The 113,189-nt window shown below is 68.0% G+C and carries 107 protein-coding genes, 6 tRNA genes and 2 riboswitches (1 of these 115 running past the window's edge); of the genes, 69 read left to right on the top strand and 44 right to left on the bottom strand.

From position 1 onward, the window contains the following. The 3 genes in view from IJ15_RS0100945 to IJ15_RS0100935 are tightly spaced (at most 49 nt apart) and all read left to right on the top strand, a layout consistent with a single transcriptional unit that may run on beyond the window. Positions 1-29 carry the final stretch of a cation:dicarboxylate symporter family transporter gene (locus IJ15_RS0100945; protein WP_031936476.1) on the top strand. Its footprint begins 1,387 nt before the window's first position, so only the last 29 of its 1,416 coding nucleotides appear in the window; its start codon lies beyond the left edge, outside the window; its stop codon occupies positions 27-29. 40 nt (positions 30-69) lie between these two features. Next, positions 70-564 (top strand): glutathione peroxidase, encoded by a 495-nt coding sequence (locus IJ15_RS0100940; RefSeq protein ID WP_031936475.1) that lies wholly within the window; start codon positions 70-72, stop codon positions 562-564. 49 nt (positions 565-613) lie between these two features. After that, complete coding sequence (locus tag IJ15_RS0100935; protein WP_031936474.1) at positions 614-1,318, top strand: DUF2334 domain-containing protein; 705 nt, start codon at positions 614-616, stop codon at positions 1,316-1,318. A gap of 4 nt (positions 1,319-1,322) precedes the next feature. Here the strand turns inward: IJ15_RS0100935 and IJ15_RS0100930 are convergent, their stop codons facing one another. Both IJ15_RS0100930 and IJ15_RS0100925 read right to left on the bottom strand, forming a co-directional pair. Further along, positions 1,323-2,366 carry an alpha/beta hydrolase gene (locus IJ15_RS0100930; RefSeq protein WP_031936473.1) on the bottom strand — a complete coding sequence of 348 codons (1,044 nt, stop codon included), beginning with the start codon at positions 2,364-2,366 and terminating at the stop codon, positions 1,323-1,325. A gap of 198 nt (positions 2,367-2,564) precedes the next feature. Continuing rightward, positions 2,565-3,212 (bottom strand): MBL fold metallo-hydrolase, encoded by a 648-nt coding sequence (locus IJ15_RS0100925; protein WP_031936472.1) that lies wholly within the window; start codon positions 3,210-3,212, stop codon positions 2,565-2,567. Between the two features lie 141 nt (positions 3,213-3,353). On the opposite strand from IJ15_RS0100925, the gene purS reads away from it, so the two are divergent. Both purS and purQ read left to right on the top strand, forming a co-directional pair. After that, positions 3,354-3,590: a phosphoribosylformylglycinamidine synthase subunit PurS gene (purS, locus tag IJ15_RS0100920; protein ID WP_031936471.1), complete on the top strand. Its 237-nt coding sequence runs from the start codon at positions 3,354-3,356 to the stop codon at positions 3,588-3,590. Continuing rightward, complete coding sequence (purQ, locus tag IJ15_RS0100915; RefSeq protein WP_031936470.1) at positions 3,587-4,264, top strand: phosphoribosylformylglycinamidine synthase subunit PurQ; 678 nt, start codon at positions 3,587-3,589, stop codon at positions 4,262-4,264. The genes purS and purQ overlap by 4 nt, the downstream gene beginning before the upstream one ends. A 70-nt stretch (positions 4,265-4,334) precedes the next feature. Here purQ and IJ15_RS0100910 read toward each other — a convergent pair whose 3' ends face one another. Beyond that, positions 4,335-5,321 carry an FUSC family protein gene (locus IJ15_RS0100910; RefSeq protein ID WP_197059704.1) on the bottom strand — a complete coding sequence of 329 codons (987 nt, stop codon included), beginning with the start codon at positions 5,319-5,321 and terminating at the stop codon, positions 4,335-4,337. A gap of 72 nt (positions 5,322-5,393) precedes the next feature. Here IJ15_RS0100910 and IJ15_RS0100905 point away from each other — a divergent pair, with 72 nt between their 5' ends. From IJ15_RS0100905 to IJ15_RS0100895, 3 genes are all read left to right on the top strand, one after another. Beyond that, complete coding sequence (locus tag IJ15_RS0100905; protein WP_031936468.1) at positions 5,394-6,626, top strand: amidohydrolase; 1,233 nt, start codon at positions 5,394-5,396, stop codon at positions 6,624-6,626. Positions 6,627-6,749: 123 nt separating this feature from the next. Next, positions 6,750-7,826, top strand: a complete 1,077-nt coding sequence (locus tag IJ15_RS0100900; protein ID WP_031936467.1) for an NAD(P)H-dependent amine dehydrogenase family protein — start codon at positions 6,750-6,752, stop codon at positions 7,824-7,826. A gap of 79 nt (positions 7,827-7,905) precedes the next feature. Further along, entirely contained in the window at positions 7,906-8,385 is a 480-nt protein-coding gene (locus tag IJ15_RS0100895) for a carboxymuconolactone decarboxylase family protein (RefSeq protein WP_031936466.1), read from the top strand. Between the two features lie 4 nt (positions 8,386-8,389). Here the strand turns inward: IJ15_RS0100895 and IJ15_RS0100890 are convergent, their stop codons facing one another. Beyond that, a complete protein-coding gene (locus tag IJ15_RS0100890; protein WP_031936465.1) occupies positions 8,390-9,337 on the bottom strand; it encodes a Dyp-type peroxidase in 948 nt (315 codons plus the stop codon). Positions 9,338-9,430: 93 nt separating this feature from the next. Between IJ15_RS0100890 and IJ15_RS0100885 the strand changes: the two genes are divergently transcribed. The 6 genes from IJ15_RS0100885 (at position 9,431) to IJ15_RS0100860 (ending at position 16,897) form a co-directional block, all read left to right on the top strand. Then, the gene (locus tag IJ15_RS0100885) at positions 9,431-9,781 is read left to right on the top strand and encodes a VOC family protein (RefSeq protein ID WP_031936464.1); all 351 of its coding nucleotides are present in this window, start codon (positions 9,431-9,433) and stop codon (positions 9,779-9,781) included. A 24-nt stretch (positions 9,782-9,805) separates the two neighbouring features. After that, positions 9,806-11,104, top strand: coding sequence for a M18 family aminopeptidase (locus IJ15_RS0100880; protein ID WP_051918431.1), 1,299 nt, complete (start codon positions 9,806-9,808; stop codon positions 11,102-11,104). A 159-nt stretch (positions 11,105-11,263) separates the two neighbouring features. Further along, positions 11,264-11,998, top strand: coding sequence for a hypothetical protein (locus IJ15_RS0100875; protein ID WP_031936462.1), 735 nt, complete (start codon positions 11,264-11,266; stop codon positions 11,996-11,998). Between the two features lie 169 nt (positions 11,999-12,167). Beyond that, complete coding sequence (gene purL, locus IJ15_RS24795; RefSeq protein ID WP_037135197.1) at positions 12,168-14,447, top strand: phosphoribosylformylglycinamidine synthase subunit PurL; 2,280 nt, start codon at positions 12,168-12,170, stop codon at positions 14,445-14,447. A 3-nt stretch (positions 14,448-14,450) separates the two neighbouring features. Then, positions 14,451-16,235, top strand: a complete 1,785-nt coding sequence (locus IJ15_RS0100865) for an alpha/beta hydrolase (RefSeq protein WP_031936461.1) — start codon at positions 14,451-14,453, stop codon at positions 16,233-16,235. Further along, positions 16,232-16,897 (top strand): CPBP family intramembrane glutamic endopeptidase, encoded by a 666-nt coding sequence (locus IJ15_RS0100860; protein WP_031936460.1) that lies wholly within the window; start codon positions 16,232-16,234, stop codon positions 16,895-16,897. Before IJ15_RS0100865 ends, IJ15_RS0100860 begins: the two co-directional genes overlap by 4 nt. 16 nt (positions 16,898-16,913) lie before the next feature. On the opposite strand, the gene IJ15_RS0100855 is transcribed toward IJ15_RS0100860, so the two are convergent. Next, a complete protein-coding gene (locus IJ15_RS0100855; RefSeq protein ID WP_407983938.1) occupies positions 16,914-17,366 on the bottom strand; it encodes a PPOX class F420-dependent oxidoreductase in 453 nt (150 codons plus the stop codon). 51 nt (positions 17,367-17,417) lie between these two features. Between IJ15_RS0100855 and IJ15_RS0100850 the strand changes: the two genes are divergently transcribed. From IJ15_RS0100850 to purM, 3 genes are all read left to right on the top strand, one after another. Continuing rightward, complete coding sequence (locus IJ15_RS0100850; protein WP_031936458.1) at positions 17,418-17,804, top strand: sterol carrier family protein; 387 nt, start codon at positions 17,418-17,420, stop codon at positions 17,802-17,804. Between the two features lie 138 nt (positions 17,805-17,942). Further along, on the top strand, positions 17,943-19,523 hold the full coding sequence (gene purF, locus IJ15_RS0100845; protein WP_031936457.1) for an amidophosphoribosyltransferase: 1,581 nt from the start codon (positions 17,943-17,945) through the stop codon (positions 19,521-19,523). Between the two features lie 147 nt (positions 19,524-19,670). After that, entirely contained in the window at positions 19,671-20,750 is a 1,080-nt protein-coding gene (purM, locus tag IJ15_RS0100840) for a phosphoribosylformylglycinamidine cyclo-ligase (protein ID WP_031936456.1), read from the top strand. A gap of 254 nt (positions 20,751-21,004) precedes the next feature. Here the strand turns inward: purM and IJ15_RS25420 are convergent, their stop codons facing one another. The 4 genes from IJ15_RS25420 to ygfZ form a co-directional block, all read right to left on the bottom strand. Then, a complete protein-coding gene (locus IJ15_RS25420) occupies positions 21,005-21,220 on the bottom strand; it encodes a DUF3073 domain-containing protein (RefSeq protein ID WP_081880515.1) in 216 nt (71 codons plus the stop codon). A 184-nt stretch (positions 21,221-21,404) separates the two neighbouring features. Beyond that, the gene (locus tag IJ15_RS0100835; RefSeq protein ID WP_031936455.1) at positions 21,405-22,358 is read right to left on the bottom strand and encodes an asparaginase; all 954 of its coding nucleotides are present in this window, start codon (positions 22,356-22,358) and stop codon (positions 21,405-21,407) included. Then, complete coding sequence (locus IJ15_RS0100830; RefSeq protein ID WP_031936454.1) at positions 22,355-23,008, bottom strand: MOSC domain-containing protein; 654 nt, start codon at positions 23,006-23,008, stop codon at positions 22,355-22,357. The genes IJ15_RS0100835 and IJ15_RS0100830 overlap by 4 nt, the downstream gene beginning before the upstream one ends. Then, positions 23,005-24,135 carry a CAF17-like 4Fe-4S cluster assembly/insertion protein YgfZ gene (gene ygfZ, locus IJ15_RS0100825; RefSeq protein ID WP_031936453.1) on the bottom strand — a complete coding sequence of 377 codons (1,131 nt, stop codon included), beginning with the start codon at positions 24,133-24,135 and terminating at the stop codon, positions 23,005-23,007. The genes IJ15_RS0100830 and ygfZ overlap by 4 nt, the downstream gene beginning before the upstream one ends. Positions 24,136-24,219: 84 nt before the next feature. On the opposite strand from ygfZ, the gene IJ15_RS0100820 reads away from it, so the two are divergent. The 6 genes from IJ15_RS0100820 to IJ15_RS0100795 all read left to right on the top strand — a co-directional run bounded on the left by IJ15_RS0100820 (position 24,220) and on the right by IJ15_RS0100795 (position 32,331). After that, on the top strand, positions 24,220-25,089 hold the full coding sequence (locus tag IJ15_RS0100820; RefSeq protein ID WP_031936452.1) for an aminodeoxychorismate lyase: 870 nt from the start codon (positions 24,220-24,222) through the stop codon (positions 25,087-25,089). 158 nt (positions 25,090-25,247) lie between these two features. Continuing rightward, on the top strand, positions 25,248-26,765 hold the full coding sequence (locus IJ15_RS0100815) for a cytochrome ubiquinol oxidase subunit I (protein ID WP_031936451.1): 1,518 nt from the start codon (positions 25,248-25,250) through the stop codon (positions 26,763-26,765). A 9-nt stretch (positions 26,766-26,774) separates the two neighbouring features. Beyond that, positions 26,775-27,812, top strand: a complete 1,038-nt coding sequence (cydB, locus tag IJ15_RS0100810) for a cytochrome d ubiquinol oxidase subunit II (RefSeq protein ID WP_031936450.1) — start codon at positions 26,775-26,777, stop codon at positions 27,810-27,812. Continuing rightward, positions 27,809-29,548 carry a thiol reductant ABC exporter subunit CydD gene (cydD, locus tag IJ15_RS0100805; protein WP_031936449.1) on the top strand — a complete coding sequence of 580 codons (1,740 nt, stop codon included), beginning with the start codon at positions 27,809-27,811 and terminating at the stop codon, positions 29,546-29,548. Before cydB ends, cydD begins: the two co-directional genes overlap by 4 nt. Beyond that, positions 29,545-31,272: a thiol reductant ABC exporter subunit CydC gene (gene cydC / locus IJ15_RS0100800; protein ID WP_031936448.1), complete on the top strand. Its 1,728-nt coding sequence runs from the start codon at positions 29,545-29,547 to the stop codon at positions 31,270-31,272. The genes cydD and cydC overlap by 4 nt, the downstream gene beginning before the upstream one ends. Before the next feature lie 279 nt (positions 31,273-31,551). Next, on the top strand, positions 31,552-32,331 hold the full coding sequence (locus IJ15_RS0100795) for a hypothetical protein (RefSeq protein WP_156111980.1): 780 nt from the start codon (positions 31,552-31,554) through the stop codon (positions 32,329-32,331). A 449-nt stretch (positions 32,332-32,780) separates the two neighbouring features. Here IJ15_RS0100795 and IJ15_RS0100790 read toward each other — a convergent pair whose 3' ends face one another. Beyond that, positions 32,781-33,488 (bottom strand): FABP family protein, encoded by a 708-nt coding sequence (locus IJ15_RS0100790; RefSeq protein WP_031936446.1) that lies wholly within the window; start codon positions 33,486-33,488, stop codon positions 32,781-32,783. A 272-nt stretch (positions 33,489-33,760) separates the two neighbouring features. Here IJ15_RS0100790 and IJ15_RS0100780 point away from each other — a divergent pair, with 272 nt between their 5' ends. Next, positions 33,761-35,002: a cutinase family protein gene (locus tag IJ15_RS0100780; RefSeq protein ID WP_031936444.1), complete on the top strand. Its 1,242-nt coding sequence runs from the start codon at positions 33,761-33,763 to the stop codon at positions 35,000-35,002. 58 nt (positions 35,003-35,060) lie between these two features. Here the strand turns inward: IJ15_RS0100780 and IJ15_RS0100775 are convergent, their stop codons facing one another. The 6 genes from IJ15_RS0100775 to IJ15_RS0100755 all read right to left on the bottom strand — a co-directional run bounded on the left by IJ15_RS0100775 (position 35,061) and on the right by IJ15_RS0100755 (position 38,260). Continuing rightward, positions 35,061-35,366: a DUF1416 domain-containing protein gene (locus IJ15_RS0100775; RefSeq protein WP_031936443.1), complete on the bottom strand. Its 306-nt coding sequence runs from the start codon at positions 35,364-35,366 to the stop codon at positions 35,061-35,063. A 5-nt stretch (positions 35,367-35,371) separates the two neighbouring features. Then, entirely contained in the window at positions 35,372-36,205 is an 834-nt protein-coding gene (locus IJ15_RS0100770; protein WP_031936442.1) for a sulfurtransferase, read from the bottom strand. Positions 36,206-36,297: 92 nt separating this feature from the next. After that, entirely contained in the window at positions 36,298-36,768 is a 471-nt protein-coding gene (locus IJ15_RS0100765) for a DUF4395 domain-containing protein (protein WP_031936441.1), read from the bottom strand. A gap of 148 nt (positions 36,769-36,916) precedes the next feature. Continuing rightward, positions 36,917-37,003, bottom strand: a complete 87-nt coding sequence (locus tag IJ15_RS27035; RefSeq protein ID WP_350317252.1) for a putative leader peptide — start codon at positions 37,001-37,003, stop codon at positions 36,917-36,919. Positions 37,004-37,025: 22 nt separating this feature from the next. Beyond that, positions 37,026-37,481: a thioredoxin family protein gene (locus IJ15_RS0100760; protein WP_031936440.1), complete on the bottom strand. Its 456-nt coding sequence runs from the start codon at positions 37,479-37,481 to the stop codon at positions 37,026-37,028. Further along, complete coding sequence (locus IJ15_RS0100755) at positions 37,478-38,260, bottom strand: LmeA family phospholipid-binding protein (protein WP_031936439.1); 783 nt, start codon at positions 38,258-38,260, stop codon at positions 37,478-37,480. The genes IJ15_RS0100760 and IJ15_RS0100755 overlap by 4 nt, the downstream gene beginning before the upstream one ends. Before the next feature lie 142 nt (positions 38,261-38,402). On the opposite strand from IJ15_RS0100755, the gene IJ15_RS0100750 reads away from it, so the two are divergent. From IJ15_RS0100750 to pstB, 6 genes are all read left to right on the top strand, one after another. Next, positions 38,403-39,170 (top strand): winged helix-turn-helix transcriptional regulator, encoded by a 768-nt coding sequence (locus tag IJ15_RS0100750; protein ID WP_031936438.1) that lies wholly within the window; start codon positions 38,403-38,405, stop codon positions 39,168-39,170. Next, positions 39,170-40,090, top strand: coding sequence for a mycothiol synthase (mshD, locus tag IJ15_RS0100745; RefSeq protein WP_031936437.1), 921 nt, complete (start codon positions 39,170-39,172; stop codon positions 40,088-40,090). Before IJ15_RS0100750 ends, mshD begins: the two co-directional genes overlap by 1 nt. A gap of 218 nt (positions 40,091-40,308) precedes the next feature. After that, entirely contained in the window at positions 40,309-41,436 is a 1,128-nt protein-coding gene (gene pstS, locus IJ15_RS0100740) for a phosphate ABC transporter substrate-binding protein PstS (protein WP_031936436.1), read from the top strand. 57 nt (positions 41,437-41,493) lie between these two features. Next, a complete protein-coding gene (pstC, locus tag IJ15_RS0100735) occupies positions 41,494-42,543 on the top strand; it encodes a phosphate ABC transporter permease subunit PstC (RefSeq protein WP_031936435.1) in 1,050 nt (349 codons plus the stop codon). Between the two features lie 3 nt (positions 42,544-42,546). Further along, entirely contained in the window at positions 42,547-43,452 is a 906-nt protein-coding gene (gene pstA, locus IJ15_RS0100730) for a phosphate ABC transporter permease PstA (RefSeq protein WP_031936434.1), read from the top strand. A gap of 95 nt (positions 43,453-43,547) precedes the next feature. Beyond that, positions 43,548-44,324: a phosphate ABC transporter ATP-binding protein PstB gene (gene pstB, locus IJ15_RS0100725; protein ID WP_031936433.1), complete on the top strand. Its 777-nt coding sequence runs from the start codon at positions 43,548-43,550 to the stop codon at positions 44,322-44,324. Here the strand turns inward: pstB and IJ15_RS0100720 are convergent. Continuing rightward, complete coding sequence (locus IJ15_RS0100720) at positions 44,321-45,307, bottom strand: endonuclease/exonuclease/phosphatase family protein (RefSeq protein WP_051918430.1); 987 nt, start codon at positions 45,305-45,307, stop codon at positions 44,321-44,323. The genes pstB and IJ15_RS0100720 overlap by 4 nt on opposite strands. A gap of 306 nt (positions 45,308-45,613) precedes the next feature. On the opposite strand from IJ15_RS0100720, the gene IJ15_RS0100715 reads away from it, so the two are divergent. Next, positions 45,614-46,834 (top strand): ABC transporter substrate-binding protein, encoded by a 1,221-nt coding sequence (locus IJ15_RS0100715; protein ID WP_031936431.1) that lies wholly within the window; start codon positions 45,614-45,616, stop codon positions 46,832-46,834. Between the two features lie 76 nt (positions 46,835-46,910). Here the strand turns inward: IJ15_RS0100715 and phoU are convergent, their stop codons facing one another. The 6 genes from phoU to IJ15_RS0100685 all read right to left on the bottom strand — a co-directional run bounded on the left by phoU (position 46,911) and on the right by IJ15_RS0100685 (position 54,119). Further along, positions 46,911-47,600 (bottom strand): phosphate signaling complex protein PhoU, encoded by a 690-nt coding sequence (gene phoU, locus IJ15_RS0100710; protein ID WP_031936430.1) that lies wholly within the window; start codon positions 47,598-47,600, stop codon positions 46,911-46,913. Positions 47,601-47,683: 83 nt separating this feature from the next. Beyond that, entirely contained in the window at positions 47,684-49,660 is a 1,977-nt protein-coding gene (locus IJ15_RS0100705; protein WP_031936429.1) for an LCP family protein, read from the bottom strand. 137 nt (positions 49,661-49,797) lie between these two features. Next, positions 49,798-50,658 (bottom strand): DUF5996 family protein, encoded by an 861-nt coding sequence (locus IJ15_RS0100700; RefSeq protein WP_231569380.1) that lies wholly within the window; start codon positions 50,656-50,658, stop codon positions 49,798-49,800. A 157-nt stretch (positions 50,659-50,815) separates the two neighbouring features. Then, complete coding sequence (dusB, locus tag IJ15_RS0100695; protein ID WP_031936427.1) at positions 50,816-51,958, bottom strand: tRNA dihydrouridine synthase DusB; 1,143 nt, start codon at positions 51,956-51,958, stop codon at positions 50,816-50,818. A 98-nt stretch (positions 51,959-52,056) separates the two neighbouring features. Further along, the gene (locus IJ15_RS0100690; protein WP_031936426.1) at positions 52,057-53,010 is read right to left on the bottom strand and encodes an acyl-ACP desaturase; all 954 of its coding nucleotides are present in this window, start codon (positions 53,008-53,010) and stop codon (positions 52,057-52,059) included. Between the two features lie 191 nt (positions 53,011-53,201). Further along, on the bottom strand, positions 53,202-54,119 hold the full coding sequence (locus tag IJ15_RS0100685; protein WP_031936425.1) for a LysR family transcriptional regulator: 918 nt from the start codon (positions 54,117-54,119) through the stop codon (positions 53,202-53,204). 96 nt (positions 54,120-54,215) lie between these two features. On the opposite strand from IJ15_RS0100685, the gene IJ15_RS0100680 reads away from it, so the two are divergent. Beyond that, positions 54,216-55,490: an MFS transporter gene (locus IJ15_RS0100680; RefSeq protein WP_051918422.1), complete on the top strand. Its 1,275-nt coding sequence runs from the start codon at positions 54,216-54,218 to the stop codon at positions 55,488-55,490. Here the strand turns inward: IJ15_RS0100680 and IJ15_RS0100675 are convergent. Further along, positions 55,422-55,982, bottom strand: a complete 561-nt coding sequence (locus IJ15_RS0100675) for a hypothetical protein (protein WP_231569376.1) — start codon at positions 55,980-55,982, stop codon at positions 55,422-55,424. The genes IJ15_RS0100680 and IJ15_RS0100675 overlap by 69 nt on opposite strands. 203 nt (positions 55,983-56,185) lie before the next feature. Between IJ15_RS0100675 and IJ15_RS0100670 the strand changes: the two genes are divergently transcribed. The 10 genes from IJ15_RS0100670 (at position 56,186) to IJ15_RS0100625 (ending at position 60,892) form a co-directional block, all read left to right on the top strand. Further along, on the top strand, positions 56,186-56,728 hold the full coding sequence (locus tag IJ15_RS0100670) for a hypothetical protein (RefSeq protein ID WP_051918421.1): 543 nt from the start codon (positions 56,186-56,188) through the stop codon (positions 56,726-56,728). Positions 56,729-56,800: 72 nt separating this feature from the next. Beyond that, a complete protein-coding gene (locus IJ15_RS0100665; protein ID WP_031936421.1) occupies positions 56,801-57,547 on the top strand; it encodes an MBL fold metallo-hydrolase in 747 nt (248 codons plus the stop codon). 400 nt (positions 57,548-57,947) lie between these two features. Then, positions 57,948-58,023, top strand: a tRNA-Lys gene (locus IJ15_RS0100660). Positions 58,024-58,202: 179 nt separating this feature from the next. Further along, a complete protein-coding gene (locus IJ15_RS0100655; RefSeq protein ID WP_231569375.1) occupies positions 58,203-59,195 on the top strand; it encodes a magnesium transporter CorA family protein in 993 nt (330 codons plus the stop codon). Positions 59,196-59,445: 250 nt separating this feature from the next. After that, a complete protein-coding gene (locus tag IJ15_RS0100650; RefSeq protein WP_031936419.1) occupies positions 59,446-60,102 on the top strand; it encodes a TetR/AcrR family transcriptional regulator in 657 nt (218 codons plus the stop codon). A gap of 126 nt (positions 60,103-60,228) precedes the next feature. Beyond that, a tRNA-Glu gene (locus tag IJ15_RS0100645) sits at positions 60,229-60,301 on the top strand. Between the two features lie 59 nt (positions 60,302-60,360). Further along, positions 60,361-60,434 (top strand) — tRNA-Asp (locus tag IJ15_RS0100640). Positions 60,435-60,489: 55 nt separating this feature from the next. Continuing rightward, a tRNA-Phe gene (locus IJ15_RS0100635) sits at positions 60,490-60,566 on the top strand. Between the two features lie 121 nt (positions 60,567-60,687). Then, positions 60,688-60,761 (top strand) — tRNA-Asp (locus IJ15_RS0100630). A gap of 54 nt (positions 60,762-60,815) precedes the next feature. Continuing rightward, positions 60,816-60,892, top strand: a tRNA-Phe gene (locus IJ15_RS0100625). A 35-nt stretch (positions 60,893-60,927) separates the two neighbouring features. Here IJ15_RS0100625 and IJ15_RS0100620 read toward each other — a convergent pair. Next, entirely contained in the window at positions 60,928-61,686 is a 759-nt protein-coding gene (locus IJ15_RS0100620) for an IclR family transcriptional regulator (protein WP_031936418.1), read from the bottom strand. 284 nt (positions 61,687-61,970) lie between these two features. On the opposite strand from IJ15_RS0100620, the gene IJ15_RS0100615 reads away from it, so the two are divergent. From IJ15_RS0100615 to IJ15_RS0100600, 4 genes are all read left to right on the top strand, one after another. Beyond that, positions 61,971-62,573: a TetR family transcriptional regulator gene (locus tag IJ15_RS0100615; protein ID WP_031936417.1), complete on the top strand. Its 603-nt coding sequence runs from the start codon at positions 61,971-61,973 to the stop codon at positions 62,571-62,573. A 323-nt stretch (positions 62,574-62,896) separates the two neighbouring features. After that, positions 62,897-64,072 carry a 3-hydroxy-9,10-secoandrosta-1,3,5(10)-triene-9,17-dione monooxygenase oxygenase subunit gene (gene hsaA / locus IJ15_RS0100610; protein ID WP_031936416.1) on the top strand — a complete coding sequence of 392 codons (1,176 nt, stop codon included), beginning with the start codon at positions 62,897-62,899 and terminating at the stop codon, positions 64,070-64,072. A 35-nt stretch (positions 64,073-64,107) separates the two neighbouring features. Further along, the gene (locus IJ15_RS0100605; RefSeq protein WP_031936415.1) at positions 64,108-65,730 is read left to right on the top strand and encodes an FAD-binding protein; all 1,623 of its coding nucleotides are present in this window, start codon (positions 64,108-64,110) and stop codon (positions 65,728-65,730) included. A gap of 11 nt (positions 65,731-65,741) precedes the next feature. Further along, complete coding sequence (locus IJ15_RS0100600; RefSeq protein WP_031936414.1) at positions 65,742-66,308, top strand: TetR/AcrR family transcriptional regulator; 567 nt, start codon at positions 65,742-65,744, stop codon at positions 66,306-66,308. 19 nt (positions 66,309-66,327) lie between these two features. Here the strand turns inward: IJ15_RS0100600 and IJ15_RS0100595 are convergent, their stop codons facing one another. Then, on the bottom strand, positions 66,328-67,104 hold the full coding sequence (locus IJ15_RS0100595; protein ID WP_031936413.1) for an SDR family NAD(P)-dependent oxidoreductase: 777 nt from the start codon (positions 67,102-67,104) through the stop codon (positions 66,328-66,330). Positions 67,105-67,215: 111 nt separating this feature from the next. After that, entirely contained in the window at positions 67,216-68,109 is an 894-nt protein-coding gene (locus IJ15_RS0100590) for a pseudouridine synthase (protein WP_031936412.1), read from the bottom strand. A gap of 383 nt (positions 68,110-68,492) precedes the next feature. Here IJ15_RS0100590 and IJ15_RS0100585 point away from each other — a divergent pair, with 383 nt between their 5' ends. From IJ15_RS0100585 to IJ15_RS0100575, 3 genes are read left to right on the top strand one after another with little or no spacing between them, the layout of a single operon-like run. After that, the gene (locus IJ15_RS0100585) at positions 68,493-69,482 is read left to right on the top strand and encodes an alpha/beta hydrolase (protein WP_031936411.1); all 990 of its coding nucleotides are present in this window, start codon (positions 68,493-68,495) and stop codon (positions 69,480-69,482) included. Positions 69,483-69,540: 58 nt separating this feature from the next. Next, complete coding sequence (locus IJ15_RS0100580) at positions 69,541-70,422, top strand: oxidoreductase (protein WP_031936410.1); 882 nt, start codon at positions 69,541-69,543, stop codon at positions 70,420-70,422. 5 nt (positions 70,423-70,427) lie between these two features. Beyond that, a complete protein-coding gene (locus IJ15_RS0100575) occupies positions 70,428-70,967 on the top strand; it encodes a VOC family protein (protein ID WP_031936409.1) in 540 nt (179 codons plus the stop codon). A gap of 1 nt (position 70,968) precedes the next feature. On the opposite strand, the gene IJ15_RS0100570 is transcribed toward IJ15_RS0100575, so the two are convergent. Beyond that, positions 70,969-72,015: a hypothetical protein gene (locus tag IJ15_RS0100570; protein WP_031936408.1), complete on the bottom strand. Its 1,047-nt coding sequence runs from the start codon at positions 72,013-72,015 to the stop codon at positions 70,969-70,971. Positions 72,016-72,141: 126 nt separating this feature from the next. Between IJ15_RS0100570 and IJ15_RS0100565 the strand changes: the two genes are divergently transcribed. After that, positions 72,142-74,574, top strand: coding sequence for an ATP-dependent Clp protease ATP-binding subunit (locus IJ15_RS0100565; RefSeq protein ID WP_031936407.1), 2,433 nt, complete (start codon positions 72,142-72,144; stop codon positions 74,572-74,574). Between the two features lie 64 nt (positions 74,575-74,638). On the opposite strand, the gene IJ15_RS0100560 is transcribed toward IJ15_RS0100565, so the two are convergent. Next, positions 74,639-75,220 (bottom strand): TetR/AcrR family transcriptional regulator, encoded by a 582-nt coding sequence (locus IJ15_RS0100560; protein WP_031936406.1) that lies wholly within the window; start codon positions 75,218-75,220, stop codon positions 74,639-74,641. A 185-nt stretch (positions 75,221-75,405) separates the two neighbouring features. Here IJ15_RS0100560 and IJ15_RS0100555 point away from each other — a divergent pair, with 185 nt between their 5' ends. The 3 genes from IJ15_RS0100555 to IJ15_RS0100545 all read left to right on the top strand — a co-directional run bounded on the left by IJ15_RS0100555 (position 75,406) and on the right by IJ15_RS0100545 (position 77,784). After that, positions 75,406-76,161, top strand: a complete 756-nt coding sequence (locus IJ15_RS0100555; RefSeq protein WP_031936405.1) for an SDR family NAD(P)-dependent oxidoreductase — start codon at positions 75,406-75,408, stop codon at positions 76,159-76,161. Positions 76,162-76,262: 101 nt separating this feature from the next. Further along, a complete protein-coding gene (locus tag IJ15_RS0100550) occupies positions 76,263-76,535 on the top strand; it encodes a hypothetical protein (RefSeq protein WP_031936404.1) in 273 nt (90 codons plus the stop codon). A gap of 88 nt (positions 76,536-76,623) precedes the next feature. After that, the gene (locus IJ15_RS0100545) at positions 76,624-77,784 is read left to right on the top strand and encodes a Rieske 2Fe-2S domain-containing protein (RefSeq protein WP_031936403.1); all 1,161 of its coding nucleotides are present in this window, start codon (positions 76,624-76,626) and stop codon (positions 77,782-77,784) included. Positions 77,785-77,850: 66 nt separating this feature from the next. Here IJ15_RS0100545 and IJ15_RS0100540 read toward each other — a convergent pair whose 3' ends face one another. Next, entirely contained in the window at positions 77,851-78,621 is a 771-nt protein-coding gene (locus tag IJ15_RS0100540) for an IclR family transcriptional regulator (protein ID WP_031936402.1), read from the bottom strand. 376 nt (positions 78,622-78,997) lie between these two features. On the opposite strand from IJ15_RS0100540, the gene IJ15_RS0100535 reads away from it, so the two are divergent. Then, positions 78,998-80,449, top strand: a complete 1,452-nt coding sequence (locus tag IJ15_RS0100535) for an MFS transporter (protein ID WP_031936401.1) — start codon at positions 78,998-79,000, stop codon at positions 80,447-80,449. Between the two features lie 144 nt (positions 80,450-80,593). Here IJ15_RS0100535 and IJ15_RS0100530 read toward each other — a convergent pair whose 3' ends face one another. Both IJ15_RS0100530 and IJ15_RS0100525 read right to left on the bottom strand, forming a co-directional pair. Continuing rightward, entirely contained in the window at positions 80,594-81,382 is a 789-nt protein-coding gene (locus IJ15_RS0100530; RefSeq protein WP_031936400.1) for a CbtA family protein, read from the bottom strand. 14 nt (positions 81,383-81,396) lie between these two features. After that, positions 81,397-81,591 carry a CbtB domain-containing protein gene (locus IJ15_RS0100525; protein ID WP_031936399.1) on the bottom strand — a complete coding sequence of 65 codons (195 nt, stop codon included), beginning with the start codon at positions 81,589-81,591 and terminating at the stop codon, positions 81,397-81,399. Positions 81,592-81,622: 31 nt separating this feature from the next. Next, a riboswitch (cobalamin riboswitch) is annotated at positions 81,623-81,736 on the bottom strand. 55 nt (positions 81,737-81,791) lie between these two features. Here IJ15_RS0100525 and IJ15_RS0100520 point away from each other — a divergent pair. The 4 genes from IJ15_RS0100520 to IJ15_RS0100505 all read left to right on the top strand — a co-directional run bounded on the left by IJ15_RS0100520 (position 81,792) and on the right by IJ15_RS0100505 (position 86,021). Then, complete coding sequence (locus IJ15_RS0100520) at positions 81,792-82,349, top strand: histidine phosphatase family protein (protein ID WP_031936398.1); 558 nt, start codon at positions 81,792-81,794, stop codon at positions 82,347-82,349. Positions 82,350-82,812: 463 nt separating this feature from the next. Next, the gene (locus IJ15_RS0100515; protein WP_031936397.1) at positions 82,813-83,766 is read left to right on the top strand and encodes a LysR family transcriptional regulator; all 954 of its coding nucleotides are present in this window, start codon (positions 82,813-82,815) and stop codon (positions 83,764-83,766) included. Between the two features lie 231 nt (positions 83,767-83,997). Continuing rightward, complete coding sequence (locus tag IJ15_RS0100510; protein ID WP_031936396.1) at positions 83,998-84,969, top strand: putative oxygenase MesX; 972 nt, start codon at positions 83,998-84,000, stop codon at positions 84,967-84,969. Positions 84,970-84,995: 26 nt separating this feature from the next. After that, a complete protein-coding gene (locus IJ15_RS0100505) occupies positions 84,996-86,021 on the top strand; it encodes a methionine synthase (protein ID WP_081880512.1) in 1,026 nt (341 codons plus the stop codon). 175 nt (positions 86,022-86,196) lie between these two features. Here the strand turns inward: IJ15_RS0100505 and IJ15_RS0100500 are convergent, their stop codons facing one another. Genes IJ15_RS0100500 through prpD form a run of 3 tightly spaced genes read right to left on the bottom strand, consistent with a single transcriptional unit; the run spans position 86,197 to position 89,757 of the window. After that, positions 86,197-87,318, bottom strand: a complete 1,122-nt coding sequence (locus tag IJ15_RS0100500; RefSeq protein WP_031936394.1) for a bifunctional 2-methylcitrate synthase/citrate synthase — start codon at positions 87,316-87,318, stop codon at positions 86,197-86,199. Further along, on the bottom strand, positions 87,315-88,253 hold the full coding sequence (gene prpB, locus IJ15_RS0100495; protein WP_031936393.1) for a methylisocitrate lyase: 939 nt from the start codon (positions 88,251-88,253) through the stop codon (positions 87,315-87,317). The genes IJ15_RS0100500 and prpB overlap by 4 nt, the downstream gene beginning before the upstream one ends. 1 nt (position 88,254) lies before the next feature. After that, entirely contained in the window at positions 88,255-89,757 is a 1,503-nt protein-coding gene (gene prpD, locus IJ15_RS0100490) for a 2-methylcitrate dehydratase PrpD (protein ID WP_031936392.1), read from the bottom strand. 172 nt (positions 89,758-89,929) lie between these two features. Between prpD and IJ15_RS0100485 the strand changes: the two genes are divergently transcribed. After that, positions 89,930-91,354 (top strand): short-chain fatty acyl-CoA regulator family protein, encoded by a 1,425-nt coding sequence (locus IJ15_RS0100485; protein ID WP_031936391.1) that lies wholly within the window; start codon positions 89,930-89,932, stop codon positions 91,352-91,354. A gap of 37 nt (positions 91,355-91,391) precedes the next feature. On the opposite strand, the gene IJ15_RS0100480 is transcribed toward IJ15_RS0100485, so the two are convergent. Continuing rightward, complete coding sequence (locus tag IJ15_RS0100480) at positions 91,392-91,799, bottom strand: hypothetical protein (RefSeq protein ID WP_156111979.1); 408 nt, start codon at positions 91,797-91,799, stop codon at positions 91,392-91,394. A 156-nt stretch (positions 91,800-91,955) separates the two neighbouring features. On the opposite strand from IJ15_RS0100480, the gene IJ15_RS0100475 reads away from it, so the two are divergent. Then, positions 91,956-92,837 (top strand): NAD(P)-dependent oxidoreductase, encoded by an 882-nt coding sequence (locus IJ15_RS0100475; protein WP_031936389.1) that lies wholly within the window; start codon positions 91,956-91,958, stop codon positions 92,835-92,837. A gap of 9 nt (positions 92,838-92,846) precedes the next feature. Here the strand turns inward: IJ15_RS0100475 and metE are convergent, their stop codons facing one another. Both metE and IJ15_RS0100465 read right to left on the bottom strand, forming a co-directional pair. Beyond that, positions 92,847-95,108, bottom strand: a complete 2,262-nt coding sequence (gene metE, locus IJ15_RS0100470; protein ID WP_031936388.1) for a 5-methyltetrahydropteroyltriglutamate--homocysteine S-methyltransferase — start codon at positions 95,106-95,108, stop codon at positions 92,847-92,849. 144 nt (positions 95,109-95,252) lie between these two features. Further along, positions 95,253-95,469, bottom strand: a riboswitch (cobalamin riboswitch). 123 nt (positions 95,470-95,592) lie between these two features. Continuing rightward, the gene (locus tag IJ15_RS0100465) at positions 95,593-97,203 is read right to left on the bottom strand and encodes an ABC transporter substrate-binding protein (RefSeq protein WP_031936387.1); all 1,611 of its coding nucleotides are present in this window, start codon (positions 97,201-97,203) and stop codon (positions 95,593-95,595) included. A gap of 361 nt (positions 97,204-97,564) precedes the next feature. Between IJ15_RS0100465 and IJ15_RS0100460 the strand changes: the two genes are divergently transcribed. The 4 genes from IJ15_RS0100460 (at position 97,565) to IJ15_RS0100445 (ending at position 102,229) form a co-directional block, all read left to right on the top strand. After that, positions 97,565-98,641, top strand: coding sequence for a 3-deoxy-7-phosphoheptulonate synthase (locus IJ15_RS0100460; protein ID WP_031936386.1), 1,077 nt, complete (start codon positions 97,565-97,567; stop codon positions 98,639-98,641). Positions 98,642-98,940: 299 nt separating this feature from the next. Beyond that, complete coding sequence (locus IJ15_RS0100455) at positions 98,941-99,645, top strand: hypothetical protein (RefSeq protein WP_051918419.1); 705 nt, start codon at positions 98,941-98,943, stop codon at positions 99,643-99,645. A 258-nt stretch (positions 99,646-99,903) separates the two neighbouring features. Next, positions 99,904-101,718, top strand: a complete 1,815-nt coding sequence (locus IJ15_RS0100450) for a BCCT family transporter (RefSeq protein WP_031936384.1) — start codon at positions 99,904-99,906, stop codon at positions 101,716-101,718. 85 nt (positions 101,719-101,803) lie between these two features. Further along, complete coding sequence (locus tag IJ15_RS0100445) at positions 101,804-102,229, top strand: VOC family protein (protein WP_031936383.1); 426 nt, start codon at positions 101,804-101,806, stop codon at positions 102,227-102,229. A gap of 4 nt (positions 102,230-102,233) precedes the next feature. On the opposite strand, the gene IJ15_RS0100440 is transcribed toward IJ15_RS0100445, so the two are convergent. Beyond that, a complete protein-coding gene (locus tag IJ15_RS0100440; protein ID WP_031936382.1) occupies positions 102,234-103,343 on the bottom strand; it encodes an alpha/beta hydrolase in 1,110 nt (369 codons plus the stop codon). Positions 103,344-103,543: 200 nt separating this feature from the next. Between IJ15_RS0100440 and IJ15_RS0100435 the strand changes: the two genes are divergently transcribed. Together IJ15_RS0100435 and IJ15_RS0100430 are read left to right on the top strand one after the other, a co-directional pair. After that, positions 103,544-104,146: a TetR/AcrR family transcriptional regulator gene (locus IJ15_RS0100435; protein WP_031936381.1), complete on the top strand. Its 603-nt coding sequence runs from the start codon at positions 103,544-103,546 to the stop codon at positions 104,144-104,146. A 58-nt stretch (positions 104,147-104,204) separates the two neighbouring features. Beyond that, complete coding sequence (locus IJ15_RS0100430) at positions 104,205-105,716, top strand: alpha/beta hydrolase (protein ID WP_197059703.1); 1,512 nt, start codon at positions 104,205-104,207, stop codon at positions 105,714-105,716. A gap of 27 nt (positions 105,717-105,743) precedes the next feature. On the opposite strand, the gene IJ15_RS0100425 is transcribed toward IJ15_RS0100430, so the two are convergent. Together IJ15_RS0100425 and IJ15_RS0100420 are read right to left on the bottom strand one after the other, a co-directional pair. After that, positions 105,744-106,757 carry an AraC family transcriptional regulator gene (locus tag IJ15_RS0100425; RefSeq protein ID WP_031936379.1) on the bottom strand — a complete coding sequence of 338 codons (1,014 nt, stop codon included), beginning with the start codon at positions 106,755-106,757 and terminating at the stop codon, positions 105,744-105,746. After that, positions 106,754-107,938: a pyridoxal phosphate-dependent aminotransferase gene (locus IJ15_RS0100420; RefSeq protein ID WP_031936378.1), complete on the bottom strand. Its 1,185-nt coding sequence runs from the start codon at positions 107,936-107,938 to the stop codon at positions 106,754-106,756. The genes IJ15_RS0100425 and IJ15_RS0100420 overlap by 4 nt, the downstream gene beginning before the upstream one ends. Before the next feature lie 129 nt (positions 107,939-108,067). Between IJ15_RS0100420 and IJ15_RS0100415 the strand changes: the two genes are divergently transcribed. Next, positions 108,068-108,670, top strand: a complete 603-nt coding sequence (locus tag IJ15_RS0100415; protein ID WP_031936377.1) for a carboxymuconolactone decarboxylase family protein — start codon at positions 108,068-108,070, stop codon at positions 108,668-108,670. On the opposite strand, the gene IJ15_RS0100410 is transcribed toward IJ15_RS0100415, so the two are convergent. The 3 genes from IJ15_RS0100410 to IJ15_RS0100400 form a co-directional block, all read right to left on the bottom strand. Next, positions 108,597-109,565, bottom strand: coding sequence for a sigma-70 family RNA polymerase sigma factor (locus tag IJ15_RS0100410; RefSeq protein WP_031936376.1), 969 nt, complete (start codon positions 109,563-109,565; stop codon positions 108,597-108,599). The two genes, IJ15_RS0100415 and IJ15_RS0100410, sit on opposite strands and share 74 nt — an antisense overlap. A gap of 26 nt (positions 109,566-109,591) precedes the next feature. Then, positions 109,592-110,359: a thioesterase family protein gene (locus IJ15_RS0100405; RefSeq protein ID WP_031936375.1), complete on the bottom strand. Its 768-nt coding sequence runs from the start codon at positions 110,357-110,359 to the stop codon at positions 109,592-109,594. Positions 110,360-110,549: 190 nt separating this feature from the next. Continuing rightward, the gene (locus tag IJ15_RS0100400) at positions 110,550-111,164 is read right to left on the bottom strand and encodes a TetR/AcrR family transcriptional regulator (protein ID WP_031936374.1); all 615 of its coding nucleotides are present in this window, start codon (positions 111,162-111,164) and stop codon (positions 110,550-110,552) included. A gap of 218 nt (positions 111,165-111,382) precedes the next feature. On the opposite strand from IJ15_RS0100400, the gene IJ15_RS0100395 reads away from it, so the two are divergent. Next, on the top strand, positions 111,383-112,633 hold the full coding sequence (locus IJ15_RS0100395; protein WP_031936373.1) for an MCE family protein: 1,251 nt from the start codon (positions 111,383-111,385) through the stop codon (positions 112,631-112,633). 197 nt (positions 112,634-112,830) lie between these two features. Continuing rightward, entirely contained in the window at positions 112,831-112,974 is a 144-nt protein-coding gene (locus IJ15_RS26605; protein WP_231569374.1) for a hypothetical protein, read from the top strand. Positions 112,975-113,189 lie beyond the last annotated feature (215 nt).

Here is a 113,189-nt window from a genome sequence, read left to right as displayed (position 1 = left end):
CGGTCGCACGGGAGATGGCCCGCGCCTGAATCCCGGCACGAGTCCGACGGTTTCGCTAGGTTGGGGCGCATGACGAGCCCCCTGCAGAACATCACGATCAACACCCTCGGCGGCGTGCCGACCAGCCTCGGCGAGTACGGCGGCCGCGCCGTCCTCGTGGTGAACGTCGCCTCCAAGTGTGGTCTGACCCCGCAGTACACGGCCCTCGAAAAGCTGGCGACGGAGTACGCCGAGCGCGGCCTCTCCGTGATCGGCGTGCCGTGCAACCAGTTCATGGGCCAGGAACCGGGCACGCCCGAGGAGATCCAGACCTTCTGCTCCACCACCTACGGCGTCACCTTCCCGCTGACGGAGAAGATCGAGGTCAACGGCGAGAACCGGCACCCGCTGTACGCCGAACTCACCGAGACCGCGGACGCCGACGGCGCGGCCGGCGACATCCAGTGGAACTTCGAGAAGTTCCTGATCGCCCCCGACGGCACCGTCGCGGGGCGGTTCCGTCCCCGCACCGAACCCGACGCCCCCGAGGTGATCGCGGCGATCGAGGCCGTGCTGCCCCGCTAGACAGCGGCGCGTAAGCGCCTGTTCACCTTCGGCTGTCACGCTCGGAGCCATGACCGGACAGGTGATCGTGTCGGTGTCGGGGATCAGGGACGAGACGGTGCAGACCGTCGCGGACTTCGCGGCCGAGATGGACCGTCGATCGGTTCCACTGTCGCTGCTGGTCGCGCCGCGACTCAAGGACAAATACCGACTGGTCTCGGACCCTGTCACGCAGGACTGGCTCCGCGGCCGGCGCGACCGCGGTGACGCGATCGTCCTGCACGGCTACGACCAGGCCGCCACCAAACGTCGGCGGGCCGAGTTCGCACTGCTGCCCGAACACGAGGCGCGACTGCGGCTACTGGCCGCCGATCGGGTGCTCGAGGAGGTGGGGCTGCGGACCCGGCTGTTCGCGGCGCCGCGCTGGGTGGCCTCGCCCGGCGCGGTCGCCGTCCTCCCGACCAACGGTTTCCGGTTGCTCGCCGGGATGAGCGCGGTCCGCGACCTCGCCGACGGGACGAGCGTGCGCAGCCACGTGATCGGCCTCGGTGACGGCTTCCGCGCCGAACCGTGGCGGTGCCGCGCCATGGTGCTCGGCGCGTCCCGAGGCGCCCGGCGCGGCCGACTGGTCCGGCTGGCGATCTCCGCGAAACAGTTGGGCAAGGCCGGACCCCGGCAGGCCGTGCTGGACGCCGTCGACCTGTCGTTGCATCACGGCGCCCGGCCGGACGTCTACCGCTGGCCGCTGGCCGCGGGTGTGCGCGACGTGGCGTGAGGCGTCAGACGCCCATCGAGCGGGCGATCGCGGGCCAGTAGGTGTGCAGGTCGTCCTGCCAGTAACCCCACGAATGGGTGCCGCCGGGCTTGAACTCGAACGTGGCCGGGATGTTCAACTGGGCGAGACGGTTCGCGAGGTTGCGGGTGCAGTAGTTGGTGGCCGCTTCGATCGCACCGCCGACGATGGCCTGGTTGGCCAGAGCGACCGGTCGCCCCTTGATGCCGGGGCCGTCCAACGTCTCGTGATGCCCCGGCAGCCCGGAGCCGGTGGTGATGTAGAGCTCGGTTCCGCGCAGACCTTCGGCGTTGACGACGGGATCGTTCGCCACCCAGCCCGGACCGTCGAGGGGACCCCACATGTTGGTGATGTCGGCGCCGCCGCGGACCCCGGTCACCATCTGGATCGCGTTCTGGCCGGCCCACGTGCTGGTCTCGGCGCAACCGCTGAACGAGCCGACGCTCTTGTAGAAGCCGGGCTTGGCGATCGCGTAGTTGAGCACCGTCGTCCCGGTCATGGAGATCGCCGCGATCGACTGCACCTTGTTGGTGCCGAACTCGGCATCGACGACGGGCGGGAGTTCCTCGAGCATGAACGTCTGCCACTTCTGGCGGCCGAGCTTCGGGTCGTCCTTCTCCCAGTCGGTGTAGTAGCTGAACGCGCCCTCGAGCGGGGTGACGACGTTGACGTTCTCGTCGTCGAAGAGGTCCAGGACGTCGGTCTGACGCTGCCACGTGGCGCGGTCCTCGCCGCCGCCGGCACCGTTGAGGAGGTACAGCGTGGGCCGCGGCGCGCTCCGGTCGGCGGGAAGGATCACCTCGAGCGGGATGTTGCGCCCCATCGCCGGCGAGTACACCGAGATGGTGACCTTGCGGTCGGAGGACTTCGTCGAGCTCACCAGGTAGGCACCCGAGGTCTTCGATGCGGCGGCGTTCGGGGCTGACGTGTCGCCACCTGCGGATGCCGTCGCCGGCACCGCGAGCAGTGATGCGGATGCAACCGCCACGGCTGCCAGCACGCGGGCGCAACCGAGCGTCGAATTCCCCATACGAATGTCCTCCCCTGAGAAGCGAATTCGCCGTGCATCACCGATGAGTGCGCACAGCCGAGTGTCCACGAGATGCCGAACATCCCATGGAGGGCGGCATTCGTGCAGCACAGTACCTACGGAAAATGCCCGGGGTGTCCCGATCGGCGATATCCGGTACGAGATTCACCCCGGTTTCACACCGGGCGGACCGACCGGTCAGGACACTTCGACGCTCGACTCCTCGGGCAGCACCCGGAACTCGGTTCCGCCCGGACCCATCTCGGTGAGCCGTCCGTAGTAGATGCCCCGGGCCTCCTTCGCGACCACACCCTGATGGATCGGGACCGCGACCCGCGGGTGCACCGCGCGCAGGTAGTCGACCGACTCGGAGATCTTGAGCCACGGGGCCGCCGCCGGCACCGCGAGGACGTCGACCTTCTGTTCGGGAACGAACAGTGAGTCGCCCGGATGCATCAGCTTGGCCGGGTTCTCGGCATCGCCGAGCAGGTACGCGGTGTTGTCGATCAGCGGGATCTCCGGATGGATCACCGCGTGCGTTCCGCCGGTGCCGGTGACCTGAACCTCGCCGACGTCGAACACGTCGCCGGGGTACACCGCGGTCCACGTCTCGCCCAGTAGGGCCGTCGTCTGCGGGTCGGCGTACAGACCCGCGCCGGGATTCGCGGCGACCAGTGCGGGCAGCCGAGCCGGGTCGGCGTGATCGGGATGCTGATGCGTGATCAGGATCGCGTCGAGGCCCGTGATCCCTTCGAATCCATGCGAGAAATTGCCCGGATCGAACAGGATCTTCGCGCCGTCGAGCTCCACCAGGACACAGGAATGGCCGAAGTGCGTCAGTCGCATGAGACGAGTATGCGGGATCACACTCGCGTGCGGGGTGGCGTCGGACCTTCACTCGATGCGGGAGTGCCCCGGGCTGCCCGGTAAACTCCTGGGTGCCCGGTGCGATCCCGGGCAGAAACCAGCCATAGCGAGGAGCAGCACGTGGCCCGTGTCGTTGTCGATGTCATGCCCAAGGCCGAGATTCTCGACCCGCAGGGACAGGCCATTGTCGGGGCGCTGTCCCGACTCGGTCATGCCGGTGTGTCGGATGTCCGTCAGGGTAAGCGATTCGAGATCGAGGTCGACGACACCGTCAGCGACGACGAGCTCGCCACCATCGCCGAGTCGCTGCTGGCGAACACGGTGATCGAGGACTGGAAGGTCACGCGAGTCCAGTGAGCGCGCGCATCGGAGTCATCACCTTCCCGGGCACGCTCGACGACGTCGACGCCGCCCGCGCCGTCCGCCTCGCCGGTGGTGAAGCCGTCAGCCTGTGGCACGGCGACGCCGACCTCAAGGGCGTGGACGCGGTCATCGTTCCCGGTGGCTTCTCCTACGGCGACTACCTGCGCTGCGGTGCCATCGCCCGCTTCGCGCCCGTCATGGGCGAGGTCGTCAAGGCCGCCGGCGGCGGCATGCCGGTCCTCGGCATCTGCAACGGCTTCCAGGTCCTGTGCGAGGCCGGCCTACTGCCGGGCGCACTGACCCGCAACGCCGGTCTGCACTTCGTGTGCCGCGACCAGTGGCTCAAGGTCGAGTCCAACTCGACGGCGTGGTCGTCCCGCTACGAGGTGGGCGCCGAGATCCTCGTGCCCCTCAAGTCGGGCGAGGGCCGCTACCAGGCGTCCGAGCAGGTGCTCGACGAACTCGAGGGTGAGGGCCGCGTGGTGTTCCGCTACGCCGGTGACAACCCCAACGGTTCGCAGCGCGGCATCGCCGGCATCGCGTCGGCCAACGGTCGCGTCGTCGGCCTCATGCCGCACCCCGAGCACGCCACCGAGGCCCTCACCGGCCCCAGCGACGACGGCCTGGGCATGTTCTACTCCGCGCTCGAGGGCGTGTTGACCGCCTGAGTCGGGCACTGCGACGTCGACAGGGGCGGACCGGGTTTCCCGGTCCGCCCCTGTCGTCTCTGTTCGTCGGTCAGGGCCGGGCCGGCAGCGGCTCGGCGGTGGGACTTCCGGGACGCCGCGACATCAGCTTTCGCGCGCACCAGGTGACGGCCACCGCGACGACCACCGACACCAGGACGGCCCCGATGCGGCCCGCGCTGATCTGGTAGGTCGGTTGATCGGAGGACGTCGTGAGCAGGATCGCCGGGGTCAGCAGTGTCACGAACATCGTGTAGTTGCCGACGCTGAGGTACGCGAAGCACAGCACGCTGCACACCACTGCCGCGATCAGCGGAACCGGCTGGGGGACGAGGGAGACGACGGTGGCGACGACGGCGCCGGCCGCGGTTCCGACGAGCCGGTCGCGTGCGCGCGTGCCGTTCTCGAATAGTCCGACCGCGAGGATCGTGCAGAAGGACAGCAGAGCCCATCCGACGTACGGGTACTCGACCCATTCGCCGACAGCAACGATCAACAGGGAACCCGCCGCGAGCACCGCGCCGTAGCGCAGGCTGTCCGACAATGAGCTTTCCGATGCCGCGGACGACCCGTCGGTGGCAGTGAGCGCTGTGATCGCGAGAACGAACGTCGCCCCGATGATCGACCCGAGCGCGACCTGCCACAGCCGGACATCGGTGGTGGACAGGGCCGCGAAGGCGAGGAGATTGACCGGCGCCCGGGTCATGGCGGCCACACCGCCCACCCGGAACAGTCCCTGCACCAGGCATACGGCGGTGAGCGCGACGAGCACCGCCCACAGACCGTGGGACCCGACGACGAATCCCAGCAGGGCCACTGCGATCGCCCACCCGGCCGCCGCGAACCGCCACCCTCCGCGCAGTGCCCGTGCCGGGGAGATCAGAAGCAGGACCGCCAGGTATGCGGCCTGGGCGGAATGCGGCCCGATGAACAGCCGGACCGCACCGAGGACGAGACCGACCGATGCGACGAGGACCATCGCGGTGACGATCGCCCTCGGAGGCAACGAGAAAGTGAAGGTGTGCAACCGAGCCGTCATCGAGCTGACCCCCCTCCTGAGCCGTGGGCCGTTAGGGTGTGGCTGACATCGTAGATACCTCGAGGGGATCGTATGGCTTCGAACGTCACTCGGCTCGCGGACCTCTACCGCGATCTGCACGCGCATCCCGAACTGAGCTTCGCCGAGACCCGCACCGCCGGGATCGTCGCCGACAATCTGCGCCGGATCGGCCTCGACGTCACCGAGGGCGTCGGCCGCACCGGCGTCGTGGGCATCCTCGACCGCGGCCCGGGCCCGACCGTGCTCATGCGGGCCGACATGGACGCGCTCCCCGTCCGTGAGGAAACCGGCCTCCCCTACGCGAGCACCGTCACCGGCACGTCCGCCGACGGCACCGAGGTGCCCGTGATGCACGCGTGCGGTCACGACATGCACACCACCGCGCTGATCGGCGCACTGGAAGTGCTTGCCGCAGAATCCGACTGGCAGGGCAAGGTGATCGCGGTCTTCCAGCCGGCCGAGGAAACCGGCGCCGGAGCCCGCGCGATGGTCGACGACGGTCTGTTCACCCGCTTCGGCACGCCCGACGTGGTGCTCGGGCAGCACGTCGCGCCCCTGCCCGCAGGTGCGATCGGGCTCGAGATCGGTCCGGCGTTCGCCGCCTCGGACGCACTGAAGATCACCCTCTACGGTCGCGGTGGTCACGGATCGCGCCCGGAGACGACGGTCGATCCGATCGTGCTCGCGGCCTCGACGGTCCTGCGGCTGCAGACGATCGTGTCCCGCGAGATCGCCGGGACCGACACCGCCGTCGTCTCCATCGGCTCGATCCATGCGGGCGGCGCGGCCAACATCATCCCGGATTCGGCCGAACTGAAACTGAGCGTCCGCACGTTCGACGCGAAGGTGCGCGATCGGGTGCTCGGCGCCATCGAGCGAATCGTGCAGGGCGAGGCGGCAACCGCGGGCGCCGACCGCAAACCGGTGATCGAGACGTTGCATTCGTTCCCGGCGGTCATCAACGACGCCGCCGCCGGCGCACAGGTCCGTGCCGCGTTCGGCAGTGGCCTCGAAGGTGTGATCGTCGTGGACCCGGGCGTGGTCACCGGCAGCGAGGACGTCGGCATCCTCGCCTACGAATCCGGTGCCCCCTGCGTGTACTGGCTGCTCGGAGGCGCCGACCCCGCCGAGTTCGCCGGCGCCCGATCGGTCCCGGAAATCGCCGCCAGGGTCGCCGAACTGCCGTCCAACCACTCACCCCTCTACGCACCGGTGATCTCACCCACCCTCGAGGTGGGCGTCCGCGCACTGGCCGTCGCCGCGCGCAGCTGGCTCGCGGGCTAGAGCGTCGCGCCGATCCGTTTCACGAGCTGAAGGGACCCTTCGTGCGCTGGGAGCGGCCGAAGGGTCCCTTCAACTGGGTGGAAGTGGGTGCGCGAACGGCCCCGGTTCGCTAGCGTCCCGCGCATGATCAGCACTGTCGTCTGGGGTACCGGCAACGTCGGCCGCGCGGCGATCCGCGCGGTACACGCCAATCCGCACCTGGAATTGTCCGCGGTCGTCGTGCACAACCCGGACAAGGTGGGACGCGACGCCGGTGAACTGGGCGACGTCGGTGAGCATCTCGGTGTCGCCGCGACCGCCGACATCGACGAGGTTCTCGCGACCCGCCCGGGTGCGGTGGTCTACGCGGCGTCCGGCGACGTCCGGCCCGACGACGCACTTGCCGACATCGTCCGGGCGGTGCGTACCGGTGCGGTGGTGGTGACGCCGTCGCTGTATCCGCTGTACGACCATCGGAGTGCGCCGCCGGAACTGCGGGATCCCGTGCTCGACGCGATCCGGGTGGGCGGTGGTTCGTTGTTCGTGTCCGGGGTGGACCCGGGCTGGGGCAACGATGTGCTGCCGCTGCTGATCAGTGGACTCGGTTCCACCGTCGACACCGTCCGGTGCCAGGAGATCTTCGACTACACGGACTACGACCAGCCCGATTCGGTGCGCTACCTCGTCGGGATGGGCCAGCCGATGGACTACGCACCTCCGATGATCGCCCCGAACATCCCGACCATGGTGTGGGGCGGTCAGGTTCGGCTGATGGCGCGGGCGCTCGGGCTGGAACTCGACAAGGTCGGCGAGACCGTCGAACGCCGGGCCCTCGACGCGGACGTCACGACCACGTCGATGGGTGACTTCGCCGCGGGCACCCAGGGTGCCCTGCGTTTCGAGGTGCAGGGCATCGTCGACGGCCTCCCACGGATCGTCGTCGAGCATGTCACCCGGATCCATCCGTCGTGTGCCCCGGACTGGCCGACACCGCCGGACGGCGGCGCCGGCGCACACCGGGTGATCATCGAGGGGCGGCCGCGGATCGAGGTCACCGTCGAGGCGACGGACGAGGGCGGCAGCCGCGCGGCCGGCGGCAACGCCACCGCCGTCGGGCGACTGGTCAACGCGATCGACTGGCTCGCCGCCGCCGAACCCGGCCTGTACGACGCGCTCGAGGTGCCGCTGCGACCGTCGCCGGCGATGTCGCCGCGCAGGTGACCAGGACTTCGTCGCGCACGACCGACCGGTGATGAGAATCGGCACCACCGGTCGGCGTCGGCGGAGCACACTGGGCGCCATGAACATCGATATTCCCGAGGGCAAGGACCCGGTCGCGTACGTGTGGGGCGAGATGGTCCCCGAGATCGGAATCCCGGCGTCGAAATTCTCGCGGTCCGTGTACGCGAACTCGACCCTGGACCTGCGCGAGTTCGAGGCCGCCCGGCTGCGGATCGCGCAGATCAACGGCTGCATCGTCTGCATGGACTGGCGCACCGAACGCGACGGGCAGAAGGTCGAGGACGACTTCTTCGAGTCCGTCGAGAACTGGCGCACCACCGACGCGTTCGGCGACCGGGTCAGACTGGCCGCCGAGTACGCCGAGCGGTACGCGCTCGATCACCACAACCTCGACGACGAGTTCTGGGCGCGGATGAGTGCCCGATACAGCCAGGCCGAGATCGTCGAACTGTCGATGTGCCTGGGATCCTGGATCGCATTCGGCCGGCTCAACCACGTGCTGGGGCTGGACACCGTCTGCGCGTTGCCCGGCAGCTGAGCCGTCAGGCTGTCGGGGCCGGCGGCAGCGCGTCGAGGAAGTCCTCGCTGGGTGCGAAGAACAACGAGCCGGTGACCGCGACCGAGAAGTCCAGCAGCCGATCGTAATTGCCGCGGGGGCTGCCGAGGAACATGTTCTCGAGCATCCGTTCGGTGATCGCGGGCGTTCGGCAGTAGCCGATGAAGAACGTGCCCATCTCGTCGCCGACGCGGCCGTACGGCATGTTGGCCCGCAGGATCTCGAGCGCGTTGCCGTCGTCGTCCTTGATCGCGTTGAGGGCGACGTGCGAGTTGGCCGGTTTGACGTCGGACGTCATCTCGACGTCGTCGCGCTTGCTGCGCCCGATCACGCGCTCCTGCTCGTCGACGGGCAGCGCCTCCCAGTCGGTCATCGTGTGGACGTAACGCTGGATGTGCACGTACGAGCCGCCGGCGAAATCCGGATCCTCCGCGCCGACGGTGACGGCCGCGACGGCCTGCTGCCCGCTGGGGTTCTCGGTACCGTCCACGAACCCGATGAGGTCGCGGTTCTCGAAGTACCGGAACCCGTGGACCTCGTCCACGACCGCGGCCGCGCCGTCGAGACGCTTGACGATCCGGTGGGCCAGTTCGAAGCACGCATCCGGCGTCTCGGCCCGGATGTGGAACAACAGATCACCCGCGGTCGACGGCGCGACATGCTTGTCGCCGCGCAGTTCGACGAACTCGTGCAACTGCGCGGGGCGCGGCCCGGTGAACAACCGGTCCCAGACGGTGGATCCGATCGCGACCACCAGTTCGAGGTTGGAGCCGGGAACCCGCAGACCCACGGCACGACCCATCCCGATGACGTCGGCGAGCAGGTCCCGGACCGTCGACTCCCCACCGGGTGCCACGGTGGCGACGAGGAAGATCGCGGCGGGGGACAGCGGGGTGGCCACCGGCTGAGCCCGGTGGAAGGTGGTGTCGTTCATCGGGACTCCGGTTCGTGCGGTCGATCTGGGCGTGGCCAATGTAGCGGCTGTGTCCGACGCCCGAATGTCGGTGTCTCGCGCTAGCGTCCGACCATGACACTGACATTGGGGATGATCTCGTTCGATTCGACGGATCCCGGGCCGCTCGCGCGCTGGTGGGCGGACCTGACGGGCGGCACGGTCGAGGCGGAGAACGACGGCTGGTTCTTCGTGGTCGGCGTTCCCGGGTGGGGGCACAAGCTCGGATTCCAGAAGGTCGACGACCCGGCGCCCGGCAAGAACCGGATTCATCTGGACATGGTCTCCTCCGATCTGGACGCGGAGGTCGTGCGGGTGCTCGCTGCCGGTGCCGCCGAGGTGCATCGGGAGACCCTGGACGGCTTCCGGTGGGTGGTGTTCGCGGACCCGCAGAGCAACCAGTTCTGTGTCTCGGGGGCGCACTGATCCGGGTACTGCATGATGGTCGGTATGCCATCGATTACGCAGGCTGACGCCCGGGGACTGTGTGCCTTCGTCGACGCGTCGCCGTCCCCGTTCCACGTGTGCGCGACGGTCGCTGCCGAGCTGGCCGAGAACGGTTTCACCGAGTTGCGGGAGACGGAGGCGTGGCCGTCCGCGCCCGGACGCTACTACCTGATCCGCGGCGGATCGTTGATCGCGTGGAGCACGGAGGGCGTGACGGCCGGTTCGGCCGTTCCCGCGCGGCCGTTCCGGATCGTCGGCGGGCACACCGACAGTCCGAACCTGCGGGTGAAACAGCATCCGGACCTCGTCTCGGCGGGCTGGCGGATGGTGGGCCTCGAGCCGTACGGCGGTGCGTGGCTCAACTCGTGGCTCGACCGCGATCTCGGCATCTCCGGCCGGCTCAGCGTCCGGTCGGGGGACGCGGTCGAGGAGGTCCTCGTCCGCGTCGATCGGCCGATCCTGCGGGTGCCGCAGCTGGCGATCCACCTGTCCGAGGAACGCAAGGGCGTGCAGTTGGATCCGCAGCGACACGTCAACGCGGTGTGGGGGACCGGGACCGAGCCGCGGTCGTTCATCGGCTTTCTCGCCGGTGAGGCGGGAGTGGCGGCCGAGTCGGTGCTCGGCTGGGAGCTGATGACCCACGACCTCGCGCCCAGCACGGTGATCGGCGAGGACGAGTCCCTGGTCAGCGCGCCGCGACTCGACAACCAGGGCACCTGCTACGCGGGAACGCAGGCATTGCTCGCCGCGGTCGCCGAGCCGGGCGAGTGCACCCCGGTGCTGGCGCTGTTCGACCACGAGGAGGTGGGCAGCATGTCCGACCGCGGTGCCTTCTCGGATCTGCTGAACTCGGTCCTCGAACGGATCGTGCTGCTGCGCGGCGGCGGCCGGGAGGACTTCCTGCGGGCGATGTCCGGATCGGTGTGCGCGTCCGGTGACATGGCCCACGCCACGCACCCGAACTACCCGGACCGGCACGAACCCGCCCACCGCATCGAGGTGGGCGGCGGTCCGGTCCTCAAGGTCAACCAGAATCTTCGCTACGCCACCGACGCACGCGGGTCCGCGGAGTTCGCACTCGCATGCGATCGTGCCGGGGTGCCGCTGCAGCGGTACGTGCACCGCGCCGACCTGCCGTGCGGGTCGACCATCGGTCCCATCACCGCGTCGCGGACCGGGTTGTCCACCGTCGACGTCGGTGCCCCGCAGTTGGCGATGCACTCGGCGCGGGAGTTGATGGGGGCTCGGGACGTCGGCATGTACGCGGACGCACTCGCGGCCTTCCTGACGCCGGCGCGCTAGGACCGTTTTCCCCGTTCCCCTGCGGAGTTGGACGTACGTCCATTAGGAATGGGGGCGAGTAGTACTCGAGGCGGCCCGAACTCGGTCGGTCACGGTTGCTTCCGCACCGAGCGGGGATGTTCGGCTCGCCTCTCGCCGACCCACTGAACGGAGCTCCACATGTCACGTCGCTCACTACGCCACGCTGTAGCCGCCGCCGCCTCCGTGGCCCTTCTCGCCACTGGCGTCACCGTCGGACTCGGAGCGTCTGCGGCGCAGGCCGCGCCTGCCTGCGCGCTCAGTCAGTCGGTCACGTCCAAGTGGGCCGGCTCGTGGGGGACGCCATACACCCTGAGTAAGGAGGTCGTCGGCGACGGCAAGGTCGCACCGGGACAGACGGTCACCTACATCACCAAGGTGTCCGGTTCGGGAGCGCTCGTCGACCAGATGCGCGACTTCCACCCGGCCGGGTTCCAGCTGGTGCAGGCGCGTCTGAACGTCAAGTGGGTCGTCGGGAATCAGAAGTGGGAGGACGTCACCGGTACGGCTGTCGTCGGCAACAACTCCGTCATCGTCAGGGGCGGCGGGTGGACCACGGCGGGTGGCGGTGTCATTGCTCTGGAGACCACCTACAAGGTCCCGGACAATGCGACGGTCGGCGCGAAGCTCGACAGCGGTGCCGGCACCAACATCGTGCTCGCCAGTGGCAACTGGAACATCGACCCGATGGGCGTGTGCGTCACCGTCCGTCCGCCGAACCCCGTCGAGGCCGGCTCGGGCAGCCTCGAGGATCTGGGCCTGGGCTCGGTCAACACCGGATCGGGTCAGTTCTTCGGTTCCTTCACCGATCCGCAGGGTTCGGTCACGAACGTGGTCAGCGGAATCCTGGGCAATGTGCTCGGCAACATGAGCTGACGAGTGCGTACGACCGCCCCCGGAGCCTCGGCTTCGGGGGCGGTCGGCGTTCGGGGCCCACCGGACCGAACTGGGTGCACGGCCCGTCGGCACCCCCGGCTAGACTTTGCCCTGGCAGCCCCCGCCCGGCCTGCCGATTCGCTCCCAGAGGGAAGGGACCACACGCCCCGTGTCTCCGCAGGTAGATACCGTCACCAACGCTTCCGCGACTCCCGACGTCGCTCAGCCGTTCAAGGAGCTGGGCCTCAAGGACGACGAGTACGCCCGCATCAAGGAGATTCTCGGCCGCCGTCCCACCGACGCCGAGCTCGCGATGTACTCGGTGATGTGGAGCGAGCACTGCTCCTACAAGTCCTCCAAGGTGCACCTCAAGTACTTCGGTGAGACCACCACCGACGAGATGAAGGCCTCGATGCTCGCGGGCATCGGCGAGAACGCCGGCGTCGTCGACATCGGCGACGGCTGGGCGGTCACCTTCAAGGTCGAGTCGCACAACCACCCGTCGTACATCGAGCCCTACCAGGGCGCGGCCACCGGCGTCGGCGGCATCGTCCGCGACATCATGGCAATGGGTGCGCGTCCCATCGCGGTCATGGATCAGCTGCGCTTCGGTGCCGTCGACCACCCGGACACCCGTCGCGTCGTCGACGGCGTCGTGCGCGGCATCGGCGGCTACGGCAACTCGCTCGGCCTGCCCAACGTCGGCGGCGAGACCGTGTTCGACGCCTCCTACCAGGGCAACCCGCTGGTCAACGCGCTGTGCGCCGGCGCGATGCGCGTCGAGGACCTGCACCTGGCGTTCGCGTCCGGCGCCGGCAACAAGATCATCCTGTTCGGTGCGCGCACGGGCCTCGACGGCATCGGTGGCGTGTCCGTCCTCGCCTCGGAGACGTTCGACGAGAGCTCGGGCGGACGCCCGAAGAAGCTCCCCGCCGTCCAGGTGGGCGACCCGTTCACCGAGAAGGTGCTCATCGAGTGCTGCCTCGACCTGTACAAGGCCGAACTGGTCGTCGGTATCCAGGACCTCGGCGGCGCCGGCCTGTCCTGCGCGACGTCCGAGCTGGCCGCGGCCGGTGACGGTGGCATGCACATCGACCTCGACCTGGTCCCGACCCGCGCCGAGGGCATGACCGCCGCCGAGGTGCTCTCCAGCGAATCGCAGGAGCGCATGTGCGCGGTCGTCGCCCCCGAGAACGTCGACGCGTTCATGGAGGTCTGCAAGAAGTGGGACGTCCTGGCCACCGTGATCGGTGAGGTCACCGACGGCGAGCATCTCGTCATCGACTGGCACGGCGAGACCGTCGTCGACGCCCCGGCGAACACCATCGCCCACGAGGGACCGGTCTACGAGCGTCCCGTCGCGCGTCCCGACACGCAGGACGCCCTGATCGCCGACACCACCGCGAACCTGAAGCGTCCCGCGACGGCGGACGAGCTGAAGGCGACGCTGCTGAAGATGGTCGCCTCGCCGGCGCTGTGCAGCCGCAAGTGGATCACCGAACAGTACGACCGCTACGTGCGTGGCAACACCGTGCTGGCCGAGAACGCCGACGGCGGCATGATCCGCATCGACGAGGAGACCGGACGCGGCATCGCGCTGGCCACCGACGCGTCGGGTCGCTACACCATGCTCGACCCGTACGCCGGCGCGCAGCTGGCGCTCGCCGAGGCGTACCGCAACGTCGCCGTCACCGGCGCCACCCCGAAGGCCGTCTCGAACTGCCTCAACTTCGGTTCCCCCGAGGACCCGGGTGTCATGTGGCAGTTCCAGCAGGCCGTGCGCGGCCTGGCGGACGGCTGCGCGAAGCTCGGCATCCCGGTCACCGGTGGCAACGTGTCCTTCTACAACCAGACCGGTGCCACCGCGATCCTGCCGACCCCGGTCGTCGCCGTCCTCGGTGTCATCGACGACGTGCATCGCCGCATCCCCACCGGACTCGGCCTCGAGCCCGGTGAAACCCTGATCCTGCTGGGCGAGACCCGCGACGAGCTGGACGGCTCGATCTGGGCCCAGGTCGAGCACGGCCACCTCGGTGGCGTTCCGCCGAAGGTCGACCTCGAGCGTGAGCGGCTGCTCGCCGACATCCTGCTCGCCGGGTCGCGTGACGGACTGATCTCCGCTGCGCACGACCTGTCCGAGGGTGGCCTCGCGCAGGCCGTCGTCGAGGCGGCGCTGGCCGGCGAGACCGGCTGCCGGATCCTGCTGCCCGAGGGCGAGGACCCGTTCGTGACGCTGTTCTCGGAGTCGGCCGGCCGCGTGCTGGTCGCGGTGCCCCGCACCGAGGAGACCCGCTTCACCGGTATGTGCTCCGCGCGCGGTCTACCGTGGGTGCGTATCGGCGTCGTCGACGAGGGATCCGACTCCGTCGAGGTCCAGGGTCAGTTCTCGGTCAGCATGGCCGAACTGCGTGAGACGTCCGAAGCGACCCTCCCGGCACTGTTTGGGTGATGCGTGACGGACTCGGGGGTCGAGCGGGAGGTAGTCGCTGAGCTGCGGGAGGATCCGCAGCCGGCGAGGCCTGCCGCCGCCCCCCGGTTCGACCACCGTCACCCGTTCGTCCTCTGGGCGTGGGGCCTGCTGAAGCTGGACTTCACCGGCATCGCGTTCGCGTCACTGTTCTTCTGCTGGTCGCTGACGCCGTCGCTGCTGCCGCGTGACTGGCTGTTCCAGGGGCTCATCGGCGGCATCAGCGCGGCGTTCGGCTACGCGGTCGGGGCCGCGGTCGGCTGGGCGGTCTACGAGTTCGGACTCGCCCGCCGCACCTGGTGGCCCCTGCCCGACCAATACATGCGTGCGATCAAGATCGCTGTGCCGGTGCTGTCCGCGCTGGCCGCGGTGATCATGCTCGTGTACGCCGCCGGGTGGCAGCGGGAGCTGTCGACCCTCATGAACGCCGAGGGCACCACCACCACCGGATACATCCGCACCGGCGGGCTCAGCCTGCTCGTCGCCGCCGCACTGATCTCACTGTGGCGCGTCCTGCGTGATCTGGTCCGCTGGGTCGCCCGTCAGCTCAACAAGTGGCTCCAGATCCCGCCACCCGCCGCGTCGGCGGGCGGACTGGCCGTCGTGCTCGTGCTCGTCTTCATGCTGGTCGACGGCATCCTGCTCCGCGTCGGATACGCCGCGGTGAACTCGATCTTCAGCCTGCAGAACAACGAGACCCGGCCCGGTGCCGTGCAACCCCTGCTGCCGGAGCGGTCCGGCAGTCCGGCATCGGCGGCGCCGTGGGACACCCTCGGATTCGAGGGCCGCAACTTCGTCTCCGGCGGCATCCACGCCGACGAACTGGCCGCCGCGAACGGCAAACCGGCGAAGGAACCCATCCGGGTGTACGCGGGTCTCGAGACCGCCGAGGACACCACCGCGCGGATGAACGTCGTGCTCGACGAATTGGAACGGACCGGCGCGTTCCAGCGCAAGGCCCTCGTCATCATTCCCACCACCGGCACGGGCTGGGTCAATCCCACTGCGGCGCAGGCGATCGAGCTCGTCGAGAACGGTGACAGCGCGCTGGTGGCGGCGCAGTACTCGTACCTGCCGAGTTGGATCTCGTTCATCGCCGATCGCGGGAAGGCGGCGGTCGCCGGGGACGCGTTGATCCACGCGGTGCACGACCGCTGGCTCACCGAACCGGAGGCCACCCGACCCAAGCTGTACGTGTACGGCGAGAGCCTCGGCACGCAGGCCGGGGAGGGCGCCTTCGACGGCCTCGCCGACATTCGCGAGACCGTCGACGGTGTGCTGTGGGTGGGTCCGCCGAACTCCAATCCGCTGTGGGGTGCACTCACCGACCGGCGCGACCCGGGCACCCCGGAGGTGCAACCGGTGTACGCGGACGGACTGGTGGTCCGGTTCGCGGACGACGCGTCGGCGATCCCGGGAACCGAGGGGCCGTGGCTCGAACCTCGGGTGCTCTACATCCAGCACCCGTCGGATCCGGTGGTGTGGTGGTCCACCGACCTCGCGTTCACCCGCCCGGACTGGCTGTCCGAGCCGCCGGGCTTCGACCGGCTGCCGTCGATGAAATGGTTTCCGTTCGTGACCTTCTGGCAGGTCAGCGCCGACCTCGCGAACGCGGCGGGCGTCCCGGACGGCCACGGCCACAACTACGGAACCGTCATCCTCGACGGCTGGGTCGCGGTCACGGCCCCCGACGGCTGGACGCCGGCCGACACCGAACGGGTGCGTGCCACGCTCGAGGGTCTACGCGGGCACGACGGGCCGGAGAAGTGAGCCGGACGGCGGCGCTCGCCACCGCGGGTGCGTTCGTCGCGTGGAACAACGGGGTGTTGCCGTCGCTGCGGTTGTCGTCGCGGGGCCGGGCGACGGCCGGAACTCTGCTCGCACTCGGCGCCACGACCGCCGGACTGGTGGGTGGCCTGCACCGGGAAGAGCTGGGGCTCGGCGACATTCGTGCCGGGCTGCGGTGGGGGAGTGCGGCCGCCGCAGTCCCTGTGGTGGGCTACGCGGGTGCGCTCGCGATGCCGTCGCTGCACAGTCGGTTCGCGGTGCCGGACGACGTTCGGGACGACTTCGCCGAATGGGTGGCCGCCCACATCCCGTTCGGCACCGTCGTCACGGAGGAGTTGCTGTTCCGGGGTGTCCTGACGGCGTTGACGGATCGGGCGTTCCCTCCGGCCGCCGCGACCGCGGTCCGTGCGACGGCCTTCGGGCTGTGGCACGTGCACCCCGCCCACGTCGCGGGCGACTCGGTGGCCGGCACCGTCGCGTTCACGGCCGCCGCCTCGATCCTCTTCGACCGACTGCGCGCTGTCAGCGGCAGCGTCCTCGCGCCGGCACTGCTGCACCTGGCCGTGAACGTCGGCGGCGCGCTGCTGCTGCGGCGCATCCAGGTGGCGACCGGTCCGGCCGAGATGCCGCTGCCGCCGGTGTGACCCGCACTCCGGACAGCTACGCCGTCCCGTAGGCGTGGTCGGTGTGGATCCGCAGGACCTGGCGTCGCTCGGCGACCATCGCCCGACGGAACTCGTCCCAGTCGTCGTGCTCGCGTCCGGCTGCGGAGCGGTAGACCGCGATCAGTTCGTCGACGGTCGCGTCGTCCGGTTCGGCGGCGACGGGGGTCAGTTCGGCGTCGCCTTCGATCACCGCGTAGCTCCAGAAATCGGGCGAGCTCACGTGCAGGGACACCCGGGGATCGCGCGTGGCATTGCGGGTCTTCGCGCGATCCGCGGTGACGGACACGCGGGCCGTGCGCGTGTCCGGATCCCACGCGTACAGCACATTGGACAGTTGCGGTCTGCCGTCGCGCTTGATGGTCGCAAGGACCGCCCGGCTCTGCGACGCGACGAGGTCGAGGAGCGGGCGTGGGATGTCGTCGGTGCTCATGCCCCGTGCAACCGCCATGCGCCCGGCCATGTTCCGATCACCGGGGAACCGCTCGATAGATTGGCACTTATGCCCGCCCGCCGTGCCGTCGATCCCGCCGAACTCCGCAGCGCGCTGCTCGCCGTCGGGCCGTGGCTGCGCGGTGAGGACGAGACGAAGCCGGCGCGCACCGTGCTGGCGGCCGCGGTGCGGTCGAGTGCGCGCACCCTCGAGGACGTCGCGCCCGGTTCGAGTGTCGAGGTGCGGGTGCCGCCGTTCGTCGCGGTGCAGTGCATCGAGGGGCCACGACACACCCGGGGCACGCCGCCGAACGTCGTCGAGACCGACCCGCGGACCTGGCTGCTTCTGGTCACCGGGCTGCTCGGATTCGACGATGCACTCGGTTCCGGTGCGCTCGACGCGTCGGGCAGCAGGGCCGGGGAGATCGCCCATTGGCTCCCGCTGCTGCGTCTGTGATCGCCCGTGATCGCCTGCGACCACGTGTGACGTGGGTCGCATCGGAGTGATCCGATGCACCGACCGTCGAGTTCACCCGGATCGGTAGTTAGAATGGGGCACGCCCCCCTCACCGAATCCCCTTAGGGAGCGCTTGCCGTGACTCGTGCCGAACTGTCGGTCAACAGTCGGAATCTTCTTGCTACGACCGCACCAGACGAGGACGAGAACGAGCCTCGCGAAGAGTGCGGTGTCTTCGGCGTCTGGGCGCCGGGCGAGGACGTCGCGAAGCTGACGTACTACGGGCTCTATGCCCTCCAGCACCGTGGCCAGGAGGCGGCCGGCATCGCCGTCGCCGACGGCGCACAGGTGCTGGTGTTCAAGGATCTCGGACTGGTCAGCCAGGTGTTCGACGAGCAGACCCTCGGCGCCATGCCGGGGCACGTCGCCGTCGGCCACTGCCGCTACTCCACCACCGGGTCCACGACCTGGGAGAACGCGCAGCCGATCTTCCGCACCACCGCCGCCGGCACCGGTGTCGCGCTGGGCCACAACGGCAACCTCGTCAACACGGCCGAGTTGGCGCAGCGCGCCCGCGACGCCGGGCTGATCAACGACAAGCGTCCGGGTGCGGCCACGTCCGACTCGGACATCGTCGGTGCGCTGCTCGCGCACGCCGCCGCGGACAGCACGCTCGAGCAGGCCGCGATGAAGCTGCTGCCGACGCTGCGTGGCGCCTTCTGCCTGACGTTCATGGACGAGCACACGCTGTACGCGGCGCGCGACCCGCACGGCATCCGTCCGCTGTGCCTCGGTCGCCTGGACCGCGGCTGGGTGGTCGCCAGCGAGACCGCCGCGCTCGACATCGTCGGCGCATCGTTCGTGCGTGAGATCGAGCCCGGCGAGCTGCTCGCGATCGACGCCGACGGCGTCCGGTCGTCCCGCTTCGCGAACCCGGAGCCCAAGGGCTGCGTGTTCGAGTACGTGTACCTGGCCCGCCCGGACAGCGTCATCTCCGGTCGTTCGGTGCACTCGACCCGCGTCGAGATCGGTCGCCGCCTCGCCAAGGAGCACCCCGCCGAGGGCGATCTGGTGATACCGGTGCCGGAGTCCGGTACGCCCGCCGCGGTCGGCTACGCGCAGGGCTCGGGCATTCCGTACGGCCAGGGCCTGATGAAGAACGCCTACGTGGGCCGCACCTTCATCCAGCCGTCGCAGACCATCCGCCAGCTGGGTATCCGCCTCAAGCTCAACCCACTCAAGGAAGTCATCCGCGGCAAGCGCCTCGTCGTCGTCGACGATTCGATCGTCCGCGGCAACACGCAGCGCGCCCTGATCCGCATGCTGCGTGAGGCCGGCGCGCTCGAGATCCACGTCCGGATCGCGTCGCCGCCGGTGAAGTGGCCGTGCTTCTACGGCATCGACTTCGCGTCGCCCGCCGAGCTGATCGCGAACGGTGCCGAGGGCAGCGGCGTCAACGCGACCTTCGAGGAGATGCTCGACGGCGTGCGCCGGTCGATCGGTGCCGACTCGCTCGGCTACATCTCGATCGACGGCATGGTCGCGGCCACCGAGCAGCCCCGCTCGCGTCTGTGCGCGGCGTGCTTCGACGGCAGCTACCCGATCGCGCTGCCGGAGGGTGGCATCGGCAAGAACGTCCTCGAGGGGATGTTGGAGTCCGCGGCGGGTAGCGCACTCACCCACGACAACGACAACGCGGACGCGCTGTCACGCCCGTAGTTCGCAGGACCGTCCGGGGATGCCCGTGCAACTCCGGTAGCGTAAGGGCGCAATCGAGGTGATTGCGCATGCGCACACGCATTCGCGACCACTGCGGATGCTGCAGTTGAGACGTTCACCGAGTATCAAGGCTGGAGCCAGAACCCAATGACCGAGGACAGTACCCGCACGCAGGGCGCTTCGTACGCCGCCGCCGGAGTGGACATCGAAGCCGGCGATCGGGCAGTCGAACTGTTCGCCCCCTTGGCGAAGAAGGCCAGCCGCCCCGAGGTCATGGGTGGTCTCGGTGGATTCGCCGGCCTGTTCTCGCTCAAGGGCGACTACAAGGAGCCGCTGCTCGCCGCGTCCACCGACGGCGTCGGCACCAAGCTCGCCGTCGCGCAGGCCATGGACAAGCACGACACCGTCGGCCTCGACCTGGTCGCGATGGTCGTCGACGACCTCGTGGTGTGCGGCGCCGAGCCGCTGTTCCTGCAGGACTACATCGCGGTCGGCCGCGTCGTCCCCGAGCGGGTCGCCGAGATCGTCGGCGGCATCGCCGAGGGCTGCATCCAGGCCGGCTGCGCGCTGCTCGGCGGCGAGACGGCCGAGCACCCCGGCGTCATGGCCGACGGTGACTACGACCTGTCCGCGACCGGTATCGGCGTCGTCGAGGCCGACCAGCTGCTCGGACCGGACCGGGTCCGCCCGGGCGACGTCGTGATCGGCATGGGCGCGTCGGGTCTGCACTCCAACGGCTACTCGCTGGCCCGCAAGGTGCTGCTCGAGATCGACCGCATGTCGCTGACCGGGCACGTCGACGAGTTCGGCCGCACCCTCGGCGAGGAGCTGCTCGAGCCCACCAAGATCTACGCCAAGGACTGCCTGGCGCTGGCGGCCGAGACCGACGTGCGCACCTTCTGCCACGTCACCGGCGGCGGCCTCGCCAACAACCTCGCACGCGTGATGCCCAAGGGCCTCGTCGCGGAGCTGGACCGCGGCACCTGGAGCCCGGCACCGATCTTCACGATGATCTCGCAGCGGGGTCGCGTCGAGCGCGCCGAGATGGAGCAGACGTTCAACATGGGCGTCGGCATGGTCGCGATCGTCGCGCCCGAGGACGTGGACCGCGCCCTCGCGGTGCTCACGGCCCGCCACATCGACTGCTGGACCCTCGGCAGCGTCAAGAAGGCATCGGACGCCGATACCGCACGCGCACTGCTGCTGGGTGATCACCCGCGCTTCTGAGTGGCCGTCCCGCTCCGGGACCGCACGTAGACGTCGTCCCCGGACCCCCGTCAGGAGGGTCCGGGGACGACGTCGTTTCGACGACGGGTACGTGCGAGCAGTTGAGGCCGGCAGAGCCGCCCCGGCCACGCAGGAATGCCCGGTGGCGTCACGAGTGTGGCAGCACCGGGCGAATCGCAACGAAACATCACGAATGAGGGGGAGCCGTCGGGCTCCCCCTCATTCGTATGTGTCCGACTGGGTCAGGACGGCAGTCAACGACGCCAATCGTCGTAGTCGTCGTCCTCCCAGGGGGAACGCTTGTCCTCGTCGGAGCGCTTGTCGGCGATGACTCCGCCGTTACGGGACGAGCCGGATCCACCGCCGCTCGAGAGCTCTCGTTGCAGGCTGTCGAAATCCGTGGACGGAGAGCTGTATTTGAGCTCCCGTGCAACCTTGGTCTGCTTTGCCTTAGCCCGGCCGCGGCCCATGGCTGACCCCCTCGCGCTTTCGCGGGGCGGCCTGGGGAATTTGGCGGCCCCGCGTGAGTGTTGATGTTTTCCTGACCCACACTCTAGCGTGCAAATCTCGCTTCCGCCTCCACCAATGGTTCCCGGTGGTGTCTGATTTGTCTCAGAGGGCCGATGAGCTGCAATGATGGCGAATTTCTGCAGGCTAGAACACACCCGGCACGGCGCGTATCGTCCCCACGCGGGCGCCTCCGCCGAGGACGGGGCGGGAGGCCAGCGCGGCGTGGTCCTCCGACCACGACACCCCGAGTCGGTGGAGCAGCGCGGCGGTCAACGGCAGCCGGGCCCGTTCGTGGCCGTCGTCGATCTTGAACGCGAAGGCGGTGCCATCGGGCAGCGCACCCGCATGGACCCCGTCGGCGCCGGCCTTGCACAGCAACCCCGGCACCGCCGGCATGAGGCGGGCGTCGTCGCGGCCGGTGCCCGACACGAGATGCGGGTGCGCGCGGATCGCGTCGGCGACGGCACGCTCGTCCGATCCGGGTTCGGCCGTCGCCAGGCGGGAGAAGGCCCGGGCGAGGTTGGTCAGCGACAGCGGGATGATCGGCAACCCGCAGCCGTCGATGCCCAGTTCGGTCTCGGGTTCGCCACTGAGGTCGGCGATGGTCGCGATCACGGCGCGCTGGAGGGGGTGGGTGGGGTCGAGATACGTCTCCAGCGGCCAGTCGTTGGCTGCGCACGCCGCGAGCATGGCCGCGTGCTTGCCCGAACAGTTCATGTACACCGACCGGGGCGGCCGGCCCGACGCCAGCACCTCGGCGCGCGCCAGTTCGTTCGCCGGCAGGTCCGGCGGGCACTGCAGCTGCCGCTCGTCGAGGCCGTGCCGGTCGAGCAGTTGTTCGACGAGTGCGACGTGCTCGGGCTCGCCCTCGTGCGACGCCGAGGCGATCGCCAGCTGCTCGCTGGATTCGGGGACGAACCCGCTGCGGAGCAGCGCGACCGCCTGCATCGGTTTGTTCGACGACCGCGGGTAGATCGGTGTGTGCACCTCGCCGAGCTCTAGTCCGGGCGCGCCGCCCGGCGTCAGCACGACGAGCGAGCCGCGGTGCACGCACTCGCGGAATCCCGATCGGACGACCTCGACGAGTTCGACGCTCACGACGGCACCTGCTCTTCCCGACGGTTGAGGAACTTCCGGACCCGGGCTTCGGCGGCGTCCGCGAGATCGGATTGCTCGGCGAGCAGACGCGTCAGCCGGGCGGGGTCGTCGCCGACGAACACGTCGCGGACGGTCACCCCGTGCGCGGGCACCGCCAGGACCTCGACCGGATCGCCGGCCTGCAGGTGTCCGGGGGTCAGCACTCGCAGGTACGCACCGACGTCGGCGCGTTCGGTGAACCGTTTGACCCACCGCGGCTCGCCGGCCCAGTGCGCGAACGTGCCGCAGGGCACGCGCGGTTCGGTGATCTCGAGTTCGACGTCGCCGATGCGCCAGCGGGTGCCGATCACCGCATCGGTCGTCGGCGCACCGTCGATGCGCAGGTTCTCGCCGAACCACCCCGGCGCGAGGGGCCGGCCCAGTTCCGTCTCCCAACGCGCGGCCTCGGCCGTGGAGTAGGCGTAGACGGCCTTGTCGCGTCCGCCGTGGAACTGCGTGTCGCAGACATGGTCCCCGGTCACCCCGCCGGTTCCGACGCGGACAGGGCCCGTCACGGGGCGTTTGTCGATGGCGGTGCGCGGAGCACGTCTGCTCGGTGCGTCGCGTTCGGCGAACACGACGCACACCGCCTCGAGGCGGCCGCCCGTCACCGGCCGCGCAACCGGTCGACGGCTGCCCGGCCCGCCTGCACCTCGTCGTGCCGCGGTACCGAGTCCGCGTCGATCGAGGCGGCGCACGGTCCGGCGACGAGCGCTGTCTCGGCCGGCACGGCGCGCTTCACCAGTGCCAGTGCGATCGGTCCCCACTCGAAGTGGTCGACGACGGTACCGACGCGGCCGACGGCGCGTCCGTCCGCCGTCACCGACTCGCCGACGTCGGGGCGCCCCTCGGCGGAACCGTCGAGGTGCAGCAGCACCAGGTGCCGCGGCGGCTTCCCCAGATTGTGGACGCGGGCCACCGTCTCCTGGCCGCGGTAGCAGCCCTTGTCGAGGTGGACGGCGCCGTGCTCGGCCGGGCCGCCGATCCAACCGGCCTCGTGGGGGATGGTGCGGTCGTCGGTGTCGACGCCGATGCGCGGGCGCAGGGCCGCGACCCGCAGGGCCTCAAACGCCCACGAGCCGGCCGGGCGGGCCCCGGCGGCGGTGAGGGCGGTCCACCAGCGACTCAGCTCGGAACGCGGAACCAGCAGGTCGAAGGAGTCGGCCGTGGGCCACGGCATCCGCCGCACGAAGCCGCCGCCGGCGAGCGGGACCGCGTCGTACACGTCGGGCAGTGCCGACACGCCGAGCGCCTCCAGGAAGGCGGGGGAGGCGGTGACGTCGGGGCCGAGCAGGCTCAGCACGGCCATGTCGTTGCCGTCGCGGGGTTCGGCCTTGGACCAGAACACCATCTTCTGCAGGAAGCTCAGCAACTCCGGCCCACGCTCGGCCTCGGTGTCGATCCAGGTCACGCCGTCGAGGTCGGTCTGCACCCAGTGGTGCTCGATGCGGCCGTTGATGTCCAGGCTCAGGTTCTCGGCGCTGGACCCGTCGGGGAGCGCCGCGACGTGCTGGCTGGAGATGGTGTGCAGCCACGTCAGGCGCTCGTCACCGGAGATCGCGATGACGAACCGATGCGAACGGTCGACGACAGCAGCGGCGCGGACCGCGGCGCGCTGCTCGGCGAACGGATCGCCGTAGTGCCAGGCGACGCCGGCGTCCGGTGCGCCCTCGGGCGGCGGGACGGCGCCGGGAGTGGAGAGAAGTGGACTGGATGCAACGAGCGGAGAGTCGGCCACGGCCCCATTCTAGGAGCGGTCGGCGACGGCGCCACGGGACGCAGGGAACTGCTGGTCGGGCCGAGTCTGACTATGGTGGGCGGCATGGCTGGGCAGGGTGGGCAGGTGCTGGTGACGCTGGACGGGCAGGTGCGTGACGCCGACGCCCCGCTCCTGCATGTGGACGACCTCGCGGTGGTGCGCGGCGACGGCGTCTTCGAGACGTTGCTGGTCCGCGACGGCCGGGCCTGCAAGGTCGGGTTGCACCTGGATCGGCTGGAGGCGTCGGCGACCGCCCTCGACCTCCCGTTCCCCGGCCGCGGGTTGTGGCGCCGCGCGGTCGATGCCGCGGCCCGCGAGTGGGGGCGTGACCGGGAAGGCTGGATGCGTCTGCTGCTCAGCCGGGGCCGGGAGACCGGGGGGCCGGCGACGGCGTTCGTGTCGGTGGGTCCGGTCGCGGAGCGTGTCCTGCGTGCCCGGCGCGACGGGATCTCCGTGATGACTTTGCCGCGCGGGTACTCGGTCGACCTGTCGGCGTCGGCGCCGTGGCAACTGTCGGGCGCGAAGACGCTGTCGTACGCGACCAACATGGCGGCCCTGCGGCACGCCCAGACGCGGGGTGTCGACGACGTCATCTTCACGAGCAGTGAAGGAAGAATTTTGGAGGGCCCACGGTCGACGGTCGTGATCGCCCGGGGTAAGACCTTGATCACTCCGCCACCCGAGCAGAGCATCCTGCCGGGCACCACGCAGCGCGCCCTTTTCGAGGTCGCCGAGTCCAAGGGGTACGCGTGCCGGTACGCACCCCTCAATCCCGTGGATCTTGTTGTTTCCGAAGGCATCTGGTTGGTCTCGAGTGTGACGCTGGCGGCCCGTGTACACACCCTCGACGGGCTCTCGTTGCCGAAGTCGCCGGCGGCCGAGGACGTGGCCTCGATGGTCGAGTTGGCGGTCGAGACGGTGGGGTCGGACTAGACCCGGGCTAGGCGCCGACCGGAAGGTCTACTACATTCCGTCGTAGGTAATCGGCTGCGGTGAGCTTCTCGCCGCAGTAGCTTTGTCAACAGGGATCGAGCGCCTGCCCACGTCTCGACCCCGAAGCCTGTCCTACGGGCCGACTTTTCGGAGTAGCCATGGATGTCTTGGATGTCTCCCGGTGGCAGTTCGGCATCACCACCGTCTACCACTTCATCTTCGTACCTCTCACGATCGGACTGGCCCCGCTGGTCGCGATCATGCAGACGATGTGGGTGATCACGAAGAAGGATCACTGGTACCGCCTCACCAAGTTCTTCGGCAAGTTCTTCCTGATCAACTTTGCGATCGGTGTCGCGACGGGCATCGTGCAGGAGTTCCAGTTCGGCATGAACTGGAGTGAGTACTCCCGCTTCGTCGGCGACGTCTTCGGTGCGCCGCTGGCGCTGGAAGGCCTGGTCGCGTTCTTCCTCGAGTCGACGTTCCTCGGCCTGTGGATCTTCGGCTGGACCCGTCTGCCCAAGGGCGTCCACCTCGCGACGATCTGGCTGGCCGCGATCGGCGTCAACGCCTCGGCGTACTTCATCATCGTCGCCAACTCGTTCATGCAGCACCCCGTCGGCGCGCGTTTCAACCCCGAGACCGGACGCGCCGAACTCGAGAGCATCTGGGCGCTGCTGACCAACAACACCGCAATCGCGGCGTACTTCCACGCGGTCGCCGGCGGATTCCTCACCGCCGCAACATTCGTGGTCGGTATTGCCGGTTGGTGGATGGTGCGCAACATGCGCAAGGCCAAGACCGCGGCGCCGGAGGACGCGGAGACGCTCGTCCAGGACGCGCGGGGGATGTTCCGGCCGGCCGCCCGCATGGGCATGCTGGTGATGATCATCGCCGGTATCGGCCTCATCTACACCGGCGACGTCCAGGGCAAGCTGATGTTCCAACAGCAGCCGATGAAGATGGCGTCGGCGGAGTCGCTGTGCCATACCGAGACCGATCCCGATTTCTCGATCCTCACGGTCGGTACGCACAACAACTGCGACAGCGTCACGCACGTGCTCAAGGTGCCCTACGTCCTGCCGTGGCTGGCGGAGGGCAAGTTCGAGGGCGTGACCCTGCAGGGCGTCGAGGATCTGCAGGCGCAGTACGAGGAGCAGTTCGGTCCCGGCAACTACCGGCCGAATCTGTTCGTCACCTACTGGTCGTTCCGCGCGATGATCGGCCTCGCCGCCGGTTCGCTGGCGCTCGCGCTCGCCGGCCTGTGGGTCACCCGCCGCGGCCGCGTCCCGGACCAGAACTGGTTCAAGTGGTTGTGCCTCATCGCGATTCCCACGCCGTTCCTCGCGAACAGTGCGGGCTGGATCTTCACCGAGATGGGTCGTCAGCCCTGGGTCGTGCACCCCAACCCGACCGGCGTCGACCTGATCCGGCTCACCGTCGACCAGGGCGTCTCCGACCACCCGGTCGGAATGGTCGTCACCTCGCTCGTGGTGTTCACGCTGCTGTACGGCGCGCTGGGAGTGGTGTGGTTCTACCTGATCCGTCGCTACGCGATCGAGGGACCGTCGCCGCACGACCTGCATCCGCCGGGCCAGGGGCCCAAGCCGAAGGCCGGCGGCCCGGGCGAACCGGGCGAGCCGGAAGCCGAAGAGCAACTGTCGTTCGCGTACTAGGAGACCGTCATGGGACTGCAGGAATTCTGGTTCGTTCTCATCGCGGTGCTCTTCGTCGGGTACTTCGTACTCGAGGGGTTCGACTTCGGTGTCGGAATGTTGATGCCCGTCCTGGGCAAGACCGAGAACCGTCGCCGCGTGCTGCTCAACACGATCGGACCCGTCTGGGACGGCAACGAGGTGTGGTTGATCGTCGGTGGCGGTGCGATGTTCGCGGCGTTCCCCGACTGGTACGCGACACTGTTCTCCGGGTTCTATCTACCGCTGCTGATCATCCTGGTGGCGCTGATCCTGAGGATCGTCGCGATCGAATGGCGCGGCAAGATCGACGACGACAAATGGCGGGCCCGCGCCGACTGGGGCATCATGATCGGCTCGTGGGTCCCGGCCGTGCTGTGGGGCGTCGCGTTCGCGAACATCGTCCGCGGCGTCGCGATCAATGCCGACAAGAAGGTCACGTCCAACTTCTTCGACCTGCTCAACCCGTACGCCCTGCTCGGTGGCATCACCACCGCGCTGGTGTTCGCACTGCACGGAGCCGTGTTCATCGCCCTCAAGACCGCCGATGACGTGCGGATCGACGCCGCGGACCTGGCGAAGAAGCTCGCCATCCCGACGGTGCCGATCGCGGGCGGGTTCGTGCTGTGGACCCAGTTGGCCCACGGCAAGGGCTGGACGTGGATCCTGGTGGCGCTCGCGGCGATCGCCGTGATCGCGGTGGTGTTCCTGACCCGGGCCGAGAGTGAGGGCTGGGCGTTCGCGTTCACGACGCTCGCGGTGATCGCCACGGTGGTGCTGCTGTTCGCGTCGCTGTACCCGAACGTGATGCCGTCGACGACCGACCCGGCGTTCAGTCTCACCATTGAGAATGCGTCGTCGAGTCCGTACACGTTGAAGGTGATGAGTTGGGCGGCAGTGATTCTCACACCGATCGTGCTGCTCTACCAGGGCTGGACGTACTGGGTGTTCCGTAAGCGGATCTCCACCAAGCACATCCCGCCGTCGATCGGGCTGTCCCGCAAGACAGGACCTACGAAGGTCGGATGAGTACCGAGATCGATCGCCCCGCCCGAACGAGTCGACGGGCGGGGCGGCGCGGAGGTCCGGTGGACCCGCGCCTGTGGAAGTACTCCGCGTCTGCGCGCGGCTACCTGATCCTCACGGTGGTCCTGTCCGCGATCAACGTCGCGATGGTGATCGTCTCGGCGGTGCTCATCGGCACGATCCTGGCCGGGGTGATCACGTCGGACCGGCGGGCTCTCGCGGACTGGCGCACCGACCTGATGTGGCTCGCCGCGGCCGTCGCCGTCCGGGTCCTGGCGTCCTGGCTGCACGCACGGTACGCCCACCGCTCCGCCAACCGGGTGGTCGCGGAACTCGAGGTCGAGGTGCTGCAGGCGGCCGTCCGGATGCCACCGCGCACCCTCGACCCGCGCCGCGACGAGATCGCGACCGTGCTCACCCGGGGCGTGCGCGCCCTGGAGCCGTACCTGACGGGCTATCTGCCCGCGCTCATCCTCGCGGCGACGCTCACCCCGGCAACGCTGGTGGTGATCATCATGCAGGACCTGACGGCGGCGATGATCGTCGTGGTCACGCTGCCGCTCATCCCCGTGTTCATGATCCTGATCGGCCTGCTCACCAAGGGGAAGGCCGAGCAGACGCTCACCGCGTTGACGCGTCTGTCCGGGCAGCTGCTGGACCTGCTGGCCGGTCTGCCGACGCTGCGGGCGCTCGGCCGCGAGCGCGGTCCCGCGACCCGGGTGCGCGAACTCGGGGACGCCCACCGCAAGACCACGATGTCGTCGCTGCGGGTCGCGTTCCTGTCCTCGATGGTGCTGGAACTGCTCGCGACGCTGTCGGTGGCGCTCATCGCCGTCAGCATCGGCCTGCGCCTGGTCTACGGCAACATGGAACTCGAGCCGGGCATCGTCGCCCTGATCCTCGCGCCCGAGGTGTACCTGCCGCTCCGGATGGTCGGAGCCCAGTTCCACGCCGCCGAGGACGGTGTCGCCGCCGCGACCAAGGCGTTCGGTGTGCTCGACGAGGCAGCCGAACAGCGTCCCACCGGAACTCGCACCGTGGTGGCCGAGGGCGCCGTCGTCGAACTGGCTGGGCTGAGCGTGCGGTCCCGATCCGGGACGGCGCCGGACCGGCTCGATGCCACGTGCCGGCCCGGTGCAGTGACCGTGCTGACCGGTGCGAACGGGTCCGGCAAATCCACTGCCCTGCAGGCTGTCCTGGGGCTGACCGAGCCCGACGCCGGATCGGTGCGGATCGACGGGATCGACGTCCGCGACCTGGACCCCGCCGGCTGGTGGGCGCAGATCGCGTGGCTGCCGCAGCATCCGGTGATCGTGCCGGGCACCCTCGCCGAGAACCTGGCCCTCGTCGGCGACATCGACATCCACGCCGAGCAACTGCAACAGGCATGTCGGGCAACCGGATTCGACGACGTGCTGGCGGAGCTGCCGCGCGGATGGGACACCGTCGTCGGCGCCGGGGGACTGGGACTGTCCCTCGGGCAGCGCCAGCGCCTGGCACTCACACGGCTGCTGGTGTCGTCGCGGCCGGTGGTGCTGCTCGACGAGCCGACGGCACACCTGGACGACGAAACCGAACGGACAGTGTTGGATTCGCTCCGTGAACTCGCCGGCCACGGCCGAACCGTCGTGGTCGTCGGACACCGTCCGACCGTGCTGGCGGCGGGGGACCGGGTGATCGAGGTGGTGGCCCGACAGGACGTCGAGGCCGACGAGGATGCGGGAGAAGCTGCACCATGAATCGTGACCTGGTGCGGGCGATCGGGCTGCTGGATCTGCAGCCGCGACGGGTGCTGGCGGCGGTCGCCGCCGGTGTCGCGACCCTCGGCAGTGCGCTCGCACTGGCGGCGCTGTCGGCATGGCTGATCACCAAGGCGTGGCAGATGCCGCCGGTGCTCGACCTGACGGTCGCGGTCGTCGCGGTGCGCGCACTCGGCATCTCCCGGGGCGTCTTCCGCTACCTCGAACGCCTGGCGACGCACGACGCCGCGCTGCGCGGCACCACGTCGGCGCGGACGATGATCTACCGCCGCCTGGCGGACGGTGATCCGGCCGCGGCCGCGGGACTGCGGCGCGGGGACCTGCTGGCCCGCACCGGCGCCGACGTCGACGCCCTCGGCGACGTCGTGGTGCGGGCGTTGATCCCGATCGCCGTCGCCGCGATCATGTCGTTGTCCGCGGTCGTCCTGCTCGGGCTCATCTCGCCGGCCGCCGCGCTGGTGCTCGCCGTCGCGCTTGCCGTGTCCGGGGTGTTGGCGCCGTGGCTGTCGGCGCGTGCGGCCCGGATCGCGGAGTCCCGCAGTGCCGCCGCGACGGCGTTGTTCAGCGAGACGGCGGTGACCGCCCTCGACCATGCGTCGGAGTTGCGGGTGGCCGGACGCCTCGACGACGTCCTCGCGAGCGCGGAGGCCACCAATCGCGACGCGGTGCGGGCCACGGACCGTGCTGCCCTGCCCGCGGCCTTCGCGGCCGCGGCGACCCCTCTCGCGATCGGGGCCAGTGTGCTGGGGTCCCTGCTGATCGGCATCACGCTGTACGGGCCGGACGGTGGCACGCCGGGCGCGATGACGCCGATGTCGTTGGCGATCCTGGTGCTGGTGCCGCTCGCGGCGTTCGAGGCGACCGGTGCTCTGCCGGCGGCGGCGCTCGCCCTGACCAGGGCGCGGATCGCGTCGGGTCGGATCATGGCGCTGCTCGATCGTGCCGGGGAACCGGTCCCGGAGGGCACCGAGGTGCCGTCGGGGGCCGGCCGGGTCGGTGCCGACGGGGTGCGGTGCGGGTGGCCGGGCGGCGAGAAGGTGACCACGCCGGTGGATCTGGATCTGCCCCCGGGCTCCCGAGTGGCCGTCGTCGGGGGGAGCGGTGCGGGCAAGACCACGCTGCTGATGACCCTGGCCGGACTGCTGCCGCCGATCGAGGGCACGGTGTCGCTCGACGGCACCCCCATTGCACGGTTCCGGCCCGATGCATTGCGCCGCGAGATCGGGTTCTTCGCCGAGGACGCGCATCTGTTCGACACGTCGGTTCTCGAGAATCTGCGGGTGGCTCGCGGCGACCTGGACGAGCAGGCCGCCGTCGACGTGCTGGGCACGGTCGGGTTGGGGGAGTGGGTGGCGCAGTTGCCCCGCGGCGTGCACACGCCGCTGGGCGGTGGTGCCCGGGCGGTCTCCGGCGGGCAGCGTCGACGCCTGCTGCTCGCCCGCGCACTCGTCTCACCCGCGCGGGTGCTGCTGCTCGACGAACCCACCGAGCACCTCGATGCGGCGGACGGTGCGCGGATTCAGCGGGCGCTGCTGGATCGGGACGGTGGACTGGTCGAGCGGGATCGGACCGTCGTCCTCGTCACGCACCAGTTGCCGTCGGATGCTCGCGCCGATCGCATCGTGACGGTCGGTAACGGAACGGACCGCGATGGGGATTGTGTCAGTGAGCGTGTCGGACGGAATTCGGCCGAGCACGCCTGAGTGCGGACGCCGCCCGCGGCCGCACCGAACCCAATTATGGAACATGTTCTAGAACCGGCGGAGACATCGCCGGACCCGGTCATGTCGTTACAGGTCCGCGACTGCAAAAAGTGTTGTGGCACCGCGTAACTACCCTTATGGACGAACGTCCGAAAAGCTAGCTAGTATGTGACGGTATTCACCATCGAATGGGCGATTTGCCGTGACCTCACGGACTAAATTGAAACGCGTTCTACCGAGAACTGCCTCCCCCTCAGGAACGACCGAAGGAGCATGTACATGTCTCGAACGTTCACCCGCCGCATCGCGGCCTCCGTCGCTGCCGCCGCCGTCGTGGCCGGTGGAATCGGACTCGGCGCCGGCACCGCCAGCGCTGCGGGCACCGGTTCCCTCGGTTCGCTCGGTTCGGGCAGTGCCGACACCGCACCGGTGTCGAGCGGTGTCGTCCCGCAGCCTGGCGTCGACTACCCGAAGTCGGCGACAGACTCCAGCGACAACGTTCAGTTCACCCGACAGGTTGTCGGCGACGGCACCGTGGCGCCTGATGGGCTCGTGACCTATCGGACGACGTTCTCGGTGACGAATGGCCTCGATCGATTCCTCCAGACTGTTGTCGATATTCCGGCGGGACCCGAGTTCACGTACGTCGCCGGCAGCGCAAAGGTCAACGGAAAGGGCGTGGATACAACGACTGACGCGCCGACCGGAGCCGTCACGATGTCGTCGGGGGGTTGGAGGCTGTCGAAGAACACCGGGGACACCGTCACGTTCGAGGTCACCTACAAGGCGCCGAGCAACCTGACCGTCGGTAACGTCTACAACAGCGGAATCAACTTCAAGCCCACCACGTGGCAGAACATGCAGAAGTTCCCCGAGGTCGGCGCCTGGGTCAAGGCTCGTGCGTCGAACGCCGGTGAGGCTGTCACCGGCAGCCTCGATTCGTCGGGCTTCGGTTCGTCGGGCCCGGTGGCCGGTGGTTCGTCGGGTTCGGCGATCATCAACGATCCCGCCGGCTTCATTGCCGACATCATCAGCAACGTGTTCCAGAACGGCAGCTAGTACCCACCCCCTAGGCCGCGAACGGGACATGAGGGCACGGTCCGCGACCGGAACCGTGCCGTGAATTCCCGTTCAGGCGTATGAGTGGGTGATCGAACGCCACGCGAGCCCCGCACCGGACATCTCCGGTGCGGGGCTCGCGTCGTTCGGTCAGCGACCTCCGATCCCGCCGAAAAACCCGTTGCCGAGTGTCGTGGGCGGGCGTAGTTTCGGGCGTACACGAGGAAGGAGGTGGTCTGAAGTTGAATGACAAACGGACACGTGAGGTGGCTGTCACCTAGCCGCGATGCTCTCGGAATTCACTGACCGCAGCGCGGCTGGCGAATCCCAGGCAGCTACCCGACCCCCGAGCCCTCCGGTCGCGTCCAGATCGGAACTCCACGAAATGCGAAACCCCCGGGTTTCGTCTCGTGGACGGGCCCGGGGGTCGCTGCTGTCTGGGGGTGTCGTCAGCCGATGTAGCGCTGGAGGCGAGCGGAGAACCGCGGCGCGAGGGGGCCGTCGGCGACGACGCGCTCCTCGACGTACGCCAGATCGCCGCCCTCGACGATGCCGTACAGGCGCTTGGCGCCACCGATCAGCTCGCCGGACTCGCTGCGGATCACGACGTCCGTCGCGAGTTCCCAGGACGACTGCGTCAGTGCCTGGCCGTAGAACAGTTCGACGACACCGGACGCGTGCGTGAGGAGGAGTTCGACGACCTCTTCGTTGGTGCTGCCGGGGATGCCGTCACCGGCGACGCGCCAGTAGCCGCTCTCGCGCTGGTCGGGACCCACGTACGCACCGTCGGCGTCGAGACGCCAGCTGCGGGACTCCCACGCCAGGTAGTTGCCGCCGTCGTGTGAGACGACGATCTGCTGGCCGAACGGGTAGTCGCCGGTCTCCTGGTCGTGACCCTCGCCCTCGCCGCGCCACACGCCGACGAGCGGCAGGAGGGCGAGCATGCCGGGATGCAGGTCCGGCCCGAGGCGCAGATTCGCGGTGTCCTCGGGCAAGGGGAGATCGGGCAGCGTCGGGATGTTGCGTCCCGCCGTGTCCTTCGCGCGCTCTTCAGCGGCTGCGACAGCACGGTCACCGCTGCCACGGACTACGTGTGCAGCGTGCGACTCGGTGTCAGCAGGCTGCTGATCGGAGCCCGCGTCCGGATCCTGACTCACGGCTTGTCGGTGACCAGTCGGTACACGACGTACAGCGAGAACCAGGTGATCAGGATGGCGGCAAGGGCAAGGAGAACCTCGAAGAAGATGACCACGCGCTCATCTTAGACCCCGTCCCCGGGGCGTTCGAAATCGGCAGCGGTGCGGCGGCTGCGGGTATCGATCCCGCCGATTCCCGATCAGCGTCGGATTCGCGGTATACGGTGCTCGCGGAATCGAGAACCAATCACGAACTGTCACGCCTGCGGGGGTGCGCACGGTCGGAGGTGTCGATGGCTCGACGGGGAATGGTGTCCGCGCTCGCAGGGGTGGTAGCGGCGGCGGTGCTGCTGGTCGGTGCGGGTCCGGCGATCGCCGAGGGCTCCGGAGCGCCGGGAAGCACGGGGGATTCCGGTTCGGGGTCCGTGCGTCCGCCGGCGAAGGATCCGAACAACTTCGGTGACGGTTGCCCCGACATCCTGGTGGTCGCGGTGGCGGGGGCCGGTGATTCGACGTCGGATCGCGACCCCTTCGGCGACGGGCAGCGCGTGTCCGGGTCGAACTGGCTCAGCGAGGTGACCGTCCCGCTCGGCGAGGCCAATCGGGATCAACCGGGCACGGTGGGGTGGATGTACGTCCCGTACCCGTCCACGTACGGCGTCGGATTGCTCGAGGACGTGCCCACGTATCAGGAGTCGGTGGCCGCCGGTGTCGCGTCGATGAACCGGATCCTGGACGAGAAGAAGACCCAGTGCGGCGCCACGACCCGATTCGTCCTCCTCGGCTACAGCGTCGGCGCCGAGGTCACCGAGCGCGTCGCGCGCGACATCGGCCACCGGAGCGCACCGGCTACCGTGACCGCCGACGACATCGCGGGCGTCGCGCTGGTCGGAGACCCCTACCGGCCCGCCGGGACGCCGTCGCTCGGCGGACCGGGGCCGGCCGGTGGCGGCTTCATGGCGTCCGAACCGGCCGACTACGGCGCGCTCGACGGCCGGGTCCTCTACGACTGCCGCCCGATGGACATCGCGTGCGACGCCCCGCCGGACATCGCGCTGCTCGAACTCGCGCTCGGCGTGCTCGGGCAGATGCGGTTCACGATCCTCAATCCGGTGCAGACGTTCGCCGACTTCGGTCGCGTCGCGTCCGACATGTCGGCGCGCGCGATCGCCCACATCGTCTCCCGCGAGGACTGGTTCACTTCCGAGGAGTCACTGCTCGACGTGCTGCGGAAGGTCGCCGACCAGACCTACCGCGACGACGCGGCGACGGCGGCCGCGACGCCGGAGCGCATTGCGGCGCTGGATGCCTGGGTGCGCGGGCCGGGCGCGGACGTGGTGCGCGCGAAGGCGCAGGCCGAATCGGTGGGGTTTCTCGAGGACAATCGCGGCATCGTCGACCTGATCTTGAAGCCGTACATCGTGCTGGGGCCGCTCCAGCACGTCCTCTACTGGATTCCCGGACCCGCCCCACTCTTCGGCGACAGCGATCGCGTGGTGGAATGGATCGACGGTCTTCCGCGGGGTGGGGCGTAGGCAACGAAAAGGGCGCCACCCCAACAGGAGTGGCGCCCCTTCCGGTCTGGCTTCGAACCTACTTCCCGACCGTCACGTCGACGGCGTAGACGCCGGCGCTGTCGGGGCTGATGGTCACGTCGCCGTTGCCCGAACTGGAGAGTGCACGCACCTTCCAGGTGCCGGGGGCGGCGAAGAAACGGAAATCGCCGGTCGCGGAGGCGACGACCTCGGCGGTGAACTCGTCGGTGCCGTCGAGCAGACGCACGAACGCGCCGCCCACCGGCTGGCCGTCAGTGGCCAGGATGCGGCCGGTGATGACGGTTTCCTTCTCGACGTCGACACCCGCGGGCAGGGTCTGGGTCTGAACAGGTGCTCCGCACATATCTCTTATGCTCCCAACTCGATCGGTGCGCCGACCAGCGAGCCGTATTCGACCCAGCTGCCGTCGTAGTTCTTCACGTTCTGCTTGCCGAGGATCTCCTGCAGCACGAACCAGGTGTGGCTCGAGCGCTCGCCGATACGGCAGTAGGCGATGGTGTCCTTGGTCTCGTCGAAGCCCCTGTCCGCGTACAGCTTCGCGAGGTCTGCGTCGGCCTTGAAGGTGCCGTCCTCGTTGGCGGTGGTGCTCCACGGGATGTTGATGGCGCCCGGGACGTGGCCGCGCTGCTGCGCCTGCTCCTGCGGCAGGTGCGCCGGGGCCAGGATCTTGCCGGAGTACTCGTCGGGGGAGCGGACGTCGACCAGGTTCGCCGAACCGATCGCGGCGATCACGTCGTCACGGAACGCGCGGATCGAGGTGTCGGGCGCGGCGGCCTTGTACTCGGTCGCCGGACGGGTGACGGTCTCCTTCGACAGCGGACGGCCGTCGAGTTCCCACTTCTTGCGGCCGCCGTCGATCAGCTTGATGTCCTGGTGGCCGTACAGCTTGAAGTACCAGTACGCGTAGGCGGCGAACCAGTTGTTGTTGCCGCCGTAGAGGACCACGGTGTCGTCGTTCGCGACGCCCTTCGCGGACAGCAGGGCGGAGAACTGCTCCTGGTTCAGGAAGTCGCGGCGGACGCCGTCCTGCAGGTCCTTGCGCCAGTCGAGCTTGATCGCGCCCTCGATGTGGCCACCGTCGTAGGCGGCGGTGTCCTCGTCGACCTCGACGAAGACGGTCTTGGGTGCGTTGAGGTTCTGCTCTGCCCAGTCTGCGGAGACCAGGACGTCGGAGCGAGCCATGGGTTGTCCTTTCGGTGTGGGAACGGCGTGTGTGGAGCGTGGGAATGCAGTGCGGTTGAGGGCCCGCACGGGTGGAACGAGAGCGTTTCGGGTCAGACCGCGCTCGGGGCCGAGCCGCCACGCAGGCGGGCGGCGAGCGGGTAGATCTGGCAGCCGAGGCAGATCCCGAACGCGGCATTGAGGAGGGCCGCGAACAATGCGAAGCCGGTGGCGATTCCGCCGACGAGGCCCGCGCCGAGCAGGAACGCGACGGTGCCGACAACCGCGAAGAACAGGCCGACGAGCTGCGCGAACCGCAGCGGCGCGACGGGTTCGCGTTCGACGGTGGGGCTCAGGCGCGGCGCGACCAGCGTCGCGAAGATCTGCCCGTACGGGCTGCGCCGTGGACCGGCGGCGGCGCCGATCGCGAACACGACCGCCTGTGCTGCCAGCAGCAGGCCGGCGGCGAGGGTCGAGACGGTGGACAGCACCAGCACCGCGACGAGAACCGCGGTGGTGATCCATGCGGCGAAGCGCGGACCACGAACGTCGACCTGCTGGTTCTGGATTGTGGGAGTGGACATCTGGGTGTGCTCCTGCGGGCTACCGAGAGTTGACTTGCCGCCGAGGGAACGCGGCAGGGACCGGTTGTCGGGGGTTTCACCGATCAAGGACGGGGTCGACGGGGTCGTCAGCGAGAACGCTGGAAAGAGAGGTCGACCGTCTGCGTGATCAACAGCAGGGACAGCAACAACCACCGAGGCGGCACAGATCGACTGCGCGGCGACGGGTGAGCATCAGCTCGTGGTTGGCGTACACGTGGTGCAGCGTACCCGGATTCTCAGGAAAGTGAATCCCCGGGTGTGAGAAGCGTCTCGATGGAGGACCGGAGATCGGTGGCGGACGGCACACCGGAGATTCGGAACCGTTCGGCCAGTGCCCCGTCCAGGATGAACGTCGTCGGCAGGGACAGGACGCCGAGTGTCTTTGCCAGAGAAGGATGCTCGTCGATATCGAGTTCCACCTCGGTGGCGGCGTCGACGCGCTCGAGCACCTGGCCGATCACCCGGCGCACCGCGGCGCACGGTCCGCACCAGTCGGCCGAGAAGTGCAGGACGATCGGCTGCCCGGTCGCCGTCACCCCGGCTGCGGCCAGTTGCGCGGTCCGGGTGTCCTCCACCGGGTCGGTGGTGGGAACGGGTGCGGTGGCGCGGACCTTGCCGGCGCGGCCGCGCAGGATCAGGCCGATGGCGAGCGTCGCGACGACCGCGACACCCAGGATGACGAGTGCGGTCACGACACGGCCTTCAGCTCGTCGAGGTCGACGACGACGTTGTCGCCGGACCCCTCGATGACGATCTGCGAGCCCTGCGCGTAGACCTCGGTGGGCATTACGCCGAACGGCAGTGACTGCGGATCGATCGTCTTGGTGAACAAGTCGAGCACCGTCTGCCGCAGCGGCGCGGGCACCGTGAAGTCGGCCTCGCCCTCCGGTCCGAAGTAGAAGTCGGTGGCGACGATCAGCAACTGCTCACCGCGCAGCACCAGGTCGGCCTGCACGCTCACCGACGTCTGCAGCGGGCCCACCGGCACGGTGCCGGTCAGCACGATCCCGCCGGCGGTCGGGGAGCCGGAGCCGCCGGAGCCGCCGGTACCGTCGGACTTGTCGGCCGGCGGGGCGGAAACCTGCAGGTCGGGGATGCCGAGGAACTGTCCGAGGTCGGTAGCGTCGATCATCATCCGACCGTCGAGGTGATCGACCGGAACGGTGCGGACCGTGCCGTCGAGCAGGGCCGACGCCGGTACCGACACGCCGTTCAGCGTCGCCTCGATGGTGACCTCGCCGATCATGTCGTTCGGCACCTCGCGGGCGCGGACCTCGACGTTGTCGTACTTGCCGTTCCATGCCTGGGTGAGGAACGGGAACCCGTGGATGGTGACCTCGGGGTCGGCGGTGAGCGAACCGCCCTCCCTCAGGGCCCGCGAGACGCGGTATTCGGAGTAGGCGGCGGCGCCGAAGTCGACTACGACGACGAGTCCGACGAGGCACACCAGGCCGATGATGAGTTTCCGCACCTCATCATTCTTACCGGCGTCGCGGAGGACCGGTGCGGCGGTACTGCGCAAACTCGCGCTAATCTGTCCCCGAAACAAGAACGTCGGTCCACTCGGTGTCGGCCCTCCCGCCGGCATTCGCGGCGCAAGAGAGGGAGGTGGAGTGGAGCTACTGCTGCTGACCTCCGATCAGAACCCCGAGACAGTGCTGCCTTCGTTGGCGCTCCTGTCACATTCCGTCCGCCCCGCTCCGACGGAGGTTTCGTCCCTGCTGGAGGCGGGATCCGCGGACGTGGCGCTCGTCGACGCCCGTACCGATCTCGCGGCCGCGCGCGGCCTGTGCCGGCTGCTCGGCAGCACCGGATCGGCAGTCCCGGTCGTGGCGGTCCTGACCGAGGGCGGCCTGGTGGCCGTCAACTCGGACTGGGGTCTCGACGACATCCTGTTGCCGACCACCGGTCCGGCCGAACTCGACGCGCGCCTGCGATTGCTCGTCGGCCGCAACGGGGGTGGTGTGGCGAGTCCGGAATCCGCCGGCAAGATCACGCTCGGTGAGCTGGTGATCGACGAGGGGACGTACACCGCACGACTGCGGGGTCGTCCCCTCGATCTGACTTACAAGGAATTCGAGCTCCTCAAGTACCTCGCGCAGCACGCCGGCCGGGTGTTCACCCGGGCGCAGCTCCTGCAGGAGGTGTGGGGCTACGACTTCTTCGGCGGCACCCGCACGGTCGACGTCCACGTGCGACGGTTGCGCGCGAAGCTCGGCACGGAGTACGAGTCGCTGATCGGCACCGTCCGCAACGTCGGCTACAAGGCCGTGCGTCCGGCGCGCCCGTCGAACCGGGCCGGGCAGGCCGCCCCGGCGGACGACCGTGACGGCGACCCGGACGGCCAAGATCTCACCCCCACCAACGGATCGGCGTATTGATGGCAACGCAGCAGCTCGACTGGATCGATTCACCTCCGGCGGAGGAGGTGCGGGCGATGATCGAACGCGCGACCGTGACGGACGGCACCGCGCCGATCTCCGAGCAGGCCGTCCGCGCACTGACCGGGACCGGTCCGGCCCGCCACCTGGTGTCCACCGCGGACGGCCGGGTCGTCGGGTACGCGCAGCTCGAGCCAGGTCACGGCGAGCATCCCGCCATGGCGGAGGTCGTCGTGGACCCGGCCGCCCGTGGCGCCGGGATCGGCGGCCGACTGGTGGCCGAGGCCCTCGCAGCCGGCGGATCCGGCACCCGGGTGTGGGCGCACGGCAACCTCCCGTCCGCTGCCTCGGTCGCGCACCGGCTCGGCCTCGTCGGTGTGCGTGAGCTGCTGCAGCTGCGCCGGCCCCTGGCCACCCCCGAACTGCCCGACGTCGTCGTGCCGGACGGTGTCACGCTGCGCACGTATCGCGGCCCGGAGGACGACGCGGAGCTGTTGCGCGTCAACGCCGCCGCATTCGCGTGGCATCCCGAGCAGGGCGGCTGGACACAGCGGGACGTCGACGAGCGCCGCGCCGAACCGTGGTTCGATCCCGCGGGCCTGTTCCTCGCCTTCCCGTCGGGCGACGACGCGGGGGACCCGGACCGCCTTCTCGGTTTCCACTGGACGAAGGTGCACGCGCCGGAGAACGGCAGCCCGGCGCTCGGCGAGGTCTACGTCGTCGGTATCGACCCCGACGCGCAGGGCCGCGGCCTCGGCCGGGTGCTGACGCTGGCCGGCCTGCGGTATCTGCGTGACCGCGGCCTGGAGACGGTGCTGCTGTACGTCGAGGGCGACAACACCGCGGCACTGCACACGTACGAGCGGCTCGGGTTCGAGCGGTTCCACGTGGATGTCGCGTACGCCACTCCGTCCCGATAGCGTCCGTTCACGCAGGTGCGGAGGGGGTGTGACGAACCCCTCCGACGAATTCCCTCGGGTGTTCACCTTCCGTTCACCGAACCGGGTCCAGTTGGCTACCGGAGCCCCCTACCTTTCTGGCCTGGGTGGCGGACCGCCGCCCGGTGCGAGTCACACAGGATTCGCGCTTCCCATGCCGCCCGAAGTCGGGCGAGACGCTAGACCAGCGGAGGACAAGGGTGAACCTCAAGCGAAACGGCGCATTGCTCTCGATGGTGGCGGTAGGTGCCGTGACGGCGATGTCGCTGACGGCTTGCGGCAGCGACAACAATGCCGCGTCGTCCACCGTCGACACGTCGGCGTCGACCGCCCTGTGCGACGGCAAGGACAAGCTCTCCGGTGCGGGATCGTCTGCGCAGAAGAACGCGATGGACGAGTTCACCTCGACCTACATCGCGGCTTGCCAGCAGAAGGGTAAGAGCGTCAACGTCGCCTACAACCCGAGCGGTTCCGGCGACGGTCGCACGCAGTTCATCGCGAAGCAGATCGACTTCGCCGGCTCGGACTCGGCCATCAAGGGCGAGCAGGCGGACCTGGCCAAGGCCCGCTGCGAGGGCAACGACGCGTGGAACCTGCCGCTCGTGTTCGGCCCCGTCGCGATTGCCTACAACCTCGACGGCGTCGACAATCTGGTGCTGAACGGCGAGACCATCGCCAAGATCTTCAACGGTGGCATCACCATGTGGAACGATCCGGCCATCGCCGCGCTGAACTCCGGCGTCGAACTGCCCGACGAGAAGATCAGCCCGATCGTGCGCTCGGACTCGTCCGGCACCAGCGACAACTTCCAGCAGTACCTCGAGGCGGCGTCGGGTGGCGCCTGGACCCAGGGCGCGGGCTCGGACTTCAAGGGTGGCGTCGGCGAGGGTGCCAAGGGCTCGGCCGGTGTGGCGCAGGCCGTGGCGACCGCGCCCGGCTCGATCACCTACGTCGAGAAGTCCTTCGCGGATCAGCAGAAGCTGCCGGCCGCCCAGATCGACACCGGCTCCGGCCCGGTGGAACTGTCGCAGGAGACTGCGGCCAAGGCCATCGCCAACGCGTCGTTCAAGGGTGCGGGCACCGGTGACCTCACGCTGGATCTGAAGTCGATCTACGGCACCACCGAGGCCGGCGCCTACCCGCTGGTGCTCGCGACGTACGAGATCGTGTGCTCCAAGGGCTACGACGCCGACACTGCTGCTGCCGTGAAGTCCTTCCTGACCAGCGCAGCCAACGAGGGCCAGCAGACCCTCGCGGAACAGGGCTACGTGCCGCTGCCGGAGTCGTTCCGCGCCAAGCTCAACGAGTCGATCGCCGCGATCGCCTGATCGGATCGATCCCCTTCGGACCGCCCATCTATATTCAGACGGAGAATGTGAGCGCAGATGTCTGACGCGAGCACACAGTCAACACCACGCGCCTCCGGCCCCGCGGACGGCGGGGCCGGGGTGGGCGGTCCGAACGGCACCCCGGAGGCCCCGATCACTTCCCCCGAGACAACGAAGCGCAAGACGGTCACCCGTCCCGGCGACCGGATCTTCGGATCACTGGCATCGGGTTCGGCGGTCTTCATCACGCTGCTGGTCGCCGCGGTCGGCATCTTCCTGATCTGGCGTGCGGTGCCGGCACTGCAGCGCAACGAGGTCAACTTCCTCACCAGCCGTGAGTGGGACACCGACAACATCAATTCGATGGCGTTCGGTGTCCTGGACCTGCTGCAGGTGACGGTGATGGTCTCGCTCGTCGCCCTCGTGCTGGCTATGCCGGTCGCGCTCGGCATCGCGATCTTCCTCACCGAGTACGCGCCCAAACGTGTGGCCAAGCCCCTCGCGTACGTGATCGATCTGCTGGCCGCGGTGCCGTCGATCGTGTACGGCCTGTGGGGCCTGCTGATCTTCGCCCCGGCGATCGCCCCGGTTGCGGTGTGGCTCAACGAGAACCTCAGCTGGATCCCGATCTTCGCGGACGGAACCGGTTCCATCCGCGGCGGCGGCACCATCTTCACCGCCGGCATCGTGCTCGCGGTGATGATCCTGCCGGTGATCACCGCGGTGACCCGCGAGGTGTTCGGGCAGACGCCCAAGGCGCACATCGAGGCCGCTCTCGCGCTCGGCGCCACCCGCTGGGAAGTGGTGCGCACCACGGTCATTCCGTTCGGCAAGTCCGGTTACATCAGCGGCTCGATGCTCGGCCTGGGCCGCGCGCTCGGCGAGACCATGGCGCTGTACATGATTCTGCGGACGACGTCGCAGGCGTTCGGCTGGTCGGTGTTCGACAGCGGTTCGACGATCGCCTCCAAGATCGCGCTCGGCTATGCCGAGTTCAACAACAACATCCAGGCGGGCGCCTACATCGCCGCCGGCCTGGTCCTGTTCGTGCTCACCTTCGTGGTCAACGCGGCGGCCCGCGCCGCGATCGCCGGAAAGCGGGACTGACCGATGACCAGCGTTCTCGACAAGCCCATCAAGGCGCCTGCATTCCAGGGCGTCGGATTCCGCCGCCGCTTCACCGATGTCGCCGCCACCGTGCTGGTGACCCTGTCCGTGCTCGTCGCGCTCGTGCCGCTGGTGTGGGTGCTGTGGACGGTGCTGGTCAAGGGCATCGGCGCCGTCACGTCGCAGACGTGGTTCACCCACTCGCTCAGCGGCCTGTCCGCCTCGGCCGACGGCGGTGGCATCTACCACGCGCTGATCGGCACCCTGATGCAGGGACTGGTGTGTGCCGCGCTGTCGGTTCCGCTGGGACTGTTCGTCGCGGTCTACCTCGTGGAGTACGCGGGCAATTCGAAGCTCGGCAAGCTCACCACGTTCATGGTCGACATCCTCTCCGGTGTCCCGTCGATCGTCGCGGCCCTGTTCATCTACGCGCTGTGGATCGCGACGTTCGGCTTCCCCAAGTCGGCGTTCGCGGTGTCGCTGGCGCTGGTGCTGCTGATGGTGCCGGTCGTGGTGCGCAGCACCGAGGAGATGCTGCGGATCGTGCCCGACGACCTGCGCGAGGCGTCGTACGCGCTGGGTGTGCCCAAGTGGAAGACCATCGCGCGCATCGTCGTTCCCACCGCACTGCCGGGCATCATCACCGGCGTCATGCTGGCCCTGGCCCGCGTGCTCGGTGAGACCGCGCCGCTGCTGATCCTGGTGGGCTATGCGCCGTTCATCAACTTCAACCTGTTCGGTGGCGAGATGGGCACGCTGCCCGGTGTCATGGTCGCGGAGATGAACAATCCGACCGATGCCGGCTCCAACCGGATCTGGGGTGCGGCACTGACCCTGATCCTGGTGATCGCGGTCCTCAACATCGTCGCGAAGGCGATCGGTCACTTCGCCGCGGTGCGCAGCAAGTGAGCATCGAATCGGTGGCGATCGCCGCGATCGCCGCATCCCCCGCATCTCGTCAGCACATACTCGAGCTAGCGCTCACATCAGTAGGGAGCCGGTAAATGGCCAAGCGTCTGGATCTCAAGGACGTCAACATCTACTACGGCAAGTTCCACGCCGTCGCCGATGTCGGGCTGTCGGTGCCCCCGCGCAGCGTCACCGCGTTCATCGGCCCGTCGGGCTGCGGTAAGTCGACGGTGCTGCGGTCGCTCAACCGGATGCACGAGGTGACGCCGGGCGCCCGCGTCGAGGGCTCGGTGCTGCTCGACGGTGAGGACATCTACGGCTCCAGCGTCGACCCGGTCGGCGTGCGCAAGACGATCGGCATGGTGTTCCAGCGGCCCAACCCGTTCCCCACGATGTCGATCCGCGACAACGTGGTGGCCGGCCTCAAGCTGCAGGGCATGCGCGACAAGAAGAAGCTCGACGAGGTCGCCGAGCAGTCGCTGCGCGGCGCGAACCTGTGGAACGAGGTCAAGGACCGGCTCGACAAGCCGGGCGGTGGCCTGTCCGGTGGTCAGCAGCAGCGTCTGTGCATCGCCCGCGCCATCGCGGTCTCACCCGACGTGCTGCTGATGGACGAGCCGTGTTCGGCGCTGGACCCGATCTCCACGCTCGCGATCGAGGACCTCATCACGGAGCTGAAGAAGGACTTCACGATCGTCATCGTCACGCACAACATGCAGCAGGCTGCGCGGGTGAGCGACCAGACGGCGTTCTTCAACCTCGAGGCCACCGGCAAGCCGGGCCGGCTCATCGAGATCGACGACACCGAGAAGATCTTCTCCAACCCCACCCAGAAGGCCACCGAGGACTACATCTCCGGCCGCTTCGGCTAGGCCCCGGCCCGCGTCCCGTGCGGCGGGACATCGTCGGCGCGCAGCCGGATTTCGGCGACGAGACCGTAGTGGTCCGACCCGACGATCTCGATGCGGTCGAGGGCGGTCACCGCGGCGCCCTTGGTGATGATGCGGTCGATGCCGGTGAAGGCGGGGAGCCGACGGTTGGCCGGCATCGTCGGCACCAGTCCGGCGCCCACCTGGTCGGCCGCATCGACGTAGCCGTCGGTGAGCAGGTCGCGGTACTGACGCTGGGTGTAGCTCGCGTTGAAGTCCCCGCTGACGACGACGTTGTCGCGGGGGGCGTCCGCGCGCATCTCGGCGTGCAGGCCCCGCAGTTCCGCCGCCCACCACTGCGCCGGGAACAGGTAGGCGGGCGCGGGATGAACTGCCAGCAGGGACACGGGTTCTCGTAGTCCCACATCCAGATCCGCGGTGAGGTTCGCGGACAGGTAGCCGTCCAGGTTGCGGGTGTTCGACAGCGGGAAGCGACTGTAGATCCCGCCGCCCTCGCCGCCCGGGCCGTACGACACCACGAAGCGGTGCGGCAGCAGGTCGTCGAGCCCGGCGGCGTGCAGTCCGTCGATCGACTCGTCGGTGAGTTCCTGGACGGTGAGGACGTCGACGCCGCGGTCACGCACCGTCCGGACCAGGGCGTCGGGGTCGGCACAGCCGATCTTGATGTTGGCCTGCATGATTCGAATCGACGGGCCGGACGGCGCGGGACCGGTGGCGCCGCCCGCTCCGGGGAGGTAGAGCGGGGCCAGTGCCGCGACTCCGACGGCGCAGACGACGAGGCATGCCGCCTGGACGGCCCACTGTCGGGCGGCTGCGGCGACGACGGCGCCGATCAGTGCGAGGACGAGCAGGGTCGGGGTCTGGCCGGCGAGCAGGACCACGAAGCGGTTCTCCACGCGCACGACCGACGCCAGTAGTCCGAGCGCGCCCGACGCGCCGCAGGTCGCGGCGAACACTCCCGCCATCAGTCGGGCGGTCCGGGTATCGATCACGGTTCGATCATGCCCGCTTCCGGAACCCGGGGAGCGAGAGTCCAGTCGAAAGGTCGTTTGGTAGATAGCCGAGTGTGAGCTGGCATCTCGACTGGAGGGCATTCGGCTCGCCTTCCCGGGCCTCTCTGCAATTGTCTGAATCGCCCAAGAATTGCTCAATGTTTGATTACGCTCCTCCCTCAGGTCGGACGGGACCCCTGGGCGATGCCTGAGGGGTGCGCCGGCTCGGGCAGTTCCGCTGTCCGGAATGCGCAGCGCCTATCGAGGAGGACACATCACGTGAAACTGAAGACCCTTGTTCCTGCCCTCGCCGCCCTCGCCGCCATCAGTCTTGTGGCCACGGGATGTAGCGACGACAGTTCCGCCGACCCGGCCCAGAATGCCGCGACAGGCGAGCCGATCAAGGTCGGCCAGATCCTCTCGATCCAGGCGGGCGGCCTGTCCGTCGCCAACATGGGGGCCGGCATGACCGCGTCGGTCGAGGCCCTCAATTCCCGCGGCGGTGTGGCCGGTCGACCTCTGGAACTGGTCCAGTGCGACTCGATGGGCGACCCCAACAAGGAGGTCGACTGCGCCAACAAGATGGTCAGCGAGGGAGTGGCCGCCACGCTCGCGGACTTCACCCCCGCCTCGCCCGAGTCGGTGTCGCAGATCCTCGCCACGGCCGGCATCCCGCGGATCGGCATGAACCCGATGAACATCGCCGACTTCACCTCGCCCAACGTGTTCACGCCGTTCGCGGGGTCGCTGCTCACGCTGTACGCCAACGTCGACGCGCTGGTCTCCCAGGGGAATACCAAGCTGTCGTTGATGCGTCCGGATGTCCCGGTCGCCGCGATGCTCAGCCAGATGCTGGCCCCGGCGGTGCAGGCGCAGGGTGCCGAGATCGTCAACGAGGTGGCGGTGGGCGCGGGTGCCACCGACTACACCCAGTTCGTCGCCGCGGCCGAACGTAACGGTGCGCAGGGCGTGATCATGGCGTTGACCGCCACCGAGTCCAACCAGATCGCGGACGCATTCGAGCAGCTCGGCTCGAAGCTGTCCTTCGCGATGCCCGCCACCAACTTCACGCAGGCCGACCTGCAGAACCTGGGCACCTTCGCGACGTCGTCGATCTACACCAGTCCGGTGCCGGCCCCGTCGTCGAGCACCGACGACTTCCCGGGACTGGTCCCGTTCCTCGACGACATGTCCGCGTCCGGTGAGACGGATCTGGAGACGGCCAACCTCAACGGCACCGAGATCTTCTCGTGGCTGTCGGTGCACGCGTTCGCCGAGGTCGCACAGAATCTCGACACCGTCGACGCAGCCACGGTGACGCAGGGATTCCTGAGTGCGACGGACATCGACATGCTGGGCCTGGTTCCGGCGTGGACCCCGAACGCGGTGGAGCCGTTCGGCATCTTCCAGCGCGTGTCGAACTCGATGATGTACAAGATGACGTTCGACGGTGACGTGGTCGTCACCGATCCGAACATGTTCGATCTGCGCGCGGGGTAGCGCAGACGCAGAAGGTGCGGGGTCCGGGAGCATGACCTGCTCCCGGGCCCCGCACCGTTCGTGCGGGAAGTGCTAGCTAGAGCTCCGGGTACGACGTGAGGTCGTCGGCGTCGTTGCGCGATTCGACCGGCATCTTGCCGGTGACGAGGAAGATGACCCGGCGTGCGACCTCGACGGTGTGGTCCGCGAAACGCTCGTAGAAGCGGCCGAGCAGGGTGACGTCGACTGCGGCGGCGACGCCGTGCTTCCACTCGCGGTCCATGAGCACACTGAACAGGTGGCGATGGAGATCGTCCATCGCGTCGTCCTCTTCGTTCATCTTCGCGGCCCGCTCGGGATCGCGGGTCTCGAGGACCTCTTCCGCGCCGGCGCCGAGGGCGACGGCGATCCGGCCCATCTCGGCGAAGTAGCCGTTGACCTCCTCGGGGAGGACGTGGTTGGGGTGCCGACGGCGGGTGATCTTGGCGACGTGCAGCGCGAGCGCGCCCATCCGGTCGATGTCCGAGACGATCTGGATGCCACTGACGACGGATCGCAGGTCGCCGGCGACCGGGGCCTGCAGTGCCAGCAGGGCGAAGGCCCGCTCCTCGGCCACGACACTGAGTTCGGTGATCTTCTCGTGCTCGCCGATGACCTGCTCGGCGAGCCCCAGATCGGCGTTGAGGAGGGCCTGGGTGGCCTTCTCCATGGCCGCCCCGGCCAAGCCCGCCATCTCACCGAGAGTGTCGGCGAGCTCGGTCATCTGTTCGTTGTAAGCGACGCGCATGAGATCACAGCCTACGGTGCAGCGGAAACCAAGTCACCACGGTCAGGTGAACGTCGGGTGAATGACAGGCACAGTTCAGGCGGTCAGAGGCAGGGATTGTCCATCGCGTTGGTGACCGCGAGGTCGGCCGGCAGTTCGATCTCCTCGTCGGCGCCGATGCGGGTGGGGCCGGAGTCGACGGGGGTGCCGGCCTCGGCGGGGGCGACGAGTGTCTGGTCGAAGTCGCTGCCGAGGACCACCTCGACGATGTTGCCGAGACCGGACGCGGACTCGAGGACCGCGCCGGGAATGGTCGACGCGACGGTCGCGGCCTCGGCCTCGCGGCCGGGGGAGAACCGGATGACGTTCTGAGTGCTGGTTCCGGTGTAGTTGCCGACGCTGTAGATCTGGAATCCGTACACGGCGAACCGGTCGGCGGTGGTGGCGGCCAGTCCGGAGACGCCCGAACCGTTGGACACCTGCAGCGTCACCTCTTCCGGGCTCAGCGCGATCTGGTCGGCGGCCTGCTCCGGGGCCGGTGCGGCATCCTTCTTGTCGTCGTCGGCGGCGCGCTTCTCCCCGGGGAGGGGCTCGTCGTCGATGATCGCCTTGAAGATGTCCTTGATGTCGTCGAGGCGGGGGATCTCGTTGCCCCACTCGTTGGTTCCGGCGGTGGGGACGGTGATGAACGTGACGGCGCCGGCATCGACGTTGCGCAGCGACTGGCCGAGCGTGAGCAGCGACTTGGTGTCGATGTTCTCGACGAACGTGGACTTCGTGAACGCGTTGACGAAACCGGTGAGCTTGCTGGGATCGAACAGCACCTTGCCGGACATCGCCTCGCGCAGCAGTGCCGACAGGAACAACTGCTGACGTTTGATCCGGCCGTAGTCGCCGTTGCCCTCCGAGTCGACGTGCCGGGCGCGCACGTAGTCGAGCGCCTTCTTGCCGTCGAGGGTGTGATTGCCGGCCGTCGGCAGGATCGTGCCCAGTTCGCCGTCGATCAGTGGCTGCGGGACACACACATTCACGCCGCCGACCTCGTTCACCATGCTCTCGAAGCCGGCGAAGTCCATGCCCACGAAGTGGCGGATCTTCACGCCCGACATCTTCTGGATCACCTTCACCAGGCACTTCGGTCCGCCGAGGGCGTAGGTCGCGTTCAGTTTGTCGCCGTCGGCGGCGGGGTACGTCTCGTCGGTGTACTCGCCGGTCGCGTTGTCCCAGCCCTGACAGACCGGGCGCTCCACGTCGAGGTCGCGGGGGAACGACACGGCGACGACGCGACTGCGGTCGGCCGGGACGTGGACGAGCATGACGGTGTCCGAGCGGGCGCCCTCGGCGTCCTCGACGGTGCCCGCACCGACGGCTCCGGCGGCTCCGGCCCGCGTGTCGGTGCCGACGATCAGATACGTCTCGTCGCCGGTCTGTCCGCCCGGGTCGATGATGTCGGTCGAGTCGGTGTCCAGAGCGGCGATCTGCGAGAAACCGCCCTCGGCGGACCTCAGGTAGCTCCACACGACGCCGGTCGCGAGCAGCGTCATCACCGCGACGAACGCGACCGCGGACCGTCCGAACACCAGCAGCTTGCGTTGCTTACGGCTCTTGCTCGCGGCGAGCCGGGTCGGCTGGGGGCTGCCGACGGCCTGCGGCGACGCAGTCGTCACGGCCTCCTCCACCCAGTTCTCGGCGGGCGGCTCGGACTCGTCGTAGGACTCGTCGTAGGAATCGTCGGTGTACGGGGGGTCGTCGGTGACGGCGGGGATGACCTCGGTCGATTCCGGATCGTCGACTGGCGCCCGGGTGTCGTCCGCGTCCGAGCGGGTGCGCCGACCGCGGGAAGACCGACTCGCCGGCCGGCCCACTTTCGCCATCAGGTCGGCGACGGACAGCCGTTCGCTCGGCTCACTGTCGTCCACGCGTCGGTTTCCGGTACCGGGGGTGTCGATCGCGTCCGGATCGGATTCGTGCCGTCCGTGGCGGCGGGTCTGCGCGTCACGGTAGGTGCTGTCGGCGAGGGAACGCTCCCAGGGCGCGCGGCCTTCCGGCGCGGCGTGACCGGGATTGTGCTCGTCACCCACCGATTCGCCCTGACCTCTCCGCCTCCAAAAAAGTACCGTCGCTCGACGACGTCGCAATGATACTGATCGATGCCGTTCGCGGCATCAGTCCGTTGGCGAAAGTTCCGTTCGTCGCACGCGGATGCGGGCGTGACGGATCAGTGGCGCGACGTCCAGCGTCGCGGGTCGCACTCGAGTGCCGCGCGGTCCCAGCCGGCGTTGTCGGCGGCCGCCGCGTAGGTCGACTGCAGAAAACGTTGCAGCGTCGTATCGGGGTCGTCGGCGGTCCGGACGGCCTCGTAGGGCAGCAGGAACTGCCGGTGTTCACTGCTGTAGAACGCCTGATCGGGTGCCACCGGGGCGTCGGCGAAACCGTCCGGCTCCGGGTAGGCGTACGAGTAGAACGCACCCTCCTCGCCGCCGCCGGGCCAGAATCCGCAGCTCGACAGTTCGTGCGAGTAGCCCTCCACCATCACCCAGTCGCCACAGTGGGGTGCGCCACCCGGATGTTTCGGGGCGGTACGCCCGGAGAACCGGGTGCACGCCATGTCGAACGAACCCCAGAAGAAGTGCACCGGGCTGACCTTGCCGAGGAAGTGGGACCGGAACCGGTGCATCCCGCGGTCCGCCTGGACCAGCTGCTGCCAGAACAGATTGGCCGCCGTCGCGTCGTACGACGCATGCACGGTGTCGTCGGCGAACGGGATCGCGGTGGCCACCTCGTTCGGCATCCCCGAGATGTGCGTCTCGATCCCCAATTCGTCGAGTGCGCCGAGGACGCGGGAGTGGAACGTCGCGACCGTCATCGGTTCGAGCGCGAAGTCGATCCCGGCGCCGCTGCTGTCGCGAATGCGGAGACGGTGATCGCACAGGTCGAATTCGATGTCGAAGGCCCGGTTACGGTACGGGATCGTCGACGTCGTCAGCCCCCGGGCGCTCACGTACAGCGGTACCTGCCACCAGTGGTTGACCAGTGGGGTGTGCGCCATGCGGACCTTGCCGACGATCTGCGTCCACATGTGCAGGGTGTCGCGGGTGGGTACCCAGTCCGCGACCCGCAGCGCGGGCCAGGCGTCCGAATAGGCGAGTGGAGCGGCCACGACGTCTCCCTCCGGAAGGTTCCTCGAGGATCTGCAGCTTCTCCGGAGTCTAGGCGTCGCAGACTCTCGGTCGGGGCTATCCGCCGGAATGCATGATGTCGGCGCCGGCCGGGACGAGGGTGTCCTCGGGGTCGTCGAGCCAGCCGTCGGGCAGCGCGACGGTGCCGGGTGAACCCTGACGGCCCCGCGGGCCCTCGGCGTCCTTGGGGAACGGCACGGTCGGGTCGAGCTGGCCGAGGAAGTCCTCGAGTTCGGCGAGCGAGGACACCCGGGCCATCCCGTTGCGCAGTTCGGAACCGGCGGGGAAGCCGCGCATGTACCACGCGATGTGCTTGCGCATCTCGCGCACGCCCCGGTCCTCGCCGTGGTGGTCGGCCAGCAGACGCCCGTGCCGCACCATGATCGCGGCGACCTCGCCGAGCGTCGGCGGCGTCGGGATCTCCTTGCCGTTGAGGGCGGCGCTGAGCTCGGCGAACAGCCACGGCCGGCCCAGGCAGCCGCGTCCGACGACGACGCCGTCACATCCGGTCTCGGCCATCATCTTCTCGGCGTCCTCGGCGGCGAAGATGTCGCCGTTGCCGAGCACCGGGATGTCGGTGACGTGTTCCTTGAGCCGGGCGATCTCGCTCCAGTCCGCGGTGCCGGAGTACCGCTGCGACGCGGTGCGGCCGTGCAGCGCGACGGCGGCGGCGCCCTCGGCGGCGGCGATGCGTCCGGCGTCGAGATGTGTGTGGTGCTCGGCGTCGATGCCGATGCGCATCTTCACGGTGACCGGGATGTCGGTGCCCTCGGTGGCCTTCACCGCGGCGGCGACGATCTGTCCGAACAGTCGGCGCTTGTACGGCAGCGCCGAGCCGCCGCCCTTGCGGGTGACCTTGGGGACCGGGCAGCCGAAGTTCATGTCGATGTGGTCGGCCATGTTCTCGTCGACGATCATCTTCGCTGCGGCGTACGTGATCTCGGGGTCGACGGTGTACAGCTGCAGCGACCGCGGCGTCTCGGTGGGGCCGAACGTGGTCATGTGCATCGTCACCGGGTGCCGCTCGACGAGCGCACGGGCCGTCACCATCTCGCACACGTACAGGCCCGATGTGCTCCCGGCGCGCTCGAGCTCGAGTTCGCGGCACAGGGTGCGGAACGCGACGTTCGTGATGCCGGCCATGGGGGCGAGCACGACGGGGCTGCCCAGCTCGAGCGAGCCGATGCGAAGGGGTGACATGAAGACCTCGGGATAACGATTACGGGAGACGAAACTGTGCCCGGTACCGAATCCGGTACCGGGCACAGGATAGCTGCAACGGGGCAGGTGGCGACGTGTCAGGACGCCTTCTCGGCGCGCGCGGCATCGCGGGCGAGCGACCGGTCGCGCATCTCCTCGAACTTGGTGGCCTTCTGCTCGAGGTCTTCGAGGAACGCGGCGAGCTCCTCACGGGTGTCCTCGCCGCGGGCGGTGAAGTCGGTGCGATCGAAGACGTTCCACTTGCGCAGCACCGGCATCACGACCTCTTCGAGGTGCTGGCGCAGGTCGTAGATGCCGTGCTTGGCCATCAGTACGCCGTTGCGGCGGAAGTTCGGCATGCCGGCTCCCGGCATCTCGAAGTTCATGATGATGTCGGACACGGCCTTGAGGGTCTGGTCGGGTGCGATGTCCATGGCCGCGCCGCAGATGTTCCGATAGAAGATCATGTGCAGGTTCTCGTCCGCGGCGATCCGCTGGAGCATCTTGTCGGCGACCGGGTCCTGGCAGGCCTTGCCGGTGTTGCGGTGCGAGACGCGGGTCGCGAGCTCCTGGAACGTCACGTACGACACGGAGTGCAGCAGGCCCACGCTGTCGCCGGCCGGCGAGTTGTAGCCGTTGGTCATGTGGATCATGCGGGCGTTCTCGAGTTCCACCGGGTCGACGCCGCGGGTGACCACGAGGTAGTCGCGCATCACGATCCCGTGGCGATTCTCCTCGGCCGTCCACCGGCCCACCCAGGTGCCCCAGGCGCCGTCGCGCGAGAAGTTCTCGGCGATCTCGCGGTGGTAGGAGGGGAGGTTGTCCTCGGTGAGCAGGTTGGTGATCATCGCGGCCTTGGCGACCTCGTCGAGACGGGACTGCTCGGGGTCCCAGTCCTCGCCGCCCATCGCGGCGAAGTTGCGGCCTTCGTCCCACGGGACGTAGTCGTGTGGATGCCAATCCTTGGCCATCGACAGGTGGCGATTGACGTTGTCTTCGGCGACAGGCTGCAGTTCCTGCAGCAGCTCAAGCTGGGTGAGATCCCGCGACATCCGGTTCAGCCTCCGTAACGAGTTGGTGACACGCATTCCTCGGGGAACGTGCTGCAAACCTACGGTACCGTAGGTTGAGTGGTGAAGGGGATGCGTGAGTGGCAGCAGGTGCTGCTGAGTGGTCCCCCCGGGGCGGCACGTCCCCTGCGGTCTCGCTGTTGCCGAGTCCGCCGTGTCGACTGTGTCGGACGTTACACGTCGGTGACCTTCGGGGAGTCCGTTTTCCACGCTTCTCCCCGCCGTGAATCTGCGGTGAATCGGAGGAACCGCTCCGCGGCGTTCGGCAGCGGCCGCCCGGCGGCCCACACCATGCCGATGTCGCGTCCGGCGCCGCGCAGGGGCACCAGCGTCACGCCCTCCGGCCAGGCGTGCGGCTCCTGCCACGGCATCACCGCGACGCCGAGGGCCGCCGACACCAGGCCGCCGATGGTGGCCAGCTCGCTCGACTCGAAGACCACGTTCGGAACGATGCCGGCCTCGGCGCACAGTTCGTCGAAGATCCGACGCATCCCGTAGTCCTCGTGCATCCCGATGAACGGTTCGTCGGCCGCGGCGCCGAGGTCGACGACGGTCCGGTTGCTCAGCGGGTGACCGGCCGGGACCGCGAGGGCGAGCCGTTGGTGCGTGACGGCCGCCCAGTGGACCTGCGAGGTCCGCGGCCGCGGAGACACGAATGCCAGGTCGTCGCGGCCCTCCACGACTCGGTCGACGAGGGCCTGCGCGGCGTCCTGGTAGAGGGAGAACGTGACGTGCGGGCGCGCGTCGCGGTACGCCCGCAGAACCTCCGGGACCAGCCAGGTTCCGAACGAGTGCAGGAAACCCAGCCGCACGGTGCCGCCGTCGGGGCTGCCCAGTGACGCGATCTCCCGCTGTGCGGTCGACAGTTCGGCGAGGGCGCGGCGGGCGTGTTCGAGGAGCACTCGCCCGCTGTCGTTGAGCTCGAGTCGGCGGCCGTGACGGTCGAACAGCGCGACGCCCACGTCGCGTTCGAGCCGGGCCAGCCGACGCGACAGCGTCGGCTGGGAGATGCGCAGCATGTCCGATGCGGCCGTGACCTGTTCGGTCTCGGCGAGGACGACGAACCAGCGCAGGCTCTCGATCAGTTCCACCCCGTCACCTTATGCACAGGACGCATGTACAGCTGTTGATGAATGCATTTCCTTTGTTTGTCAGTCGTCGCGATGATGGTCGACGGAGGCAGACGGATGAAGAACAAGCTCGCGGGTGGACCGGTCGTGAGGTCGTCGCACCCCCACGACGCTCGTCCCGCCCGCGGATCGCGGGAGTACCGCGCGATCACCCTCGCGCTGTTCGCGGCCGGACTCACCACGTTCGTCTCGATGTACTCGGCGCAGGCGCTGATGCCGGCGCTGACCGACGATTTCGGCGTGGCCCCGGCCGTGGCCGCGCTCGCGGTGTCGGTGACGACGGGAATGGTGGCGGTCGCGATCATCCCGGCGAGCGTGCTGTCCGAGCGCTTCGGCCGGACCCGGGTGATGGTGACGTCCGCGGCGGTGTCGAGCGTGCTCGGCGTGCTGGTGCCGCTGAGCCCGAGCATCGAGGTGCTGCTGGTCGGGCGGGCCGTGCAGGGGATGGCGCTGGCCGGGATTCCGGCGGTCGCGATGGCCTATCTCGCCGAGGAAGTCGGCTCCCGCGATCTCGGATCGGCGATGGGCCGCTACATCGCGGGCACCACGATCGGTGGCCTCGTGGGCCGACTGGTCCCGTCGGCGGTGCTCGACGTCGCGTCGTGGCGCTGGGCGATGGAGGCGGCGTCGGTGCTGGCGTTGGTGCTTGCCGTGGTCATGACCCGAGCGCTGCCGCCGTCCCGCAACTTCCGGCCACAACGGGTGCATCCGAGGATCGTGCTCTCGAATCTGGCTGGGCACCTTCGTGATCCGGCGCTCGCCACGTTGTTCGCCTTGGGTTTCGTGTTGATGGGCGGCTTCGTGTCCGTCTACAACTTCCTCGGCTTCCGGCTGCTCGCGCCGCCGTTCTCGCTGCCCGAGGCGCTCGTGGGTCTGGTGTTCCTGCTGTATCTCGCGGGCACGTACACCTCGGCTGCGGCGGGCACGGCCGCCGACCGATTCGGGCGCGCGACGGTCCTGCTCGGCGCGGTTGCCGTGATGGTGGCGGGACTCGCGATCACGTTGACGACGCTGCTGCCGCTGGTGCTCGCCGGCATGCTGCTGTTCACCGGCGGATTCTTCGCCGCGCATTCGGTGGCCAGCGGGTGGGTGGGGCTGCTCGCCACCGAGCATCGCGCGGAGGCGTCGTCGATGTATCTGTTCTCGTACTACCTGGGGTCGAGTGTCGCGGGCGCCGCGGCGGGCGTCGCCTACGCGTGGGGCGGCTGGGCGGCCACGGTCGGGTTCGTCGGTGTGCTGCTGCTGATCGCGGTGGCGGGAGCCTCAGGAATGTTCCGGCAGTCGCGTGTCGGCCGGGGACGTCGCGAGCACCGCGACGGCGGCGGCGAGTAGCAACAGTCCGGCGCCGGGCCCGGTGACGGTGCTCGGTGCGATGTCGGTGACCAGTCCGACGACGAGGGCCACCACGGCGACGGCGGTGATCGCGATGCCCAGCGGGACCAGCCACAGGTCGCCGAACAACCGGGCCAGTGGGAAGAAGTGGATGCCCACACCGGCGCAGACCCAAACCGTGGTCCAGGCGCCGAGCCCGAGGGCGCCGAGCACGATCGCGCCGGCGAGGAGAATCCCGAATTCGGCGCCCACGACCACGTTGTAGCGCCGTCGCACCTGTGGATCGGACATCGGCGTGTCCTCCCCGGTGCTGCGGATCGCGGTCACGATGCCCGCGATCACGACGAGCACGGCCACGATCTGGCCGGCCACGAGTACCGCGCGGAGTTGGTCGGGCGCCTCGGCGGACCCCCAGCCGAACCACATGAGGGCGAAGAACCCCTCGATCACCGCGGTGATGCCGCGAGTGCGGGTGTTCGAGGGCGGCGGCATGGCGGTCACCGTGCCATCGAACCATCGACGGACCGCATCGTCGCGTCGAAAGTCTTGCGGCCGTGCGGGTGAGAGGCACACAATCGCGCCATGGTCGCGAACGAACGGGGCGGGCACCGCCCCTTCCGGATGCGTACCGGGGCGCCGACGACGGGAGGACGGACGTGAGCGACACCGCCACCACCACACAGCCCAGGGCAGGGATGCCGCCGTGGACGAAGAAGGCGATCTGGGCGGGCGTGATCCTCGCTGCGCTGGTCATCGCGTACTTCGTCCTGGCCGCATTCCTTCCGCGCTGGTGGGCGCAGCGCGTCGGCGCGCTGGCGTCGGGCAGTTTCTCGCAGGGCATCGCGTGGGGCCTGCTGTACGGGTCGCTGTGCACGGCGGTTCCGTTGCTGCTGTTCTATCTCGCGTGGCGTTCGCGCCGCCGCACGCACGCGAAGGTGTGGGTGATCGCCTTCCTGGTGCTCGGCATCGTGGTCGCGATCCCGAACCTGCTGACGTTGACGGTGGTGCTGGGCGGCAACAGTGCCGCGCACGCGGGGGAGCGCACGATGGACGTCGACGCGCCCGGTTTCCGGGGGGCGTCACTGTGGGGAGCGATCATCGGGGTCCTCGTGTTCGCGGCCGTCGTGTTTCTCGATGTCCGGTACCGCAGGCGCGGCCGGGAACTGACGGAACTGCGTGCCGATCTTCATCAGCGGGAGCCGGAGTCGTCGGGGGAGGCGCCGGGCCCCGAGATGTGATCGGCGGTGCCTTGCGCCGAGTCCGTGCGCGGCGCAGTCTGGGCCGGGGGCCGCGTTCGAGAGGTGGAACCCATGCCGACCGGAGTCACCGAACCCACCGGGATCACCGAGATCGCGGCCGACGTCTTCCGCCTCTCGACGTTCGTCGACGAGGCGGATCTGGTGATGAACCAGTTCCTGATCCGCGGGCAGGAGCCGCTGCTCTTCCACACCGGTCTGCCGGTGCTGTTCCCGTCGGTCGCGGGTGCGGTCGCCCGGTTGCTGCCCGTCGACTCGCTGCGCTGGATCACGTTCGGGCATGTGGAGGCGGACGAGAGCGGCTCGATGAACCGGTGGCTCGCCGCCGCTCCCGACGCCGTGGTGGCGCACGGGGCGATGGGATGTTTCGTGCAGATCGGCTACCTGGCCGATCGCCCGCCCCGACCGTTGCAGGACGGCGAGGTCATCGACATCGGTGGCCGTCGGATACGACGTATCGAGACCCCGCACGTTCCGCACGGCTGGGACGCCGGCCTGATGTTCGAGGAGACGACGTCGACGTTGCTGTGCGGTGACTTCTTCACCGCGTTCGGGCGACTGCCCGACCAGACCGAGCACGACATCGTCGAACCGGCGTTGGCGGCCGAGGACCTCGGGCACGCGACGGCGCTGACACCGGCGCTCGGGTCCACCCTCTGCGAACTGGCCGACCTCGAACCGTCGGTGCTGGGACTGATGCACGGCCCGGCCTACCGCGGTGACTGTCCTGCGGCGCTGCGCGAACTCGCGGGCGCGTACGACGAGCGTTTGAACGCCGAATTGGCTCGCCGACGGACCTGAGCTGAGATCGTCAGCCGAAATCGTCCGGGCACGTGGGTCCTTCGTCCCGTCTTCGGGGGTCCTTGCTCCCGACATCCGCTCCGGCCCTTCCGGAGCACCGTGCGGTGTGGTGATCTGTGGGTGCCTCTTCGCGCAGAGGCCGACCGTCGGCTTCGGGTGCTGTCGACGGTTCTGCTGGACGCCCCGTCAGTCTGGAGACGGGGCGTTCGCCATTTCTTCCCGAAGGGACCTTCGTCGAACCCTCGGGGGAGGGAGTCGTCGGTGCACCGGTGCGGCACACTTTCGCACCGGTACACCGACGGCCGGATAGTCCGGCGCGGCACCGATCCTCGTCGCGATCGCGAATACCGGGGGCGAAGTTCCCACGAGCCGAGCGATCCCACTAGACTGCTGCCCGCACGCCCCTATAGCTCAGTTGGTAGAGCTACGGACTTTTAATCCGCAGGTCGTAGGTTCGAGCCCTACTGGGGGCACCAACCCTCACCAGGCAGCTAGCCGGGTGGGGGTTTCTTCTTTTCCCGAACCTGCCACGAGCGTGCCGACACGGCGGGGTTGATCGCATGTCGGGCCGGCGCATCTGGGTGATGATCGAGGCGTGGGCGAAACGACGCGGCAGGGATCGGATCATTCGACAGGGTCGGACGGCACAGTCCAGGTGAGTTGCGTTCATCGCAACCGGCTGTACCGGGGCGGGGCGCTGGTTGCGTCGGACGTGCCGTTGGCGGAGTTGGCCGGGCACCGGGCGGACCCGGACGCGGTGATCTGGGTGGATCTGCTGGCGCCGACGCTGGCCGATCTGCTCGCGCTGGCGCCGATGGTGGACGGCGAGGTCGAGTTGCATCCCCTCGCGATCGAGAATGCGGCCGAGGGCAGTCAGCGTCCTCGGTTGGTGCGGTACCGCGATCACAGTCTTCTGCACGCGCGGGCGGTGCGCATCGACGGCCGCGACGGATCGCCCGCTTCGACGCGGGTGGCCGCGTTCATTCTCCAACGGGCGTTGATCACCATTCGCTCCGACGACGGGTTCCCGTTGGAGCCACTGCTCGCGGAGTGGGACGACATCGGGGCGCTCAGCGAACGCGGTGTCGGGTTCCTGCTGCACTCGCTGCTCGACCAGTTGGTCGACGGCTACTTCGAGGTCCTGGACGACCTCGACGAGCGGATCCAGGCCCTCGAGGACGAATTGTTGGAAGGGTCCGGCCCGACCCGGGGCATCCAGTTGCAGAGTTTCGCGTTGCGCAAGGACGTCGTGAAGCTCTCGCGGGTCGTTCTGCCGATGAACGAGGCGCTGAGCGCCTTGCTGCGGCCGGGGGCGCACGCGGCTTCCGCCGAGATCGTGCCGTACTACCAGGACGTGTACGACCATGCGTTGCGCGCGACGGAGCGGATCGACAGCCTCCGCGACACGATCGAGTCGATCCTCGCGACCAGCCTGGCGATGCAGGGCAATTCGCTCAACGAGATCATGAAGAAGCTGACCGCGTGGGCGGCGATCATCGCGATACCGACCGGAGTGACGGGGTATTTCGGGCAGAACATCCCGTTTCCCGGCTATTCGGATCCGCTCGGCTTCTGGCTCAGCGCCGTGTTGCTGGTCGGTCTGGCGTCCGGGCTGTGGGTGAGTTTCCGGCGACGCGGGTGGTTGTAGGCGCCGGGCTGTCGAGCCGATCCGAGAGGCGGATCCGGAGGGACGTGCGGCTCGGGTGTACACCCCCTGCAGCGCACCCGAGCCGCGAAAATTATACCACTCGGTGTGTTTTTGACCTTTGCCGTCGAAGTCCGAGGTCAGCGGATCGTTGTTTCGGACCCCGGCACAAGGGGACTAGTCTGGTTTTCGGGCGGGAGGCAGCCGGTCGGGCACTCGGCCGGCGTTACGGCTTTCGGAGGCGAGTAGCGCAATGGCACGTCAACAGGAACGTGCGCGGCGGACTCGCGCTGCGATCGTGGAAGCGGCCGCAGTCGAGTTCAGCAAGCGCGGATACGCGGCAGCATCGGTGAATGCGATCCTCGAGGGATCACACGCGACCAAGGGCGCGATGTACTTCCACTTCGAATCGAAGGAGGAACTCGGGCGCGCGGTGCTGGGTGCCGCCCTCGAGAAATTCAAGGAGACGACGGACCGGTGGATGAGCCGGACGGATCTGGATCCGTTCGAGATCCTGCACGGCCTCATCGACGACGTTGCGCAGATGTTCCTGTCCGACGCGATCGTGCAGGCGGAGTTCCGGTTGATCATCGAGCCGGAGTTCTACTCGGACGTGCAGAACGGCGGGGCGAGCGTGTGGGGCGGTTCCGCACGCGATCTGGTGCAGAGGGCGAGCCGGGACGGGTTGGTGCGGGAGGGCGCCGATCTGGAGAAGTTCACGCGTGTCCTCGCGGCCGGCCTGGCCGGGCAGCGGTACATGTCCGATCTGACGGCACAGGAGGTCGACCTGCGGGCGAGGTTCGAGGAGACGCTCGAGGTGGTTCTCGCCGGGATGGCGTCGGATGCGTGGCTGGAGAAGTGGCGTCGTGAGGGATGGCCGGCGGCGACGGTTGTCGCGGCACCGGACTGATTCGGGCACTGATTCCGCCTTTGTGGGGCCTGAACAGGCGATTTGTGGTTTGCGAAATCGGTGACCTAAGCTATGCAAGCTCCCAACGGAACGCCGTTGAGGGTACTGGCCGGAGAAATCCGACGAGCCCCCTTCGTCTAGCGGCCTAGGACGCCGCCCTTTCAAGGCGGTAGCGCGGGTTCGAATCCCGTAGGGGGTACGCTTCGCTTGTCGAAGCAGGCAGTAGCAGGCAGTACAGTTGAATAGCAGTAACAGCAAGGCCCTGTGGCGCAGTTGGTTAGCGCGCCGCCCTGTCACGGCGGAGGTCGCGGGTTCGAGTCCCGTCAGGGTCGCTTTGTCTCACCGGAAACGGTGGGGCGAGATAGGCATTCGGTTCGGGTGCCGTCCGGCCAGGTAGCTCAGTTGGTACGAGCGTCCGCCTGAAAAGCGGAAGGTCGCCGGTTCGATCCCGGCTCTGGCCACCATAGGAAGTCGACAGACTCCGCAACGAGGATGACAACTCGATCGCGGAGTCTTCGCATGCAAGACTCTTGCGTGCACCGGCTCCCTGTGGAAGCAGTACAGTTCCACCAGTAGTAACAGCAAGGCCCTGTGGCGCAGTTGGTTAGCGCGCCGCCCTGTCACGGCGGAGGTCGCGGGTTCGAGTCCCGTCAGGGTCGCTCATTCGAGTCGGAATCGACTCGATGCGATAGGCATTCGTTCGGGTGCCTTCCGGCCAGGTAGCTCAGTTGGTACGAGCGTCCGCCTGAAAAGCGGAAGGTCGCCGGTTCGATCCCGGCTCTGGCCACCACTTCTCTCTCTCCGAGTCCTCTTCTCGGTCTTCTCTCAGCCCTCGGCGAGTCGTGTCGAGATCATCCGCGTCGCTCCCGCGAGCAGTGGCAGGACCCGTTGCAACTGGTCGGTGGAGACACGGCCGCGCAGCGAGACGCAACCCAGTTGGACCGCATCGGTTTCCCCGGAACGTATTGCCGCAGCAACGGACAGCACTCCCGACGGATCGGTGTCCCAGGCGCGGGCGCTGCGTGTCCGGATGACTGCCAGATGACGATGCAGGGTCGGCAGTGCCGCCGGCGCCAGAATGTCCCGATAGAGCGCGTCGACGTGCTCCGGGGGTAGCAGGGCGAGCATCGAGCGTCCCTCGATGGTGCGATCCGCGCGGCTGCGGCCGCCGACCCGGGTGGCGATGGAGTCCGCGCAACGCCCACCGACCTTGTCCAGCCACACGATGTCGCGCCCGTCCAGCACTGACAGGTGCGTGATCAGTTTCGTCCGCAGATGCAGTTGATGCAGGTGCGGTGCGGCGACGGCGCGAAGTTCGTCGCGTTCGGTGCTGCGCCCGAGGGCGATCGCCCGCCACCCGAGGCGGTATCCGAACCCGTTGTGGCGAAGCCAGTTCAGCTGGGTGAGCTGGTCGAGGATCCGGTGCGTCGTCGACCGCGGGATGTGGGTCAGCTGGACCAGGTCCTCCGCGGTCAGCCTGGTGCCGGCGCCGTCGAACTGGTCGAGGATCAGGGTGATCCGCTCGGCCATGGTCGGCGGCACGCTCGAAGCCGAGACGTCCAGGTCGTCGTCGATGACCGTCATGTGCCCTCCAGTCGTCGGCCGAGTCGGAGATCCGGTCCTGTGATGAGTATCGAGTAGTACCTGAGTTATACCCACCCGGCCGCCGTCGCGCCAAGCTGGAGGTGGTCTCCGACCACCGACGGTCGGTTACTCGGCAGTACGAATCGGTCGTCGAAACCTATATAGAGCAAGGGCCTTTCGGTAGAAACAAGAATATAGTTTCAAATCGGTGGGTGGGGCGGGGACCTCTCGCGGGTCCGTGGCTCGGCTACCGTGACCGGGTGCGACCTGACTGCGAGGCCCCGATGGCGACCACGGAGATGACGTCGAACCAACGTGCGCGGCGTGCGGCGTTGACGGACGCCGTGATCGAGTTGCTGCAGGAGGTGGAGCCGGACCGGATCCAGATGCGGGAGGTGTCCGAGCGGTCGCGGGTGGCGCTGGGCACCTTGTACCGGTACTTCCCGACCAAGGCGCACCTGATGGCTGCGTCGATGGTGGCGTGGAACGATCGGCTGTCGCGCAAGCTGGACGCCGAGCGTCGGCGGGCCCGCGAATCCGGGACGCCGGATCCGCGCAGTGTTCTGGACCGGGTGGTGGCGCTGTACCGGCGGCAGATGCGGGCCTTTCGGCGAGGCCCCAACTTCGCGCGCCTCGACCTCGAACTCGCGATGTCGTCCGACCCCTACGTGCGCGAGTCGATGCGGTGTCGGGCCGCGGACAATCACGCTGCGGTGCGCGAGTTGATGGACGGCGTCCCCGGCGACGTGGCGCGCACGGCGATCCTCGCGATCGACGGGGCCATGCTGTCGGCCATGACGTTCTGGGTCGCGGGGCGGATCAGCTACGCGCAGGCCGTGCGCAATGTCGATGACGTCGCCCGGCTGGTGCTCGCCGACTACGGCTGACTGTCGGACGGGGGCCTCGCTCGCCCGTCACCCGAGAATCTAGAACAGATTCCACCCCCACGGCACGGCCTCGACGAGCGATGGGGCGCGGGGTGGTCCGGCGGGTCGGTCCGGCGGGCTCCTCGTGCTGTCGTGCCAGTTGGGGCGGTATGTCTGGTGTCGGTTCGGTGGCTCGCCCACGACGGGACGCTGAGCGGTTTCCTGCGCCGATGATCGACAAAATTTGTACCCTGTTCTAATCTCTGGGCCAGTGCAGGTGATCGTCCGAGATATCGGTCGGTGCGGACGTGGCCGGGGGCGACCTCGGTTGGGATTGGGGCTCGATGGGTGACCGGCAAGTCGCGGATGTACTGCGCGACATCGAGGCGCTCCTGCCGGAGTTGCGCGAACGTGCCCAGGACGTCGAGGACGCGCGGCAGGTCCCGGTCGACGTGGTCCGCAGGCTCACCGATGCCGGGCACTTCCGGATGCTGCAACCGAGTCGTTTCGGGGGGTACGAGGCCGATCCGCGGGACTACTACGCGGCGGTGCGGTCGCTGGCAAGTGCCTGCGGTTCCACGGGGTGGGTCGCATCCGTCGTGGGTGTCCACCCGTGGCACCTGGCGCTGTTCGATCCCCGCGCCCAGCAGGACGTGTGGGGTGAGAACCCGGACACCTTGTTGTCCTCGGCGTACGCGCCGATGGGCCGTGCCATCGCCTCCGACGGCGGGTACTTCTTCTCCGGGCGGTGGAGTTATTCGTCGGGGTCCGCGCATGCCGACTGGGTGCTGGTGGGTGGTCTGGTCGTCGACGACGCCGGCGATCCGATCGATTTCCGCACGTTCCTCGTGCCGGCCCGCGACTACACGGTCGACGACGTCTGGGACACGGTCGGACTGCGGGGCACCGGTAGCAACGACATCGTGATCGACGACGCCTTCGTGCCCGAGTACCGCACCCTGAGCTTCGCCTCGACCGTGCAGTGCGTCGGACCGGGGCAGGACGCGAATCCATCTCCGCTGTACCGGCTTCCGTTCTCTGTCGTGTTCTCCACCGCCATCTCGGCACCGATCGTGGGAATGGCCGACGGCATGTACTCCGCGTTCACATCGTTGATCGCGGAGCGGGTGCAGATGCCGATCGGTGGGCGCACTGCCGACGGGAACCACATGCACGTGGCCCTCGCCGAGTCCGCCCGCGACATCGAACTCGCCTGGATGCAGTTGGACAGCAACATCTCCCGGTTGACGGAGCTCGCCGAGAACGGCGACCGACTGCCGTTGTCGTTGCGCGCGAAGATTCGGCGGGATCAGGTGAGTGCCACCGGGATGGCGGTCGCCGCGATCGATCGGTTGTTCGACCATGCCGGTGGTGGCGCGCTGCGTCGGGGGACACCGATGCAGCGGTTCTGGCGTGACGCACACGCGGGCCGGGCGCACGTGATCAACGACCCGCATCAAGCGCTGGCGCTCTTCGGGCGGAGCGAACTGGGACAGGACATCCGCGACGCGTGGGTGTGACACGCGAGGCGACCGAATCGACGAGGAGACGGAACATGCAGGTGCACAGTGAGTCCGAGCGCTGGGACGGCGAGGCGGACGTCGTGGTCGTCGGCTTCGGTGCGGCCGGTGCCAGCGCGGCGATCGAGGCGTCGGACCGGGGCGCGCAGGTGCTGGTGGTGGAGCGTTTCGACGGAGGCGGCGCCACGGCGATCAGCGGCGGCATCTACTACGCGGGCGGCGGCACGACGCAGCAGAAGGAGGCCGGGTTCGACAACGACACCCCGGCGAACATGTTCGAGTACCTCGGGCTCGAGACGTCGGGTGTGGTCTCGGACGAACTGCTCGACGATTTCTGCGAGCGCAGCGTCGAGAACCTGCAGTGGCTCGAGGGGCTGGGGGTGCCGTTCGAGGGCAGCATGGCGCCGCGGAAGACGTCGTACCCCACCAACGACTACTACCTGTACTACTCGGGCAACGAACTGGCGCCGCCGTACAAGGATGTCGCCGAACCGGCGCCGCGCGGGCACCGCACCAAGGGGCGGGGGACGTCGGGCAAGGTCTTCTTCTCCGCGATGGAGAAGGCCGCCCGCAAGCGGCGGATCGATGTGCGCCGGCAGACCACGGTCACGTCGCTCATCACCGACGACGGCGGCACCGTGATCGGAATCGAGTGCCGGGAGGTGGATCCGCGGGCGACCGTGCGCCGTGTTCTGCACCGGGTGCTCGGCTCGTGGAACCGCAAGATGAACCTGTACTACCGGCCGATCGGCCGGCTCATGGACGGCCCGATCGGCCGCATCGAGCGTGAGCACTCGGTGGTTCGGCGGTACCGGGCCCGCAAGGGCGTCATCCTCGCCGCCGGTGGGTTCGCCTTCAACCGGGAGATGCTGAAGGAACACGCGCCGCGGTACCTCGGCGGCACCGCGCTGGGAACGATCGGCGACGACGGCAGCGGCATCCGGTTGGGGCAGTCGGTGGGCGGCGCGACCGACCGGATGGAGCGGGTGTCGGCGTGGCGGTTCTTCAATCCGCCGATCGCGATGACGGAGGGCATCCTCGTCAACAAGGAGGGCGAACGCATCTGCAACGAGTTGTACTACGGCGCGAAGATCGGTGAGCACATCGCCGAGCAGACGGATGTGGCCGCGTACCTGGTCGTCGATTCCCGAGTCCTGGCCGACGCGAAGCGTCAGGTGCCCGAGCAGACGTTGTGGTTCCAGCGGTTGCAGACCACGTACCTGTTCAGCGTCGGACACAAGAAGGGTGCCACCGCCGAGGACTTGGCCCGCCGCACCGGGATCGATCCGGTGGGGCTGGCGCGCACCCTCGATCGGTACAACGCGGACCGGCGCGACGGTCGCCCCGACGTGATGGGCAAGGACGCCGCGCATGTCACGCCGCTGGTCGACGGGCCCTTCTACGCGTTCGACTGCTCGATTCGTGTGCAGGCCGGGTTCCCGTGCCCGGTGCTCACGTTGGGCGGGCTGGTCGTCGACGAGCAGACCGGCGCGGTGACCGGGGAGGACGGCAGTCCGATCCCGGGCCTGTACGCCGCCGGCCGCAACGCGGTGGGGATCTGTTCGCAGTCGTACGTCAGCGGCCTGTCGATCGCGGACTGCGTGTACTCGGGACGTCGAGCAGGGGCCGTCGTCGCTCGGAGTTCCACCGTCGCGTAGCCTCCGGACATGTGTCTGGCAATTTCGAATCGACCCGCCGCCGTCTGACGTCCAAGCAGGCGGAGACGGTCTCCCGCCTCACCCGCTGCGCGGTGGAGGTGCTTCGGGAGAACGGTTTCGCCGGATTGACCGTTCGTTTGGTGGCGGCGCAGGCGGGGGTCGCGCCGGCCACGGCGTACACCTACTTCTCGTCCAAGGAACACCTGGTGGCGGAGGTGTTCTGGCGTCGACTCTCGGCCATGCCGAGTGATTCCGAGCCGTCCGACGACCGCACGACGCGGGTCGTCGGGGTGCTGCGCAGCGTCGCGCTCCTGGTGTCGGACGAGCCGGAGCTGGCTGCCGCGGTCACCACCGCGCTGCTCGGCCGCGACCCGGACGTGACGCACCTGCGGATGCGGATCGGCATCGAGATCCGGAAGCGACTGCTCGAAGCGCTCGGTCCGGAGCCCGACGACGATCTGCTCGAGGCGCTCGAGATGCTCTACGCGGGTGCACTGTTGCGCGCCGGCATGGGCTACGACTCGTACGGGCACATCGCGGACCGGCTCGAGTGCTCGGCCCGGATGATCCTGCCGTGAACCCGAGCCGGTCGCGCGATCAGACGGTGTAGCCGCCGTCGACGTTGAGCTTCTGTCCCGTGACGAATCCGGCCTTGTCGCTGGCGAGGAAGTGGACGGCCTCCGCGATGTCGACAGCGGTGCCGAACTTCTGCAAGGGGATGCGGCTCAGTGTGACGTCGAGGGCCCGCTGGTCGAGGCTCTGTGAGCTGATCAGGCGTTCGGCCATGCCGTCGGTGAGCATGCCGGGCCCGACGGCGTTGAAGCGGACGCCGTAGCGTCCCTCCTCGGCCGCGAATCCGCGCACGAGGGCCTCGACGGCGCCCTTGGTGCCGGCGGACAGGCCGTCACGCACCGGGTAGCGGTCGGTGGCGGCGGTGGTCACCGCGACCACGGAGCCCGACGCCTCCCGCAGTGCCGGCAGGCATGCCTGCACGACGGTGAAGAACGCGGTCGCCTCGGCGTTGAGATGCTCTGCGTACGTGGACGGTTCGATGCGGGACAGGTGAACCATCGGAATGTGCGGTCCGGCGGCGTGGACCAGGATCGAGAGGTCGCCGAAGTCGGCGGTGACGGTGCGGACCAGGTCGCCCAGCTGATCGACGTCGCACAGATCGACGCGGTGGGCGGCGCCCCGGACCCCGAGTTCCTCGATCTCGGTGACCAGTTCGGTCGCGGCCTCGGCGTTGGACCGGTAGGTGAGGACCACGTTGTGGCCCTGGGCGGCGAGACGGCGGACGACGGCGGCGCCGATGCCGCCGGTGCCGCCGGTGACGAGGGCGGTGGTGGGCGTCGAACTCGACGATGAGGTGGTCACGGCGTGCTCCCGGGTGTCGTGGGGTGGGTGTTCTCGTGAACCCCCAGGCAACCTAGCACTTGCTTGGTATGGCGGGACCGGGTTCCACCACGGAGCGGGAAAGGGGTGCGGTCAGACCTCGAGCGTGCGACGACTCTCGAAGCGGCGGCGCGTGCCGGTGAATGGGTCGTCGAACTCGATGCTGCGCGCGAGGAGTTGCAGGGGCGCCGAGTAGTCGTCGCCCGCGACGTCGTAGAACTCCGGGTAGAAGTTGTCGCCGAGGATCGGAAGGCCTAGCGAACTCATGTGCAGTCGCAGCTGATGGGTCTTGCCCGTGTGCGGCAGGAGACGGTACCGGCCGATGCCGTCCCGCGTCCCGATCAGTTCGATCCGGCTCTCGGCGTTCGGGATTCCGGGGACCTCGCGGGCCTGTAAGACGCCGCGCTCCTTGATGATTCGACTGCAAACGGTGGTGGGCAGCTGCACGCTCGGATCGTGGCGGGCCAAGGCCTCGTACTCCTTCGTCACACGACGCTCGTCGAACAGCGACTGGTAGGCCCGTCGTGCCTCCTGGCGGACGGTGAGCACCAGCACGCCCGCGGTGATCCGGTCCAGGCGGTGCGCGGGGGTGAGTTCGGGTAGGTCGAGATCGCGGCGCAGGCGGACCAGCGCCGACTCGACGACGTAGGCCCCGCGTGGGGTGCTCGCGAGGAAGTGCGGTTTGTCGACGACGAGGAGGTTCTCGTCGCGGTGCAGGATCTCGATCTCGAACGGCACCCGCTTCTCCGCCGGGGGATCGCGGTACAGGTAGACGAACCCGTGCCGGCGGTACTCAGTCGTCCGGGTGATCGGGGAGCCGTGTTCGTCGACGATCTCACCGGCGTCGGTCTTCTCGAGCAGGCGCGCCGCGTCGTCGGGGAAGCGGTCCAGCAGGTAGGCGACCGTGGTGGGCCACGACGTGTCGTTCGGCAGCCGGAGCCGGGTGGGGTTGAGGCCGTCGCGGACGGGCAGGGGAGCGGCGGGCACACGCCGACGGTACCCGCCGGCGGGCACGCGGCCCAGGGCGCGGGCGCGAGTTGTGCGCAAGTCGTTGACGTGCACACGGCCGTAACTTACCCTTCGGTAAGTTTCGGCGCGTGCCGCCCTCGAGGGGTGGGTGGCTGGGCCGTCGTCACGCCGGTGCGCTGCGGTCGCGAATCCGCGCCGCGCGCGCTGTCGGCGGGGGTCGGGGTGGCGTAGCACGACTTCGGCCGATTCCCGGAAATTCTCATGAAATTCTCATGAATTCGAATTTCGAGAGATTTGCCACATTCGCGAGTGTTAACGCATCGGTGTGCGCGGAAGATCAATCGTGTGGTCGGATTCGTTTTGTTCGTCGAGATCGGCGGCTCGTGGAGGAAGAAGTTGGGATGTATCTCGCCGTAAATCGACGGAGGATCTGGAACAACCCCGTGGCGGTTCTGCTCGCCGCACTGCTCGTGTTCGCCGGGGTGGCGGTGGGGGCGGCGCCGATCGCGGCGGCCGAGCCGATCCGTCAGGTGCAGCGGGGTGGCTACCAGGAACTGTGGGTTCCGTCCTCGATGGGGGACATCAAGGTTCAGGTCCAGTGGGCCGAGCGTGGAGGCAATGCGTCTCTGTATCTCTTGGACGGCATGCGGGCCGGGAACGATCGCAACGCCTGGACCTTCGAGACCAACGCGATGGAACAATTCGCGCGCGACAATGTCACCCTCGTCATGCCCGTCGGTGGTGAGGCGAGTTTCTATTCGGACTGGTACAACCCCAGTAATTTCAACAATCAGAAGTTCACGTACAAGTGGGAGACATTCCTTACCCGTGAATTGCCCGACTATCTCGCCAGATTCGGTGTGAATCGGGCGAATACCGGGATCGTGGGATTGTCGATGGGTGGCACGGCGTCAATGACGCTCGCGGCCTATCACCGCGATCAGTTCAAGTTCGCGGGTTCACTGTCGGGCTATCTGCACACGACGGCGCCCGGGATGCGGGAGGCCATCCGGTTGGCGCTGTACGACGTCGGCCGCTACAACGCCGATTCGATGTGGGGTTTCCCCTGGGATCCGGCGTGGCTCCGTAACGACCCCTTCGTCTCGGCGCCGCAATTGCAGGGAATGTCGCTCTACGTCTCGTCGGGCAGCGGACTCCCGGGTGTGTACGACCGCCCGTCGGATCCGATCGGTTACTGGAACACGACGATGGGTATGGGCCTCGAATTCGTCTCGATGATCACGTCGCGGGCATTCCAGGTTCGGCTCGCCACCCTCGGAATCCCGGCGACATTCAAGTTCAATGCCACGGGCATTCACTCCTGGCCGTACTGGTCGGCGGAGTTGTGGCAGGCCCGGCCGCAGATCCTGAACGCTCTCGACGCGTGGTGACGAGACCACTCCGGTAGGACTGACGCCCCGTTGATCACGATTTCCGTACTCTGTGGCCATGACCACATGGACCACGCGGGACATCGTCGATCAGCGGGGCCGGACGTTCGTCGTGACCGGCGCGAACAGCGGCCTGGGCGCGGAGGCCGCCAAGGCGCTCGCGCGGGCCGGGGCGCACGTCGTGCTCGCGTGCCGTGACGTCGACAAGGGGCGGGCCGTCGCGGCCGGACTGGGGGAGAACGCCGAGGTCCGCAAGCTGGATCTCGCCGACCTGGCGTCGGTGCAGGAGTTCGCCGCCTCGATCGACTCGCTCGACGTGCTGGTCAACAACGCCGGCGTGATGGCGGTGCCGTTGCGCCGCACCGTCGACGGGTTCGAGATGCAGATCGGCACCAACCACCTCGGCCACTTCGCGCTCACCGGGCTGCTGCTCGACAAGATCCGCGACCGGGTCGTGACGATGTCGAGTGCGATGCACAAGATCGGGAGCATCGACCTCGACGACCTCAACTGGGAGCGGCGGACCTACCGGCGCTGGCCCGCCTACGGGCAGTCCAAGCTCGCGAATCTGTTGTTCACGTACGAGTTGCAGCGCAAACTGTCGGCGTCGGGCTCGAATGTCCGGGCGCTCGCGTCGCATCCCGGGTACGCGTCGACGAACCTGCAGTCGCACACCGAGTCGATCTCGAGCCGGGTCATGGCGCTGGCCAACCCGGTGATCGCGCAGTCGGCGGAGATGGGCGCGCTGCCGATGCTGTACGCCGCCACCGTGCCCGACGTGGCCGGCGGCAGCTACCTCGGCCCGTCGTCGCTGTTCGAGACGCGGGGCTATCCCAAAGTGGTTTCCTCGAACCGGAAGTCGCACGACCGGAGCGTTGCGCGACAATTGTGGACGCTGTCGGAGCAACTGACCGGCGTCAACTACAACTTCGGAGGCTGACCGCGTTGGCGATCGAGCGACTCAACCACGCTGTCCTGTTCGTGTCGGACCTGCAGCGCAGTCTGGCGTTCTATCAGGATGTGCTGGGGTTCAAGGCACTTCCCGGCGGATTCCCGGGCGCGGCGTTCCTGCAGGCACAGGACTCGGTGAACGATCACGATCTGGGCCTGTTCCAGAGCCCGAACCCGAGCAGCGGCGTCACCCCGGGCAACGTCGGCCTCTATCACCTGGCGTGGGAGGTCGACACCCTCGCGGGGCTCGCCGAGATGTGGGACCGTCTGCTCGCCGCCGGCGCGCTGACCGGCGCCAGCAACCACTGTTCCACCAAGGCGCTGTACGGCCGTGACCCCGATGGCATCGAGTTCGAGGTGTGCTGGCTGGTGCCCGACGCCCTCGCGATCGACGAACTGGTTCCGGCGCAGCCGCCGACGCGTCCGCTCGACATCGACGCGGAGATCGCCCGCTACGGAGCCGACACCCGGGGCGGTCCGCGCACCGACCGGCATCTCTGGGATCGGGTGCACGCGGCACGCGCCCGCGGCTGAGCTAGTCGATCGCGTCCGTGCCGGCCCGGGCGGGTGTCCACGGACCAGTCGGGGTCCGGTGCCACTCGATCGGGTCGTCGTCGATGGTGATGACGCCCGCGCGCAGCCAGAAGGTGGCGTCCGGGTCCCAGCCGGCGAGCACGGTCGCACCCGGGCGCTCGACCAGTGGGATCGCGATTCCGGGCGTGGTGAGGTAGCCGTGCACGGTCAGGTGCACCGCGTCGTAGTCGGCGGCGACGGCCACCCAGTCCGGGATGTGCCAGTCGAGGTATCGCCCGGTGGTGTAGTACCACTCTGAACGCCGCGACGCCGGTACCGGAAACGGATAGCTGTCTACCAGGCGTGCCCAGTCCGCCGGCCCCCCGATCTCGTACGCCCGGGGCGTGCCGTCAACGCGCACCGGCCGGACGCGGGCGCGGTCGTAGCCCATCGAGTCCTCCTCCAGCAGCAACTCGAGGGCGCCGACCCCCTCTCGCTCCCTGGTCGTGCTCGGTGTCGAACTGGGAACCGGCGTCGACCACCACTCGCCGCCGACGTTCGAACCGGGATCCTCCGCCAGGTACTGCCGGAAGCGGGCCTCCCACTCGAGTGCGTGGTGCCGCCATCGGTCCAGGGCGTCGTCGGGGCGGTGGTCCGCGAGCGGCCTTTCGGCCCAACCGCGTTCGGGACGGAACCCCTCCACCGAACGTTGATTGTCGACATCGACCGGGTCGCCCCACCAGGCGGCGTGGGGAGAGGACAGCGCGGCCTGGGCGATCGGGCGCAGCGCCGCAACGGCATCCGGGTGGGCGAACAGTAGATCCTCCTCGTCGGGCGGCTGCCAGTAGCGCGCGAAGTCCACCGCGAGGCCGAGCGCGTCGAGCAGTGCGGCCTCCGGCAGCGCGGCCACCGCGCGGGCGTCGACCTTCGCGAGCGTGTCGAGCACGGTGCGGTGCGTCCGCGGCCGCATGTGCAGCGAGACCTGCTCGTCGTCGTGGCACAGATAGCCGACGTTGGCGCTGAAGAACCGCCCGCGCGGGCAGTCGAGAAGTCGTGACACGAGATCCACCGGTCGACGATAGCGCCACCCACCCCCGAACTGTGTCGGCCCTCACATCGGCCGGGTGATCGGAATTGAATCAACTCCAAGCATGTTCCATGAGTCGATAGGACTCAACTTTGGAGGAGGCTGCGAATGCCGGCATTCTTCGGGCCCGAGGGGCCCGGGCGCATCGACATCACCCGGCTGATGAGCAACGAAGCTCAGATGCTCATGGCAGAGGCCGCGCAGTTCGCGGCCGGACGCGGTGATGCGGGTTTGGACGCACTGCACATCCTGCACGTGGCCGCGGTCAAGGACCCGGTGCGCGACATGGTCAAGCGTGTGGGCGGGGACCCGGAGGCGATCTCGAAGGACGCGGAGGCGCATCTGCCCCGCGGTCGGGAAGCCGTCCCGACGCCGCCGACGGTCACGGCCGCCGGTCGTCGGACGCTGCTCGACGCCCACCAGATCGCGCGTGCACTCGGCTCGACGTACATCGATCCCGAGCACATCTTCCTGTCTCTGGTCTCCAACGGGGACTCGACGACCGGACGTATTCTCGCGTCTGCCGGTGTCACGCCGGAGTCGATGCAGTCCGCGGTGAACGCGGGTCCCGCCGAACCGCAGCAGGAATCGGCCACGCCGACCCTGGACAAGTACGGCACCGACCTGACCGATCGCGCCCGCTCCGGCGGCGTCGACCCGGTCATCGGCCGCGGCGACGAGATCGAGCAGACCATCGAGATCCTCGCCCGGCGGACCAAGAACAACCCGGTCCTGGTCGGCGAGGCCGGTGTCGGCAAGACTGCCGTCGTCGAAGGCCTGGCGCAGCGCATCGTGGACGGTGACGTCCCGGACGTGCTGGCGGACAAGAAGATCGTCCAGCTGGACCTGGCGGGCATGCTGTCCGGTACCCGCTACCGCGGTGACTTCGAGGAGCGGCTGACCAAGGCCGTCGACGAGATCGTCGCGCAGGACGGCCAGGTCATCGTCTTCATCGACGAGATCCACACCATCGTGGGTGCGGGTGCCGGCGGCGAGGGCGCGATGGACGCCGGGAACATCCTCAAGCCCAAGCTGGCTCGCGGTGACCTGCACATCGTCGGCGCTACCACGCTCGACGAGTACCGCAAGCACATCGAGAAGGACTCGGCCCTCGAGCGACGCTTCCAGCCGGTGACGGTGAACGAGCCCAGCCCCGAGGACGCCGAGGCGATCCTGACGGGCCTGCGCGAGCGGTACGAGGAGCATCACCGCGTCCGCTACACCGACGAGGCGATCACGGCGGCGGTCGAGTTGTCGTCGCGGTACATCGCCGACCGGTTCCTGCCGGACAAGGCGATCGACCTGCTCGACCAGGCGGGTGCACGAAAGCGTCTGCAACTCGGCGCGTCCACCCCGGATGCGAAGGCGTTGCAGCAGCGGATCGTGCGGCTCGAACGGGACAAGGACAGTGCGGTGCAGGCCGAGCAGTACGAGCGTGCGTCGCAGCTGCGGGACGAGATCGCGGGTGTGGAGAAGCGTCTCGCGGAGGCGCGTGACGGTGCGCCGGCCACGGCCGAGACACCGTCGGTGACCGCGGACGACATCGCCGAGGTCGTCGCCCGTGCCACCGGAATCCCGGCCAGCCGGATGACGCAGAAGGAGAAGGAGCGCCTGCGCCGCCTGGAGGACGAACTGCACCAGCGGGTCGTCGGTCAGGAGGACGCCGTCGCGGCGATCGCGCGGGCGGTGCGCCGCAGCCGGACCGGCATGGGCGATCCGCGTCGGCCCGTCGGTAGCTTCCTGTTCCTGGGCCCGACCGGTGTCGGCAAGACGGAACTCGCGAAGGCGTTGGCGCAGTCGCTGTTCGGTGACGAGAGCAAGATGCTGCGGCTCGACATGAGCGAGTTCGGCGAGCGGCACACCGCGAGCCGGTTGGTCGGCGCCCCTCCGGGGTATGTCGGCTACGGCGAGGCCGGTCAGCTCACCGAACAGGTGCGTCGGCACCCGTACTCGGTGATCCTGCTCGACGAGATCGAGAAGGCGCACCCGGACGTGTTCAACGTGCTGCTGCAGGTGCTCGACGACGGGCGGCTGACCGACGGTCAGGGCCGGACGGTGGACTTCAAGAACACCGTGCTGATCATGACCAGCAACCTGGGCTCGGACATCATCTCGAGCAAGGGCGGGGCGCTCGGCTTCACCACCGGTGACGCCGCCGCGGCCGAGAAGCCGTTGCGCGACAGGGTGATGGGTCGGCTGCGGGAGTCGTTCCGGCCGGAGTTCCTCAACCGGATCGACGAGATCGTGATCTTCCGGAAGCTCGAGGCCCAGCAGCTGCATCGGATCACCGATCTGCTGTTGAGCGAGAGCCGGGACCGGTTGCGGACCAAGGACATCGACATCGAGTTCACCCCCGATGCGGTGGACTGGATCGCCGAGCACGGGCACCAGCCCGAGTTCGGGGCGCGGCCGCTGCGTCGGACCATCGCCCGTGAGGTCGACGACCGTATCGCCGATCTGCTGCTGGACGATGTGCTCGACGCCGGCGGACGGATCACCGTGACCGTCTCCGGCGACGAACTCGACCTCGTCGTGAACTGATCGCGGCAGAAGACAGGGGCGGTGCAAGCGAATTCGATTCGCCTGCACCGCCCCTGTCGTGTGTCTAGCGGACGCGCGCCCCGTCGACGAAGATCGACGTGATCTCGTGTGCGAACTGGGCATTGGACTTCGTCGGGGAGGGACGGAACCACCGACTGGTGAGCCACACCGCGTCACGCATCAACTGGTAGAAGTCGAGAGGCTCGATGTCGCCGCGGAGGATGCCGGCCGCCTGCGCCTCCTCGATGCACTGCAGCCATAACGTCGCCGCGAAATCGCCCTTGTCGCCCAGGCTGGCCTCGAGCATCTGATCGCGCATGTACTCCGTCTCGGCCTGCCAGATCGCGGTCGCGTGACGGTGGTGCTCGGCGGTGTCGATCGCGACGAGGACGAGGGCCTCGAGTCGTTCGATCGGCGGAAGATCCTGCGCGATCACCGCGGAGCACCTCTGGTGCAACTCGTCCACGTACACCCGGATGATCTCGGTGACGATGGCGTCCTTGGACGGGAAGTAGTGGTAGAGCGTGCCGGAGTAGACACCGCACGCGTCGGCGATCTCGCGGACCGTCGTCGCGGAGATGCCCTTCGTCGCGAAGATCTCACCGGAACGGTCGAGTATCTGACGCCGACGTTCCTGCGGATCCATTCGGATTCCCCCTGTACCTGGGTCGATTCTGTGTCGGGCGAGGCGCCTCATGCTACCCGTGCCCGCGCAGCCGGTGACCGAACCGCCGAGGCAATCCTACATTGATTGAGCGTTTGCTCAATCCGGTGTCTTGAATCACAATAGGCGGCGAATTGTGACCGAGCGAGCAGCAGTAGGAGTGATCGATGGGAGTACTCGAGGGCGACGTCGCGCTGGTGACGGGGGCCGGACAAGGGATCGGGCGGGGCATCGCCCTGGCTCTCGCGGACGAGGGCGCGCGCGTCGCGGTCGTGGGCAGGACCCTGTCGAAGGTGACCGACACCGCCGACGAGATCGTCCGCAGGGGAGGCGATGCGCTCGCGCTCCGGTGCGATGTCACCGACCCCGCCGACATCGACGCCGTGGTCGCCGCGGTGGTGGCGCGCTACGGGCAGCTGTCGATCCTGGTGAACAACGCCCAGACCCCGGCCCACGGCACGCTGCTCGAGGTCGACGAGGGCGACTACCACGGCAGCATGAACTCGGGCCCGCTGGCGACCCTGCGGATGATGCGGGCGTGCCACCCGCACCTGTCGGGTGGTGGGTCGATCGTCAACCTGGGGTCGGCCGCCGGCCTGAAGTGGGACCCCAGCGGGACGGGTGCGTACGCCGCGGCGAAGGAGGCCGTCCGGGTGCTGACGCGGACGGCGGCCTGCGAGTGGGGTGCGGACGGCATCCGCGTCAACGCCATCCTGCCGTTGGCGTCGACGCCGCTGATGGACGAGTGGGCCGAACTGAACCCGGAGGCGTACGGGGACTATCTGCGCAGTGTGCCGCTGGGGCGTCTGGGGGACGCCGAAACCGACATCGGCCCGGCGGTGGTGTTCCTGTGCAGCGCGTCCGCGCGGTACATCACCGGTCATTCGCTGCCGGTCGACGGCGGTCAGGCCTTCCTGCGGTGACGATCGTTCGAATTCTTTACCGCTCAACGGAAATGGACCAGGAAGAGCGCACTGTCTACTCGTACGCTCGGTGAACACAGTTCCAACGGAAGGGTCGCACAATGCAACCGATCGAATGCGGATCGTGCGGTAACCGGGTACTCGTCGAGAAGTTCAGCCCGACTCACACCAGCACGCAGTGGGTCGACGACGCGGAGAGCAACTGCGCAGAGTTCCGTGCCCAGGCCGAGAAGGGCGTGCCCAGCATGTACGTGCGTACGTGCCATTCGCTGCGCGACACCATCGACGCGGCCGTGGCCAACGGCGACATCGCAGAGTCCTACCGCACCGTTCCGGTCGAGGGGTCGACGCAGGAAGTCCGCTCGTACACCTAGTCATCGGAACCGGATTCTCTGCGGTTCCAGGTTTTTCATGCGGCTCGCACAAGGGCGAGCGCGCACGAACATCAAATGAGGAGGCAAGATGACCGAGATCGCCGACGACGTCGCGGTTCGGGAGATCGAGGCGGGTAAGAACCCCGATCGTTTCGCGCGCGGATGGCACTGCATCGGCCGTGCGCAGGACTTCCGTGACGGGAAGCCTCACCAGGTCAAGATCTTCGGCACCGACCTGGTCGTGTTCGAGGACAGCAAGGGCGAACTGCAGGTCCTCGACGCGTTCTGCCGTCACATGGGCGGCAACCTCGCGATGGGTGAGATCAAGGGTGACAGCATCGCGTGCCCGTTCCACGACTGGCGTTGGAACGGCAAGGGCAAGTGCACCGAGATCCCCTATGCCCGTCGTGTTCCGCCGGTCGCCAAGACCCGGGCGTGGGTAAAGCTCGAGCGCAACGGGCTGTTCTTCGTCTACAACGACCCGCAGGGCAACCCGCCGCCGGCCGAGGTCACGATCCCGCAGATCGAGGGCTACGACGAGGGTGGCTGGAGCGACTGGAGCTGGAACACCTACGTCGTCGAGGGCTCGCACTGCCGCGAGATCGTCGACAACGTGGTGGACATGGCGCACTTCTTCTACGTGCACTTCCAGATCCCGACCTACTTCAAGAACATCTTCGAGGGTCACGTCGCGACCCAGGTGATGCGCTCGGGTGGTCGTGACGACATCCAGACCGGCGTCCAGCTGGGCATGGCGGAGGCCGAGACGATCTCGGACGCTTCGTACTTCGGTCCGTCCTTCATGCTCGACACCGTCTACACGGTCGCGGGTGACATCAAGGTCGAGACCAAGCTGGCGAACTGCCACTACCCGATCACGAACAACTCGTTCATCCTGCAGTGGGGAACCATCGTCAAGCGGACCGAGGGTCTGTCCGACGACGACGCCAAGGCGATGGCCGAGCAGTTCACCGAGGGCGTCGAGCACCAGTTCAAGCAGGACATCGCGATCTGGAACCACAAGAGCCGGATCGAGAACCCGCTGCTGACCGAGGAAGACGGCCCGGTCTACCAGCTGCGTCGCTGGTACCAGCAGTTCTACGTCGACGTCGAGGACGTCACCGAGGACATGACCAAGCGGTTCGAGTTCGAGGTCGACACCACTCGCGCACAGGAGAACTGGCGTGGTGTGGTTGCGGACAACGTCGCGAGCGGCATCAAGCCGGTCGAGTTGGTCGCGGACGTCTAGGCCTTCCCGGGCGGTGAACTATGCCCCTGTCGATGATTCGGCAGGGGCACAGTTCGTTTCGGTCGGTCAGGCGGGGATCGGTCGCAGTGTGCGACTGCTGGTCATGTGCCGCCATGTCGCGAGGGCAGCCATCCGCACCGGTGCGACGAGGGCGGAGCTGTTCATGCCCTTGGTCGGTCCGCACACCGAAATCGCGCCGACGGTGTTCTTGCCGTCTCCGATGGCTGCTGCAACACAGGAGATTCCGACGGTGGTCTCGTCACGATCGTGTGCGATGCTCTGTTCCCGGATCCTGGCGAGTTCGACACGCAGGCGTGCCGGGTCGCTGATCGAGTTCTCGGTGGATCCCGAAACTGACTCGGGAAGAACGGAGTCGGCGTCCACCCGAGAGTGTGCGAGTAGTGCCTTCCCGATGGCGGTGCGGTATGCGGGCTGGCGTCCGCCGACTCGGGAGGGGACCGAGAGCGTGAACCGTCCGCCGAGCTTCTCGAGGTAGAGCGCGTCGGATCCGTCGAGCACCGCGAGGTGGACGACGAGGCCGGTGGCGTTGTGCAGTTCGTGCAGCACGGGCAGCGCTGCCTGATGGACACGGTCGTGGTGCTGTGCCAGCGAGCCGAGTTCGAGCATCTTCATGCCGAGTTCGTATGCATGCCCGTGGCGGCGGATCCAGCCGATCCGGACGAGTTGGAGAAGCATGCGATGCGTCGACGACCGGGGGAATCCGGTCCGCCGTGACAGTTCCGAGAGGGTCAGCCGTTCCGCGTCCCGGAACGCGTCCAGCAGGAACGCGACGCGGTCGATGACTGCGATCGGGGAACTCGCATCTGTCGTCGTCATGACGTTCTGAACCTCCAGGGGTGCGCACGTTCCGCTTATTGAGCAAGCGTTCAATCAATTTGATCGGAACTGTAGCAGTGTGAGCCGCGTCGCTCCACCGGGTCTGCCGAGTGTTCGGTTCGTGTCGTCGTAGCGGTATGCGCCCTGCCGTCGTCGATCCTCGCTGTGACGGCCGATACGGAACGGGGCCAGCCGGCTCGTGCAAGCAGCTTCAGCTGAGTGGAACATCCATGTCCTGTTCCTGAATCACTCCATGCTGCAGGCGATTTCCCGGTATCTTCCCGCTCATCGGGAAGCGATGGAGGTGCGCTGCGGGTCGACTCCTAATGTGCTTCCGGTCACTGCTGGACATGCGACCGGAAATGTAGGTAGGGAAATGTCAGTCACCGTCTCGAAGGGCGACGACGCCCCCGTGCAGGTTGCGGGTGACCCCGGCGGCTCGAACGGGTACTGGATCCGCGTTCTGCTGATCCTCGTCCTGCTCACGGAGCAGGCGGCGCTGGCCTTCGCGCTGTTCACGCCGGCGCTGCCGAAGATCGCCGCGAAGTACGAGACGGCGCAGGTCGTCTGGGTCATGACGGCGCTGGTGCTCGCCGCCGCGATCTCGTCGCCGATCCTCGGCAAGCTCGCCGACGTCTACGGCAAGAAGCGCATGCTCGTGGTGACCGCGGCGATCGCGAGCCTCGGTGCGCTCATCTCCGCGCTCGCCCCGACATTCCCGATCCTGCTGGTCGGTCGCTTCCTGTCCGGTGTCGGGTTCGCCTTCACCGCGCTCGGCTACTCGCTGATCCGGGACGTGTTCCCGGCCCGACTGCAGGCGATGTCCATCAGCATCGCGAACACCGGTGTCGGTGTCGTCACCGTCGTCGCGCCGCTGATCACCGGTTTCATGGTCGACCGCACCGACGTGTCCTCGGTGTTCTGGTTCTCCTTCGCGCTGTGCGCCGTCGGTGGTCTGCTGACCCTCTTCTTCGTTCCGGAAACTCCGGTGCGTGCGAAGGTTTCCGTCGACTGGCTGGGTGCCTTCCTGCTGACCGTCGCCCTCTTCACGGTCATGCTGGCCCTGTCTCTGGGCGCCGGCTGGGGCTGGCTCAGCGGCCGGACCCTCGGCACGCTGGCCGTCACCGTCGTCTTCGCGGTCGCCTGGGTGGTGTGGGAGCGCCGCTGCCCCGAACCGCTCATCAGTATCGACGTCCTGGCCAGCCGGAAGGTCGGCATCACGCTACTGGCCGGTGGTATCGCCTACGGTGCGACGACACTCACCGCGACGCTGATCCCGATGCTGCTGCAGACGCCCAAGGAGGCCGCGGACTACGGGTTCGGCCTGTCGGTCACCGGCATGGCGCTGTGGATGCTGCCCGGTGGCCTCCTCATCGTCCTCGGCGGCGTGTTCGTCGGTGCCACCGCGAAGCGAATCGGGTTCCGGCAGCACCTCATCGGCGGCTCGGTCCTGATCGCGTTGGGCGCGGCCCTGCTCGCCACCACTCCGGACCAGGCGTGGCAGGTCGTGTTCGGCTACGGCCTGATCGGCTTCGGCTCGATGATCTACGCCGCGATCCCGAACCTGGTGATGATGGCGTTGCCAGAGGACCAGCGCGCGATCGGCGCGAACTTCACAGGCCTGTCCCAGTCGATGTTCGGCGGCATGCTGTCGTCGGTGGGCTTCGCCCTGCTGGCCCAGCACGTGGTGACCGTCGGCGCCGCCGGCCCGGTGTACAGCTCCGACGGATTCTTCGTAGCCTTCATGGTCGCCGCCGGTGCGGCGCTGCTCGGCGCGGTCCTGGCCTTCGGTATCACCGTTGGCCGCCGGACCTTGTCCGGTGATTGATCCCAGGGGGAGTTGCCCTACGGGCTGATCCGCGGCAGGTTCGATACGGGGATCCCGCTGGCGGTCAGCGGACGTTCGAGGCCCACCGTTCGGCGTGGGCTGGGTCGTGGGCGGCGATGTCGCCCACGACCAGCGCCGATTACCTCAGGCCGCCGGGGTACGACGATCTGCACGTTCGGTCAAGAACGCGAAGGCCCCGCCGAGCGCCGCCCACAGGGTTGCCTGCACCGCCAGCGACGAGACTCGGAACTCCCACAACAATGTCGCAGGGAAGTCGTCACCGACCTCGTTGATCGTCGGCAGCACCAGGCAACCGACGACCACGACTGCCACGAACGCGAGCACCGGTACCCCGGCTCGGATCGTGTGCAGTTCCTGGGCCTCGAGCACCTTGCGAACCGCGACCGCGACCGCGACCGCAACGAGGCCGAGCGCCACCGCCGCAAGCCACAACCAGGTGCGCTGACCGATGGTTTCGGGGTCGCCGACAGCAGGCGGATTCGCCGGATATTTCACGAAGGGCACCGCCTCGATCGCAAGCCACCCGAGCCCCGCCGTCGCCAGTGCCAGTGTCCACCCGGACGCGGCAGAGTGCCGACGGACAACATGCAGAACCGCCGCGTAGATCGCACCCAGAGCGAGACCGGCAAGGGTTGTCGCCAGGAACAATCCCGCCTTCTGACCGGTTCGGCTCACGAGCGCGTCCTCGCCGTGGCTGTGACCGCTGTCTGCTTCGGCCTCAGCATGCTCGTGCTCGTCGACGGATGCCGCCGCTTCCTCGAGCGTGATCGCGGCATCGATGTGCGGTTCGCCGACGACGAACGCGACGGCGCCGGCGAGTACTCCCGCGATCAGTCCGGCGAGCAGGCCGCGAAGTAGTAGCTGAACGACACTGCCGGAGAGAGCCACGGACTCGGTCCGGCGCTGCGACATCGGTTCCGTCGCGCTCAGTGACACGGGAGTCCGAGCAGGTGCCGGCCGTCGTGCATGAGTTCATGCATGAACATGCCGCTGCGGGATACTGCGCCCTGATCGAATCCGACCAGGTACAGCACCACGAAAGCGAGCAGAACGGTCGCGATGATCGCTGCGGTCAGAGCAGCGTCGGCCAGCGACCGGTCGGGTGTGTGAACAACCGCCATGAAAGCCTCCTCGGGAATGTCGCGTCCCATCGAAAAGTAATGCGCCGAGGGAGTTTTCTGGCTCCCGGACTCGTAGTCCGGTCACAGTGGCGCGACCGCTCCGGGATTTCACCGGATTACCTGCACCACGACGCATGCGTACGCGGAGACAGTTGCACCCGACTGCCGCAGGTGTCAAGAAGCGCGCGGGCTGTGGTCCAATGTCGGTCGTGCTGCGTCTACTGTTGCTCGCCCACGCATCCACCGAGGCCCTGGCGTCCGCGCGCTTCCCCTCCGACGAGGAACTCTCCGGCAGGGGCCGACGCGAACTCGCACGAATGAGCACTCCGATCGCGGACCATGCGCTGGCCGGCCCCGAACGTCGTGCCCGAGACACTGCGGCGGCCTTGGGTCTGGTCTCGGAACCTGAGGCCGCGCTACGCGAGATCGATTACGGGGCGTGGGCGGGACTGCCCATGTCCGCGATCCCGGAACCGGATCTTGCCGCGTGGCTGACGGATCCCGACGCCGCTCCACACGGAGGCGAGTCCGTTGCGATGCTTCTCGACCGGGTCCAGGACTGGCTCGACTCGTTGGCCGACCGGACGGGACGCTGGGTCGCGGTGACCCATCCGTCTGTGGTGCGGGCGGCGACGGTGTGTGCGCTGGGAGCACCGGCGTCGGCGTTCTGGCGCGTCGAGGTGCGGCCGACCGGTGTCGCGCGTCTACAGGGTCGGGCGGGCCGTTGGACGCTACGCCTGGACACGCCCACCGGCTGAATCGCCCCTTCGCCACTCTTCTTCCGCATCGAGAAGTGCTGCCGTACTTGATCTGACCACCGGACGCCCGTCAGGATTTCTCCCCCTGCCGGGGTCGTCGCCGGCGAACCCGTTGCTGAGTCGTTGGGGAAGCCGCAACCGCCATGCCGATCGCGGGATGGCGACGATCAGCTGTCGATGTGGTGATCCGTCAAACCCGCTGTCTACCAGAATGAATAGCCTAGTGCAGGCTAACGATGACCGAAGTTGACTGTACAACAGTGTATTTCGACAACAGTCGATCGAGGTCTCGATCCTGGTTGGCGTTTGTGTGGTGGCGGTCAGCCTCTCGGATCGACCGAAAGTCGGAGCGGGTTTCGTCATCGTCGGGGGGCCTCGAGTAGGTCGTCGCTGACACAACCATGGACGGCGCACCGGTCATCCGCAGCGCCGGTGAGGCGTACAGGTGCGATAGGTTTTGGCTATGGCACGGGACATCGCGGGAACGGTGCGGGGAATCACCCTTCAGCAGTTGCGGTACTTCGTGGAGGTGGCCGCCGAGGGATCGATCAGTGCTGCGGCGGACCTGCTTTACGTCGCGCAACCGACCCTGTCGACCGCGCTGAAAGACCTCGAAAGTCGCGTGGGGCGTGCGCTCTTCGTTCGCTCGACCCGTGGGGTGACGCTGACCGAAGACGGCGTGGAGTTTCTCGGATACGCGCGCCAGGTGGTCGAGCAAGCGGAACTCCTGGAGCAGCGGTATCTGGGCCGCGGGCCCTCGCGCAGACTCCTGGCCGTATCGACTCAGCACTATTCATTCGTCGTCGACGCCTTCGCCCGCATGGTGAAGGCGTCCGAGGCCGCGGAGTACGCGTTCAGCCTTCGAGAGACCCGCACATGGGACATCATCGAGGATGTCCGCACGCTGCGAAGTGAGCTCGGTGTGCTCTATCGCAACGAGTTCAACGCAAACGTGATCAACAAGCTGATTCGCGAAGCAGGGCTGGTGTTCACGCCACTGTTTCTGGCGTCGCCGCACATCTTCATCGCTCGCACGAACCCTCTCGCCGGGCGAAAGAGCGTGACGCTCAATGATCTCGAAGATCTGCCCCGGCTCACGTTCGACCAGGGTGTGAACAATTCCTTCTACCTCGCAGAAGAGATCCTCTCCACCCGTTCATCGAAGCAAGACATTCGGGTCAGTGATCGAGCGACCATCTTCAACCTCATGATCGGCCTGGGCGGGTACACCATCTCCACCGGCATCATCTCGGACGATCTTGATCCGTCCATCGTCGCCGTCCCGCTCGACGTGGACGAGCGCATCGAGATCGGTTGGATCGGTCATGCCTCGGTGTCCTTGACCTCCCAGGCTCAGCGATTCGTGGCGGAGATGCGCGACGTCGTTTCGGGGTTCGGAGTCGAACTTCTGACATAGTCAGCGGCTATACCCAGCCATCGCATTAGCTAATTAGGCTATGGCGATGGGTCTACTTACACTGACTTCCACGCCACTTCGGACAATCGCCTCCCGAATGTTCTCGGCCTGAAAGTTCGGCCCTGGACCATCGGGTATTCGGTTGAAGTGCTGCGAAATCTCAGGCAGTGAACCGTGCGGTGACGCGCTCGTCGCTGCACTCACCGCACACGAAAAGGGCAACTGGTCAGCATGACGAACGATTGCATTTTCAGCATCGACACTACGCGCTTCAATGAGGACTACGCCCCGTCGACCAACTCGCGCAGCACGACGAACTTCGCGAATCTCGCACGCGGCGAGAATCGTCGGCAGAATCTGCGCAACGCGGTGACGATGATGAACACCCGAGTCAACGAGTTGGTGCACTGGGACAATCCGCGCGGCGACCGCTACGCACTCGAACTCGACATCGTCTCGGTGGACCTGCATCTCGCGTCGGCCGGGGATGACGCCGCATTTCCGGTGATCGAAGTGCTCGACGTCGACATCGTCGATACCACCACGGGCTCCCGCACGGAGGGCATCGTCGGAAACAACTTCTCCTCATACATTCGCGACTACGATTTCAGCGTTCGACTCCCGGGGCACCAAGCGACGGGAATCCCCAGTGACTTCGGGGATCTGCATGGGCAGGTCTTTCAGCGTTTTGTCGAATCGGACGAGTATCGCGAACGGTTCTCGCAACCACCAGTCATCTGCATCAGCGTTTCGACGTCCAGGACGTACCGCCGGCTCACGAATCACCACCCGATTCTCGGGGTGGAGTATGTGGCAGATGGGAATTCGCTCACCGACCGGTACTTCGGGAAGATGGGGCTCAGGGTGCGCTACTTCATGCCTCAGGGGTCCGTCGCTCCATTGGCCTTCTACCACCGCGGTGACTTGCTCAACGACTATTCGTTTCTCGCACTCGCGGGAACGATCGCGACGATGGAGACGTTTCAGAAGATCTATCGTCCCGAGATTTACAACGCGAACACTGCGGCGTCGGAGGTGTACCAGCCGAGTCTCGACAACGGCAACTATTCACTTCCGCAAGTGAGCTACGACCGTGTTGAGCGCACTCGGCTCGCGACCACACAGGGAAGATTCACCGAGGTGAATCTCATGAAACCGTATGGCGCTGTTCTTCAACAGTGGGCTACCAAGCAATCCGCCTGACCGTGCGAGACCGAAAGGTACCAGAGATGAACACACTCCTGCCCACCTCGATCGTCGGTAGCCTGCCCAAGCCCTCGTGGCTTTCGGAGCCGGAGAAGCTCTGGTCGCCGTGGAAGTTGCGAGACGACGAACTGCGCGAAGGGAAACTCGACGCCCAGACGCTCGCAGCACATGAGCAGCGCCGTTCGGGGCTCGACATCATCAGCGATGGTGAACAGACGCGTCAGCATTTCGTGACCACGTTCATCGAGCACCTCGGTGGCGTTGACTTCGACCGGCGCGAGACCGTGCGAATTCGTGACCGCTATGACGCGAGCGTCCCGACGGTTGCCGGCGCGGTGAGCCGCGAAAAGTCAGTGTTCGCAGCCGATGCGGCGCGTCTTCGAGCAGCGACCGACAGGCCGATCAAATGGGCCCTGCCTGGACCAATGACAATGATCGACACGCTCTACGACAACCACTACAAGAGTCGGGAAAAGCTCGCATGGGAGTTCGCGATCATCCTGAACCAAGAAGCAAAGGACTTGGAAGCGGCCGGCGTCGACATCATCCAGATCGATGAGCCCGCGTTCAACGTGTTCTTCGACGAACTGAAAGACTGGGGCGTGGCGGCGCTCGAGCGTGCGACCGAAGGGCTGAGCTGCGAAACTGCCGTTCACATCTGTTACGGCTACGGCATCAAAGCCAACACCGACTGGAAGGCAACGCTCGGGGCCGAGTGGCGCCAGTACGAAGAGTCGTTTCCACTGCTGCAGCAGTCGTCGATCGACATCGTGTCGCTGGAGAGTCACAATTCGCGGGTACCTGTCGACCTGATCGAACTGCTTCGAGGCAAGAAGGTCATGCTGGGAGCGATCGATGTGGCGAGCGACACCATCGAAACGCCCGACGAGGTCGCCGCAACCCTTCGCCGCGCTCTCCCGTTCGTTGACTCCGACAAGCTCTACCCGAATACCAATTGCGGTATGGCGCCGCTGGGCCGACGCGTCGCACGAGACAAGATGGTCGCGCTCGCTGCTGGGGCCGAACTTCTGCGACGTGAGCTGTCCTAGCGACTCCGACGCCTCGGCGGCACTCCGGTCGGCCGCGGCGTCCTGGGCCCCGACTTCCTCGAAGCGGTCACCGAGGCCGAGGGCGATGGCCTGCAGCGATTCAGAAGAAGGAAGCGCCCCGGGGTGCAGGAGACGGTGATGCCAATGACCAAACCCCGGGGCGCTGATCGTGGGCTCAGGCCACCACCGAGCGCTGGGGCACGCCGGTGTATTCGCTGAGCGGGCGGATCAGGGCATTGGATTCGCCCTGTTCGATGATGTGTGCGGTCCAGCCGGTGATGCGGCTCATCACGAAGATGGGCGTGAAGACCTCGATGTCGAAGCCCATGAGGTAGTACGCCGGGCCGGTCGGGAAGTCGAGGTTGGGCTTGATTCCGGTGGCCTCGTTCATGGTGCGCTCGAGGATCTCGTACATCCGGACCCACTTGTCGCCGTCGGTCTTCGCGGCGACGTCGTAGAAGGCCTGGCGCATCGTCGGGACGCGCGAGTCGCCGTTCTTGTAGACGCGGTGTCCGAAGCCCATGACCTTTTCCTTGCGGGCCAGCTTGTCCTTCATCCAGGCCTCGGCGCGCTCGGGCTCGCCGATCTCGATCATGTCGTGCATGACCGCCTCGTTGGCGCCGCCGTGCAACGGGCCCTTGAGGGTGCCGATCGCAGCAGTGACGGCGCTGTAGATGTCGGACAGCGTCGAGGTCACGACGCGGGCGGCGAAGGTGGAGGCGTTGAAGCTGTGTTCCGCGTACAGGATCAGCGAGACCTCGAACGCCTTCACGATCTCCGGCTCGGGGATCTCACCGAAGCACATGCCCAGGAAGTTCTCGGCGAAGCCCAGGTGGCTGTGCGGGGCGATCGGGTCGAGTCCGTGCCGGCGGCGGTGATCGGCGGCGATGATGGTGGGCAGCACCGCCATCATCCGAAGTGCTTTCTCCCGGTTGGCCTTCGGGGAGTTATCGGCCTCTTCCGGGTCCTCCGCGCCGAGGTAGCTGATCGCGGTGCGCACCACGTCCATGGGGTGGCAGTTGTCGGGCATCTTCGCCACCAGCGAGAGCAGCGACCGGTCGGCCCGTCGACTGGCCCGCTCACGCTGACAGAACAGTTCCAGCTGCGCGTCGGTGGGCAGCTCACCGTTCCACAGGAGGTACGCGACCTGCTCGAAGCTGCAGTTCGCCGCGAGATCCTGGACCGCGTAGCCGCGGTAGGTCAGGGAATTGGTCTCGGGCACGACCTTGGAGATCGCGGTGGTGTCGACGACGACGCCGGCCAAGCCTTTGAAGATCGTCGGGACTGCATTCGTCATTGGTTCCCTCCGAGCGTGAAGTTGAAGACTCCCGAATCGAATTCGTTGTAGCGCTCGTACTCGAGCAACTCGTACAGCCGCGAGCGGGTCTGCATCTGATCGAGCTGACCCTCCTGCGTGCCGGTCTCGTGGATCTCGCGCAGACCCCGCTCGATGGCGCCCATCGCCAGCCGCAGTGTGGTGACCGGATAGATCACCGCGTTGTAGCCGATGTCCTCGAGCGTCTGCGCGGGGATCAACCGGGACTTACCGAACTCGGTCATGTTCGCCAGCAGCGGGATATCGACTGCGGCACGGAACTTCGAGAAGTCCGCCTCGGTGTGCAGGGCCTCGGTGAAGATCAGGTCGGCGCCGGCATCCGCGTAGGCCTTGGCCCGTTCGATCGCAGCATCGATGCCGACCTTGCCGGAGGCATCCATGTCACTGATCCCGGCGGCGTCGGTGCGGGCGCAGATCACGAAGTTCGCATCGCGTCGGGCCGTGACCGCGGCCCGCAGACGTCGGACCATTTCGTCGGTGGGCACGATGGCCTTGCCGTCGAGGTGGCCGCAGCGCTTGGGGTTGACCTGGTCCTCGAGGTGCAGGCCGGCGATGCCGGCGTCCTCGGCGGCGAGGACGGTGCGTGCCGCCGACATGGGTTCCCCGAAGCCGGTATCGGCGTCGATGAGCACGGGCAGGTCGGTCACACCGGCGATCTGCTTGCTGTGCGCGACGACCTCGGTCAGTGTGGTCAGGCCGATGTCCGGCAGCCCGAGCCCAGCGGAGAAGGCGCCGCCCGAGACGTACACGCCCTCGAACCCGATCTCCTGAATCAGCTTGGCGGTCAACGGGTTGATCGCGCCCGGCAGACGCTGAATCTTCCCCGACGACAGTCCGGCGCGGAAGGCACTGCGCTTGTCGGCTGCCGACGTGGTGGCGGCGATGAGACCGGTCATATCAGAACAGTCCCTTCGGCGACTTGGGCGAACGGGCTAGGACGTCGTCGGTGACGGTGAAGGTGAGCTGGTTCAGCTCGCCGGCCTTCAGTTCGGGGGTGCGCTGCGCGGCGTCGAGGAAGCGGTCCTGCTCGGCCGGGGCGACGACACCGTCGGCGAGGGTGCGGAACTTCGCGATGTACTGGTCCCGCGCGAACGGCCGGGCGCCCAGCGGGTGCGCGTCCGCGATCGCGAGCTCGTCGACGATCACCTCACCGCTCTTCAGCGTGACCTCGGCGCGGGCACCGAACGCCTTCTCGTCGGGGTCGGTCGAGTGGTAACGGCGCGTCCACTCGGGGTCCTCGGCGGTGGAGATCTTCTTCCACAGCTCGATAGTGTCCGGGCGCTGCGCGCGCTCGGGTGCGTACGAGCGCTCGTGGTGCCACGTGCCGTCCTGCAGCGCGACCGCGAAGATGTACATCACCGAGTGGTCGAGGGTCTCGCGGCTCGCGGTCGGATCGAACTTCTGCGGGTCGTTCGAGCCGGTACCGATGACGACGTGGGTGTGGTGGCTGGTGTGCAGAACGATCGACGCGATCTGGTCCAGGTCGCCGATCTGCTCGCGCATCCGGCGGGCCAGGTCGATCGGAGCCTGGCTCTGGTACTCGGCCGAGTGTTCCTTGGTGTAGGTGTCGAGGATCGCGCGCTTGGCCTCACCCGGACCGGGCAGCGGCACAGCGTATTCCGCGTTCGGGCCGCCGAGCAGCCACGCGATGACACCGTCCTCACCCTCCCAGATCGGGGACGGGGCACCCTCGCCGCGCATCGCGCGGTCGACGGCCTCGACCGCCATCTTCCCGGCGAACGCCGGCGCGTACGCCTTCCAGCTGGAGATCTCTCCCTTGCGGGACTGACGGGTGGCGGTGGTGGTGTGCAGGGCCTGACCGATCGCCTGGTACACCGTCTCGGTGTCGAGGCCGAGGAGCGTGCCGATACCGGCAGCCGCGGACGGGCCGAGGTGAGCGACATGGTCGATCTTGTGCTCGTGCAGGCAGATCGAGCGAACCAGATCCACCTGGACCTCGTAGCCGGTGGCCAGGCCGCGGATCAGATCGGCGCCGCTGCGACCGGCGTGCTGCGCGACCGCGAGGATCGACGGAATGTTGTCGCCCGGATGCGAGTACTCCGCCGCCAGAAACGTGTCGTGGAAATCGAGCTCGCGCACCGCGACACCGTTCGCCCATGCTGCCCACTCGGGCGAGAAGGTGCCGCCGACACCGAAGACGGTCGAGCCCGGCGTATAGGGGTGGGAGAGGGCCTGCGCACGGGCGTTCGCGACCGGCCGGCGGGTCACCGACGCGGCCGCGACGGCCGCGTTGTCGATGATCCGGTTGACGATCATCTCGGCGGTGTCGGCGGGAACCCCGACGTCATCGGTGGCGACCTCGGCGACCTTCCACGCGAGGTGCTCATGCCTGGGGAAGTCCTCTGCAGAACGGTGGGTACGAACGGGATGTGTCTTCAACGCGGTGTCCTCCGGTGAGCTGGTGCTGCTGTGTTTCGCAGCGTATGCAGACCTGATTCGTCGGTAAAGAGCCTGAATATGCGTACTTTTGTGGTGTGGATCTGTCGAATCTGCGAATGGTGCGAACCGGGGTGGCCGTGCTTGAGTGGGGGCGGCGGGAAGGGGCACGAAGGTGCAGAAGATCTATGGCGGTCCGCGATTGCGCCGGCTCCGCGAGGAACGCGGTCTGACACAGCTCGCGCTCGCGCGCATCCTCGACCTGTCGGCGAGTTACGTGAACCAGCTCGAGAATGATCAGCGGCCGTTGACCGTGCCCGTCCTGCTCAAGCTCAATGCCATGTTCGATCTGGACGTGCACTTCTTCGCTGCCGAGTCGGATGCACGCCTTGCCGCCGACCTGCAGGACGTGCTGACGGCGCTGGGGTCGTCGTCGGCGAGTCCGTCCGTGGTCGAGGAGTTCGTCGCACGTATGCCGGAGATCGGCCACGCGTTGGTGAACGTCCATCGTCGGCTGCTCGCGGCGACCGAGCAACTCGAGCAGTACAGCGCCCATCTCGCCGCCCCGTCCGATGCGGGGGTCGAGTCTGCCGTGCCGATGCCGTTCGAGGAAGTGCGAGACTTCTTCTACGACAGGCACAATCACATTGCAGAGCTCGACGACGCCGCCGAGCGGCTCTTCGTCGAGAGCGGTTTGCGTATCGGCTCACTCGACACGCAGCTGACAGGGCTTCTCGGTTCCGAGCACGACATCGTCGTCCGCTTGCGCACCGACCCGCCGGACCGTCCCGGGCCCAAGCGTGTGTACGACGCGACGAACCGCATACTCACCCTGTCGCGCCACCTGTCACCCGGACAGCGCGCGTTCCAGATCGCCACGCAGTTGGCGTTTCTCACCCAATCGGCGGTGATCGATCGACAGCTCGAGGCTGCGACCGGCCTGAGTGACAATGCGCGAGAGCTCGCGAAGATCGGTCTCGCGAACTACTTCGCGGGCGCATTGTTGCTGCCGTACACACAGTTCCTCGACGCTGCGGAGTCTCTCCACTACGACATCGAGATGCTCGCGTTGCAGTTCGAGGTGGGTTTCGAGACGGTCTGCCACAGGCTGTCGACGATGCAGCGGCCCGCTCGCCGTGGGGTGCCGTTCTTCTTCGTCCGCACCGACCGTGCCGGGAACATCTCGAAGCGACAGTCCGCCACGGCGTTCCACTTCTCGCGGGTCGGCGGTAGCTGCCCGCTCTGGGTTGTCCACGACGCTTTCAGCACGCCGGGGCGGATCCTCACCCAGGTGGCGCAGATGCCCGACGGCCGCACCTATCTGTGGATCGCGAGAACCACCGACGCTGGCGCCCACCCGTACGGCACGTCGGAGCGGAGCTTCGCTGTCGGCCTCGGTTGCGACATCACCCACGCCGACCGGCTCGTCTATTCGCGCGGGCTGCGCCTGGACGAGCAGATGTCCCCGGTGCCTATCGGTGCGGGCTGCAAGATCTGCGAGCGCACCGACTGCGCACAGCGTGCGTTCCCTCAGATCGGACGCCCGGTGCGTGTGGACGTCGATTTCAGCAGTCGATTGCCGTATCCGCCGGCGTCTTGAATTCCGGTCTCGCCCGGGTTCGGCGCCGTGTCGGGTATCAGGGGACGTAGAAGATGCCGTTGGCTCCGAAGTATTCGTTGCCGGCGGTGAAGGACGCGGTCACCACGCCGGGCCCGGTCAGCACCGCGGTGGGTCCGCTGCCGCCGACTGCGGCGACGCCTGCGGACCCGGTGCTGAGGTTGTTCCACTGCACCCGGTAGACGCTCGGTCCGGGGTACGGATACGGCGCGGAGAATTCCACCACTCCCGGCTGCTTCCCGGTCGTGGCGTACGGCGAGTCTGCGCACAGAACGGTGCAGCCGGTGAACAGTCCGGTGCGCCATACGCGTGGGATCTGAAAGGGCGTCACGACGGGATCCGCCGCTGCGGGGCTGAGCCCGGCGAGCAGTGGTACGGCAACCACGGCGGCGATCAGTGCTGCTCGAATCGACCGAATGTTCCTCATCGGATGCACCTTTCGCCCGAAACCGAGGTAGGTGAGAGCGGCTGCATGTGCGTATCGATGATATCCGCGGGACAACTTCTGCACGGGCGTCGTTGCAGAATCGGGGGTTACAGTGGATCGAGCCGTGACCGTTCCTTCGATCGCGAGGAGTCAGCCGTGGACATCGGATTTCTGGGCATGGGCACGATGGGCCGCCCGATGGCGCGCAATCTGGCCCGCGCCGGTCACGACCTGAAGGTATGGAACCGTAGTCCAGGTAAGGCCGAGTCCGTGGTCGAGTGTGGTGCCACGGAGGTGGAGTTCGTGACCGATGCGGTCCACCTGCCGGTGGTGTTCAGTGCGCTCGCCGACGACCGGGCATTCGCTGACGCGGTGCTCGGGGCGCCGTCGTTGCAGGCCGCGCAGCCCGGTTCGGTACATGTCAACCTGGCCACCGTCAGCCCTGGAATGGCAGCGGAGGCCGAATCGGTGCTGGGGGAGAGGGGGATCCGCTATGTCGCGGCGCCGGTGTTCGGCCGGGCGGAGGTAGCGGAGGCCGGCGCTCTGACGGTGCTCGCTGCGGGTGAATCCTCCGCAGTCGACGTGGTGGCTCCGCTGCTCGAGACCATCGGACGACGGACGTGGCGGATCGGTGACGATCCGAAGCAGGCCAACGTCGTGAAGATCCTCGGCAACTACCTGATCGCCACTGCGATCCAGTCGATGGCCGAGGCGACGACGGTGGCGGAGAAGGTCGGCGGCTCGCCCGAGTTGCTCATGGAGATCATGAACGACAGCCTGTTTCCGGGCGGGGTCTACGGCGGCTACGGCAAGATGATCGCCCAGCGCCACTACGAACCCACCGGATTCCGGCTTCCGCTGGGCCTCAAGGACGTCCGACTCGCCCTGTCGCAGGCACACGACGCCAGTGTCGGCCTGCCCTTCGGGAGCGTTCTCGAGGATCTGTTCCTCGATGCACTCGCCCACGGGCAGGCCGACCAGGATTGGTCCGCGATCACCGAGGCCACCCGGCGTCGGGCCGGACTCACTCGGGACTGAGCGCGCTACCTAGATTTCGGCGCGCACCATCCGGGCCGCCTCGACGAGGTTGCGCAGTGACGCCTCGACCTCGGCCGTGCCGCGGGTCTTGAGGCCACAGTCCGGGTTGACCCAGAGTCGTTCGGCGGGAACTGCCTTCAGCGCGGACCGCAGCGAGCCTGCGATCTCGTCGACCGACGGAACGCGCGGCGAGTGGATGTCGTACACACCCGGACCGACACCCAGATCGAACCCGACCGCATTGAGGTCGTCGAGCACCTCCATGTGCGAGCGGGCCGCCTCGATCGACGTGACGTCGGCGTCGAGGCCGGCGATCGCCCCGATCACCTCACCGAACTCGGAGTAGCACAAGTGGGTGTGGATCGCGGTGGTGTCGGCGATACCCGACGTCGACAGCCGGAACGCGCCCACGGCCCAGTCCAGGTAGTCGGGCTGGTCGGCGGCGCGCAGCGGTAGCAGTTCGCGTAGCGCGGGCTCGTCCACCTGGATCACTTTCGCACCGGCAGCCTCGAGATCGACCGTTTCGTCCCGGATCGCGAGTGCGATCTGGTCGGCGGATTCAGCGAGCGGCTGATCGTCGCGCACGAACGACCACGCGAGGATCGTCACCGGGCCGGTGAGCATGCCCTTGACGGGCCTGTCCGAGAGCGACTGCGCGTAGGCGAACCAGTCGACGGTCATCGGACGGCGTCGCCGCACGTCGCCGAACAGGATCGGCGGGCGCACGCAGCGGCTGCCGTACGACTGCACCCACCCGTTCGCGGTGGCGGAGAAGCCGTCGAGCTGCTCGGCGAAGTACTGCACCATGTCGTTGCGTTCGGGCTCGCCGTGCACCAGCACGTCCAGGCCCAGAGCCTCCTGCAGCGCGACGACGTCGGCGATCTCGGCCCGCATCCGCCGTACGTACTCGGCCTGATCGATCTCACCCGTGCGCAGCGCGGCTCGGGCCACCCGGATAGCGGTCGTCTGGGGGTAGGAACCGATCGTGGTGGTCGGCAACGGAGGCAGCGGCAGCACCGCGGACTGGGCGGTGCGTCGCTCGGCGGCGGGGCTGCGGCGACGATCCGCCTCGGTGAGGGCGGCGAGCCGGTCGCGGATCGCGTCGTCGTGCAGGCGCGGGTCGGCGCCGCGAGTGGCTGCGGCGGCGCGGGCGTCGGCCAGATCCTCGGCCACCGCGTCCCGTCCGGCGCGCACCGCGGTCGCGAGAGTGCCCACTTCCCGGATCTTTTCGGCACCGAACGCCAGCCACGACCGCAGTGCACGATCGAGGCCGTCCTCGCCGTCGAGGGTGTAGGGGACGTGCAGCAGCGAGCACGATGTCGAGACGGCCACCGACCCGGCACGCTCACGTAGGGTTTCGAGCGCATCGAGTGAGCCGTCGAGATCATTGCGCCAGATGTTGCGGCCGTCCACCACACCGGCGACGATGTGTTTGCGCTCGAGGCCGGGCGTCGTGAGGACGGACCCCAGCGAGCCCGCGACCAGGTCGACGGCCAGCCCCTCGACCCCGGTCTCGGCGAGCACCGGCAGCGCCGGACCCAGGTCGCCGAAGTAGGACGCCAGCAAGATCGCCGGACGCCGGTCGAGCGCCGACAACCGGTCGTAGACCGCCCCCGCTGCAGTGAGTTCGGCGTCGGTGCGGTCCGCGACCAGGGCGGGCTCGTCGATCTGCACCCACTCGACGCCGGCGTCCGCGAGGCGTGCCAGCAGATCGGCGTACAACGGCACGATCTCGTCGAGGCGGTCCAGCGGCGAGCCACCGTCGAACTTGGACAGCAGCAGGAACGTGACCGGACCGATCACGACCGGCCGTGCCGGAATGCCCTGCGCCAGGGCCTCGTCCACCTCGCCGAGCACCTTCGAGGCGTCGAGGGTGAAGGTGGTCTCCGCGGTGATCTCCGGGACCAGATAGTGGTAGTTGGTGTCGAACCACTTCGTCATCTCGAGCGGCGTCACCTCGGCGGTGCCGCGGGCCGCCGCGAAGTAACGGTCCAGTTCGTCGTCGATCCCCGTGACCCGCGCCGGTAGCGCGCCGAGCATGACGGCGGTGTCGAGCATCTGGTCGTAGTACGAGAAGACATTGACCGGAACGGAATCCATGCCGGCGTCGACCAGCTCGGTCCAGGTCTGTCGACGCAGATCCCGCGCGACGGACCCGAGAGCGGAGGCGTCGAGGTTCCCGGCCCAATAGGACTCGACGGACTTCTTCAGTTCGCGCCGGGGCCCGATACGCGGGGACCCCAGAACGGTTGCGGTGAAAGCGAATGTCACGGTGTTCTCCAGTTGCTCACAGCGTGGATGGTCACCGCCGGTAGACGAGAACAGACCGAGCCCTGGTGCGTCCGCCGGTGGACAGCACGAAGTTCCGAGTCGATCTACTCGCCTTCTCCTCGAGGCGGTGGACCGTCGGGCACGGCGTGCCCGACACAGTCGGCAGGTCTTCGGACTCGTGGGCGCTCGGGCGGGTGCGAGACCTGCGCGAATCTACTGGCCGTCGCTTCCCAGACCTCTCGGTCCAGTGCGAATGACGGCGGTCGTTCCCACTCACCGCTGCGGGACAGTCCCGGATTTCCACCGGGTTCCCTCTCACACCCGGCGGTCTCACGACCACGGGTGCTTCGACGTCGAGTGACGGTCTTCGGGGCTCCTCACGACCGCACCCGGCGAACCAGCTGCCCTTCCAGCATAGGCCTTGGAGAGACGCCGATCGGGCGGTCCCGGTAGGGGACCGCCCGATCGGCGACTGTGAAGGGGGCTACGAGTCGGAATCGGAAGTGAGCCAGGCCTTTCCGAAGAGCATGATGCCGTCCGCACTCGGGGTGATGCCGTGAGTGTTCTTGCTCCACGGGATGAAGTACTTGCCGGCGTTGACGACCAGCATCGGGTTCGTCTCGTTCACGAGGGTCTGGACGTCCTCGAGGACCGCGAGACGGTCGGCGTCGTTCGGTGCGGTCTGCAGCTTGCCGAGCAGGGCGTCCATCTCGGGATTGCGGTAGCCGAGCACGTTCGACGTCGACTCGCTGTAGAGGTTGCCGTACATCCGGACGAACGGGGATTCGTCGAGGATATTGAACCCGGCGTAGCCGATGTCGTAGTCGTGCAGCGCGTACATCGTCTTGACCAGGTCGTTGATGCTCGTGGCGTTGACGATGTCGACGGTGAACCCGACGGCCTGCAGCATCGACTGGAAAGCGAGCCCGCTCGATTTCGCGGCGGCGTCGTTGAGCCCGACGTACGTGAGCCTGCCGTCGTAGCCGTCGGCCTTGGCCTCGGCCAGCAACTTCTTCGCCGTCTCGGGGTCGTAGCCGGAGCCGGCCACGTCACCGTGCCACTGCGACCAGGGCTGGAACATGTCGCTGCTCGGCATGCCGAACCCGCCCTCGACACGCTCGTTGAACGTGTTCGGATCGAACGCGGCGACGATCGCCTTGCGGACCCGTTCGTCGGACGCGGCGCGGCCCTCACGCTGATTGATGTTGCCGACCCCGCCCATGCTGACGGTGTAGACGTAACCGACGTCGCCGGCCTCGAGTGCGTTGTGGACGACCTCGGCGTTGCGCAGGTAGGCGGCCTGGACTCCGCCGGTGTGCAGGGCGTCGAGCTTCGCCTGCTCACTGACGATGGCGGGGAAGCGCAGCTTGTCCAGGTGCGGCTTCCCGTCCCAGTAGCCCGGATTCGCCGCGAGCACCAGTTCGTCCTGGGAGGCGAACTTCTCGACCGTGAACGGGCCGGCGCCGACCGCGGTGAACTTGCCGCTCGCCATCGACGACGGCGCCACGATCATTCCGGGGCCGGTGGTGAACAGGATCGGGAATTCGTTCCACGGCTGCTTCAGGGTGAACACCACGGTGGACGGATCCGGAGACCGGACTTCGCCGACGGTGGCTGTCCACACCTGGGCGTGGGTGCCCTTCTTCCCCAGATACCGGTCGATGCTCCACTGCACGGCCGCCGCGTCCACCGGAGTGCCGTCGCTGAACTTGGCCCCGTCTCGCAGCGTCAACGTCCACACGGTGTTGTCCTCGTTGGCCGTCAGCGATTGCGCCAGTTGCGGCGAGTACTCCTTCGACTCCGGGTCGTACCGCATCAACACGTCGTAGATCGCAGCCATCTCGCTGCCGCCGGTGGCGCCGCCGTCCTGCCGGTCGGCCGGGTCCAGGCTGCTCACGCCGTTGTACGTGGCGTAGGACAGCGTGCCTCCCGATGTCGGATCGCCGCCGTCGGGCTGCTCGCCGACGATCCCGGTCGCGACCTCGGACGCGTCGGTCGCCGCACCCGATCCGCCGGCGCAGCCGGCCACCAGTACTGTCGCCGCGGCCAGTGCGGTGAACACGCTGCCGACGCGGGTTAGGGGCGATCGTGTCATTCAGAACCTTCTTTCGCGCACAGGGCCGGTCCGCTGTCCGAGTGGCCGGACCGGTGAAGCAAACGATCGACGAGCTCATCGGTGTGACGCGGGACACGTTAATCTAGTTAGTTAGCGTGTCAAGCGTCCTTCTCGCGCTGTGATCGTCGTCTCGTTCGGCGGGGTGGTGGTGTGTGGCGCGAGGGGACCGGCTACCCTGGCAGACGTGTCAGCAACCTATTTCTGGTTTAGCAGACCGGCCCCGGGTGGGTCGGTCGGCGTAACCACGCGCTGACAATCCACCCTAGAGCCGGATGACAGACCGGCTCACTGGGATTCTTCAGTCTTCGAGGGTCGGCCTGAGAACAGGAAACCGAACCCCATGACCGTTATTGCAAACGACCAGCGCCTCGACGATCAGCGCACCGTCAGTATCAGCCCGCTGGTGGCGCCGTCCGTCGTGCGCGGCGAGCACACTCCCGACGAGGTGGCCGCGGCCACCGTCCGTTCGGGCCGCGCCGACACCGTGAACATCCTCAACGGCGATGACGACCGTCTCGTCGTCGTGGTCGGCCCGTGCTCGGTGCACGATCCCGAGGCCGCGATGGACTACGCCCGTCGACTGGCCGCGAAGGCCGAGGAACTGCGGGACGACCTGCAGATCGTCATGCGCGTCTACTTCGAGAAGCCGCGTACGACGCTGGGCTGGAAGGGTCTGCTCAACGATCCGCACCTCGACGGCACCTACGACATCAACACCGGTCTGCGGATGGGTCGCAAGCTGCTGCTCGACATCTCCCGCCTCGGCCTGCCCGTGGGCTGCGAGTTCCTCGATCCGATCATCCCGCAGTACATCGCGGATCTGGTGACCTACGGAGCGATCGGTGCCCGGACCGCGGCCAGCCAGGTGCACCGTCAGCTGTGCAGTGCGCTGTCGATGCCGGTCGGCATCAAGAACTCCACCGAGGGCGACGTCCAGGTCGCGGTCGACGGCACCCGCGCGGCGGCCGCGAGCCACGTGTTCCCCGGCACCGATCTCGAGGGCCAGGCGGCGCTGATCCACACGGTCGGCAATCCGGACTGCCACGTGATCCTGCGTGGCGGCACCGACGGCCCCAATTACGATGCCGAGACGGTCGCCGATACCCTTGCGCGACTGCGTAAGTCGGGTCTGCCGGAGCGGGTCGTGGTCGATGCGAGCCACGGCAACAGCCGCAAGGACCACAACAAGCAGGTCGACGTGGTCACCGATATCGCCGAGCGCATCGAGGCCGGCGAGAAGGGCATCGTCGGCATCATGCTCGAGAGCTTCATCGAGGCCGGGCGTCAGGATCTGACCCTCGGGCAGGCCGACGAGCTCACCTACGGTCAGTCCATCACCGATGCGTGCATCGACTGGGACACCACCGCGGCGACGCTCGATCGTCTCGCAGGCGCGGTTGCCGCTCGCCGCAACTGATTTCGGCTGCAGTCGACCGGGGGCGCGTCCACCCTTCGGGGGTGGCGCGCCCCGCGCCGATGCGGAACTTTGCAGCGGCGCATTTCCGGCGAATTACTTGTGATGATATTGCAGTGTTGCAATTGTGTGACGATAAAGAATGTATGTGAACAAAGGTCATAAACGACGCCGGATGGATTGAAATACGGCGAGTCCTGCGAAAATGTGTGCTTACCATCTCTCTCGGTAAATGTCCGTGAAACCTGAGGGAGTGTGACGTGAAACGAAGGCTTCTAGCTGCAGTAACACTGTTCGCGGGGATGATGCTCGGAATTCTCGGCCTGCCGGGAATTGCAAACTCCGATCCCTTTCCGGTGATCTCGGGGACGATGACGAACACGTGCGCCTCGGACGGAAACCCGGTGGGGGCATGGGTGGAACTCCGCGATGCTGTGACCGATGCGGGCGTGGCGTCCGTGACCACCGGCCCCGGCGGGGTGTTCACGTTCAACGGCATTTCGCCCGGAAACTATCGGGTGAACCTGTACCCGCCGGCCGGGTGCGGTTCCGTACCGCAGTCCGTGGCCGCGGACACCACCAGTGGCAATCCCGTGACCGGTCTCAGCCTCCAGATGGTGAAGGTGTTCAGCATCTTCGGATTCGTCACCGGGTGTCCCGTCGACGCGGGCGATCCGACGAACAACGTCACCGTCAACCTGCGGGACAACACGAACGCCGTCGTTGCGACGACCGCCACGAACCCCAACGGCTGGTACTTCTTCCAGTACAAGCCCGCCCAGGCCGGATACGTGGTGGAGGTGCTGCCGGAGGCCGGGTGCACGGGCGATCCGCTGACCCGGACCGTCGACCTGAGCGTCGGTGACGTCAACGATGTCGACTTCGCGCTGACCCCGGAGTCGTCGGGCTCGCTGGGCTCTCTCGGCTCCCTGGGTTCGAGCGTCTCGGGTGGGTCGAGCGGCTCGCTCGCCCATCTGTTCGGAAGTCTCGGCTCGTCCGGGCCGTAACTGCTCGGTCTTCGACTCCAGTTGCCACCAGGTCCCGTCTCGGGGCCTGGTGGCACACGCCACGATCGGCGCTCTACGCCGCGTCGGCCTGCGGAAATCGTCGGTTCGGGGTGGTCGGTACGCCGCTCGAACCGGGTGGATCCGGCCGAAGGCACCTACGTTGGACAAGTGCCTTCTGCCGTCTGAGCCCTATTCCGGCGCGCAGGTCGCGCGGAAAGGGAGCTCGTAGAAGTGAATGTGCGCAATGCGTGGCGTGCGATGAAGAAGCCGGTGTTCGTGCCGGCGTCGATCGCGATCTTCGCGATGATCGCGTTTGCGGTGGTGTACTCGGGTGCTGCAGAAGGCGCATTCGAATCGCTCAACCGGGTGATCGCCGACGGCGTCGGATGGTGGTACATCCTCGTCGCGACCGGATTCGTGGTGTTTGCGCTGTACTGCGGCATCAGCCGGATCGGCAACATCCGCCTCGGGCGTGACGACGAGGAACCCGAGTTCTCGATGCTGTCCTGGTTCGCGATGCTCTTCAGTGCCGGTATGGGCATCGGGCTCGTGTTCTACGGTGTGGCGGAACCGCTTTCGCACTATGTGAATCCGCCGGAGGCCGGTCGGCTCGACGGCTCGTCCGACGCCGCCGCGAATCAGGCGATGGAACTGACCCTGTTCCACTGGGGCCTGCACGCGTGGGCCATCTACGTCGTCGTCGGCCTGGGCCTGGCGTACATGACCTACCGCAAGGGACGGCCGCTGTCGGTGCGGTGGCTGCTCGAGCCACTGCTGGGCCGCCGCCGCATCGAGGGCCCGATCGGGCATGCGATCGACGTGGTCGCGATCGTGGGCACCCTGTTCGGTGTGGCGACCTCACTCGGGTTCGGGATCCAGCAGATCAGCGCGGGCCTCGACTACCTGGGGTGGGTGGATGTCGACAACTGGCTGATCATCGCCCTGATCGCCGGCGTGACCGCACTCGCGACGTTCTCGGTGGTGTCCGGTGTGACCAAGGGGCTGAAGTGGCTGTCCAACATCAACATGCTGCTCGCCGTGGCGCTGGCCGTCTTCGTACTGCTGCTGGGTCCGACGCTGTTCATCATGCAGTCGTGGGTCCAGAACCTCGGCGGCTACGTCCAGGCCCTGCCGAAGATGGCGTTGCGGACGTCGCCGTTCGCGGAGGACGGGTGGGCCGGCGCCTGGACCATCTTCTACTGGGGATGGTGGATGAGTTGGGCGCCGTTCGTCGGGATGTTCATCGCCCGCATCTCCCGGGGCCGCACCATCCGTGAGTTCGTCTTCGGGGTGCTGCTCGCCCCTACCCTCGTCGGCTCGCTGTGGTTCACGATCTTCGGCGGCTCCGGCATCCTCCGGCAGCGCAACGACGGTGACATGCTCGGCGCGGACGGTGTCGTCGACACCAACACGAGCCTGTTCACCCTCCTCGGCGGGATGCCGCTGGCGACGGTGACCTCCCTCCTCGCGATCGTGGTCGTGATCTTCTTCTTCGTGACCTCGGCCGACTCGGGTTCGCTCGTCATCGACACCCTGTCGACGGGTGGTGACACGGCACCGGTGGTCACGCGCGTGTACTGGACCGTCCTGCAGGGCGTGGTCGCGGCGGTGCTGCTGCTGGTCGGCGGCAGCGGGTCACTGACGGTGCTGCAGACGGCGTCGATCGCGACGGCGGTGCCGTTCTCGGTGGTGCTGGTCCTGGCTTGCCTCTCGATGCTCAAGGCGTTCCGGTACGAGGTCGCCGCCACGCCGCGGTACGTCCGGATCTCGTCGGGCGGTGCGGGCCGGCCGGCCGGGGACCGTGGCCGACGGCCCACCGTTTCGACGACGCTGGCGGGGCTGACGTCGTCCCCACCGGGCCTGTCCGGATCGGCCGACGGCTCGCACCGGATCATCGCCGTGCACGAGGTTCCGAACGGTGCGGTCACCGTCGATCCGGACTCGGGTGTGGTCACCCTCGACGACACCGCCAGGGCCACGGACCCGCTCGGCGGCGAGGTGTTCGACACCCCGGAGTTCGCGGACTCGGCGGAGGGGCAGGCTCGGCAGCCCGCCCCGGCCGAAGCGCCGTAGGAAGCGGGACAAGTCGACGGAACCGCGGACCTGACGATCGGCCCGGGTGGCCGATCCTGTCGGACCCCGGACGTAGCGTCGGCACATGGGATACGAAATTCAGATCACAGTCGATTCGAAGGACCCGCACCTGCAGGCCAAGTGGTGGGCGAGGGCGCTGGGCTGGCAGGTCGAGCCCAGCGACGAGCAGTTCATCCGCGGTCTCGTCGCCGCCGGCCACGCGCAGGAGTCGGACACCCTGGTGTTCGAGGGCGTACTCGTGTGGCGGGAGGGCGCGGCCATCCGCGATCCCGAACAGCCGCAACGCCCGCGGATGCTGTTCCAGCAGGTCCCGGAGGGCAAGTCGGTGAAGAACCGGCTGCACCTCGACGTCCGCGTCGGGGATCGTCGCGAGGAGGTGGCAGCCGAACTCGTTGCCGCCGGGGCGTCGATCCTCCATCGCGGGCAGCAAGGCCCGAACGTCTGGATCACGATGACCGACCCCGAGGGCAACGAGTTCTGCGTGTCCTGAGCGGTCAGTCCACCGCGTCCACGGCCTCGAGGACCGGCGCCGCTGCGGTGCGGGGCGCGAACGACAGCCCCACCCGCAGTGCTCCGGCCGCCTCGAGCAGCGCATCGACGCCGGCGCGACCGTAGCCGGTGAGATTGACGAAGGCGTGGACCAGGCCGCGGTGGACACGCAGAGTTGTCGGCACGCCTGCCGCGCGGAGGCGTTCGGCGTACTCGACACCCTCGTCGCGCAGGACGTCGAAGCCCGAGACGGCGATGTACGCCGGCGGCAGTCCGGTGAGGTCCGTGGCGAGGATCGGCGACGCGCGAGGATCGGTGCGGTGCTGCTCGTCGGGGACGTAGTGGCCTGTGTACCAGTTCATCTGGGGTTCGGTGAGGAAGAATCCGTCACTGAACAGGCCGTAGGACGGCCGCTTGGCCGTCATGTCCAGCCACGGGAAGAACAGCATCTGGAACGCCGGCGGGGTGGCGTCGGCGCGGGTGACCTGGGAGACCACTGCGGCGAGATTGCCGCCGGCGCTGTCGCCGGCCACCGCGATACGGTCCGGGTCGACGCCGAGCGTCGACGCGTTCTGCACCGCGAACCGGAACGCGGCCACGGCGTCGTCCGCCGCGGCGGGAAACTCGTGCTCGGGTGCCAGCCGGTAATCCACTGCCAGCACCGCGATCTCGGCGTGCCGGGCGAGGAACCGGCAGAGGGAGTCGTGACTGTCGAGGCTGCCGAGAACGAAACCGCCACCGTGGAAGTAGACCAGTAGCGGCGCCGCCGGGGGCAGGCCCTCCGGGCGGTACATGCGCGCGGGGATCGCGCCCGCCGGGGTGGGGATCGTCATGGTCTCGACCGACGCCATCGGGATCGGGCGTCCACTGACCAGCCGTGCCTCCATGTCGATCTGGGCGCGGGACTGCGCGAGGGGCAGTTCCTCGAAGTCGGAGTCCGGGAGCAGCGCGAGCATGCGCAGCATCAGTTGGATCTCGGTGTTCAGCTCCTGGCCGTCGACGCGGATCGGGCGGCCGGCGAGGATCCGCTGGATCGGGGAGGGCAGCGACCCGGCGATCGTGGCCGCGGTGCGGACCGCGGATTCGAGCACTGACTCCAGCAGAGACGTCTTCATAGATGTTCGTCCTCTCGCAGCGGACCCGGCCGTCGTGTGCCCGGGCATGGAAGCGAAGTCTGTCAACTGACCGACTTGGACACAAGGGTGAAAACCGAGCCGAGCCGAGCCGGAACATTCGATGAAGATAACTCTGGTCCTCGAAGTGAACGGACACTACGCTGCCGACAACATGCGAGTGAGGGTCGGGAAAGGTTGCAATGCCATATATTTCGGTCGAACAACGACGCAGGGATCTGATCGACGCCGCGATCCGTGTCACGGCCGAGGTGGGGCTCGCCGCCGCGAGTACCCGAGCGATCTGCGCCGAGGCCGGCGTACAGCAGAGCGTGTTCCACTACTGCTTCTCCTCGAAGGAGGAGTTGCTGCGGGAACTCACCCGTGAGGTGGTCGCGGGAATGGTCGAGAGTGCGGTCGCGAGCCTGTCGCCGGGCGCCGACGTCCGGGAGTCCATCCACAAGGGGCTCTACGGGTTGTGGCAGACGATGCGCGTGCAGCCGGAGAAGCAGTTGGTGTTCTTCGAGCTCACGGTCGGTGCATTGCGCACGCCCGATCGCAGCGACATCCCGGAATGGCAGTACCGCGAGTACTACGCGTCCACCGGCATGTTCCTCGAGCGTCTCGCGGAGACCGCGGAAATCGAATGGACCGTGCCGATTCCGATCCTCAGCCGGATGGTCACGACGACCATCGACGGTCTGATCCTGGGATGGTTGGCCGATCGGCGTGCCGACGAGGTGGAGGCCTCACTCGAGGCGTTCGCCGCGATGTTCGCGGGACTGGCGGTCCGGGCCGAAACGTAAAGCGCGCAAATCGCCCGAAACGGTTACGCTCTCCGCTAGTCCGATCGGAGGGGGTCCCGTGGCGAATCCAGCCAAGATGTGGAGTTCGGTGTTCGCCGCTGCCGCAGTGGCACTGGTCGTGAGCGGGTGCTCGACGGCGCCCGACGAATCGGAGAGCGCGAGGCAGGCCGCGGCCTTCCCCGAGATCTACGCACAGACCATCGAGTGGAGTGCGTGTGGTGACGACTTCGGTCTCGGCGACGCCCGAGCCGAGCGACTCGCGGCTCGCGGCGCCCCGGTCGACACCTACCGGTGCGCCACCGTCGCGGCCCCACTCGACTGGAACGACACCGGTAACCGGGAGACGATCGAGCTTGCCGCCGTGCATATTCCGTCGACCGGCGACGGCGAGCCGATCGGCACGCTGCTCAGCAACCCCGGAGGACCGGGGGAGAGCGGGCTGGCCCTGGCGACCGCCCTCCCGACCGTGGAACGATTCGGATCGATCCTGGACCGGTACGACCTGCTCGGTTTCGACCCGCGCGGGATCGGCCGGAGCACGCCGGTGGACTGTGACGAGGTGTCCGACATCCGGGAGCTGAACCTCGCGATGTGTGCCGTCGACCAGCCGATCGCGCTGTCGATGGGCACCTCTCAGGTCGCCCGCGACATGGATCTGCTGCGCTCCCTGATGGGCGACGACTCGATGCACTACCTGGGCTATTCGTACGGCACGATGCTCGGCGCCACCTATTCGACGCTCTTCCCGGAGCGGGTGGGGCGCATGCTCCTGGACAGTGCCTCCGCCAGCGACTGGGCGAGTCCGGTCGGGGACTTCAACCAGTCGGCGGCCATCGCCCGTGAGACCAGTGCGCTCCTCGAAGGGTGCGGCAGCCTGTATCAGGCGACCGCCTGCCCCATCGGCGGCCAATCGGCGCTCGTGGAGGCGGTGGCTCGTTTCGACGATCAGCCGATGATCGCGAGCGACGGCACCGAGGTCACCGGGCAGACGCTGTACGCGTATCTCACCACCGCCCTCTACCAGAGAGCAGCGGGACGAGAGTTGGTGCTCGAGAGCGTGGGCGCTGCGATCTCCGGTGACCAGGAGCAGGTCGACACGATCGCCGAGGAGATGACGGGCGGCGGGGCGGCGGTCCGCTTCGACGGCAACATCGTGCGGTGCCACTCCTTCCCGAACGATCCGGGTCTGCCGCAACTGGTCGAGCACATCGAACAGGTCGGGCTGCCGGAGGTGATGGGCGGCCCCGAGATCAACGACGACACCCTGCGGGACTTCGTCGACCTCTCCTGCGCCGCGCTACCGAACAGCGGGGACGACATCACCGACTCGTTCTCGGGTTCCCCGGATGCCCCGATCCTCGTCATCGGCATCACCGGTGACCACGCGACCCCGTACGAGGGCGCCCAGGAACTCGTGCGGCAGCTGGGCAACGCCCGGCTCCTCACCCTCGAGGGTGTCGGGCACACGGTGTCGTTCTCGAACCGTTCCTCCTGCGCCGACGACATCGCGACCGCCTACCTGCTCGACGGCGAACTGCCGCCCGAGAACACGGTCTGCACGGACGACTAGGGCCACCAGCGCGCCGACCCCCGCCTGCTAGCGGTATGCGCCGGGCGTCGAACCGGTCCACCGCTTGAAGGCGCGGCGGAAGGCGCTGGGTTCGGAGAAGCCGAGGCGGGCGGAGAGTTCGTCGACGGGTTCGCCGCGTCTCAGGGCGGCGATGGCGGCGTCGCGCAGCACTTCCTCGCGCAGGTTGTTGAGTGAGGTGCCTTCCTGGCGGAGCAGTCGGCGCAGGTGCGGCACGCTGATCGAGAGCATCTCCGCGATCTCGTCCGCGGTGCAGGTCCGTCCGCGTACCCCCATCTCGAGGACGCGACGGACCTGCGCGGACGCTGTGCTGTCGTAGTCACGTTCGGAGAGAAGAAGATTCGGTGACTCGCGCAGGTACTCGGCGAGACTCTGCTCGTCCTGGATGAGCGGGGCACGCAGGATCGCGTTGTCGAATTCGAGGGTGGCGACGCTCGCGCCGAACGTGACGGGGACACCGAAGATGCTGTCGTAGTGCTTCGCGAACCGCGCGTCGGGTTGCGGGTAGGGGATCAGCACGGACCGCAGTTTGACGCGTCGGCCCACCAGCCAGGCCGCGAATCGGTGCAGCAGGATCAGTTCGAAGTCCGTGACCAACCGGAAGGCCTCGTCGACGAACTCGGGGGAGACCGCGTCCCGGACGTCGACGCGCACCTCGAGCCGGGTCGACTCGTCGCCGGGGATGAGCGTGATCGGCGGCACCGGCAGGGCCCGGGTCACGTCCGCCATCCGTTCCAGGGCGCTGCCGAGGTCGGGCCGGTGGATCAGTGACAGGCAGATCAGTCGGAACGTGCCGCGCGGCACGGGGGACGAGCCGATGCCGAACAGTTCGTCGTCGGTGAGCTGCCACGTGGCCTGGGTGAACGCCGTGACCTGCTCCGGTGTCAGTCGCGTGCGGGGATCCTCGAGCGAGGCCACGTCGATTCCCACTGCCGCTAGTGTCGCGGACAGGTCGGCTCCGGCGGTTTCGGCGAGGTGCAGTGCGCGACGGAGGAAATCCGCCGGGATCGTCGGCAGGCTCACGTCGGCATCTCGAGCCGGCGTAGTCGCGACACCGCCTCCGTCAGCACGTCCTCCCGCTTGCAGAACGCGAAGCGCACCAAGTGATTCCACTGATCATGATGGTCGGTGAAAACGCTGATCGGTACCGCGGCGACCCCGACACGTTGCGGCAGCGTCCGGCAGAACTCGACGCCGTCGCGGGTGCCGAACGCGCTGATGTCGGCGCACAGGAAGTACGTGCCGCCGCCCGAGTACACGTCGAACCCGGTGTCCTGCAGCGCCGTCGCGAGCAGGTCGCGTCGGCCCTGCAACTCGTCGCGCATGGCGGTGACCCACGCCTGCTCGTGCTCGAGGGCGTGCGCCACGGCGGGCTGGAACGGGCCGCCGGCCACGAACGACATGAACTGCTTCGCGGCGCGGACGGCGTCGATCAGTTCCGCGGGCCCGAGCGCCCACCCGGTCTTCCAGCCGGTCACGTTGAACGTCTTCGCGGCGCTCGACACTGTGACGGTGCGCTCGTACATGCCCGGCAGCGATGCCATCGGCGTGTGGGTGAGGCCGTCGAACACCAGATGCTCGTACACCTCGTCGCTGAGCACCAGAAGGTCGCGCTCGCAGGCGAGTTCGGCGACGGCCAGCAACTCGGCCTCGGTGAACACCGTCCCGGTGGGGTTGTGCGGCGAATTGACCACCAGCATCCGGGTGTTCGGGGTGATCGCGGCGCGCAGGGCGTCGACGTCGAGCGTGTACCGGTCGCCGTCGCGGACCAGTGGCACGGACCTGCGGACCGCGCCGGCCAGCGCGACGGCGGCGGCGTACGAGTCGTAGTACGGCTCGATCAGGACCACCTCCTCGCCGGGTTCGACGAGTCCGAGGATGGTCGCGCTGATCGCCTCGGTCGCACCGACGGTGACCAGGACCTCCGAGTTCGGGTCGTGCGAGAGGCCGTAGCGGGCGGCGCGGTCGGCGACGATCGCCTGCCGCAGCACCGGCATGCCCGGACCCGGCGGGTACTGGTTGAGGCCGTCCGCGATGGCCCGTTGCGCGGTCTCGAGCATCGACGCGGGACCATCGGTGTCGGGGTAGCCCTGGCCCAGGTTGATCGCGTCGTGCTCGGTGGCCAGTGCCGTCATCTCGGCGAAGATCGTGGACGCGAACGGGCGCAGTCGCGAGACGGTGCGGGAACGGGGCGCTGCGGGCATTTGTCCAGCGTAGCGGCGGGGACGCCGCCGGCCGAACCCGGCCGTGTCACGTTTTCGGGTGCTGCCTCGTCCACAGGACGTACGGGCGCAACCGGCGCCCGGCGCAGATCCGGGAAGCAGGAGGACGTCATGGCTCGCATTCACGCAGTGACACCGCAGGAGGCCGGTCCGTTGGTGAAGGCCGCCTACTGGTACGCCGGTCGGCGCTTCGGTGAGGTTCCCGAACCGTTCGCGGTCCTGGCCAACCACCGCAAGCTCTTCACGGTCTCGGCGCGGCACGAGATGGGTGCGCAGAAGGCGTCGACGGTGCTGCCGCCGAACGTCCGCGACATCGCCGTGTACCGGACCGCGTGGACGGTCGGGTGCTCGTGGTGCGTCGACTTCGGCACCATGCTCCAGCGTCTCGAGGGACTCGACATCGACCGGTTGCAGCACATCGCCGACTACGACACCTCGCCGCTCTACAGCGACGACGAACGCGCCGCGATCGCGTACGCCGACGCCATGACGCAGACGCCGACCACCGCGACCGACGAACAGGTGACCGACCTCGAACGCCGGTTCGGCCGCGACGGCGTCGTGGAACTGACCTACCAGATCGCGCTGGAGAACATGCGGTCCCGGATGAACTCGGCGCTGGGCATCCACGACCAGGGTTTCAACTCCGGTGACGCGTGCCGGGTGCCGTGGGAGACGGAGGAGTCGGCGACGCAGGAGACGCGGAAAGCCTGATCCCGCCGTGCTTCTCGGGGTTCGCGATGTCGTAGGCCGCCCACACCCGGCCGTCGCGCACGGTGAAGCCGGTGACGCGCCCCGCGAAGCCCGGGTGGGTGTCGTCGCCGGGGGAGCCGTGGCTGACGAACCCGAGCTGACCGTTGACCAACGCCGGTGTCGCGGCGAGGAACGTCTCGAGGCCGTACCTGTGTGCGAGCCCGAGGAAGAACCGGGCGGTGTGGTCGGCACCGGTGATGACGTTGACGGCCGTGCGGGTGGTGCCGTTCGCGTCGCCGATGGTGATCGCGTCCGGATGCAGCGCCGCGAGGACGGCGTCGAGGTCGCCGGCGGCCATCGCGGTCATCAAACGCGTGACCGCCTCGGCATGCACGGCGTCCGGCACCGGTGGCGGGGCGTCGGCGACCGCGCGTCGGGCCCGGGACGCGAGTTGACGGGCGGACGCGACGCTCACCGACAGCACGTCGGCGATCTCGCCGAACGGCACCCCGAAGCCGTCGTGCAGCACGAACGCCACCCGCTGGTCCGGGGTGAGCGTGTCCAGCACGACCAGCGCGGACAGGCGGTTCTCCCCCTGCCGGACGACGGATTCGAGCGGATCGGGCATGGCCGACGGCGTCAGGTCCGTCACGATCGGCTCGGGCAGCCACTGGCCGACGTAGCGCTCCCGCCGGGCCGTCGCCGACCGTAGGCGGTCGAGGCAGAGGCGTCCGACGACGGTGGTCAGCCACGCCCGCAGGTCGTCGATCCGGTCGGTGTCGGCACCGGCGAGGCGCAGCCACGCGTCCTGCACGGCGTCCTCGGCGTCGGTGACGCTTCCGGTGAGGCGATACGCCGCCGACAGCAGGTGGCTGCGATGGGATTCGAACGAGTCCGCGAGGGTCGGGACGCTCATGCCGCGATCCTACGGCGGCGACGTGCTCAGGGGCGGACGGTCAGGATCTGGTTGAGGGTGCCCACCGGCCCGTGCAGGTCGTGGATCACGCTGCTGGTGAGTCCGAGGCCGGTCGGCCCGAACGACACCGTCGTGTCGAAGCCGACCCATTCGCCGCGGGGCAGGGTGAACAGGTGCGCCGTCAGATCGACGTTGGGGAAGGCGACGTCCTCAGGTCGGGCCCGCGCCGCCATCCCGTTGGCGATGTCGAACAGGGTGGCCGCCCGCGCGAGCGAGCCGATCGCCTCGCCTTCCACCAGATCGTGGGGCGTGCGCACCCAGTACGCTGCCCGTCCCGGTTCGGTGTGGACCCGGCGGACGTCGGCGGTCGCGATGAACCCGCCACCCCAGACGGTGGTCGGATCCCACGCCGGCATCTCCTCCGGCGCCGCGATCCTTGGGAAGGCGGAGCCCGCCAGGGCCTCGGTGTCGCCCTCGCGCATCAGCCACGCGCGCATCCGCACGGCCGGTCGGCCGTCGTGCGCGAGAGTCGCTTCGACGAGTTCGATCGTGCGGCCCGGCCGCAGGACCGTCACCGACGTCTCGACGCTGTCCATCGGGAGCGTGCCGAGGATGTCGTAGGACAGTCGCGCGATGACGAGGCCGTCGTCGCGCCGCCGGTCACGGTCGAGTTCGACGACATGCGTCAGCAGGCCGATGGCAGGGGCGATGTGCTGTTCGTCGGCGTTCCAGGCGCCGCTGACGTGCTGCGTCGGACGGAAGGCGTGATCGCCCTCCCGCTTGAAGTAGGCCACGGCGCCTCCTGCTCGTCTCCCGGGACGGCGGTGATCGTCCCGCTCGGACGGTAACACGGAAGATCGACCCTGAAAACGAATGTTCGACCCATGAGTCGAACTTTTGGGACGGGGCATCCACCGATGTCGGGGAGTCGCGACGGCCGGGCTGGACGAACAGTCGGCCGGGCCGGACGAACAGTTGGCCGGGCTAGACGAACAGTCGCAGCGCGCACGCGACGACCGCGGCGCGCGCCGCGGCCCGGTCCTCGCTGTCCGGGCGGATCCACACCGCCGACTGGTTGAGGATTCCGTGGAGGCACTGCATCGCCACATCGACGTCGGGGCACGTGAACTCGCCGACGGCCACGCCGCGCTCGACCACCTGCCGGAAGACGCCGTCGTGCCGGCGTCGCATCGACTTCATCGAGTCCTGGATGGCCGGCGGCCAGGGCCGGGGCCACGAGAAGACGGTCGCGACCTCGGGGGCGGTCTCGGTCAGGATGCGCACCTGCTCGTCCACCAGGGCGCCGAGGAGGGCGGTGGGCGACGGGTCGTCGACTTCCGCCGCACGCTCCGCGAGCCGCGTCATGACCTCCTCGGTCAGGACGTCGAGGGCGGCGCCGACCAGCTCGTCCTTGGATCGGAAGTAGTGGTACAGAGTCGCTTTGGCGATGTCCGTCCGTTCCGCGACGTCCTCGAGGTTCATCCCCTGGTAGCCGTGGGTGGACAGGATGCCGATCGCGGTTGTGACGATCTCGCTCTTGCGGCGGTCCCGGCGCCGCGCGACCCGGCTGGATCGGTGGTGCTGCCCCGTGGCGTTCATCCATCCTCCGTGCACGCCGGATGGTTCCCGGCCGTCGTCGATCGGTGCCTGTCGCCGAGCCAGCATAGTCAGCGGGTCGGCGCCGGGAGGAGGGCGCGCGCGTCGGACATTTGTCCGCTTTGTAACCCCGATCACATGGATGTGACCCTGGGTAACGGATAGATGTAGCGTGTTCTGCGTCTCTTCGGGGCGAGCTTGGAGGGCCGGCGGCGATGAACATGGTGTCGAAGCTGGCGAAGGTGCAGATCGTGGCCTTCCTGATCCTCGCCGTCGTGAGCATCGTCTTCGTGGGCGGCAAGTATGTCCGCCTCGACAATCTCCTCGGGTTCGGCCGGTACTCCGTGTTCGTCGACCTGCCGTCGTCCGGCGGCATCTTCACCAACGCCGAGGTCACCTACCGCGGCGTGCCGGTGGGCCGGGTCGGGGACCTCACGCTCACCGCCGACGGTGTCCGGGTGGAACTGCACCTCGACGACGACGGCCCGGAGGTGCCCGCGTCCGCGGCGGCCGTCGTCGCCAACCGGTCGGCGATCGGCGAACAGTACGTGGACCTGCAGCCCGACCGGGATTCCGGGCCGTACCTGACCGACGGCGCGGTGATCGACATCCGCGACGCCACCGTCCCGATCCCCGTCGAGGACCTCATCGCGTCGGTCGACTCGCTCGCGCGCTCGGTCCCGACCGACAGCCTGCACACCGTCGCCACCGAGCTGGGGAAGGCGTTCGACGGCCAGGGCGACAACCTGCGGGTCGTCGTCGACTCGCTGGCCGACCTCGCTCGTGAGGCCTCCGCCGCGCTGCCGCAGACCCTGGACCTGGTCTCCGACGGCCGCACCGTGCTCGACAGTCAGGCGGACCAGGCGTCGTCGATCCGTTCGTTCAGTTCCGATCTCGATGCGCTCGCCGCGCAGCTGCGTTCGAGCGATCCGGACGTGCGCCGACTGATCGGCACCGGCACCGCCACCGGCGACGAGGTGGGGGCGCTGGTCCGCGACAGCGGCGCCGACCTCACCGAGGTGCTGTCGAACACCCGGCAGATCGCCTCGCTCGCGCCGGGGCGGGAGGCCTACCTGCGCACCGCGCTGCAATTGCTGCCGGCGCTGCCGGTGGCGGCGCGCGCCGTCGCGCCGGGCGACGGCACCATCCACTTCGGCATCATCCTCGAGACCGGCAACCCGCCGGTGTGCACGCTCGGCTACGAGAGCACCCACGAGACGCTCGCCGAGATGAAGCGCCGCGACCCGGACTTCGACGACACCCGTGACGATTTCCCCTTCTCGTCGGACGTGCGGTGCCTCGTCCCGCAGGGCAGCGTCACCGGTGTCCGCAACGCCGAACGCGCGGTCCTCGCCGACCCGACGGTGCCGCAGCCGTGGGACCCGACACCCAAGCGGGCCCCGGATGCGTTGGACCTCAACCCGATTGCGTCCGCGATCGCAACCCTCATGGGCATCGATCCGCTGCGCTGACGGCCCGCTCCGGGAACGGGACACGGTGGTAATTGCGGAACCGGGCTGCGGAATTCGCCGATGTGCGAGAGACTGAGCTGACCCCTAGCAGGAGGTCGCCGCGTATGGAACTCCGATCGAATGGGTCTCTACCCGGAGAAATTCGACCAGCGCTGTTGCAGGACTTCGATCTTCGGAGTTCGAGCCCGATCCCCGCGGTGTTGTGGTGGGTCGCCCTGATACTTGTGGTCGCCGTGGTGCCGGCCCTGGCGACGGTCCTGCTGATGGGGTCGGTCGCCCTCGCGATGGTGATGGCTCTGGTCACCGTCGGTGGCGTCGGCCTTGCGGCACTGATGATCTGACGCCGTCACCGCCCCCACCCCGATCGGGGTGAATCACATCAGTGCAATTCCTTCGGTAGTTCGGACGGATCGAGCAACACGAACTTGTTGTCCGCCGCGCGCACCGTCTCCGACATCGAGATGTTCTTGCGCAGCAGATTTCCTCGACGTCGTCGATGACGGGCGGTGGCGGGCAGTCGAGTTCCTGCCGACACCGGCGTCGTACTACGAGGATC

The organism is Prescottella defluvii, from assembly GCF_000738775.1.
In the GTDB taxonomy this organism is placed as follows: domain Bacteria; phylum Actinomycetota; class Actinomycetes; order Mycobacteriales; family Mycobacteriaceae; genus Prescottella; species Prescottella defluvii.
Note: the sequence above shows the minus strand (reverse complement) of the source record. Positions and strands in the feature narration are given on the sequence as shown.

Excerpts from the sequence above, each read along its gene's own strand:
- IJ15_RS0100910 (WP_197059704.1), bottom strand. The coding sequence starts at position 5,321 with ATGACGGCTCGGTTGCACACCTTCACTTTCTCGTTGCCTCCGAGGGCG.
- prpB (WP_031936393.1), bottom strand. The coding sequence starts at position 88,253 with ATGACCGGTCTCATCGCCGCCACCACGTCGGCAGCCGACAAGCGCAGT.
- IJ15_RS0100765 (WP_031936441.1), bottom strand. The coding sequence starts at position 36,768 with ATGTCCACTCCCACAATCCAGAACCAGCAGGTCGACGTTCGTGGTCCG.
- IJ15_RS0100520 (WP_031936398.1), top strand. The coding sequence starts at position 81,792 with ATGTCGGTCGTGCTGCGTCTACTGTTGCTCGCCCACGCATCCACCGAG.
- cydD (WP_031936449.1), top strand. The coding sequence starts at position 27,809 with ATGAGTACCGAGATCGATCGCCCCGCCCGAACGAGTCGACGGGCGGGG.
- IJ15_RS0100890 (WP_031936465.1), bottom strand. The coding sequence starts at position 9,337 with ATGAACGACACCACCTTCCACCGGGCTCAGCCGGTGGCCACCCCGCTG.
- IJ15_RS0100650 (WP_031936419.1), top strand. The coding sequence starts at position 59,446 with ATGGCACGTCAACAGGAACGTGCGCGGCGGACTCGCGCTGCGATCGTG.
- IJ15_RS0100850 (WP_031936458.1), top strand. The coding sequence starts at position 17,418 with ATGCCCGCCCGCCGTGCCGTCGATCCCGCCGAACTCCGCAGCGCGCTG.
- IJ15_RS0100515 (WP_031936397.1), top strand. The coding sequence starts at position 82,813 with ATGGCACGGGACATCGCGGGAACGGTGCGGGGAATCACCCTTCAGCAG.
- IJ15_RS0100505 (WP_081880512.1), top strand. The coding sequence starts at position 84,996 with ATGAACACACTCCTGCCCACCTCGATCGTCGGTAGCCTGCCCAAGCCC.
- IJ15_RS0100510 (WP_031936396.1), top strand. The coding sequence starts at position 83,998 with ATGACGAACGATTGCATTTTCAGCATCGACACTACGCGCTTCAATGAG.
- phoU (WP_031936430.1), bottom strand. The coding sequence starts at position 47,600 with ATGCGCGTCGCTTACAACGAACAGATGACCGAGCTCGCCGACACTCTC.
- IJ15_RS0100775 (WP_031936443.1), bottom strand. The coding sequence starts at position 35,366 with ATGTGCGGAGCACCTGTTCAGACCCAGACCCTGCCCGCGGGTGTCGAC.
- IJ15_RS0100885 (WP_031936464.1), top strand. The coding sequence starts at position 9,431 with ATGACACTGACATTGGGGATGATCTCGTTCGATTCGACGGATCCCGGG.
- IJ15_RS0100900 (WP_031936467.1), top strand. The coding sequence starts at position 6,750 with ATGATCAGCACTGTCGTCTGGGGTACCGGCAACGTCGGCCGCGCGGCG.
- mshD (WP_031936437.1), top strand. The coding sequence starts at position 39,170 with ATGGCAACGCAGCAGCTCGACTGGATCGATTCACCTCCGGCGGAGGAG.
- dusB (WP_031936427.1), bottom strand. The coding sequence starts at position 51,958 with ATGTCACCCCTTCGCATCGGCTCGCTCGAGCTGGGCAGCCCCGTCGTG.
- IJ15_RS0100620 (WP_031936418.1), bottom strand. The coding sequence starts at position 61,686 with ATGACGGTCATCGACGACGACCTGGACGTCTCGGCTTCGAGCGTGCCG.
- IJ15_RS0100615 (WP_031936417.1), top strand. The coding sequence starts at position 61,971 with ATGGCGACCACGGAGATGACGTCGAACCAACGTGCGCGGCGTGCGGCG.
- IJ15_RS0100935 (WP_031936474.1), top strand. The coding sequence starts at position 614 with ATGACCGGACAGGTGATCGTGTCGGTGTCGGGGATCAGGGACGAGACG.
- IJ15_RS0100670 (WP_051918421.1), top strand. The coding sequence starts at position 56,186 with ATGCCGCCGTGGACGAAGAAGGCGATCTGGGCGGGCGTGATCCTCGCT.
- pstC (WP_031936435.1), top strand. The coding sequence starts at position 41,494 with ATGTCTGACGCGAGCACACAGTCAACACCACGCGCCTCCGGCCCCGCG.
- IJ15_RS0100525 (WP_031936399.1), bottom strand. The coding sequence starts at position 81,591 with ATGGCGGTTGTTCACACACCCGACCGGTCGCTGGCCGACGCTGCTCTG.
- IJ15_RS0100480 (WP_156111979.1), bottom strand. The coding sequence starts at position 91,799 with ATGAGGAACATTCGGTCGATTCGAGCAGCACTGATCGCCGCCGTGGTT.
- IJ15_RS0100530 (WP_031936400.1), bottom strand. The coding sequence starts at position 81,382 with ATGTCGCAGCGCCGGACCGAGTCCGTGGCTCTCTCCGGCAGTGTCGTT.
- IJ15_RS0100440 (WP_031936382.1), bottom strand. The coding sequence starts at position 103,343 with ATGAAGACGTCTCTGCTGGAGTCAGTGCTCGAATCCGCGGTCCGCACC.
- IJ15_RS0100770 (WP_031936442.1), bottom strand. The coding sequence starts at position 36,205 with ATGGCTCGCTCCGACGTCCTGGTCTCCGCAGACTGGGCAGAGCAGAAC.
- IJ15_RS0100930 (WP_031936473.1), bottom strand. The coding sequence starts at position 2,366 with ATGGGGAATTCGACGCTCGGTTGCGCCCGCGTGCTGGCAGCCGTGGCG.
- IJ15_RS0100540 (WP_031936402.1), bottom strand. The coding sequence starts at position 78,621 with ATGACGACGACAGATGCGAGTTCCCCGATCGCAGTCATCGACCGCGTC.
- IJ15_RS0100720 (WP_051918430.1), bottom strand. The coding sequence starts at position 45,307 with ATGGCGGGAGTGTTCGCCGCGACCTGCGGCGCGTCGGGCGCGCTCGGA.
- IJ15_RS0100875 (WP_031936462.1), top strand. The coding sequence starts at position 11,264 with ATGTCACGTCGCTCACTACGCCACGCTGTAGCCGCCGCCGCCTCCGTG.
- IJ15_RS0100450 (WP_031936384.1), top strand. The coding sequence starts at position 99,904 with ATGAAGAAGCCGGTGTTCGTGCCGGCGTCGATCGCGATCTTCGCGATG.
- IJ15_RS0100455 (WP_051918419.1), top strand. The coding sequence starts at position 98,941 with ATGATGCTCGGAATTCTCGGCCTGCCGGGAATTGCAAACTCCGATCCC.
- IJ15_RS0100815 (WP_031936451.1), top strand. The coding sequence starts at position 25,248 with ATGGATGTCTTGGATGTCTCCCGGTGGCAGTTCGGCATCACCACCGTC.
- IJ15_RS0100855 (WP_407983938.1), bottom strand. The coding sequence starts at position 17,366 with ATGGCGGTTGCACGGGGCATGAGCACCGACGACATCCCACGCCCGCTC.
- IJ15_RS0100550 (WP_031936404.1), top strand. The coding sequence starts at position 76,263 with ATGCAACCGATCGAATGCGGATCGTGCGGTAACCGGGTACTCGTCGAG.
- IJ15_RS0100940 (WP_031936475.1), top strand. The coding sequence starts at position 70 with ATGACGAGCCCCCTGCAGAACATCACGATCAACACCCTCGGCGGCGTG.
- hsaA (WP_031936416.1), top strand. The coding sequence starts at position 62,897 with ATGGGTGACCGGCAAGTCGCGGATGTACTGCGCGACATCGAGGCGCTC.
- IJ15_RS0100420 (WP_031936378.1), bottom strand. The coding sequence starts at position 107,938 with ATGCCCGCAGCGCCCCGTTCCCGCACCGTCTCGCGACTGCGCCCGTTC.
- IJ15_RS0100415 (WP_031936377.1), top strand. The coding sequence starts at position 108,068 with ATGGCTCGCATTCACGCAGTGACACCGCAGGAGGCCGGTCCGTTGGTG.
- IJ15_RS0100460 (WP_031936386.1), top strand. The coding sequence starts at position 97,565 with ATGACCGTTATTGCAAACGACCAGCGCCTCGACGATCAGCGCACCGTC.
- IJ15_RS0100795 (WP_156111980.1), top strand. The coding sequence starts at position 31,552 with ATGTCTCGAACGTTCACCCGCCGCATCGCGGCCTCCGTCGCTGCCGCC.
- IJ15_RS0100675 (WP_231569376.1), bottom strand. The coding sequence starts at position 55,982 with ATGCCGCCGCCCTCGAACACCCGCACTCGCGGCATCACCGCGGTGATC.
- IJ15_RS0100560 (WP_031936406.1), bottom strand. The coding sequence starts at position 75,220 with ATGGATCCGCAGGAACGTCGGCGTCAGATACTCGACCGTTCCGGTGAG.
- IJ15_RS0100880 (WP_051918431.1), top strand. The coding sequence starts at position 9,806 with ATGCCATCGATTACGCAGGCTGACGCCCGGGGACTGTGTGCCTTCGTC.
- IJ15_RS0100665 (WP_031936421.1), top strand. The coding sequence starts at position 56,801 with ATGCCGACCGGAGTCACCGAACCCACCGGGATCACCGAGATCGCGGCC.
- pstA (WP_031936434.1), top strand. The coding sequence starts at position 42,547 with ATGACCAGCGTTCTCGACAAGCCCATCAAGGCGCCTGCATTCCAGGGC.
- IJ15_RS0100820 (WP_031936452.1), top strand. The coding sequence starts at position 24,220 with ATGGCTGGGCAGGGTGGGCAGGTGCTGGTGACGCTGGACGGGCAGGTG.
- IJ15_RS0100690 (WP_031936426.1), bottom strand. The coding sequence starts at position 53,010 with ATGTCGCGGGATCTCACCCAGCTTGAGCTGCTGCAGGAACTGCAGCCT.
- IJ15_RS0100565 (WP_031936407.1), top strand. The coding sequence starts at position 72,142 with ATGCCGGCATTCTTCGGGCCCGAGGGGCCCGGGCGCATCGACATCACC.
- IJ15_RS0100500 (WP_031936394.1), bottom strand. The coding sequence starts at position 87,318 with ATGACGAATGCAGTCCCGACGATCTTCAAAGGCTTGGCCGGCGTCGTC.
- cydC (WP_031936448.1), top strand. The coding sequence starts at position 29,545 with ATGAATCGTGACCTGGTGCGGGCGATCGGGCTGCTGGATCTGCAGCCG.
- IJ15_RS0100465 (WP_031936387.1), bottom strand. The coding sequence starts at position 97,203 with ATGACACGATCGCCCCTAACCCGCGTCGGCAGCGTGTTCACCGCACTG.
- IJ15_RS0100535 (WP_031936401.1), top strand. The coding sequence starts at position 78,998 with ATGTCAGTCACCGTCTCGAAGGGCGACGACGCCCCCGTGCAGGTTGCG.
- IJ15_RS0100410 (WP_031936376.1), bottom strand. The coding sequence starts at position 109,565 with ATGAGCGTCCCGACCCTCGCGGACTCGTTCGAATCCCATCGCAGCCAC.
- IJ15_RS0100445 (WP_031936383.1), top strand. The coding sequence starts at position 101,804 with ATGGGATACGAAATTCAGATCACAGTCGATTCGAAGGACCCGCACCTG.
- cydB (WP_031936450.1), top strand. The coding sequence starts at position 26,775 with ATGGGACTGCAGGAATTCTGGTTCGTTCTCATCGCGGTGCTCTTCGTC.
- IJ15_RS0100780 (WP_031936444.1), top strand. The coding sequence starts at position 33,761 with ATGGCTCGACGGGGAATGGTGTCCGCGCTCGCAGGGGTGGTAGCGGCG.
- purM (WP_031936456.1), top strand. The coding sequence starts at position 19,671 with ATGACCGAGGACAGTACCCGCACGCAGGGCGCTTCGTACGCCGCCGCC.
- IJ15_RS0100400 (WP_031936374.1), bottom strand. The coding sequence starts at position 111,164 with ATGAACGCCACGGGGCAGCACCACCGATCCAGCCGGGTCGCGCGGCGC.
- IJ15_RS0100555 (WP_031936405.1), top strand. The coding sequence starts at position 75,406 with ATGGGAGTACTCGAGGGCGACGTCGCGCTGGTGACGGGGGCCGGACAA.
- IJ15_RS0100905 (WP_031936468.1), top strand. The coding sequence starts at position 5,394 with ATGGCTTCGAACGTCACTCGGCTCGCGGACCTCTACCGCGATCTGCAC.
- IJ15_RS0100435 (WP_031936381.1), top strand. The coding sequence starts at position 103,544 with ATGCCATATATTTCGGTCGAACAACGACGCAGGGATCTGATCGACGCC.
- IJ15_RS0100585 (WP_031936411.1), top strand. The coding sequence starts at position 68,493 with ATGTATCTCGCCGTAAATCGACGGAGGATCTGGAACAACCCCGTGGCG.
- IJ15_RS0100545 (WP_031936403.1), top strand. The coding sequence starts at position 76,624 with ATGACCGAGATCGCCGACGACGTCGCGGTTCGGGAGATCGAGGCGGGT.
- pstB (WP_031936433.1), top strand. The coding sequence starts at position 43,548 with ATGGCCAAGCGTCTGGATCTCAAGGACGTCAACATCTACTACGGCAAG.
- IJ15_RS0100680 (WP_051918422.1), top strand. The coding sequence starts at position 54,216 with ATGAAGAACAAGCTCGCGGGTGGACCGGTCGTGAGGTCGTCGCACCCC.
- IJ15_RS25420 (WP_081880515.1), bottom strand. The coding sequence starts at position 21,220 with ATGGGCCGCGGCCGGGCTAAGGCAAAGCAGACCAAGGTTGCACGGGAG.
- IJ15_RS0100700 (WP_231569380.1), bottom strand. The coding sequence starts at position 50,658 with ATGTGGACGCAGATCGTCGGCAAGGTCCGCATGGCGCACACCCCACTG.
- IJ15_RS0100925 (WP_031936472.1), bottom strand. The coding sequence starts at position 3,212 with ATGCGACTGACGCACTTCGGCCATTCCTGTGTCCTGGTGGAGCTCGAC.
- IJ15_RS0100580 (WP_031936410.1), top strand. The coding sequence starts at position 69,541 with ATGACCACATGGACCACGCGGGACATCGTCGATCAGCGGGGCCGGACG.
- IJ15_RS0100895 (WP_031936466.1), top strand. The coding sequence starts at position 7,906 with ATGAACATCGATATTCCCGAGGGCAAGGACCCGGTCGCGTACGTGTGG.
- IJ15_RS0100395 (WP_031936373.1), top strand. The coding sequence starts at position 111,383 with ATGGTGTCGAAGCTGGCGAAGGTGCAGATCGTGGCCTTCCTGATCCTC.
- IJ15_RS0100605 (WP_031936415.1), top strand. The coding sequence starts at position 64,108 with ATGCAGGTGCACAGTGAGTCCGAGCGCTGGGACGGCGAGGCGGACGTC.